An 80759-nucleotide genomic window follows, 5' to 3' on the forward strand; every position below is an offset into this window, starting at 1 on the left:
CCGTTGACGACCTGGAGCCTGACCAAGCTGGTCGAGTATCTCGCCGACCATGCGCGGCTGGTGGTGAGCACCGAAACCGTCCGGCAGATCCTGCGTAAGGAGGGTGTGTCCTGGCAGGCGACGAAGACCTGGAAGGCGAGCAAGGACCCGGACTTCGTGGCCAAGAAGACCCGCATTCTCGACCTCTACGATCACCCGCCCGCCGACGGGCGGGTGATCTGTGTCGACGAGTTCGGGCCACTGAACCTGCAACCCCGACCCGGCCGCGGCTGGTTCCCCCGCGGCCGCCCGGACCGCCAACGCGCCACCTACACCCGCACCAAAGGCATCCGGCACATGTTCGCCGCGCTCGATCTCGCCACCGGGCAGATGTTCTACCGGTTCCGTGACCGCAAACGCTGGCCGCAGTTCCTCGACTTCTGTAAGCAACTCCGCCGCCGCTTCCCCGCCGGGAAACTCTACCTGATCTGCGACAACTACGGCCCCCACGGCAAAGACGAGGTCAGGACCTGGTGCGCCGATCACGACATCGAACTGGTCTACACACCCACCAACGCGTCCTGGCTGAACTGGATCGAATGCGAGTTCACCGCGATCCGCTACTTCACCCTCGACGGCAGCGATTACCCCAGCCACGCTGCCCAGGAAGCCGCCATCGCCGGCTACCTCCGCTGGCGCAACCGCCACTGCCACCCCAAACGCCACTTCGCCGTCAACTCCAAGATCCGCCGCCCCGATTACCTACCCAACGTTGCTTGATGAAGCACTAGTGTCCTGCGCCTGGAATCCGTTGGCAATATCGTGCGAGCGAGTCGATGATCTCCTCGGTGGTCTTGCGCCAGACGAACGGGCAGGGGTCTTCGTTCCAGCCTTTGATCCATTCGTGGATGTCCTTCTCCAGCGCTGCAACGCTTTTGTGGACGCCGCGGCGGATCAGCTGATCGGTGAGGAACGCGAACCATCGCTCGACCTGGTTGATCCAGCTGGACCCAGTCGGCGTGAAGTGCATCTGCACCCGGGGGTGTTTGGCCAGCCACGCCTTGATCGCCGGAGTTTTGTGGGTTCCGTAGATGCCCCTATGGATGTCAAGCGGCGGTGGGTTGCGATCGCAAGCTCGGCGCAGGTGTTGGTTTGGAGATCAGGTAGTAGATCTCTCGTGCGATGTAGCGCTTGAGGCAGCGGATGGCCTCGCGGCGGGTCTTGCCTTCGGTGGTGCGTCGGTCGAGGTAGTCGCGGCTGCGCTGGCCCCAGCGCAGGCGGGAGAGCGTGGTGCGGTAGAGCGCGGCGTTGGCCTGGCGGTCACCGCCGCGGTTGAGTCGCCGTCGGTGTGTCTTGCCCGATGATGCCTGCACGGGGCTGACGCCGCGGAGGGCAGCGAAGCACGCCTCGCTGTGCAGGCGGTCTGGGTTGTCCCCGGCCGTGATGAGCAGGGCTGCCGCGCTGTCGGGGCCGATTCCAGGACGGTCCAGCAGCGCCGGAGTATGCACGGCAACAGCATCGGTGATCCGGTGCTCCAGATCGCGGACCTCGCCGGTCAACTCACGAATCCGGCCGGCCAGCAATCGAAGCGTGTAGACCGCGGCGCTGGTGACGTCACTGGCGTGGTGGGCGGAAGTTCCGCGCAGCGACGGAAAAGTATGGGATTGCTCAGACCGGTCAATTCCTCGCGTAGCGTCGGGTCGGCAGCGATGAGCATGGCCTTGAGCTGATTGATCGTCTGCGTCCGGGCCTTGATAGCGGATCCCTTGGCCAGCTTGAACATTCGAAGCATTTCCACCGACCCGTCACCGGCCTTCATGCTGCCGTTCGCCCGGCCAGACAGGACGGCGCGAGCGGCCTTGTCCGGCTGGTTGACCTCGATCACCTGCACGCCTTCCGCGTGCAAGTGTCGAGCCAGTGCCGCGCCGTAGGAGCCAGTGCATTCCACCCCAGCCCGCTGTAGCGGGCCGAACCTCCGTGCCCACGTCAGCAGCTGCTTGTAGCCGGCCCGGGTCGTGGCGAACGCGCGGCTGCCCAGCAGGGCGAGGGTCGTGATCACTGCCGCGACATGCAGATCCTTGTGCGTGTCCACGCCGAGAACGACCTCACCGGCGGAGGTGCCATCTTGGCTGGGCAGGGCGGGATGGGGCATGCTGGGCACAGTCGTCCGTCTCCTGACCTGCTCGGGACGGATGGGCCGTCGCCGGGCCGGTGGAGGCGGTCAGAACTGTGATGGTGCCCTGTTCACGGCAAGGCCCCTATCGGGACACGCCCCGCCGGTCCGGCGGCAGCAAGCACCGTCCCAGGCTGGGGCCGACAGATCTACGGAAAGGCACCACGGCCGGTTGTCGCACGGGTTAGACCACAGCCCGGGACGGCACCTGATCATCCTCACAGTTGTCGCAGATCAGGTGGATGTCCAGCCCCTCGGGCACGGTCTTGTCGATCGTGGTCAGGAACTTCTTGAACTCGGTAGCCCGGTGCCGGCGGTGCAGTTCGCTGATCACGGTGCGATCGGCGGTGCTGAACGCGGCGAACAGCGTGGTGATGCCGTGACGGACGTAGTCGTGGCTGCGCCGCTCGGGCATGCCCGGCATCATCGGCAGTACCGGCTGGGACCGGTCCAGCGCCTGAACCCTGGCTCTTCTCGTCGGTGCACAGCACCACCGCCCGCTCCGGCGGGTGGTGATACAGCCCGACCACATCGACGACCTTGTCCACGAACAGCGGATCGGTGGACAGTTTGAAGGTGTCGGCCAGGTGAGGCTTGAACCCGAAGTCCTGCCAGATCCGCCCGATCGCCGAGCGCGATAATCCGGACCGTTCGGCCATCGACGCCCCGTGACCAGTGCGTGGCGTTGCGGGGCGTCTGTTCCAGCGTTGTCACGATCACGTCCTCGACCTTCTCCAGCGTGATCGACGGCGGCCGGCCCGGCCGGTCCTCGTCGACCAGCCCGTCCAATCGCTGCGCAACAAACCGGGACCGCCACTTGCCCACCGTCATCCGATGGATCCCGAGCTGATCCGCGACCTCGGTGTTGGACAAGCCTTCCGCGCAGGCCAGCACAATCCTGCACCGCAACGCCAACGCCTGCGCCGAACGCCGGAGAGTTCGCCAGTGCCCTGGCGAGGGCCAGCCGCTGCCGTTGGCCGCCGGACAGGCCGCTGCCGCTCTCGCCGAGGAGGGTGTCGTAGCGCATCGGCATGCGCTCGATGTCGTCCTGTATGCCAGCGAGGGCGGCCGCTTCGGCGACATCGAGCCGTCGAGCACGTTCACCGCGCCGACGCCGAGCAGCAGCAGGGGAGCGAAGGTGCGCAACGCGTGCAGCACGTGTTCACAACCGCCGTCAGCCGGTTGCGATTGAGCGAGGCTTGCAGCTCTTCGAGGAAGAGCGACGACCAGTATTCCAGAATCTGACCCTCGGAACCGGAAGCTTTGAGCGTGCCGATGCCCCGGATCACCTGGACCCCGAAGCTCTGTGACTCCGACTGCGCCACCAGGTACCGCTGGGTCAGCTCGCGCAGGGGCCGGGCGGTGAGCAGCAGCACCAGCACGAACCCGCCGTCGAGCAGCACCGACAGCGTCTGGCTGGTGAACATCTCGCGGATCATCGCCGAGCTGCTCAGCCGGAGCAGGAGGTCGCCGCTGGTCCGCTGGGCGAAGAAGCCGTAGGGCAGGCTCAACAGGTGCCCGAAGAGCCCCAGCATGATCCGGGTGTCGAAGCGGGCCTGCAGGTGGATCAGGACGGCCGCCCGCAGGTAGCCCGCGACAAGGTCAATCGCGACGACGAGCACGATACCGGCCACCACGATCCCCAGGACATCGGTCACATGCAGCGGAATTAGATGGTCGACCAGCACCATGGTGAACGCGGGGATCGCGAGCACCGACAGCTGGATCACCAGTGAGACGGTGAAGACCTGGGCCAGCAGCCGTCGCCAGCCCGGCAGGCGCAGCACCTGCCGCAGGTACGCCGACACCGCGGAACGCGCGCGCCGCTGCCGGGCGAAGGACGGCCCCGGCGTCATGGTCATCGCCACGCCGGTGAACTCGCGGGCGAAGTCCGCGTCGGTGACCCGGCGTCGGCCGCTTGCGGGATCGATGATTCGGTAACCCTTCCGCCACCGCGGTTCGACGGTTCCGGCCGGCCGCGCACCGTGCCTTCGCGGAGGACGACCGCCGCCCCGTCCGCAGGGCCGGCCGTGCCGGACATCGGCAGCACGACCACGAGCACCGGCTCCGCGGGGGCCGGGCACCGCCACCGCGGTTCCTGGGCGGTAGACCTTCGTCGGCACCAGTGCGGCACCGAGCAGTAGGACCGCGACGAGCGCGGCGACGACCCCGATACGCCATTGGCACGTGCCGAGGTGGTCACCGGTTTCGGCGAAAACAGGCCTGCGGAGGAAAAACGAATCATTGAGATGCTTCGGGAAGCTGGGCTGACCTGGCTCAGCGCCGGAGAGATCGAGGCGACCGTGGATTTCCACCCGCCGGACGGTCGTTTCCCGGTGTCCACGTTCGTGCTGCTCTTCGGCGAGTCGGACGTGCCTTGGTGGCATGACGGATAGGCAGTCGTACGAACGTGAGAGTCCACTCGAGGCGCGCAAAGGCGACCAGGAGGGCACGGGTCACAACGGCACGGCCATCGTCGTCACCGCGGTGTTCCTGGCGCTCGCCGTCACGATGGCCAGGTCGGCCGCTTGATCGCGCGGCAGGCGACTAGCTCGGCGGTCGCTGGGCCTGCTGGCCGGGCTGGGCATAACCGGGCTGTGGACTCCCGAAAGGCTGGGCCGTCATGGGGTAGCCGGCCGGATACGGCGGGGCGCCGAACTGCCGAGGTGGACGGCCGCTCTTGACGACCGCGAGCGCGACCAGGAGCCAGGAAAGCACTGCGGCGACGTCGAGCGGGATGGCCACTGCCAGGAAGATCAGGTTGAGTTCGTCGACGCTCAGGTGGTTCGACCGGATCCAGGACGCCGCGTCCAACGATACGAACTGCCACGCGATGCCCGCCGCCGTCGCGACCAGCATGATCGCGAAGGCACCCACCATCAGGCCGGAGACGCCCTTGGCGCGTCCCCTGATGGCGAAGATCAGACCGAGCAGGCCCACGACGAGCAGCAGCACCCGGGGAATGACCTCGATGCTCCTCAACGCAAGGGGTGACATGCCTGCCCTCCACAGAGTTCCGCCCGCGATCGAGGCGTTCGGGCCCATCCTATTCGAGGACCCCACCCTGGCGTGGCGATTTCGGCGAGGAGCGCCGGCGATCGAGCGATCTCGCCCACGGAGCCGAGGCTGAGCAGCTCGGCACACCCGGTGACCAGGAGTTGCTCCAACCTTCCCCGCGCCATCCGATCGCCGCCGATCGCCGGGCGGGGCTTGGTGCGCCCGGCGCACTTCCGGCGGGACCCGGCCGAATGATCCAGCACCGCCTCGACCTGCAGCGGCTGAGGCACCTCGGGGTGGACGTGCTCGGACGATCACTCGTGGAGGCGGCGGAGGTGGGGAAGCCGGGCGGCGCCGTCATCCCGGTGCGGGCCGCGAGGTCGGACGTCGTGGCCGGCTCGTTCACCACGTGCCGGCACAGCGACAGCCGGGCCGGGGCGGCGAGGATGGCCAGCCGCAGGCGGACCTGGGCGAGCGTGTTCCGGCTGCGGTCACCCTCCACCGGGAAGTGCGCCACCGCCGGGTACCCCGGGCCGACCCTGACGAACAGGTGCGGCCGGGCGTGCATGGACGGCGCCAGCAGGCAGCGGCGGCCACGCAGGTCGGCGTGCAGGGACCGCAGTTTTTCGAACACCACCGATGGCGGCTCGTGCCGCACCGCGGTGTTCGGGCTTGGCGACGCGAGCGCCTCGGCGACAGGCAGCGCGCTGACCCGCGTCCGCACCGCCGCGCATTCGGGTTCGAGCCGATGCGACACCCTGGCCCGCTCGTCGGCGTAGGCGCGCTTTTCCGTCGAGCAACAGAAACCGCTTCATCCACGCCGAGTTCCACCGTCAGCCAGGGGCCACCTGATAGCAGCCCGCCCTGCCGAGCGCTCAACGGGACCGAGACCGCAGTCGCGCAGCGAGCGTCATCGACGGCGTCGCTCCAGCCCGTCGAGGATGAGGTCGAGGCCGAACTCGAACTCGTCGGCGAAGTCGTAGCCGGGCTGCAGGTAGTAGGTCGTGGCCATCTCGACCATCGCCGGATACTCGCCGGTGGCCATCAGCGCCATGATCGGCTCCGCGACCTCCTCGACGGTGTCGGACCCCTCGAACGGCAGCGATGCCTCCTGCAGCGCGAAGCCGTAGACGTAGCTGTCGATGAGCGCGTAGGCGTGTGCCGTCAGCTTCGCGGAGAAACCCGCGCGCCGCAGGCAGTCGAGGACGCGGTCGTGGTGGCGCAGTGTCGCGGGGCCGGGGCTGGCGCGGGACTCGAGCAGGCCGATCGCCCAGCAGTGCTGCTTGAGGCGAGCGCGCGCCGAGTGTGCGCGTCGGCGCATCTCCTCGCGCCACTCCCCGTCGGGGTCGGGGAGTTCGATCTCCTCGAAGACGACGTCGACGAGAGCGTCGAGGAGCTCGTCCTTGCTGGCGACGTAGTAGTAGACCGACATCGGCTTGGTGCCCAGTTCCTTGGCCAGTGAGCGGATGGTGAGGCCGGACAGCCCTCCTCGATCGGCGATGACCATCGCCGCGCTCAGCACGCGCTCCTTGCTCAGTCGCGGACGGGTTGACGCGGACGGTCGCGCGGATGCGGTCATCGGTCTCCTCTGGCGCTTCACAACGACTTTCGTACAGTGTACAGTGAAATCGTACATTGTACGAACGCGCAGACATGCCGACCTGGCGCGCGGGGCTCGCGAACTTCGACGGAACGGATCCGACATGGCCTCCCGCGCTGTACCAACCATTGATCCGGGCTCGGGCTCTCAGCGCGCCCGGCACGAGACGCCGGGGCGACGCGTCGCGGTTCTGGCAGGCGCGGGACTGCTCGTCATCGCTGCGCTGGGTGCGTTCGGCGGCCTCGTCGTGGTCGAGCGACTGGTGACCGACGGTGACGCCGGCCGTACCGCCGCTGACATCACAGGATCGCCCGGCCTGTTCGGCCTGGGTGTGGCCGCGCTCTACGTGGTGGCACTGCTCGATGTCGTGGTCGCCTGGGCTCTGCTTCGTTTCTTCGAGCCGGTCGACAGCCATCTCGCCCGCCTCTCGGCGTACCTGCGCGTCGCCTACGCCGCAGTCTTCACCGTTGCGATCAGCCAGCTTGCCGGTGTTCCGGGAATCCTCGAACAGGACGGGGGTGCCTTCTCGACCGACCAGCTTCAGGCTCAAGCCCTCGCCAAGACCGGCGTCTTCCACGACGTGTGGCTCGCCGGACTGGTGCTCTTCGGGGCACACCTGGCCGTCCTCGGGCTGCTGGTCCTTCGATCCGCCGCGGCGCCTCGCGTCATCGGGATTCTTCTCGGTGTGGCGGGCGCCGGGTACGTCTTCGACACCTTCTATGCCGTGCTGCGCCCCGATGCCACCCTGGAAGTCTCGACGGTGACCTTCGTTGGCGAGTTCCTGCTTGCCCTCTGGCTGGTGGTCAAGGGCGGTCGCGTGTTCATCGCAGGTGACTCACGATGAACGCGACAGTGCCCCCGTGGCACCCGGCGGGTCGACCTCGGCATCGCGCATGATGCGAGTCATCGTGCAGGACACCTACGACACCGCCGGGGCCGCGTCCGGAGCAGATCGAGAGCCCCCGCGTCGCGTCAAACGAGGTGCTGGTGCGGGTGCACGCCGCGGGACTCGACCGGGGGACTTGGCATCTCCTGACCGGTCGGTCCTACCCGATGCGGATCATGGGCTTCGGATTCCGGGGCCCGAAGAACCGGGTGCCCAACCTGGACATCGGCGGCAACGCAACACTCTCGCGGCTCCGGCGCGCACTCGCCAGCCGCAGGACGCTCGTCATCGTCGGCGGGAGAACTGCGGCAACGTGACCGGAGGCTCCGGTCGGCAGCTGCGCGCGGTCGCCCTTTCACCGTTCCTCCGCCGGATCGCGGCGGGTCGGGTAACCCCCGAGCCTGGAGCGACCTATCCGCCGGAGCAGGTGCCCGACGCCCAACCACGACGCGCGTGTCCACACGGCGTCCCGCAGCTCAACCGAAGGAGAATCAATGTCAAGAAGAATGATTGCGGTCACCGTCGGTGTCCTGTTTCTCGTCCAGATGGTCACCGCTATTTTCGGCACCTCGCTGATCCAAGCATTTGTAGACGGTGACACCAATCGGGAGCCAATGACAATCGGTGTCCTGCTCATGATCTGTTCCGGCATCGCCGTCGTGGGCATCGGCCTTCTGATGTACCAGGTTTTGAAGGCCGTCAACCACAGACTCGCGCTCTGGTACCCGGTGATGAGAGTCATCGAACTCACCGTCTCCACGACGTGCGGCATCTATCTGTTGACGCAGCTGGAAGTAGTCCCCAACCACCTGCTGTGGGTCTACATCCCGACCGGCGTCGGCGGTCTGATCCTCACGTACCTGCTGTTCGTTTCCAGTCTGGTTCCTCGGCCCATCGCCGTGCTCGGGTTCGTGGGATATGCCGCGCTGTTGATAGGAGTTCCACTCGATCTCCTCGGCGTTCTCGACATGAATGAAGGACCAGGGCTCGTGCTCCTGGCGCCGGGTGGACTGTTCGAGTTCGTGTTCATGCCGATCTGGCTGCTCGCCAAGGGCTTCCGGTCCGAAGCCCACGACGGTCCCGGTCGACGGCTCACCACCCTCGAGCGCGCGCCAGGCTCGGCCGCGCTGTAGCCGCGAACCGATGATCGGCAAGATCGCCATCGTCGTCACCGGCGGCATCGGCTTGGCCACGGCCGCCGGACTCGTTCGCCGAACACGGAATGCACGCGGTGTCCAACCGCCAGATCGGCGAGGCCGCGGGCCAGAGCAACACGGCCGTCGTCAGCTACCACTTCGGAACGAAGGCGGATCTGGTCCGCGCGATCGCCCGGAAGTACGCCGGCGAGATCGAACAGGTCCGGGTCGACATGGTGGCCGACATCGCCGGTTCGGAGGTGCTGCGTGACTGGGTGGCGTGCTTGGTCTGCCCGGTCACCCAGCACCTGGCTGCCCTCGGCAGCCCCACGTGGTACGCCCGGTTCTGCGCTCAGCTGATGAGCGACCCCGCGTTGCAGGAGATCCGGGTCGAAGAGTCGCTCGCCTACCCGTCCCTGCGGCTGCTGCTGAACGGGTTCAACCAGCGCGTGCCCGACCTGCCGGACGACGTGCGCGCGGAACGGTGGGCAATGGCGCGTCACCTGATCGTGCACATGTCGGTCGACCGTGAACGCGCGCTCGCCGACGAAACTACGCCCATCCAACCGAGTTGGGACGCACTGGCGGCCGGCCTGACCGACGCGATCGTCGCATTGTGGCAGGCGCCGGTCGGCCAACGCGGGTAACCGGCGCCGGAGGTGCAGCGAGCTGCCCGGTCCTTGAAGGAACGATCATGAACACCGAAGAGGAAACGCCGCTGTGAAGATGTCGACGGTGGCGCCCGAGCTGCGCCCGGCCCTGCGGCGGAACCCGCCGCTGCCGATCGAACACGAGTGGGCTCGTCGGTTCGTCGCGGCCTTGTTCCGTCGCATGGCGGCCGCGCTCATCCAGCGGCTGCGCGATTCCGACGGCCCGCAGCCGATCGCGCAATGGCTCTTCGGCCACCGGGTGTGGAACAACCGCCTGAACCGGTTTGGCTGGCAGTCCTACCTCGGTACCGCTCCCGGAGCAGCGAACTTGCCACCTTACGCGGCCGCAGCACGCCGCGAAGATCTCAGCGGGCTGCCGCCCGCGTGGATCGGAGTGTGAAGCAGGTGGTGATGACACCGCGTGCCAAGGCAAGAGCGCGATGAAGATTTGCCCTGTGGTGCTGTGGGTGTCGAGGTCGCTGCGGTTCCGCACGCCCGTGGAGGCGAGCATCAGCCCACGGTCGAGCCCGACCCCGATGCCGCTCCACGAAGGAGCAGGTTTCCATCGGGCCGTCCGGATCGGCGGGCTCTGTCTCCTCCACCATTCTCAGACCATAGCCAATCCGTGGGTTCTGGGTTCGAGCCTCAGGTGACCCACTCGCTGCTTGTGGATCATCGTCGACGTCGGCGTGATCTCGGCTGGGTTCGGTGTGGGCTCCACGTGTGCCTGGACCTGGGTGGATGCCTTTCCGGCAGTGCGGTGCGAGGACGGACGTGCTGTCCTCGCAGCAGCCGGTCAGTCGCTCAGCAGCAGCTGGTCGACCATGAGGTGTCCCCAGGCGCCGGTGGCCTGGTCGATCGCCTGTAGCCGGGCGGTCTGTCCCTGCAGGGTGCTGACGTCCCAGTCGATCGGTTTGAGCACGCCGGTGTCGTCTCCGGTCGCTGTGCGCACGACTTGGCCGTTGACGACGAGGTTGATCGAGGTCTGGCCGGGTGAGCCGGCTGGGTGGTTTCCGCCGGCGAGCAGGAAGTGCAGGTGGTTGCGGTCCAGGGTGAACGTCGGTGAGGTGATCGTGCCGGTGGCGGGGTCGCCGCCGCCGGCGAAGGTGTCCAGTACCGCGTTGCCGACCATGCCGGGCAGGTACTCGAACGACGGGCCGGTGCCGGCGAAGCTGCCGGTGGTGGTCCAGCCGGGGTCGTAGCCGGTGCCTTCGAACCCCGAGACGACGTGCGCCGGGCGCTGGCTCAGGTCCGGGAATTCGGTGATCGTTGTGTTGGCGAAGGTGCCGCTGCCGCCGGTGGTGTAGAGGTTGATGCCGGTGTCGGCGGGGTCGGCGAATACCTCGCTGGAGTGCACGTACCGGCCGTCGTCCAGGAACACCTCGATCGTGGTCCGGTCGACCAGGATCCGCAGGTGCGCGGTCGTCTTCGCCGGGTTCCACGGCGCGTGGCTCTCACCCCGCGTGCCGGTGGTGTCGGGTTGACCGGTCTGGCGCCGGTTCAGGTAGCTGTAGTCGTGGTAGACACCGGCGTCCGCGTGCCGTGTTCCGTCGGCCGAGGCCCGCAGTTGCAGCCCGATGTTCTCCAGCTGGGTCCAGCTGACGTCGGTGTCCAGTTGGTAAGCCGTCCCGTGGTAGGCCAGTGGCACCACGCCGTCGTTGACCTGGATCGTGCCGAGGTTCTTCACCGAGGTGGCGTGGGTAGCCAGCGCTGGTGTCGGCTGCGACGCCAAGGCGTAGCCGTCCGCGTAGTGCTTCAGGGTGATCTGGCGGACGATCGAGTCGGTTCCGTTGAAGCCGTCCGCGGCTCGGGTCGGCGTGTTGTCCGCGTACGCCCAGTTGTTCATCCAGGCGAGGCCGAACCGCCGGTCCGACGGCGCGGCCGGATCCTCCCAGGTGACCCCGGCGTACCAGTCGAAGCCGTGATCCAGCCACTGCGGCGTGGGCGCGTCGGCCGTGAAGCCGGTCCCGTCGAAGGATCCGGTCCAGTACGCGTAGGTGCCCGGTGTCCCGCCGGCGCTCACGCCCAGTACCCAGTGGGTGGTGCCGTCGTCGGCGCGGATCGGGTAGAGGTCCGGGCACTCGAGCGTGCCCATGGTGCTTGCGAAGTCCGATCGCCACGTCCAGGTTTTCAGGTCCGGCGAGGTGAAGAACCCGATCCGGTCCCCTTCGGTGATCGCCGCGACCCAGCGTCCCCGTGCGCCGTCCCAGATCACCTTCGGATCGCGGAAATCGCGGCGGCCACCGTTCGGGATCACCGGTGTCTCACCGTAGGGGCGGAACGTCCGGCCGCCGTCGATCGAGTACCACAGGAACTGCGCCTGCGGTCCGGAGCCGTTGACCGGGTGGTCCATCTGCGTGACCAGCTGGACCACCGCACCGGCGCCGAAACCGGCCGTGTTCGCGGTGTCCACGACCGCGGACCCGGACCACAGGTCGGCGTTCGCGTTGGTGTTCTTCGGCGCCGCGATCCCCTGGTCGGCGAACGCCACCCCGTCGGTGGTCGTCGCCAGCCGCCAGGCCGTGCCCACCGTGGCCGGGTAGTCGGCGTTGTAGAGGTAGTAGTAGTTGAACTTGCCGTTGACGTACACCGGCCGCTGGGGGTCGTTCTTCCAGTGGTCGGGCACCGTGAAGTGGTACTGCGCGCGGTAAGTGCCCGCGGCGTGCGCCGGGGTGGCGCCGCCGGGGCCGGTCAGACCCACGGCCGCGGTAGCCGCCACGAGGGTGGCGGCGGACAGCAGGCGAAGTACGCTCGTCGTTGAGCTCATCGCATCTCCAAATGTCAGGAATCGAAAACAGCGAGACGTTTGCCGTCCCACGCCACCGGCATGGGATCGCTGATAGCACCGACGAAGCCGCGCTCGCCGCGGTTGTGGAACGCGAGCAGCACCCAGCGGTCGTCGGTCCGGCGGCGGATCAGTCGTCCGCTGTAGAAGCGGTCGTCGGTGACGGGTTCGGCGGCCGCGATGTCGAACGGCCCGAGCGGGCCGCCGGCCGGGGCGGCCCAGATCCCGCCGGTCGTGCCGGTTGCCCGGCGGTCGGCCGAGGCGTGCTCGGCCAGGCAGGAGAAGATCACGACCGGTCGGCCGTCCACCACCTCGGCCTGGAGGACCTCCAGCTGCCCGAACCCGCGCGGCCCGGGCGTGGTCAGCGGTGGGCGCAGCTCCCAGTGCCGCAGGTCCGCGGAGACGGCGTGGCCGACGACGCCGCGTTCGAACGGCTCGCCAGTGCCGGCGCGGGCGGTGATGAGCATGTGCCAGCCGTTGCCGTCCGCATCGGCGAACACCCACGGATCGCGGAACGCCTCGTCGTGCCAGACCCCGGCGTCCAGCGTCTCGTACCAGCGGGGATCGGCGGCCAGGACCGGGTTCTCCGGAGCCCGCTGCCAGGTCACGAGGTCTTGTGAGGTGGCATAGCCGATCCGCTGGATGTTCTTGCCTTCGGGAGCGGACGTGGAGCCGGTGTAGAACAGGAACCACGTCCCGTCCGGGTGCCGCACCACCGAACCGGTCCACGTCGCCAGGTCGTCGAACGCCGGGGCGTCCGCGCGGACCAGCGCGTCCTCGATCCGGGTCCAGTGCACGAGATCGGTCGAGACGGCGTGGCCGATCGACGCGCGGTAGTGGCGGGCTTCGGGATCGCCCAGGGCACGCGAGGCGTAGAGGAAGAACAGGTGGTAGCGCTCGCCGTCGTCGGCGAACCAGAAGTCCCAGACCCAGGAGTCGGGCAGCGAAAACATGCACAACCTTTCGGAAAGTCGTCTGCCGGGCGAGCGCGTCATTCCTTGACGCCGCTGGCCGCGACGCTGCTGACGAACGCGCGCTGGAAAGCGAGGAACACCACGAGCACCGGGAGGGTGATCATCGACGTGTAGGCCATGACTTCGCCCCAGGCGGTGTTGTCCTGGAAGAAGTACTGCATGCCGACCATGACCGGCCGCAGCTTCTCGTCCTGGACGACCATGCTCGGCCACAGGTACTGGTTCCAGGCCGGCAGGAACGTCAGGATCGCGACGGTGGCGAACGCCGGCCCCGACAGTGGCACGGCGATCTTCCGGTAGATGGTGAACCAGCCCGCGCCGTCGATCCGGGCGGCTTCGTCGAGCGCGATCGGGATGGTCGAGAAGTACTGGGTGAACAGGAAGATCGAGAAGCCGTTGGCGATGAACGGGATGATCTGCACCTGGTAGGAGTCCAGCCAGCCGAAGTCGTATTCGATCCGGCCGTTCTGGAACAGCAGGGTCGGCAGCTGCGAGACCCAGTAGACCATCGGCACCGCGATGGTCTCGAACGGCACGATCAGCGTGGCGATGATGACGCTGAGCACGACCCCGCGGCCGGTCCAGCGCAGCCGGGAGATCGCGAACCCGGCCATCGAGTTCACCACCAGCCCGGCGGCCACGATCGCCACCGTGACGATCACCGAGTTGAGCAGGAACCGCCCGACCGGCACCCGGTCGAACACCGCGGAGTAGTTGTCGAAGCTGATGTCGCCCAGCGGCAGGAACGCCCGCCACCCGCCGACGTCGGACAGGATCTGGCCGTCGGGCTTCAGGCTGGAGACGAACATGAACACCAGCGGGAACAGGAAGAAGACGGCGAGTCCGAGCAGGACCAGGTAGGTCCAGACCCGCCGGCGACGGCGCAGCACGCGCTCGTCCGGGTTGCTGTGTCCTTTGTGGATCGCCATGGGTCAGTCCTTGTCCCGGGTCAGGAAGCGCTGGACCAGCGCGACGATGAGCACCAGCACGAAGAACACCAGCGACAGGGCCGAGCCGTAGCCGATCTGCTGCTGGTGGTAGCCCATGCGGACGGCGTGGTAGACCAGCGTCGAGGTGGAGTCGACCGGGCCGCCCTGGGTCATCACGTCGATCTGCACGAACAGCCCGAGCGCGGCGATGGTGATGGTGATCAGCACGAACACCCGGGTCGGGCGCAGGCCGGGCCAGGTCACGTTGCGGAACTGCTGCCAGGTGCCCGCGCCGTCGATCCGCGCCGCCTCGTACAGCTCCTGCGGGATGGTCTGCAGCCCGGACAGCCAGATCAGCATGTGGAAGCCGACCGCCTGCCAGATCGACAGCACGATGATCGCGGTCAGCGCGGTGCTCGGGTCGTTGAGCCACGCGGTGCCCTGCCAAGCGCCGAAGGTGATCGAGTCGATGAACGAGTTGATCAACCCGTCCGGCTGGTACATGAACTTCCACAGGATCGAAACCACCACGATCGACGTCACGACCGGGATGAAGAAGATGACCCGGAACGCCACCGCGCCGCGGATCTTCTGGTTCACCAGGATGGCCAGCAGCAGCCCGAACCCGGCCTGCACCGGCACCACGACGGCGGCGAAGCAGAAGGTGTTCACCACTGAGCGGAGGAACGTCGGGTCGGCGGTGAAAGCCCGGACGAAGTTGTCGAGGCCGGTGAACGTGGTCGGCTCGGGCGAGACCAGCCGGGCGTTGGTGAACGACAGGACGAAACCGAGGATCACCGGGACGATCAGGAACGCCAGCAGCAACAGCACGGCCGGGGTGGCCATGGCCCATCCTGCGCGGCGCTGGGAGCGCAGTTCGTGGCGGGTTTTCCGTCTGGTGACGGGTTTCGGGGCCGCGCTCGCGGCGCGGGTGTCCGGCGAGATGGTCGCCGTCATGGGAGGTGCCTTCCCTCTCGGCCCGCCCGGCGCCGGCGCCGGGCGGGGTGCGACGAGCTAGAAGCCGTAGCCGTTCTGGGACTTGATGTCGGTGTCGATCGTCCGCACGGCGGTGTCGAGCGCCGGCTTCACGTCGGCGCCGCTCATGATGTCCTTGGCCGCCTTCTCGAAGGTCGAGGAGATCACCGGGTAGCCGGGGGTGGCCGGGCGGGCCAGGGCGAACTTCTGCGACAGCACGGCGAACGGGTGCAGCGGAGCGTTGTCGCCGAAGTACTTCGACGCCGCCGCGGCGGCCGTGGTGCTCGGGATGACCACCTGGCTGTCGGCGAAGGCAGTGAGGTACTTGTCCTGGAAGCTGAACTTCAGGTAGGCGCGGGCGCCGTCGGCGTTCTTGCAGCCGGCGGAGATGCCCCACTGCCAGGAGCCGCCGCCGATCTTCGGGCCCTTGCCGAAGTCCACCGGCGGCAGGATCAGCAGGTCTTGGCCGACGCTTGCGAGCGCGTCCTTGGCGTTCCACACGCCGGTGTAGCTGAGGGCGACCTTGTTGTCGATGAAGCGCTGGTTGCCGACCGGGCCCGTGTTGTCCGCCCAGCCGTTCTTGAACGCCTGCTGGAACCAGGTGAAGAACTTGACCGCGTCCGGGCCATTCAGGGTGCCGTCGGCGGATTTCATGGTCTGGCGGTTGATCAGGTCGCCGCCGGCGCTCTGCAGCATCGGCGAGTACGCGTACGACCACCACTCGCCCTTGTCGGCTGCGCCCAGGTCCAGTGGCGTGGTGTAGCCGCCGGCCTTCAGCTTGGTGACGGCCGCGTCGAACTCCTCGAGCGTCCACGGCTTCTCGATGGTCGGGATCCGGATCTGGTTCTTGTCCAGCACCGACTTCCGCGCGAAGATCGACAGCGCCGCGTCCCAGTAGCCCGCCGAGTAGACGGTGTCCTTGTAGCGGCCGACGGTCGTGGGCAGCAGCGTCTTGATCAGGTCGTCCGGCAGTCCCAGCGGCTGCAGGTAGCCGGCCCAGGCCCAGTTCGGCATCACCGGCCCGTCCATGTCCAGCAGGCAGGGCAGCTTGCGCGCCGCGGCGGCCGCGGTGATCGCGTCGTTGTAGGAGCCCTGCGGGAAGTTCTGCTCGACGATCTTGTACTGGGCCTGGGAGGCGTTGAAGTCGGCGATGATCTGCTGGTAGACCGCGAGTTCGCCGGGGTTGCCCGCCGAGTGCGTCCACATGGTGATCTCACCGGGGCTGCCGGAGGACGAGGAGTCTTGGCTCGCGCGGGCACAGCCGCCCAGCGCGAGCGCCGCGGCCAGGCCGGCCGCTATGATAAGGGGGAGGGATTTGCGTTTCACCGTGCAATCTCTTTCTGTTTCGGAGCGCGACCGGCCGTCGCCTCCGTGCCGGATGGCAGCGCCAACTGCCATGTGGGATGCAGTGCAAGAGTGCGGTCCGCCGTCAGCCGCCGAACGCGGCCGGCGGCGGGCCCACCGAAGCCCGGCGGATGACCGGGCACGGCATCAGGTGCGGTTCTGCCGGGTCGGCTTGACGCAGCCCGAGTGCCACCTCCATCGCCCATCGGCCCATTTCGTAGTGCGGGAGCGCGATCGTGGTCAGCGGCGGATCGAGTTCCGCCGCGACCAGCTGCTGATCGTCGTAGCCGACGATGGACAGATCACCGGGAACCGAAAGACCCCGGCGGTGTGCGGCCGCGTAGGCGCCCATCGCCATGCGGTCGTTGAAGCAGAACATCGCGGTGGGGCGCCGTGCGGCCGGCAGCTCCAGCAGCCGCCGGGCGGCTTCCCGGCCACCACCGGCCACCGGTTCGGCACGGGCGTGCAGCGCGGGGTCCGGCTCGATCCCGGCGTCGGCCAGGACCCGGAGGTACCCCTCGTACCGCAGCCGGGAGGCGACGAGGTCGAACCGTTCTTCGGCGTCGACGAAAGCGATCCGGCGGTGCCCGGCAGTCACCAGCTCCCGCACCGCGGCCATCCCGCCCGCCCGTTCGTCCGGGACGACCGCGGCCCGGTCGCCCGCGACCGGGGCACAGTCCAGCAGCACGGCGTCCTCGGGCAGTCCTTCCGGCACCTCGACCACCTGGTGCCACATGCAGGCGTAGATCATCGCGTCGACCTGCTGGCCGCTGAGGGCGTGCAGCGCCCGGCGCTCGGCGGCGGCATCGTGCTCGGTGTCGACCAGGATCACCAGATGCCCCTGCTCACGCGCCACGTCGTTGGCCCCGGCCAGCATCCGCCCGGCGAACGGGGTGCTGGCGATGGTGTCCGAGATCAGGCCGACCATGCGGGTCTGCTGCGTCCGCAGGCTCCGCGCCACCGAGTTCGGCTTGTAACCGACCTCTTCGGCCGCCTCGCGCACGCGCTGCTGAGTCTGCGACGAGATGCGCGTCGCGTTCACCCCGTTGAGAACCATCGACACCGTTGCCGTGGACACCCCGGCGCGAGCCGCCACGTCGGACATCCGGACCCGCGCCATCGCGTCGCCTCCTCGCGGCTGTTTAATCGATTAAACTGAGGTTGACAGAGTATGCAACCCGCTCGTTCGGTCGTCAAGGGTTCCGATGGACGCGGCCACTGCGGCCGTTACCGCGCGTCGCTGGATCGAGCGGGCTCGGACCGGCTTGACGTTGACGGTGGGGGAGCTGCTCGAAGCCGCGCACATGGCGATCTCCGGCAGGGCTGAACCATGAAGGGAAGGCACGTTTCGGGGGCGGAACTTCGGCAATCTCCCCGATTTGGGTTCCTGGCGTTGGGCTGCCGGCCGATCCGGATCGGCCTTCACTGTCGACAATGGACTGGCGCACAGGTCGGCAACATGATGGCCCACGGCAACATTCGCTCGATGTCCGCTGTCGGGATCACGGTCCGGTAAAGTCCATTGTGTCCGATCCGGTGATGTGGTCGGCTGGTGCGATCGGCAGTCGCGTCGGCGGAGGGCACGGATGGCGTTCTTCCTGTCCCGGCTGCTCGCGCGCTGGATCCTGGCCCGGGGGTGGCTGCTGCCGGTGGCGGTCGTCGTGGTCGTGTTCGTGACGAGCTGGCCGCTGATGGCGCTCGCCGAACCGGCGGGCAGCGAGCTGGTGCGGCCGGGAAACTACTGGTGGTACTTCGTCGTGACGGCCGCCACGGTCGGCTACGGGGACTTCTCGCCCGAGACCGCCGCGGGGCACGTCGTGGGCGGCTACGTCATCATCGGCGGGATCGCGACCCTCACGGCGGTTTTCACCAGACTGGCGTCGGCGCTCGAGCAGGCGAAGGGACGGCGAATGCAGGGAACCGAGCCGGTTCGCGCGACCGGGCACACGGTGCTGATCGGCTACACGGCCGGACGGACCGAACGGATCGTGGCCCAGCTGCTGGCCGACGGCGTGACCGGGCTGGTCCTCTGCGCGGGGGAGGAGGTGCCGGTGCACCCGATGCCCGCGGAGCCGGTGGACTTCGTCCGAGGTGATCCGACGGCCGCCGGCGTGCTGGCGCGGGCGGCCGTGCACCGTGCGGCGACCGTTCTGGTGGACATGGCCGACGATAACGAGGCACTGGCCGTGGCGGTCACCGTCGACCACGCGAACCCGGCGGCGCACGTCGTGGTGGCGCTCCGGGACATGGACCGCGCCGAGCTGGTCCGCTACGTCGACCCGAAGATCAACTGCGTGCTGTGGCACACGCCCCGCATGATCACCGAAGAGCTGATCTCGCCCGGAATCGCCGACGTCTACACGGAGCTGATGACCGCGGGCGGTGCCGCCACTTACTCCGTGACGCTTCCGGAGTCGCCGGGGACCTTGGGGACCGAGCGGTGCCGGATCGCACTGGGCCGCGCGTTCGGGGTCACGATCCTGGCCGCGCGGACCGCCGACGGCCTCGTCGTCAACCCCGGCTGGGACGGCGAGCTGCCGGGCGGTTCGGTGCTCTACTACGTCGGCCCGCGGCGGCTCACCGACGCCGAGATCGCGGCCGCCCTGCGCGCGCCGGGCGGCTGAGGCCGGCCGGTCGACGTCGCGCCCGGGACGTGGTCGCGGCACCCCGTGGAGTTCGTCCGCGACGGCCTCGGCGTCGTCCCGGCCGCCGGCGCGCTCGACGTCGACGGCGCGCCCCCTTCGCCCGGTGGCGGCCCGTGATCGGGGGAAGGCGCGGCGACGTACGGCGGACTGCTCGTTCGGGCCGCGGCCCGACGCCCGGCCACCGCTCCGGCGACCGTCCGCTGCGTGGTTGTCTGAAGGCGCGTGGATCGTGTGGCCCGAGACCGCCGCCACCCGGCCGTCGTGGACTTGCCCCGGACCGGCGAAGGGCCGATGTTCGCCCACTACAACGGAGGAGCCAGGAGACTCCCCGGCCCCTCCAGGGGCTGTCGACACTCAGGTGACCGCCGCTCTCGAAGGCCGCCGTGCGCGGTGACCTCCCAGATGACCGGCAGCCCGGTAGCGCCGGCCGCGGTGAGCAGGTCGGCCTCCTCGCGGCTGGACACGTGCAGCACGTGGGCCGCGGTGCCGTGCCGCCGGGCCAGCTCGATCAGCTTGGCCACCGCGTCGATCCCGCCCGAGCGCGGCCGGAACCGCTCGTAGTCGCGTAGGTCGCGGGCGTCGCCATCGTCTACCGCGCCGCAGTCGTCCTCCATGCCGTCGTCACCTGGACCAAGGCATTGTCAGACACGCCTAGGTGGTGCGCCCGGCGGTCACCCTCTGGTCGTCGGAGGTGCTAGGCGGGTGAGGCGGTGTCGGTGTCGGCGCCGTTGTCGGCCTGGCGTTCGGTGCGACCGGTCCCGTGCCAGTCCAGACACAGCACGGTGGCGTCGTCCTGCAGGTGACTGTGGCAGGCGTGCGTTACCGCCCTGGTCGCGGCCCGCACCAGCTCTCTGGTGTGCAGGCCGTCGGTCTGGCGGATCAGAGCGGGCAGGTCGGCGTCGGCGGCGTTGCGTTCGAGCATGCCGTCGGTGAGCAGCACCAGCCGGTCGTCGGGGCGCAGGTCCAGCCGTTGCACCCGGTACCGGTGCGGCTTGACGCCGAAGAGCAGGTCGGGTTCCAGCCGGAGCGGCTCCACGACACCGTCGCGCAGCAGCAGCGGCGCGGGATGGCCGGCGTTCACCAGCTCGACGCCGCCGGTGTGCAGGTCCACACGCAGCAGCAGCCCGGTCGCGAGCGCTACCTCGCCGCCGTGGTCGAGCAGGGCCTGGTTGGCCTGCCGTGCCTGCTCGGCCAGGTCGTGACCGGCTCGGCGGGCCCCGCGCAGCGCGCCGACCAGCAGGGTCGCGGTGAGTGCCGAAGCCACGTCGTGACCGGCGGCGTCGGTGATCGACAGGTGCAGGGTGCCGCGGTCCAGGGTGTAGTCGTAGGTGTCGCCGCCGATGTCGTCGGCGGGCACCAGGGCGCCGGCGACGGTGAACTGGGCTGCTTCGCAGCAGGATGCCGAGGGAAGCAGCTGGTGCTGGATCTCCGCGGCCAGGCTCATCGGTGTGGTGCGCCGGCCGGTGTGGTAGCGGTCGGTGAAGCGGCGGTCGGTGACGATGACGTAGGCCAGCGCGTGTGCGGCCTGGCCCAGCTGGGCCAGCACCTCGTCGTCGCAGAAGGGCACGGTCACCTCCAGGACCCCGACGCAGTCGCCGCGGTTGGTCACCGGCAGCACCACCCGCATCTCGCCGTCGTTCTCCTCCCGCCACGGCCGCTGGGTGCGCAGCACCCCCTCGTAGACGCTGTCCCGCAGCTCGACCGCCTCCAGGGCGCGCCCGTCCGGGTCCCGCGCGGTCGAGGTCAGCCGCACCAGGTGTTCCTCGACGAGGTCGACCAGCAGAAAGGACACGTCGAAGGCCCCCAGCCGCTTCGCCAGGTCACGCGCGCCGACCTCGACCGATTCCACGGGCGGTGCGGTCTCGGCTGCCGCCAGCACATCGCCCGGTCCCAATGCTCTGTCCACGGCATCCTCCGACCACTCGGAGCCCAGCCAACCACACCATCCACACCGCCGGGGCGCCAGACCGCGCCGCGTCGATATGCCAGTACCTGACTGAAAGCGGGGTCGTGCCGCTCGTGCGGGGGCGTCGACGTGGTTGTGGCGCGGCCGGCGCGGGTTCGTGGTCTCCGCGCCGGACGTCTTGGCGACCTTGGCGAAGCCCAGCCGAAACTACGCTGGTGCGGCGCGTTTCCGCCGGTCCCACTGAGCCCTCAGCGCGCGGCGAGCACCCGGCGTACCTCGTCCGCGCCCAGCACTACGGGGGAGCGCAGCGATCCGATTGCGTCGATCTCGATCTCGACCACGTCTCCCGGCCGCAGCCCTTGATCGAGCCCCGGCACGACGGACGTGCCCGTCGAGAGTACGGCGCCGTCGGGGAAGTCGTTGTCCCGCCACAGGTACTCGACCAGTCCGGCTGGTTCGCGGTTGAGCTGGGTGGTACTGGCTTCGCCGGCGAACACCTCGTGACCGTCACGCAGGATGCGCATGCGGAGGCCGAGCGACAGTGGGTCCGGTACCTCCCACGCCGGTCGTACCCGCGCCGACACCGCGCACGAACCGGTGTAGATCTTGGCTTGCGGGAGGTACAACGGGTTCTCGCCTTCGATGCTGCGGGAGCTGACGTCGTCGACCACCACGTAGCCGGCGATCTCCCCGGCACGAGTCAGCAGCAGGCCGAGTTCCGGTTCCGGCACGTTGTTGGCGGAATCGGCACGGATGGCGACCGGCTCGTCGTCGGTGACCACGCGCCACGCGGGCGACTTGAAGAACAACTCGGGCCGCTGCGCGCGGTACACCCGCGCGTAGATGTCCTCGTCGGCGCTCTCCTCGCGGCGGGCCTCCTCGGACCGCAGGTAAGTCACCCCGGCGGCCCACACCTCCATTCGGCCGTCCAGCGGCGGCAGCAAGCGGGTCCCGACCGTGGACACGGGCTCCCCGGCAGTCTCGGCCAGCTGGCGGATCTCCGCCACGGGGTGGCGCAGCAGGTCACTCATCGACGCCACCGCGAGCGGCCGCAGCTGCTCACCGGTGAGCAAGCCAACCCGGATGTTGCCCGTTCCGCCGGCGAATCGCACCAGGTGACTCATCCCGGACCTCCTCGTTCAGTATCGAACCTACGGAGTGCGGAGCGCGGCGGTCAACGAGTGTCGAACAGCCGGGAGCTGCAGCGAAGACAGGTTGTACTGCGCCGCCAGGGCGTGCAGCCGAGCGACGTAGCCTGCCAGCGCGTTCGCGTCGGTCTTCGCGGCGGGCGCTTCCGGGTCCAGATTCGGCGTCGCCGTTATCGACGACGAGGTACCCACCAGCCATCTTCGGGTGCCTGCAGCACGATGGGGGTGGAATCATAGTAGTCACCGAAAAACGGACCTGACCAAGCTCCAGGCACAGGGAGCGTTCGTCTCCACCGGTGTGAGCGGTGCGGTCGAACTCGTGCTGCGCGACAGAGCCGAGGACGTCATGGCGTCGGTCTACGCCGAGGTCGCGCACCGCCGTGGCTGGCTGCCAACAGCACCGCCCCGGACCGGGGAGGAATGACGTCAACAATTGGGGCGAGTGCCGCTTGTGCTCGCCACGTTGCCGCTCCAGATCCAACCAAGGACACCGGAAGAACGATCTCTTGCGTAGTACCAGAGGTTGCCGAGTTCGTTGAACTTCTTGCAGTAAATGTCGGCGGTTCCTGAGCGGTAACTCAAGAGTCCGCAGTTCTCGCCGGGCCCGTTCCGGTATGGCTCTGAACCAATGGTTTGCAGGGTCCCTCCCTGGCCGTTGCGGCCGCTCTGTGGGCAAATAACGGCAGCTTGAGCTGGCGAGACGCCAACGCCGATGAACGATGAAACTGCCATGATCCCCACGGTCATCATTCGTGCGAACAATGCCCTTTTTGACATTTAAGTCCCCTTTCGTGGTGGATGAAGATCGGCGCTTGCGGCGGAAGTTCGAGCTGTCCGCCAGCTAAGCAGGGGTAGTAATACTTTGTCTAGGAATACGGAGCTGTTCAATCTTGGTACCGCCGGTCGGGTGAATATAGGCCAGTGGTGGAAGTAGTGAAATAGGCCATTTTGCAATGATCTTTTGTGCGTGGATGGCAACGCGGAGCACAGGCGAACAGGAGTAGCGCTCTGATGGCGTGCCGGGGGTGGACGACCTCCGCAGGTACGGCGGCACGGTTGTCCCCGTGACGCCGGCGCCGGATCATGATCACGGTGACCTCGGTCTACGTGCTACCGACGGCAAGACCACCCCGGCCTGAGACGGCCTATGCCAAGCGGCTCGTCCAACAGTTCGCCCGCGAGACCCCGGAGTCGGTCACCGCGGTCATGGCGAAGAAGGCACGCGCCGGCCGGGTGTTCATCGATTGATCCCACGACAATCCGGTCAAGACCACGATCGCCCGTACTCCCTGCGCGGCCGCGACCGACCCAGTCGAGAACTGCTCCTACATCGCCCAGTTCACCTTGATGCCAGCAGGTGCTCGAGTCTGCCCTGTGAGTGCCGACGGACTGCCTGCCGGACGCAGTGACCGTCGTGACAGGTGTTCGCGGCCCGGTGCTGGTGCCCGTCTCGGCGTCGGAGGAGCTGTTGACCGGCGCGGAGCCCTGCACCAGGATGACCTCCAGCGCTGGCTCGGGGGGATGACGCATGTGGAGCTTCGCACTGCTGGGGCCACTCGAGGTGCGCCGGGAGGGCGTGGTCATCCCGCTGGCCGCCGCCAAGCACCGGGTCGTGCTGAGTGCGCTGGCCTTGCGTGCGGGGGAGACCGTGTCGGTGGAACGGCTGATCGAGGCCTTGTGGGACGAGGCCCCGCCGGGCGGGGCGCGCACGACTTGCCAGGCGTACGTGATGCGGCTGCGGCAGGCGCTCGGTGACGCGAGCACCATCCAGACCGTTCCCGGCGGCTACGTTCTCGACGTGCCGAAGCACCAGGTGGATCTCTTCCGGTTCGCGGACCTGATCGACCAGGCACGGCAGACGCCTGCCGCCCAGACCCGGTCCGCGCTGCTGCGCCGGGCGCTGGGGCTGTGGCGTGGGCCGGCACTGGTGGACGCGCCGTCGGAAGTGCTGCACCGCGACGAGGTGCCCACGCTCGTGGAACGCCGGCTGCTGGCGCTGGAGCAGCGCATCGAAGCCGACCTGGAGCTGGGTGGCCACGACGAACTGGTGGGTGAGCTACGCGCGCTGACCGCGGAGCACCCCCTCCGGGAACGATTCTGGGCGAGCCTCATGCTCTCGCTCTACCGCGCCGCCCGGCAGGCCGACGCGCTGCAGGTGTACCGCGACCTCGACATGCTGCTGGCCGAGTCACTGGGGCTGGGGCCCGGCGAGGAGGTCCGGAGGTTGCACGACGCGATCCTGCGCAACGATCCTGCGCTCGACGCCGCGCCCGCGCCCGCCCCGCGAGTGGCGGCGACCACGACGCTGCCGCCGGACATCGGCGATTTCGTCGGCCGCGCGGACGAGATCGCCCTCGCGACCGAATTGCTCACCGGCCGGAGCGCGACGGCCGCCCCCATCGTGGTGCTGTCCGGACCGCCGGGGGTGGGCAAGTCGGCGCTGGCCGTGCACCTCGCGCGGCGGCTGCGGTGGGAGTTCCCCGACGGCGTGCTGCACGTCAACCTGCACGGGTACTCGACCAGCCCGGCGGCGACCGTCGGCCAGGCGCTGGGCTACTTCCTGCGCGCGCTCGGCGTTTCCGCCGAGCGGGTACCGCTCGACCAGGACGAGCAGGAACTGCTCTACCGCTCGCTGCTCACCGACAAACGGGTACTGGTGGTGCTCGACAACGCCGCCGATGCCGACCAGGTGCGCAGGTTGCTGCCCGCCGAAGCACGCTGTTCGGTGCTGGTGACCAGCCGCAGCGAGCTGCGTGGGCTGACCGCGCTGCAGGGCGCGCGCCGGGTCGTGCTGGACGTGTTGTCCGAGGACGAGTCCCGGACGCTCATCGCCGGCATCGCGGGCCACGCGATCGACCACGACCCGGTGGCCGGCAGCGAGCTGGCCGCGTTGTGCGGTGGCCTGCCGCTCGCCCTGCGGATCGCGGCGGCCAACCTGTCCAGCCGGCCGCAGCCGGACATCGCCGAGTACGTGGCCGAGCTGCGCCAGGACGACCGGCTGGCGGCGCTGGCCATCGACGGGGACGAGTCGGCGGCCGTGCGGGGCGCGTTCGTGCCCTCCTACCGCGCGCTCAAGCCGGACTCCGCCCGGTTGTTCCGGCTGCTCGGCCTCGTGCCCGGCACGGACTTCGCCGCGCCCACGGCCGCGGCACTGCTGGGCGTGCCGTTCGGCACCGCCACCCGGTTGCTGGAACAGCTGGCCGCGGCGAGCCTGGTGCAGCAGTACGAGCCGCGCCGCTACCAGTTCCACGACCTGCTGCGGCTGTACGCGGTGACGACCTCCCAGGAGGAGGACGACGCGGTAGCGCGTACGCAGGCGTTGTGCCGGGTCTACGAGTACTACCTGCACACCGCGGACGCGGCCGCCGAGCTGCTGCACCCGACGCTGGCCCGGTTCCCCCGGCCGGTGCCCGAGGTGCCGCCGCTGGTGCCGCACCTCGCGGACCACCTGGACGCCGCGGCCTGGTTCGACGAGGAACGCGCGAACCTGGTCGCCGCGGTCCGGCAGGCGGCCGGCGTCGCGCCCGAGTACGCCTGGCACCTGGCCGACGCGGTCCGCGGCTACCTGCACTCCCGCCGGCTGGACGCCGATCTGCTCACCGTCACGACCACCGCCCTCGCCGCCGCCGAAAAGGCGGGGGAGCGCGGGGCGCGGCCGTGGTTGCGCAACAGCAAGGCCATGCTGTTCTGGAGCCGCGGTGACTACCCGGCCGCGATCGAGGACCTCGGCCGGGCGCTGGCCGGGCACCGCGAGAACGGGGACCGGATCGGCGAGACGGTGGCGCTGGGCAACCTCGGTGTGGTGCACCTGGAGCTGGGGGACCTGCCCTCGGCGCTCACGCACTCCACGCAGGCGCTGGCGGCGAGCCGGGAGCTGGGGCAGGAACGGCTGGAGGCCGCCGCGCTGGTCAACCTCGGCGCGATGCACCTGGAACGCGGCGAGCTGGACCAGGCGGACACCCACCTGACCGAGGCGCTCGCGCTGTGCGAACGGGCCGGTCTCACGCACACCGGCGCCACCGCGCGCAACAACCTGGGTGGCGTGCGCTTGCGCCAGGGCCGCATCGACGAGGCGCTGGCGCACCACCACGCCGCGTTGACCGTCCACCGCCGGCTGCGCGCGCGCCACGACGAAGCGGAGGTGCTGCAGAACCTCGGCGCGACCCACCGGGAGGCAGGCGACTACGCCGCGGCCAGCCGGTACTGCGAGCAGGCGCTGGAGCTCGCCGGGGAAACCGGCAACCTGCGGTACGAGGCCGACGCCCTCAACACCCTCGCTTCGGTCGAGCACCGCACCGGTCACCGGGAGACCGCGCTGGCCCAGCACACGTCGGCGTTGGCGATCAGCCGCAGCGCGGGCTACCGGCAGGGCGAGATCACCGCGTTGATCGGCCTCGGCCGCACCCTGCCGCCCGAGGAGGGGCTCCACCACGTCGAACAGGCGCTGGAGCTGGCCGGTTCGACGGGCTTCCGGCTGCGCGAGGCTCAGGCGCTGGCCGTGCTCGCCGTCGTCGAACAGGCACTGGGCCTGGCGGAGCGGGCCCGGCGGCACGACACCGAGGCGACCGCGATGAAACTCGCCATGGGACTCGCGTCAACGCCGCGTCAACCGGACGTCACGACGGCTCAAGAGGATGGGCACATCCCAGTCCGGTGACGACAGGAACCGACACCATGCACAGCATCTCCCGCCGCGGCTTCCTCGTGGGCACCATGGCGACCGCACTGCTCAGCGCGGGCCGTGCCGCACCCGCGTCGGCCGCGGCACCCACACTGGCCTCCGTGCCCGCGGACGGGCCGCTCGTCCGCGCGGCCATCTCCCGGCTGCTCGGCCGGAACGTGGACGGCCTCATCGGCCTGCGCCAGCTCACCCCGCAGGCCGGGGAGGCCGACGCGTTCGAGGTCCGCGAGTTCGAGGGCAGGCCGATCTTCGCGGGCACCAGCGCGGTGGCGACCCTGTCGGCGTTCCACTGGTGGCTCAAGTACGTGGCGGGCCAGCACCTGTCGACCAACGGCGACCGGATCGTGCTGCCTGCCACGCTGCCCACCCCGGCGGCGACGATCCGCCAGTCGACCGAGCTGACCGAGCGCTACGCCTACAACTTCACCGTCTTCGGCTACACCACCCCGTTCTGGGGCTGGTCGGAGTGGGAACGGGAGATCGACCTCCTCGCCGCGAGCGGTACGAACCGGGCGCTCACGCTGATCGGCCAGGAGATGGTCTGGTACGACACCTTCCAGGACTTCGGCATGACCGAGCTGCAGGTGCGCCAGTGGATCTCGCAGCCGGCGATGCAGCCGTGGCAGTGGTACGGCGAGACGACCGGCTACGACGACGAAGCGTCGTCGTTCAGCGGCCCGGTCAGCCTCGCGCTGCTGGAGAAGCGGGCCGAGCTGGGCCTGCGGATCATCCAGCGGATGCGGGAGCTGGGCATCACCCCGGTGTTCCCCGCGTTCGCCGGCCACGTGCCGGACCAGGTGTTCGCCGACCTGCACCCCGACACCCACATTCCCGCGCAGGGCGTCTACGCCGGCCACCCCCGGCCGTACTGGCTCGACACCACCGAGGCCCTCTACCCCGAGGTGGCACAGCGGTTCTACCAGGCCCAGACCGACCGGTTCGGCACCACGACGCACTACTCGAACGACCTGTTCCACGAGGTCGACACGGACGAGCTGCCCGCGGTGCTGGACGGCGCGGACCTCGGCGAAGCGGCCAAGGCGGTGCAGGACGAGCTGGAGAAGGCCGTGCCCGGCGCGATCTGGCTGATGCAGGGCTGGCAGGACAACCCGCAGCTGGACGTGCTCAACGCGGTCGACGAGAACCGGGTCGTGGTGCTCGACCTCGACTCCGACGACAGCCGCAAGTGGGCGGACACCGAGGCCTACTGGGGGGTGCCGTGGTGCTGGGGCACCATCCAGAACTTCGGCGGCAGGCTCGGCATGTTCGGCAACCTCACCGAACCGGGCCGGACGTTCCCGGAGGTGCGCACCTCGTCGCAGCGCAAGCGGCTCGTCGGCAGCGCGATGGCACTGGAGGGCACGCACCAGAACCCGGTCGTCGCGGACCTGCTCAGCGAAATGACCTGGCGGCGCACCGCCGTCGACCTGGAACCGTGGATCCTCGCCTACGCCCGGCGCCGCTACGGCGCCGACGACCCGCACGCCGCCGCGGCCTGGCGGATCCTGCTGCGCACCGCGTACTCGTTCGCCGCCACCGGGCACACCGAGAAGGAAGGCCCCTTCGAGACGCCGTTCGCCGCGTGGCCGACGCTGAACCTGACCTCCGCCTGCAACTTCGGGCCGGACGACTGGCGCTACGACCCGGCCGAGTTCGCGCCGGTGCTCGGCGAGTTGCTGGCCGTCGCGCCCGCGCTGCGCTCGTTGCCGACCTACCGCTACGACCTGGTCGACGTGACCCGGCAGGTGCTCGCCAACCGGGGCCGGCTGCTGGTCGACCAGCTCCGTGAAGCCTACGAAGCACGGGACCGCGCCGGGGTTTCCCGCCAATCGCAACGGTTCCTGCGCGCGCTCGACCTGTCGTCGGAGATCCTCGCGACCGACCGCGGCTGGCTGCTCGGCCCGTGGCTGGAGCAGGCGAAGTCGTGGGGATCGGACGACGAGGAGCGTGGCATCCTGGAGTGGCACGCGCGGTCGATCCTCACCATCTGGACCTCGAAGACCCTCGGGGCGAACGGGCTGCACGAGTACGCGAACCGCGACTGGCACGGCCTGCTCGGCGGCTACTACCGGCCGAGGTGGCAGAAGTTCCTGGACGCGTTGCCCGGCACGATCAGCTCCGGCAACGAGCCGAGCCTGGAGGACGAGTGGGACCGGTTCGGTCTCGCCTGGACCGCGCAGACCGAGGCGCACACCACCCAGCCCGTCGGCGACCCGTACACCGTCGCTTCCCGGATCGCGGCCGAACTCGCGGGCGACCCGGTCTGAAGTCCGCCCACCACCCTCCTGGAGCTCCGTCATGCCCGGAATCAGCCGTCGTTCGATCCTGCGGGGCGGTGTGCTCGCCGCGACCGCCGTGGTCACCACCAGGCTCGCAGGCACGGCCACCGCCTTCGCCGCCCCCGCGAGCCAGTTCGCGGTGGCCTACAACGAACTGGACATCACGCCGCACGTGCCCGACTGGCCCAGCCTCTGGATGGGCGGCTACGGCTGGGACCCGCGGGGCGCCTCCGCGTCGGCCCCGCCGCCGGCGCACCCGCTGCGCGCGCACTGCATCGCCATCCACGACAACGGGTCGGTCAACGTGCTGCTGCGGGTCGACGTGGTGAGCATCCCCCGTGACGTGCACCAGGAGCTGCGCAGGCGGGTGTGCGACGAGCTGGGCCTGGTCGGCAGCTCGGACTTCATGGTCGTGGCCAGCCACACGCACAGCGGCCCGTTCATCGGCGACACCCACCCCGACCCGAGGGTGGTGCTGAACGTGAGCGACGCCGACGTCGACGCCGTCAACGGATCGACGTCCGTGTTCATGGACCTGCTCACCGACCTGGTCGAGCGGACCGTGGCCGAGACGCCCATCCCGGCGACCCTGCACTTCGCCGAGGGGTCGGCGGAAGTCGGGCGCAACCGGGTCGGTCTCGACCTCGTGCTGACCGGCGTGCCGGTCGTCGCCGTGCGCGACGCCCAGAACGGTGGCCTGCTCGCCGTGCTGTTCGGCTGCGCGACGCACCCCGTGTCGTGCGGCCGGGCGCCGTTCGAGTTCCACAGCGACTTCGTCGGCGTGGCCGCGGAGATCGTGGAGCAGGAGCTCGGCGCCATGGCGTTGTTCTTCCAGGGCACCGCCGGCGACCAGGACCCGCTTCCGCTGCCGACCGGCGAACTGGGGCAGATCCTCGCCTCGGCCGTCATCGACACGATCGACCAGGGCGATTTCACCGACGTCGAGGGCCCGATCACGACCGAGCTGACCGAGATCGAGCTGCCGTTCGCCGTCGACACCACCGACGACGGCGTGCGCGCCGAGCTGCGGAGCAAGTTCGAGTCCAGGTTGGACGGTCATCTGGGGCAGGCGGAGGTGCGGCACGCGCGGCTGATGATCGGGCAGCTCGACACGGGTACTCTCCCCGCGTCGATCCCGATGCCGTTGCAGTGCTGGAAGATGGGCGGGCTGACCATCCTCGGACTGGCCCACGAGGTGGTCAGCGACTACCACGTGCTGATCGCCGCCGCCGCCCAGGACGCCGGCGTCGGCAACCTGTGGATCATGGGGTACGCCAACGAGACGCAGTGCTACGTACCGTCCGACCGGATCCTGTGGGCGGGTGGTGACCTGCACATCGGCTACGAGGCCGGCTGGAACGACGACCCCTGGATCGCCGGCTACGGCAGCAGCATGCTCTCCTACGGGTGGCCGTCCCCGTTGAACGCGTCGGAGCCCGGCAGCGACCCCGCATCCCCGGACAGCACCGAAGCGCTCGTGCTGGCCGCCTGCGAGGGTCTGCTCGGCTGAGCGCGACATGCACGTCTGCTTCGTGTGCAGCACCAACACCTGCCGTTCCGCCATGGCCGCGCTGGTCTTCCGGGAACACGTGGCCCGCGGCGGGCTCGCCGGCCGGGTGCGGGTCACCAGCGCGGGCACCGGGCTGTGGCAGGCGGGCGCCCCCGCCGACCGCCGGGCCGCCGCGGTGCTGGCCGAGCACGGCTACCCCACCGGACACGTGGCCGCCCCGCTGGGCCGCGACCACCTGGCGGCGTCGCTGTTGCTGGCTCTGGATTCCGGGCACGCGAGGACCCTGCGCAGACTGGTCGACGACCTGACCCGCGTGCGGCTGCTGCGCTCGTTCGACCCGGCGGCGGGGGAGGACGCCGACGTACCCGACCCGTACTACGGCGGGCCGGGGGAGTACGCCGAGGTGCTCCGCATGGTCGAATCGGCCGTGCCCGCGCTGTTCGACTGGGTGTGCGTGAGGGTGCGCCACCACTAGGAAGACACCCGCGCAAAGGTCGCAAGTGGACTGTCCACTTGCGGCCTTTCGCTGTTTCCGGGTGCCGGTGCCGATGACGCGACCCGTCGTCGCCGCGTCACGACGCAGTCAACGGCGCTCGGCAGGCTCGGTCCCGACAGCAAGGGACAGCAGTACTTCCGAGCGAAACGGAGCTCCACCGATGTCCAAGCCCCTGCGCACGACACTGGCGCTGGCCGTCAGTGCCGGCCTTCTCGTGGTGCCCGCGCCACCCGCGACCGCGGCGACCGGTCAGGAGGACCGCATCGCCGTGCTCGAAGGCGACACGCTCTTCGTCAAGGAGGGCGGACTCGACGCGGACTGGGAGCGCCAGGAGTCCGACGTCAAGAAGTTCCAGCTGGACGGCGACCGGATCGCGGTGCTGAAGAACGACGGTTCCCTGCTGGTCAAGGAGGGCGACCTCGGCCCCGACTGGTACACCGTCGACGCCGACTCGGTCACCGACTTCCAGATCCGCGACGGGCGCATCGCGTTCACCGAGGGCCCCGACCTGTACGTGGTCGACGGCGAGCTGGACGGCGAGGTCGTGCACCAGGACGCGGTCGTCAAGTCGTTCCGGATCGAGGGCGACCGCATCGGGGTCCTCACCACCGACAACGTGTTGCAGGTCAAGGAGGGCGACCTCGGCCCCGACTGGGCGGTGATCAGCGAGAACAACGTCACCGACTTCCAGCTGGAGGACAGCCGGATCGCCTACACCGAGGGCACCGAGCTCTGGGCGCAGGAGGGCGAGCTCGACGCCGAGTCCATCCTGCAGGAGTCCGACGTCAAGAAGTTCGCGCTGAGCGGCGACCGGATCGGCGCGTTGCAGAACGACGGCCTGCTGCAGGTCAAGGGCGGCGACCTGGAGCCCGGCTGGGACGAGATCGCCGGTGGTGTCACGGACTTCAAGCTCGACGGCGACCGCATCGGCTACCTGGAAGGCACCGACCTGTGGGCGCAGGAAGGGGAGCTGGACGCCGAGTCGTTCCGCCAGGAGGAGGGCGTGTCCGCGTTCGACCTCGTCGGCGACCGGGTCGCGGTGGTCAAGAACGGTGAGCTCCTGGTCAAGGAGGGCGACCTCGAACCCGGCTGGTTCACCGCCGACGAAGACAGCGCGACCGGCGTGCAGCTGCTCGCCGCACCACGCCACGGCGGCGGTGGCGGCACGCTCGTGACGCTCGACGACTTGACCGCCATCTACGGCTTCCTGCGCGAAGAGGACATCGTCGCGGAGGGCCTCGACAGCCTCAACCAGGCCATGGCCGAAGGCGAGATCACCAACCCGGCCCGCATCGCGGCGTTCCTCGCCACTCTGCGCAACGAGAGCGGTTTCCGCTACAACGCCGGGGAAGACGGTCAGACCGTCCCCTACCTCGGGCGTGGGTACATCCAGCTCACCGGTTCCGCCAACTACGGCGCCGCGAGCGGCTACGTCGGCCACGACCTGCTCGCCGACCCGGAGGCCGCCGCCTCGCTGCAGTACAGCGCCCAGATCGCGAAGTGGTACTGGACCGAAGCCCGCTCGGACAGCAACAACGCCGCCGACAACCTGAACATGGGCCTCGTCGACGCCTACATCGGCTACGCCAAGGACGCGCGCGAAGACGGCGAGCGCTGCTCCGACTTCGAGGCCGCGCTGCGCTACTTCAACGGCGGCGAGCTGCCCGACGGCCACATCAACTGCGTCCGTCCCTGACTTCTCCCGACACTCCACGAGGACATCTGCGATGAAGAAAACCTTCCGGCTGGCGCTCGCCGCCGTGATCGGGCTCGGCACCACCGCGCTCAACCTCGCCGCCGCACCCGCCGCCTCCGCGGCTCCCGAGTGCGGGGTGTTCGCCGACGGCGCCGCGGCCGAAGCCGCGGCCGCGGTCGAGAGCGCCTGCGAGCAGATCGGCGTCCCGTACGCCTGGGCCGGCGGCCACGGTGCCGAGCCGGGGCCGTCCAGGGGGGATTGCAACGCGGGCGCCGGTGCGCCGAACGACTGCAACGTCATCGGCCTCGACTGCTCCGGCTTCGTCCGCTACGCCTACGCGCTGGCCGTGGGCGAAGACATCATCAACGGCATCACCACCACCCAGTGGCAGTCGTCCAGAGTCGTCGACCGGTTCCTGAGCTCCGAGGGCTACGACCCCCTGCTGCCCGGCGATCTGCTGCTGTACGGAACCGCTCCCGGCAACCTGCACCACATTTCGATGTACCTCGGTGACGGCTGGATCGTCGAGGCACCGAACTCCGGCGCGCTGGTCCGGGTTTCCGCCGCCTCTTCGCACGGGGATTACTACGGCGCGGTCCGCCTCTTCGAGGGCGGCACGTCGAGCGCTCCGGCACCCGGCTCGCAGCGCGTCGCCTACGCCGAGGGCGGCGAGCTGTGGGCGAAGGACGGCGACCTGGAGGCGCCGCCGGAGTGGCAGGCCTCCGACGTGAAGAAGTACGTCATGGAGGGCGACCGCGTGGCGGTGCTGAAGAACGACGGTGCGTTGCTGGTCAAGGAAGGTGACCTCGGCCCCGACTGGTACACCGTCGACGCCGACTCGGTCACCGACTTCCAGCTCGACGGCGACCGCATCGCGTTCACCGAGGGCACCGACCTGTACGTGGTCGACGGCGAGGTGGACGGCGAGGCCGTGCACCAGGACGCGGTCGTCAAGGCGTTCCGGATCGAGGGCGACCGCGTCGGCGTGCTGACCGCCGAGGGCGAACTGCTCGTCAAGGAAGGCGATCTCGGACCCGAGTGGGAGACCATCGCCGACAGCGGTGTCACGGACTTCCAACTGCACGGCACCCGCATCGCCTACCGCGAGGGCACCGCGTTGTTCGCCCAGGAAGGCGAGCTCGACGCGCCGTCGGTGGACCAGGAGGTCGACGCGACCGCCTACCAGCTCTCCGGTGACCGCCTCGCGGCGCTGACCGCGGCAGGTGAGCTGCTGGTCAAGGAAGGCGACCTCGACCCCGGCTGGTTCACGGTGGACGCCGATTCGGTCACCGCTTTCCACCTCGACACCGACCGCATCGCCTTCGCCGAGGGCGGCGAGCTCTACGCCAAGGACGGCGACCTCGACGCGGACATCGTCCACCTGGGCAGCGGCGTCACCGCCTTCCAGCTCGACGGCGACCGGATAGCGGCCCTGCGGGGCGACGACCTCGAGGTGAAGGAGGGTGACCTCGACGCGGACTGGATCGCGGTGAACCCGGACTCGGTGACGAGCTTCCAGATCGGCGCCGACCTGAACCGCCCCATCATGAACTGACCGTGCCGACACCGGTGGCCGGGGCGGGAGCGCCCCGGCCACCTTTGGATCGGTGTGTATCCCCGGCCGGCAGGGGGTCAAGCGGCCGGCCTGGGCTTCCTCCCGATGACGGTGGTCAACTTCGCCGTCGCGATGGCGATCCCGCGGCTGACCAACCGCTTTTCCGGAGCGGTGCTGCTGACGGCCGGCGTTGCGGCCACGCTCGGCCGGGATGGCCTGGCTGAGCCGGCTGGATCCCGGTGACCCCTACCTCGGGCGGTCGCGCTGCCGATGGCCGGTGGGCAGCGCGCACGCTTCCTGGCGATCACTTTGGTCATCGTGGCGCCCTGGAGGGAACGCGGAACTGCGCGCACTGCGGTACTTCGCGACCGTCGCCGAGGAGTTGCCCTTCGGCTTGGCCGCCGAGTGGCTGGACTGACGCGGTTCCCGTCTGCGGCCGCCTCGGTGCGGCAGCGGGATCCGCCGACGCGCGCGGGCCGCGGCCGATCGGACAGGTCGGCTGCGGCCCGGCGGTGTGCGGGTCAGAGGATGACGACGTTGACCGGTCCCGAAGTCTGGGTCAGCCCCTGCGGGGTGAGGCAGGCGACCAGGTTGACCGAGGCCACCACCTTGGCCATGACCAGGGTGTGGCCGGCGTAGTCGCCGGAGGTGATCTGACCGGTTTCGGTGATCACGCTGACGCCGTCCGGCCGGAGCACGATCAGGCCGGTGTAGGTGAAGTGGGAGTCGTGCGTGCCGGGAGCGGCCCAGTCGATCCTGCCGGTTCCGCCGGAGCCGCCGTCGAGGCAGCTCAGGGGGCCCGTGCCGTCCAGTTCGAAGGTGCCGGCCGTGTGGACGAAGTCCAGAGCCACGCAGACCCCGAGGTTTCCTTCCGTGTGCACGTGGACGTTGGGTGGGGTGAACACCAGGCGCAGCCCGGGGTCGTAGGTCGAGGACTGCGCGCCCGCCGCGCACGTCACCGGGGCGGTGTCGGCGGAGGCCGCGGTGGCGCCGGTCAAGGCCAGGGACACGGTGGCGACCAGGGCCAGCAGCGCTTTCGCCACGGTCCGGATGTTTCTCATGATGTTCCGTTCCGGCCTCGGGGGATGTCGTGGTCGTTCGGTGGAATCACCGCCCGGGCGGCATTGCGGGGCCTTTGTCGTTCATTTCGGAAGGGAGTCACTGGTGATTCCGTGGCTCTGGCGAAACGATACGCGCTGCGCTCGTCCGCGCCGCACAAATCCCCCGGCTGGGGGAGTGGGCTGGTTCGACGTTGATTTTTAACGTCTTATCAGCTGTTGATGTTCGGCGATATAAGATCTTTCCAGTCTCAATTGTTGGCGGGCTTTGTCCACTAATTGTCCAAAATTCGGTGGCCGGAGGCTGGGTCGGGTTGGACGGCAGACACCCCCGCCCCGACCCGGCCAACCGGACATCTGTTCATGTCGGAACAGCGCGTTTCCCTGTCCATCGAATGGGGGCATCGGGGATGACCCAGCGAAGCGATCAAGGACAACCTGCACACGTGGGCTTCGATGACCTGGTGCAGATCGCCCGCCGCTGACGCCGCGTCTTACCTCGGCCAGCTGGCGGGAATCGATCCGCCACCACAGCAGCGACAGAATCGCCAGGCGACGTACGACGGCGTCCGGATCTTGCCGAATCGTGCGGCAGAGCAGCGGCAACACCCGTCGGCCGACGTTTTTGCCGAGCCGTCGCCGGCCGGGAACGGCTACGGCGTGCCGGCGGATGATGAGGTGTGGCGAATTCAGGCCGGTCACCGCGGCGTCCACCTCGTGCGCTGCGATGTCGGAAAAGCCGCTACCAGACGCGAGGTGCTGGTCCAGCGCGGGCAGGTACGCCGGACTCCGCGCGATGAAGTCCGCCAGGGGGCAGTAGTCCAGCGGTGGCACGCTCTGATGAGTTTTTCGCGCCGCGCCCGTCTGTACGTGTGAGACCGACCCACGGAAGGCTGGCATGATGCGGAAACTGATCTTCGGCATGAACGTGACCCTGGACGGCTACATCGCCGCGACCGGCGACGACATCGGCTGGAGCGTGCCGAGCGACGAGCTGTTCCAGTGGTGGCTCGACCGGGAGCGGGCGAGCGATCTGTCGCTGTACGGGCGCAAGCTGTGGGAGATGATGAGCTCCCACTGGCCGACCGGCGACCGACTGCCCAACGCTACCCCGGCGGAGATCGAGTTCGCGCGGAACTGGCGGGACACGCCGAAGGTGGTGTTCTCCTCGACGATCGACGAGGTCGACTGGAACACCCGCCTGGTCACCGGCGACGCGGTCGCCGAGATCACCCGGCTCAAGGCCGAGGACGGCGGCCCGATGGGCATCGGCGGCGCGACGCTCGCCGGGGCGGCCATGCGGGCCGGGCTGATCGACGAGTACCAGCTGGCGACCCACCCGGTTCTGGTGGGCGGCGGCACGCCGTTCTTCGCGGCGCTGGACAGCTGGGCGAACCTGAACCTCGTGGAGACGCGGACGTTTCCCGGCGGCGTGGTGCTGACCCGATACGAGACGAGGCGATGAGCACGGGCCACATGCCCGGGTCGTGAGGCCAGGTCGAAATCCTTCCTGGCGTGCTCATCGTGACTTCGGCGCTGGAGATGAGGAGCCCCGCCGGCAACGCCGGCGGGGCGGTGACGGCGCCCCGTGCGCTGGACTCGTCGACGACGGGGACACGGGTGATCACAGTGTCGGGGGCAGGTCCAGCCATGGTTTGTCGGTGGCGTCGAATCCGGTGAGCTCGGCAATCTTCCCGTCGACGATGTGCAGGACCGCAATGGCAAAGAGCCGGTACTCCGGGTCGTCGGGGGTGCGGAGGTACAGCACGGCGGCAGGCGTGCGGTTGATCGTCGTGGTGATACCGCGCCAGTCGTCGTGGCCGCGCTGGAAGAGCCCACCGGAGACCCAGCCGTCCACCGCATCCTTGGCCGTCATGGTCGAGGTGCCCGGCTCGGGCAGCATCGCGAAGCGCAGGTCGTCGCGCAGCAGGGACATCAGCCCGTCGAGGTCGTTGCGCTCGTGGGCGTCGATGTAGGACTTCACCACGCCGCGCTCGTCATCCGACAGCTCGTGGGTGGCGGGGCTCCGCCAGTCGAGGCGGCGGTCGGGCAGCTGCTCGCGCATCGTCACGCGTGCCCGCTGCAGTGCGCTGGTCACCGATGCGACGGTCAGCTCGAGGGCGTCGGCGGCCTTCGACGCCGGCCAGCCGAGGACGTCGCGCAGGATGAACACCGCCCGCTGCCGCGGCGGCAGGTGCTGGACGGCGACGATGAACGCCAGCTCGATCGTCTCCCGCGCCACCGCCGATTCCTGCGGGTCCTCGGGGAGCATCCGGTCGGGGTAGGGCTGCAGGTACAGCATCTCGGAGCCGGATTCCGGCAGCTCGGACGGTACGGGTGTGCGGTCGTTGCGCTTGTCCAGGAAGTCGAGGCAGACGTTCGTCGCGATCCGGCACAGCCAGGTCCGCAGCGCAGCGTGGCCCTTGAACGACTCCCGCTTGTTCCACGCTCGCAGGAACGTCTCCTGCGTCATGTCCTGGGCGTCCTCGTAGTTCGCGAGCATCCGGTAGCAGTGCACCTGCAGCGCACGCCGGTGGCGCTCCGTGATGAGCGCGAACCGCGCTGCATCGCCTGAGCGGGCCGCCGCGATGAACGTGGCCTCGTCGGCGCCCAGCGGTCTGGCGTCGGTCATGGTCGTCAATCCTTCCACCGGTGCGAGGGGGCTACCAGAACTGACGGCGTGGCGGAGGATTTCTGATCGGTCGATCCAGGGGTGCTCCAGGCCAGGCACCCCTCGATGCCGAGGTGGGGCCAAGTCAGAGTGCCGCACTTCGCAGCGACCGGCGAGGACGAGGGTCTGGACCGCCACGCGCGCGAGCCCCGCAGAGCACCAGGATCGCCACGCGTCACACGCAGAACCCCGGCGACGGGCGACCAGATCCCACCCTCGCCGACGGGTACCGGAGGACACGTTGAGGCGCTGATCTTCATCGTCCGGCCGAGTTGACCCACCCCACCACCACCGAGGCCCCCCTGCGCGGCGGATCGTTGGTCCGCCTGGCCGGTGGGCCGGTGGCCCAGTCGCTCCGGGCGCGGATCGCGATGCGTCGGACCCGACCATCGTGCATCCACCGCGGTGACGGACTTCAGGCGGTAAGTGCTGGGAAGTGGCCGTTGAGGAGCGTTTTGAACAGTTCCGCCAGCTGCCCGGCAGCAGCTTGCCCGCGCATTTGGTCAGCGTGGCGGCTGACCACCAGCGTCGTTCGATGAGGCCATCGCGCCTCGAAGTGCGGGTGCGGGAGGAAGCGGTCGATCAAGAGGTCAGGTCCGGCCGTCGTTCCAGCGTCGGCGACCGCGGTCCGGCAGGCAGGCGGATTTGGTCCCCGGTGAAAGGGACTTCGTGCTCTGATCCGTGAGTACCTCCCCCGGCGATGCCGGCCACGAGACCCGCAGGAGGACCTGATGACCGGAACCACGACCAGCCCGTTGGTGCGCCAGGACGGGAGCACGTGCTGTGCTGAGCCGCTACCGATCGAGGGTGAGCTGCTGCCGGTGGAAGGCGAAGTGCCGGCTCGGGTAGCGGTAGATGTCGGCCATGGTCATGGTGGGCCGGAAGAAGGGGTCCCACCGGGTCGGGTAGTGCATCCGGCGCGCGAGGTCGGCGTCGGTGGCCCGGTCCAGGCTGCGGTGCAGCGACGCGATGATGTGGTCGAGCCACGCGGCGGCGCGCCGGGGTCCGATCAGGCCGCCGCCGCAGGATCCGAGGTAGTTGATCACGTGGAAGGGGGGAGCGGCCGCGTCGAGCACGGCGGCGAACCCGCGGCTCACGGGGTCGGGCAGCCGGCCGAAGAGGCGGACCAGCACCAGCAGGGCACGCACGATCTGGTAGCCGAACACGAGGTGGAACAGCAGCTGCCGGTTGGTCCACCGGGTTCCCGCCGACCGGTGGCGGAGATCGGTGGCGGTCGCGGCGGCTACCAGCGCGTGGAGGGTGGCGCGGTCGCGCTCCCACTGCTCGTGCACTTCTCGCCGGTCCATGGTTCGGCCCTCCGCTCGCGCTGGTCGAGCATCCCACCGGTCAGCTGAAGCCGGACTCAGCAACGGAGCCTCCAGGAACGCCCACAGGAACACGAATCCGGTGGTGACCCGTAGGACAGCCAGGGACTCCCAGCGGTCGCGGGCTCGGCCACGAAGCCGGTGACGGCCGCCGGGCGCCGGTTCCCGGGGACCGGGCGGAACGGATCAAAGGCCCTCCGAACCGGGGGCGGAAGCTCGCGCTGGGAGCGGCTTCGGCGAAGAAGGTCGGTGGCCGATGAACAGCTCGGCCGTCGAGGAGCACGAGCGCGAGCTGCCTGCCCAGCGGACGGTCGGCTGGCCGGAGAAGGAGCCGGACGTCGTCGTGGACCGCGTCGTGCTGGCCGGGTGGCTGCTCGACCTCGCCGACCGGGCACAGCTGCTGGCCGTGGCCGGGGCGGGTTCCGCGGTCTCGCCCTCGGCTCGGCGAGCCAGTCGCTGATGTCCTACGCGCTCTGCCCGGTGCTGATCGCCCGCGGCGGGACCCGCCGCACCGCCCCGCCAGGTCTGCTACCGCAATGCGACCGTGAGGAGGACGACGGCGTCGCCGAGTGCCGTGAGTCCGTGGCGTTCCGGCGGTATGGTCGCCAGCTGCCCACGCTCGAGGGTCCATTCCTCGCTGTGGCTGTGCAGCCGCACCGTGCCCGAGACGACGTAGAGCGTCGCGGCCGGCGGTGAGTCGTGCTCGGCCAGCTCGGCCCCGTCGACCAGCGCGATCAGGGTGGCCCGTTGGGAGTTCCCGGACACCAGCGTCCGCGCTGCCCGCCGGGAGCCGTGGCCGCGGGCTTCGGCGAGCAGGTCCGGCGCGACTGCGTCGATCGACGTGACAGCGGGGTGCCCGGTCATCGCATGCGCTCCCATCCTCGGGCGGCCCGGTCCCGAGCCCGTCCACACGCTCACGGTAGCCGACGAGAGCACGCGGAGCAGGATCGACGGCCGCGCGTGCACCCGGGTTGTCCCTGCGTGCAGCACGCCTACCGAAACGGTGACCCGGACGGAGAAGCTCGGACCATGACGCAGCTGAGCGCCGAGCAGATCGCCCGGCACGCCTACACGGCCGGGTTCCGCGACCAGGGCCTGACCACCGCGGTCGCGGTCGCGCTGGCCGAGTCCGGCGGGCGGACGACCGCGCACAACGCCACCCCGCCGGACGACTCCTACGGTCTCTGGCAGATCAACATGCTGGGTGCGCTCGGCCCGGAACGGCGCCGCCAGTACCACCTGAAGTCCGACGACCAGCTGTTCGACCCGGACACCAACGCGAGGGTCGCCAACCGCATCTCGGGCGACGGCCACGACTTCACGCCCTGGTCGACGTACACGAACGGCGCGTACAAGCACTACCTGACGGCCGCGCGCGAGGCCGCCCAAGACGTCACGAAGCACCACGGGAAGACCGGCGGTGGCGCCAGCGCGGGTGGCAGCCCGCTCCGGGTGAACGACGCGGTGCTGCACTCCTACGTGCACCGGACCCGGCACGTCGCCGACGCGCTGGGCACCGCGACCGGGCAGCTGCGCGACGTCCGCGGGATCGCCCGCGACAGCTTCGGGAAGATCGGCGAGGAGTCGGGCTTCGCCGACGCGCTGGCCGGGTTCGGGCTGGCGCTGCAACGGCAGGTCAAGGGGGTCGGCGCGCACGCCGAGGGGCTCGCGTCGGCGGCCGGGAAGGCCGCGAAGTCCTACCGCGACCACGAGACGGCCACCGTCGCCGCGCTGAACGGGAAGGGCTGACATGGACACCGCCGCGCTCGCGCATTCCTTCGCCAAGGACCTCGTCGCGCACCGGAACAAGCTCGCCGGGAAGGCCGAGGACGCCGTCCGCGCCGAATACGCGCTGCACCAGGTGGCCGGGGCGCTGGACGCCCAGCACGACGCCTACCACAAGGAAAGCACCACGGTTCTCGGTCACTGGCACGGCCGCGGCGCGGACGGCTTCCGCCACCACAGCGCGAAGCTGACGAAGGAGCTGCGGATCACCGGTGCGGCCGGCGCGGCGGCGGAGAAGATCGTCGCCCACGTGGCGTCCGCAGTGGACAGCGGTCACGTGGCCGTGCAGCGGCTGGTCGACGAGTACACCGCCCAGGCCAAGCAGGTTCTCGACGCCGGTGTCGCGGCCGGAACGCAGGCGGCGCTGATGCGAGCAGTCGGGCACGCCGCCGACCTGGCGCCGCGGTACACGCGGCAGTCGGCGTCGACCCTGCGGCACGTCGACGCGGAACTCAAGGCGGCGGCGAAGAACCTGCACGAGCTGCGGAAGGACCTGACCCACGACGGGGTCGTGGACAAGACGGCGAAGACGACGCACCCGAGCAAGGTTCCGGGGCGGGGCAGAGAGATCGTCCACGCGGCGCGGAAGGAACTGGGCACGCGCGAGAGCCCGCCGGGCAGCAACCGGAACCCGTACGGGCCGACCGCGGCGTGGTGCTCGTCGTTCGCGACGGCGATGTGGCGCAAGGCCGGCGTGAAGATCCCGGTCCTGCCCTTCAGCGGCGACGTCTACCACTGGGGCGAACGCAACGGCCACGCCTACGGCAAGAACTCGCTGCACGAAGCGAGACCGGGGGACGTGCTGATCTTCGGCACCGGCCCGCAGAACACGTCGACGAGCACGCACATCGGCATCGTCGAGAAGGTCGAAGGGAACCGGGTCACGATGATCGAAGGCAACTCCGGGGACGCCGTCCGCCGGAACACCCACACGCTGTCGGCGTCGACGTTCTACGGAGGGGTGCACCCGTGATCACCGGAAAAGCCGCCGACCGGACGGTCGCCGTCGAGGTCGCGCCCGGTGGGGCGCTGCAGGAGCTGACCCTGGAGGCCGCGGCGCTGCGGCTGGAACCGGACGAGCTGGCACGCCGGATCCTGCTGCTGACAGCGGCCGCGTCGGCGCGGGCCACGGCTTCCTTGTGGCACAACCAGGACGGCGCCGAGGCGCTCGGCCTGCCCGAGCCGGGGGAAGCGGCGGAAGACACCACGCCGGACAGCTGGCGGGCGCAGTGAACGATTCGCGTACGGCGCTCGAGCTGGCCGAAGATGCGTGGGGCGCTCCGGAGCCGGGGTATGGGGCGCGGCTGGCGGCGATTCGCGCCGCCGCGGCGGATGACGGGGTTTCGGTGGTGGTCGATCTGCACGGGGCGCTGGTGGACCTGCGGTTCGACCGGTGGGCGCTGGACAAGCCGCCGGGTGAGCTGGCCGGGCTGGTCCGGCGGCTGGCGTCGGAGGCGGGCGCGGACGCCTTGCGGCAGGGACGCGAGTTGCTGGGCGACTTGCTGCCGGAGGAGGCCGAGCCGGCCGCGCGATCGGACCGCCCGCCGGAGCCCGACGACGACTCGCTGGTACCGGCGACCTGGGCGACGTGGTCGTGAGTGGTCAGGGCGGCCAGAACCACTCACGAGCAGCCGCGGGAGACTGCTCAGCGGACGTCGTCGACCATCCGCCCCAGGCGGTCGGCGAGCCAAGCGCCATCGGCGGGAGTCACCATCACCCACGGCTCGCCGCCCACGTCCTCCGGGGTCACGGCGTACCGGCCCGCCGCCGTGTCGAACCAGGCCAGTACCGGGCTCCGGCCCGCCGGGCCCGTCGCCGCCAGCTGGCCGGCCGCGTACCGCTCCGCCGTCACCAGCGTCGCCAGCGGACGGACCGCGCGGCCGGTGATCCCGGCCGTGCTCAACCCCCGCTCGAACGCGTCGTACCCGCCGCGCGCGTACGCGTCCATCGCCGCCGAATACGCCGCACGCGGCAGCCGCAGCTGGTCACCCGGGCCCACCTCGGCGTCGCCCACCATCCGGGCCACCGCGGGGACCAGGCCGTCCGGGCGCACCGGCTCCAGCACCAGGTCGCGGTCGTCCAGCACCGCGAGCACCCCGGCGCCGTCCCGCGCCGCCCCGAGCAGCCGCCAGGGCGCTTCGGCCAGCACCAGCGCGTCGACGCTCAGCGACGGCGAGCTCAGCAACACGACCAGGTCCGCCAATTCCGGGTCGACGTCGTCGCCGTCCGTGAGTCCCGCGTCGGCGAGGCCGGCGAACACCCGGACGCCCAGGTCGTCGCGCTCGGCGTGCGTCGCGCCGTGCGACGGCACGTCCAACGGGTACGGCGGCGGCCCGCCCGGCCCCAGGTCCTCCCAGAGGAGATCGAATTCCAGATGCGAGAGGATCACTCCCGCCGCCGTCGCGGTGCGCCGCGCCATGGTCCCCCTTCCCGTGCCGAGCGGCCGCCGTCGGGCACGATGGTGCCGATGGCCGAGCCGCAGCCGATGGACGTCCCCGCGAGCGGGTACCTCGTCGTCCGCGCGTCCGGCGCGGCGGCCGCGCGCGCCGCGATCCTCGGCGGCCGCAGGGACCCCGAGGACGTCCAGCTGCTGCTGCGCTGTCCCGTCCCGCGGGCGGTCGCCGAGTCCGGCGCGAAGCTGACGTTCGCCGACGCGACGCTGCACCTGCAGCCGTCCGGCGTCGTGATGCTGACCGTCGCGGCCGCGAAGCTGTCGATCTCCTTCGCCGAGCTGCGGCCGCTGATGTTCCGGCCGGTCGAGGTCGCCGCGCCCCTGCGAAGCCTCTTCGCGAGCGCGGTGGCGCACGTCGTGGCGGCCGGTCCGCGGCTCGACCCGCACGGCCTCGCGCACCACCTGCTGGGCCTGGCCGAACTGGTGCTGCGGAGCGCGCTGCGCGTCGAACTCGACCGCGTCGACGCGCTCGCGGGCCGGCGGCGCGAAGCTCTCGAGTACATGCGCGCCCACCTCGGCGAGCAGTCGCTCAGCGCGGACAAGGTCGCCGAAGCGCTGTACATCTCGCGTCGGCGGCTGTACCAGCTGTTCGACGACGGCCAAGGCGTGTCGGAACGGCTCAAGGGCCTGCGGATCGAGCGTGCCAAGGCGTTGCTGGCCGACCCGGCGAAGGCGGGGCGCGGGATCGCGGAGATCGCGCGGGACTGCGGATTCACCAGCGCCCCGCACTTCTCGCGGACGTTCCGCCAGGCGACCGGCCGGACCCCGCGCGAGTTCCGGGAGCGGGCGCTGCGGGGGTGAGGTCGACGCCGGCGACGAGCGTCCCGGCCAGACCGGCGACCTCCAGCCAGCCGCGGCCACCGGGGGAGTGCAAGGTGAACACGGCCGCGCGCGGCCGGTCCGGGTCGAGCACGACGGCCTGCAGCTGCGCGCCGGACAGGCCGATCCGCTCGACGATCACCACCGGGTAGCCGCGGCCGGTCCGTGCCGAGCTGACGTCGCGGATGCCGGGTGTCGTGTCCGCGATGAAGTAGCCGAGGTCGGCGACCTCGTCGATCGAGCCGTCGACCGGGACGACCCCGGCGATGAGCAGGGCGGGATCGGCGTCGCGGTGTTCGACGAGGGCCAGCAGCCCGGCCCGCTGCTCGTGGGCGATCTCCGCGCACTGGACGGCGGCGGCTTCCAGGCCGAGGTCGCGGGCGGCGTCGGGACCGCGCAAGCGGGCCATCAGCGCGTGCAGCTCAGCGGTGGTGCGCTCGACCGAATCCAGGTTCACCGGGGTGATCCCCGGAACGGCGGGCAGTTTCACCGGCCACCCAGTGCCGCGGCGAACGCGCTGACGGCACCCGGCGGCGGCGTGACCGGCACGACGGGCGTCTTCGCGACGGTGCCGCCCAGCTCGCGCCCGACGGCCGAGAACGCCTCCAGGTGTGTTGCCACGCCGGGGAAGCCCGGTGCTTCCGGCAAGGGGGCGCCGTCGCCGAGGGCGCTCAGCCGCTCGGCGACGCGGGTTGCTTCGGTGCTGTGGGCGCGTTCCAGCTCGCGGGCTTCGGCGAGGAGGTGGTCGAGGTCGTCTCGGCGGGCGGCGAGCCGGGCGCGGGCGGCGGTGAGGTTCGGCTGGGTGGCGGGGGAGAACTGGGCTTCGGTTTCGGCCTGTTCGACGTCGTCGTGCGCGGTGGTGACGGCCTGGCGCGCGGCGGTGGCCCGGCGGTCGAGGTCCTCGGCCCGGCGGTGGTTCGCGAGGAGGGTGCCGGCCCAGTCTTCGAGGACTCCGGCGGCGGCGCGGAGGGCATTGCGGGTCGCGGACAGGCCGGCGGCGGCTCGTCCGGCGCGGTCCGCGAGTGCTTGTGCGGACCGACCGGCCCACTCGGGGATCGTGCCGGGGAAGGCGATTTCCTCGAGCCGGGCCGCGGTGGCGGTGTAGCGGCGGGCGGCTTCGGCGGCGGCGTCGGGGCTGCCGGGGACCGGGTCGAAGCCGAGGCCGCGGAACTCAGCCATGGGCGCGGGCCGGTTCGCCGGAGGCGGGGTGGTGGGGCTCGGACAGCTCACCGAAGGCAAGACGGCCGGGCTCGCGATTCCGGTCAGCCATCGGCCCGGCCCAGCTCCTCGGCGGCAGCGACATCCGTGGCCCGGTAAGCCTTCGCGGCCGTCCGGACACCGGTCGCCGCGGCGGTGAAGTCCCGTTCCGCCGCCCGGATCCGGCCGGACCACTCGCCGGTCAGTGCCGCGAGCGCGCCCGACACCGCTGCCGGCCCGAAATCGCCGGGCGGCGCCTCGATCCGCGCCGCCGCGGCCGCGTACTCCTCGGCCGTGTCCTCCAGCCGCAGCGCCAGTGCGTCGAGGGCCGCCGGGTCGGCCTGGAAGCCCGTCATTCGCCGAACACCGGTGGGTACGCCGGCGGGAGGTCGTCGAGCAGGTCGTAGCCCTTCGCGTACTTGTCGCGGTGCTCGGTGTCCTCCTCGCGCCGCGTTCCCTGGCCCGGCGGGTACATGCCGTACCCGCCCGCCGTGCCGCGGCCGTTCGTCCCGCCCGGTCCGAAGCCCGACGTCCCGGCACCGAAGCGTCCCGCTCCGGCTCGTCCGCCCTCGCCGAACGTCCCGGAACCCGGCGTCCGCGAACCCGGCGTTCCGGCTACGGCGAAGCCGGGGCCGTAGCCGGCAGCCGACGAGCCCGGCCCGGCGGGGCCGATGACGCCGTCGAACGCGCCCGGGGCCCCGACGCCGGTGAACGTGGTCGGCAGCGCGGACGCCGTCGACGTCGAGTCGTCCGGTCCGGCGCCCGGCTCGTCGTGGGATACCTCGTTCGGCGGCGGCGCCGGATCGCGGGGAACCGGCGGTGCGGGCGGGGTCCGGACCACCGGCGGCTGTGGTGCCGAGCCCGGGCCGGCGGTGACCGGCGGGGCTGTGTCGAACTCCGGGGGCAGGCGGTGGCGGACGTCGTGGCTCGCGCTCTCGTACTGTTCCATCACGCGGACGGCCGCGGCCTTGGCGTCGTCGGCTTCCTTTTTTGTCGGCAGCTTGTCGTCGAGCAGCTGGTCCAGCAGGTACGTGCCTTCGGGGCCGTCGAGCCGCTTCACCGCGTACCCCTGCCGGAACCACCGCTCGGCCCAGTAGTGCACGGGCTCGGGCATCCGCTGCCGGGCTTCGCTGACCACCGACGTGTACGTGTCGAGGCCGGAGCCGACGCGCTGGGCGTTGTCACCCACCGTCGTCGCCCAGCCGGTCAGCCGGTCCACCGATGCCGCGGCCTGGTCCGCCGACGGTCCCTGCCACGACTCCCGCAGCTTCCGGACGAGCGCCGACACCTCCTCGGTCGCGGAGCTGACGCCGGCGGCCACCTCCTTCCACCAGGCCGCGTGCTGGTCGAGTTTCGCCGGGACGGCCGACTGCACCATGTCCCACAGCTCGCGGTGCTCATAGCTGTCCCAGTTGATCCGGCCGAACGTGGTTTCGCGGTTGTTGACGGCCTTTTCCCTGCGGACACGCCGGGCCTTGGCCCGCTGCCGAGCAGTCGGGGCGTGGTGCGTCGAGTAGAACTCAGGCATCGGCGTCCCCCGTCGGCAGGGCCGCGGCGGCCTCTGCGTCGTTGCTCTGGTGCATCGTCACGACCGTGTCGAGCGTCTGCCGAAGCGTGGCGAGCTCGGCCAGGTATGACTGCAGCGCGGCCTGGACCCCGCCGGCCTCGGCTCCGCCGCGCACCGCGAACGAGCGGCGCATCCAGTGGGCGACCGGTCCCTTGCCGTCGGCCAGGTCGGTGTCGAGGGCGCGGGCCGTTTCGAGGTGATGGCTCAGCTCGTCGTAGCGCTCGTCGATGGCCCTCTTGACGCCCTCGACCCCGTCGTAGTGGAGTTCGATGCCGCCGGTGCTCGCGGTGGGCACCGGCCCCGCGATGACCAGCTCGTTCGTGTCGTGCTGCCGCTCCGCGCGCAGCTGCCGCCGCGCGTCGGCCTCGTCGCGCACAGTCGCCATGGAGGTCCTCCCTCGCCACCCAGGCGTCCATCTTGGCCAATGCCCGCCGTGTTGAGAAGAGCGACCCACCCGGGTGCACGGGTGGACATGAAGACTGCACGGGCGGATAGGGCAGGGATGTCCGGATTTCCCGCGGCAGGCGAGGTACTCGGCGTAGCTGCGCTGCACGACCGGCGCGCTGACCGGATCGGGTTCGAGCCGCCGCCACCGTTTGCCTTCAGCGGCTTTGGCCGAGTCGGACCCGCTCGACGCTGAGTCACTTTCGCGTCTGCGGTCCGATCATCGAGTTCACGTCGATCGGAGACGGGATGGCCCCGAGTTGCAGCAGCAGGTCCGGTACCCGTTGCAGGCGCCGCGGGTCCAGGAAGGAGCCGTAGCCCGGCAAGGTGAGCAACTTGGCGGTGTCTTCGTCGATCTTGGCGAATCTCACCAGCAGCGGCTCGACCTTGGCGCGGTCGTTCGTGGCATCGTGGGTGGCCTTCTGCATCGCACGCTGGAACGCGGACAGGGTCTTCGGGTTCTCCTGCACCCACTTCCTCGTCGCGCCGTAGCCGGTCAGCGGGAAGTCCTGGGTCGCACCGGTGTTGATGTCGATCACGGGAATCGCGCCGGCCGTCTTGGCGGCCTGCGTGATGTACGGCTCCGGCAGGTACGCGGCATCGGCCTGCCCCTGCTGTAGCGCGGCCGCGATGTTCGGCAGCGGGATCAAAATCCATTTCACCTTGTCGAACGCCACGCCGTGGTCTTGCATCACCGAGCGGGTAAGAAGATCCGAGGCGGTGTTCTTGGCCGTGATGGCGATCTTCTTACCGGCCAGGTCGAAGATTGTTTTCACCGGCGAATTGGGAACCGTGACGATCGCATTGGACTTCGCGTTGACCGACGTCGCGTCGGCGACCAGCTGCATGTCGGCGGCGCCGGTGCTGTTTGCGGCGAAGAACGGGGGGTATGTCGAGAACGCGATGTCGGCTTCGCCCGAGACCGACTTCGTCAGCGAGGCCTGACCGCTGGCGGCGACGACGGACTCGACGGTGAGGCCTTCGGCCTGGAAGTAGCCGCTGTCCTGGGCCAGCCAAAACGGCGCGAGGTCCGTGGTGGGCAGGATCGAGATCTTCAGCGTCGCCTTCTCCAGGTCGCTGCCGCTCGACAAGGCGTTCGAGTTGTCCGAACCGAGTGCGCCGCAGCCGGTGACGATCGTGACGGCCGTGAGGGCGAGCGCGGCGTGGCGAGCGCGCACCCGGCCGCTGCTGGCAATTCCAAACAAGGCCTGCTCCTCGCAGGAGATGACGGTTGGTGTACCGAATCCGGGGAAGGTGTGTGATTTACGTCCCGGCGTCAGGCAGGCCACTGTAGGGGCCCTGGTGGCCCTTGACAATGCGTGATGTGCACCGGGCTCCGGATTTCACCGGAATGGGGGCATGAATTCTTGATCGACGATCTTGTTTTGTCGCCGAGCATCGAAGGGTTCTACGAATTACTGCTTGGCAAAGGGGGTGGCCACTGATTTCCGGAGGGAGGGACGCCGGGATCGCGGATTCGAGCCGGGCCGGTTTGGCCCTTGCCGTTCGCCGGCGGCGCGGTCGGGTGCCGGCCGGCGTCGACGGACTCGCACGCCGGCTCGCCGGCGCTCACCCTCATGATCCATACGCAGGGGCGGCTATCAGCGGGCTTTGCGTGACGCGGAGCGGGCCCGGATCCCGTCCGGCCCGACCCGGGCCACTGGTGGAGTGCGGAAACCTGACCCGAGGGCGTCGACCAAGGCGGAAACAATGGATCGACGGCGATACCACCACGACGACGAACCCGGCGAGTCCGCTCCATCGAAATCAAACCCGCTGCCGCAGCCGGCTCGATCTCGGTCAATTCACGAAGGTCGTCTACGAAGGAAAGGCGATGGCTGCGGCTCGTCGAAATCGTCGAATGCCCCGTCCCCGGGACGCGGAATGGCCGCGGCTGGGAGTTGGCCCGGCTGTGGGTGGAGGGGACGATGCCCTTCGTTGCCACCGATTTCGCCGGACGAGACGCTGTCGTCCCACATTTGTCCGGACCGGGCCACGCCGGCGGCGACCGCTCGGTGCGCCGGCCTCATTCCGCCGGCTGCCGGTGGGAAGTTGATGATCCACCAATGTCCGGCGGCGGCGCCCACGCCAAGATAACAAATCGGAGCATTTATTGAACGGGATGTTTCCTCGGGGGGAAGTCTCGGCTACGGCCGGCCCGTTCCGGGCTGCCCAAGTACACCTCTTGTTGGGGAACAGGTTTTACTTCTAAAATCCCGGTGTGCGACCGCTCACGGACGGTACTGAGTTGCTGGTCGGCCGGGACGGCGAGCTGTCCCGGCTGGTCGCCTGGATCCGTGATGTGGCCGCGGGTCGCGGCCGCGCCGTACTGGTGGACGGCGAGCCCGGTATCGGCAAGTCCGCGCTGGTCCGCGCCGCCTGCACGGCCGCCACCGTTGCGGGTTGCCAGGTGTACTGGGGTGCCGGCGACGAGCTCGGGCAGGCGCTGCCGTTGCTGCCGCTCCTCGATGCCTTGCGGATCACGCCGGTCACGCGGGATCCGCGTCGTGATGCCATCTCGGAGCTGCTGGGTGGCGGAGCCGTCGCGGGGAAGGGTGCCGACCTCGCCGCCGCGGCCGCCGAGCAGGTGATCGCGTTGGTGGACCAGCTCTGCCAGGACGGACCGGCCATGCTGGTCGTCGACGAGCTGCAGTGGGCCGATCGCACGACGGTGGCGGTGTGGAGCCGGCTCGCCCGCTCGGTCCGGCAGCTCCCGCTGCTCCTGATCGGCGTGCTGCGCCCAGTGCCGCGCCGCGACGACCTGCGGACGCTCTTCCGGATCGTCGGGCAGGCCGAGCGGCTCCGCCTGGGCCGGCTGGCGGAACCGGCGGTGCTCGAGCTGGTGGCCGCACTGGCCGGCGGCAAGCCGGGTGCCCGGCTTGCGGAGCTGGCCGCCGGCGCGGCCGGGAACCCCTTGTACCTCACCGAACTGCTCGACGCGCTGACCAGGAGCTCGTGCCTGGAAGTCGACACCGCCGGCGTCGTGGAGCTGACCGGCACGGCCACGCCGGACTCGCTGCCGGAGGCGATCGCGGACCGGCTGGGCTTCTTGTCCGAGGCGGCGCGGACCGTACTGCGGGCGGCGGCACTGCTCGGGGACGGCTTCTCGGTCGGGGACCTCGTGACCGTGACGAACTGCTCGCTCGCCGACCTGCTGCCCGCCCTCGACGAGGCACGCGCCGCCGGGGTGCTGGTGGCGGCCGGTGACGACCTGGCGTTCCGGCACCCGTTGATCCGCAGGGCGTTGTACGACGAGATGCCGACGGCGGTCCGCATCGCCTGGCACCAGGCCGCCGCGTGGGCGCTGGCCGAGGCGGACGCCCCGGTCGAGCGGGTCGCGCGGCAGCTGCTGCCCATGGTGTCCACGACGGACAGCCGGGTGCCGGTTCCGGACTGGGCCGTGCGGTGGTTGCTCGACGTGGCCACGCCGTTGATCGGCCAGGCACCCGTGGTGGCCGTCGCGCTCCTGCGACGGGCGGTGCGGGACGCGCCGCTCGATGACGTCGTGACCGGCGCGCTGGCCTGCCGGTTGGCCGACGCGTACTACCGGGTGGGCAACGTGGCCCAAGCCGAGCGGATCGCCTGCCGCGCCCTGGACCGCGTCCGCGACCCTGACGTGCGTGTCGACCTGCACACGACGGTCGTCCAGTGCCGCGGGACGACCGGGCGTTCCGCCGAGTCCCTCGCCGCGCTGAACGACGCCTTGACCCGGCCGGGGCTGCAGGCCCGGCACCGGGCGAGGTTGCTGGTGCTCATCGCGCGGACGCGCCGCGACCTCGGTGAGGTCGACTCCGCGGGCCGGGCCGCCTCGGCGGCGCTGGCGGAGCTCGGCCCGGTCGAAGATCGCTGGGCGACCGGGTGGGCGCTGCACGTGCTGAGCCAGGGCGCGATGACGCGGGGCGAGTGGGCCGCCGCGCTGCCGCTGTTCGAGCGCGCGATGGCCGTCGTGCGGGGCGACCCGACGCTGATCGACCTCACCTTGCTGCTGCGCATCAACCAGTCGGTCACCTTCGGCGCGCTCGACCGCTACACCGACGCGCTCGCCGCCGCCGGGCAGGCGCGCGAGCTGGCCGACCGCACCGGCAGCGTCGCGCGGCTGACCCAGGTCCAGAGCGCGATCGGGCGGTTGCTGCTGGGCGCCGGCCGGTGGGACGACGCGCTGGCCGAGGTGGACGTCGTCGCGGACGACCGCAAGGACCCGGGCGTGGTGTGCTGCGACCACGGCGTCGCCGCGATCATCCACTTCCACCGCGGCGAGACGGCCGCGGCCCGCCGGCACCTCGACGTCGCGGCGCTGTACTCGGAACGCATCGGCGACCAGGTCGTGGAACCCCTGGTGCGGGCCCGCGCCCTCGCCTTCGAGCACGCCGGCGCACCGGAGCGAGCCCTCGCGGTGCTGACCGCCGTGCCGGCCGGCGAAGACGCGGGGGAGGAACTGCTGGGGGACGCCGCCCGGCTGGCCACGACGATCGGCGACGTGCGGACCGCGGCGGAGATCGTGACCCGGGCGCGCGCCATCGCCGCCGAGTCCGCCGTTCCACACCGCCGCGCGCTGGCCCTGTACTGCGGCGGCTTGCTCGAGCGGGACCCGACGATGTTGTTGGGTGCCGCCGACGGCTACCGCGACGCGGGCCGGCCGCTCTCCCGGGCCAAGGCCCTTGAAGCCGCCGCGATCGCCTTCGCCGAAGCCCAGGCCGAAGACCGCGGTTCGGCGCGGGCCGCCTTCACCCACGCCATCGACCTCTACTCGGAGCTGGACGCGCAATGGGACGTGGCGAGGCTGCGCGCCGTGTTCCGGGCGTTCGGCATCCGGCGTGGCCCGACGGTGAAGCACCGCCAGACCACGCACGGGTGGGACAGCCTCACCCCGACCGAGGGCAGGATCGCCGCGCTCGTGGTCGAAGGCCTGTCGAACCCCCAGATCGCGGCCCGCCTCTACTTGTCCCGGCGCACGGTCGGCACGCACGTTTCGCACATCCTGACCAAGCTCGGCGTGCATTCGCGCATCGACATCGCCCGGGAAGCCGCCCGCCACCAGTCCGCCTCGGGCTGAGCTTCGGGCCGACGGCTCCCGGAAGTTCCCGAAGGGGGGTGCGTGGTGCGGTGGACGTCAGACCCCGACCTCCGGAACCTCCCCCTGGCGGCGCACGACGAGAGGGTGCGGAACCGGCGACGCCGGAGTCCGGCGTGAAACCGCGACGTGCCCGCTGTAGACCTGGCCGATCAGGATCGCCAGCACCAGCAGCAGCGGGGTTTGCCAGGTGCCGGTGTAGGTGTGCAGCCAGCCGCAGGCCAGCACGCCGAAGCCGGCGATGACGTACCCCACGCCCTGGACCACGGCGGACAGCGCCAGTGAGCTGTCCTTGCTGCGCAACGAGATCGTCGTCAGGGCGAACGCGAGCGACCCCATGCCCGTGCCGGTGGCCGCGGCCCACAGCCAAGGCGCGGCCGCGGGCGCGACGAGCAGGCCGGTCACGCCGATGACGTTGGGCGTGGCCAGGGCGATGACGAGCAGGGTCCGGTTGCGCCACCGGCGTGTCCACCCGGGGACCAGGCACATCATGGGCAACCCCATGGCCATCGACAACGCGAGGCACGCGCCCGCGGTCGTCGGCGGAACACCCGCGTCGCGCAGGATGCCGGGGAGCCACCCCATGACCAGGAACGTCACCGTCGAAATGAGTCCGAAGTGGATGGTCAGAGCGGCGGCCGGCGTCGCCCCGGTGGCGGCCGGCGGCGACGCGAATTCGCCGGGGGTGCGCCGCCACACCTGCTGGGCCAGCAGGGCCGCGGTCGCCCACAGGCCGAGGGCGACTCGCCACGACGACGACATGATCGCCGTGGGTGTGACCAGCGCACCGGCCGTGCTGCCGAGCCCGAGCCCGAAGGTGAAGGCGGCGGAACCCCTGGCCAGCAGCGGCAGCATGGTGCCGAGCACGGCGATGGACAGGCACGCCAGCGCCGTCCCGACCAGAAGCTCTGCCGAGCCCCCGAGGACCCGCCCGGCCAGCGACAGCACCAGCCCGACGAGGGCCACGGTGACGGTCCGGTGCGTCCCCACCCGGGCGCAGAGCCACGGCGTCGCCCAGCCGCCGAGGCCGATCGCCCACAGGGGCAACGCGACGAGCACCGCGGCGACGAGATCACCGGCGACCGAGATGTCCGGCAGTGCCGCACCCAGGCTCGTCACGGCCGGCCGCAAGTTGATGGCCAGGATGAAGATCACAACGGTGGAGACGGTGGTGGTAGCACGCGACATCGCTCCTCCTCGGCGTCGAGGTCGGAGCGTCGGGCTCCGTAGAGCAATGCTTCGCGGCGCGCGGACTGCAGACATCCGTCACCTGACCGATGTACGAGGTTTGTTGCCCTTCAACGGTTGTGGGTGTTCTGATGGCGTTGCGGATGGGCGTGCATCGGCACGGCCGGACGGCATTCAGCCGGTCGGCATTCAGCCGGTAGCTCCCGGATCACGGTGGCTTCACGCGACCGCTGAGCACCGACAGGAACGAGCGCCCGGGGAGCCGCCCACCGCCGGGGTCTACGCTGATCGGCGGATCTCCGGGTTGCTTTGGGGCCCTTTCGGCCCTTGACCTGCGTGCCCGGATTGTTACAGGCTGTGTGATGTTGACGCGAAAAATGTTAAGAGGCGCATGACCGAGGACCACAGCACCCGTCGCGGGCCGGACTGGCGGCGGAAGGCAGTCGCCGACCACGTGCTGTCCGCCGGCTCGGTGAGCGCCGCCGAGCTGGCGGAGCAGTTCGGCGTCAGCCTCATGACCATCCACCGTGACCTCGACGAGCTCGAACGCCAGGGGATCGTGCGCAAGTACCGCGGCGGGGTCACCGCGCAGCCGTCCGGGGTCTTCGAGAGCAACGTCGCCTACCGCATGAAGTCCATGCGCCACGCCAAGGACGCCATCGCCGAGCGGGCCGCCGCGCTGGTCGAGCCCGGGATGGCGGTCATGCTCGACGACTCCACGACCGCGCTGGCGCTCGCGCGCCGCCTGGTCGGGATCACGCCGCTCACCGTGGTCACCAACTTCCTCGAGGTCATGAACCTGCTGGCCCGCGAGCGCGACATCCGCCTCATGGCCCTCGGCGGCGACTACGACCCCCTCCACGACTCCTTCCTCGGCATATCCTGCGTCGACGCGATCGAGTCGTTCCGGGTCGACCTCTGCTTCGTCTCCACCTCCGCGGTCTCCGCCGGGTTCGCCTACCACCAGGAGCAGCACATCGTCTCGGTCAAGCGGGCCATGCTCGCCGCGGCCAGCCGGAACATCCTGCTCCTCGACCACACCAAGCTCGGCCGGGTCGCGCTGCACCGGGTCGCGCCGTTGGAGGTGTTCGAGCGGGTCGTCGTCGACGACGGCGCGGACGCGGAAGCCCTGCGTGAGCTGGCCGAGCACCAGGTGGCGTACGAGGTCGCAACCGGTTCTTGACACGTTTCAATCCGGCTCTCTACGCTCCACGTCACACTCATCGGTGTTAACTTCACATCTCATCGTTGACATGTGATCGGAGCGGCATGACCGACGACCTCACCGCGACGCTGGCCCCGTACGGCTTGCGTTGCGAGCACCACGTCGCGCCGCTCGGCATCGGCACCCAGGCGCCCCTGTTGTCCTGGCGCCTGAGGTCCACCCGCCGCGGCGACGAGCCCGTCAGCTACCGCGTGGTGGTGACAGCGGCGTCCTCGGGCGACGAGACCGTCTGGGACTCCGGCGAGGTCGCCGACCCGGCCGCGGTGTCGGTGCGGGGCCCGGAACTGGCGCCGCGAACCCGCTACCACTGGCAGGTCACCGTCACCTCGGCCGACGAGCTCGCCAACTCCGCCGGCTCGTGGTTCGAGACCGGCCACGACGACTGGACCGCGAGCTGGATCACCCACGATCCCTCCGATGTGGACGTCGTGGACGCACCCGACGAGGGTGCTGTCGCGCTACCGGACCACGGTCTGCGGCCGCCCGTCGAGCTGAGGCGCGAGTTCACGGTCCGGACCACCCCGGACAACGCCCGCCTGTACATCACGGCACGCGGCCTGTACGAAGCGCACCTCAACGGTCACCGCGTCGGCGACCACGAGCTGGCCCCCGGCTGGACCGACTACCGCGACCGCGTCGACTACCAGACCCACGACGTCACCGAGCTTCTCCAGCCCGGGGACAACCTTCTCGAGGTCACCGTCGCTGACGGCTGGTGGAGCGGCTACGTCGGCTTCGACCCGCGCCGCTCCGGCGCCCACTACGGCACCTTTCCCGAACTGATCGCCGAACTGCACTTCGACGGCGAGATCATCGGCACCGACGGCACCTGGCAGTCCCGCCGCGCCACGACCCGGTACGCGGACCTGCTGATGGGGGAGTGCCACGACCTGCGCCGCGAACCCGAGCCGTGGCGCCCGGCGGTCGTGACCGGCGACGACCACACGCGGCTCACCCCCGCGGTCGCGCCCCCGGTACGGGTGACCGAGGAGCTGCCGGCGAAGTCGGTTGCACCCGGCGAAAACGGCTACATCGTCGACTTCGGGCAGAACGTCGCGGGCCGGGTCCGCCTCACGGCCCGCGGCCTCCACCCGGGCGACCGCGTGGTGGTCCGGCACGGCGAGGCCCTGAACATCGATGGCACACTCCACACCGACAACCTGAGAACCGCCGAGGCCACCGACATCCTGGTCGCCGGCGCCGAAGCGACCGTCACCTTCGAACCGCGCTTCACCTACCACGGCTTCCGGTACGCCGAGGTGACCGGGCTGACCGAGCTGTCCGAAAACGACATAACGGCGGTCGTGCTCGGCAGCGACACTCCGCCGGCCGGCGAGTTCGCCTGCGACGACCCGGCCATCCAGCGGCTCCACCACAACATCCAGTGGGGCCAGCGCGGCAACTTCGTGTCCGTCCCCACCGACTGCCCGCAACGCGACGAGCGGCTCGGCTGGCTCGCGGACGCCCAGGTCTTCCTGCCGACCGCGTGCTACAACGCCGACGTCGCCGCGTTCTTCGCCGGCTGGCTGCGTGAGGTGCGCGGTGCACAGTCACCGGACGGCGGCTTCACCAACGTGGCGCCGAAACTCGCCGGCGTCGCCGACGAGGGTGCCCCGGGCTGGGCCGACGCCGGCGTCCTGATCCCGTGGCACCTCTACCGCACCTACGGCGATGAGCAGGTGCTCACCGACAACCTCGACGCCATGGTCCGGTGGGTCGACTTCGTCCACCGCCACAACCCGGACCTGGTGTGGCGCCACAAGGTCGGCCCGCACTTCGCCGACTGGCTGGCGCTCACCCCCACCCCGCGCGAGGTCGTCGCCACCGCCTACTTCGCGCGCAGCGCCGAGCTGACCGGCCGTGCGGCGGCGGTTCTCGGCGAAGAGAACACGCACCACCTGAATCTCGCGGCCCACATCCGCAAGACGTTCGTGGAAACGTTCACGACAGAGCGGGGCAGGATAGCCGGCGACACCCAGACCGGTTACCTGTTGGCGCTCGCCTTCGAGCTGTTGCCGGACGACCTCGTGCCCCTCGCGGTCGACCGGCTGGTCGAACTGGTCACGGACGCCGGGCCGGCCGTCACCACGGGTTTCCTCGGCGTCTCGCTCATCGCGCCCGTACTCGACCAGCACGGCCACCCTGACCTCGCGCACGCCCTGCTGCGCAGGACCGAGCCGCCGTCGTGGCTGTACCCGTTGCGGCACAACGCGACCACGATCTGGGAGCGTTGGGACGGCTACACGGAGGAAGCCGGCTTCCAGGTACCGGCCATGAACTCGTTCAACCACTACGCGCTCGGCTCGGTCGGCGAGTGGTTGTACCGGGGAGTCGCCGGCCTCGACCAGGCCCCGGACTCCGTCGGCTACCGTGACCTGCTCATCCGCCCCCGGCTGGGCCGTCTCGGCCGGGCGAGCGCGCGGTACGAGTCGGTCCGTGGCACCACCAGCAGCGCGTGGTCCAGAGTGGACGGTGTGCTGAGGATGGACGTCTCGGTGCCGCCCGGCGCGACCGCGACTGTGCACGTCCCCACCGCCGACCCGGGCGGCGTGCGGGAGCGGGACCTGCCGGTGCGGGAGGCCGCCGGCGTTCGGGTCGTCCACGTCGAGCCCGGGACGCTCGTCTGCCGGCTTACCTCGGGGACCTTCCATTTCACCGCGGCAGCGCCGCCACCCCAGGAGAAACCATGACAATCGACAACCTCAGCCGGCGCGGATTCCTCGCGCTCACCGGCGGCGCGGCCGCCATGGCGGCGCTCACCGCGTGCGGCGGATCGGGAAGTGGTGACGACCCGCTGCGGCTCGTCGGCGTCGCCGACCAGCAGAAGCCGCTCGACGAGCTCACCAAGGCCTACGGCAAGGTGAAGTTCAACGCCTCCTACGCGCCCACCGACCAGGTGCAGACCTCGGTGCGCACGCAGCTCGGCGCCGGCAACGCGCCCGACATCCACGTCGTCTACCCGGGCAACGGCAGCGCGATGAGCATGGCGCAGATCGCCAAGGCCAACCTGCTCGCCGACCTGTCGGACCAGGAGTGGACGACGAAGATCCCGGACAACTTCAAGCCCGCGTTCCAGATCGATGGCAAGACCTACTTCTACTCCGCCGGCGCGAGCGTGATCGGCGCGATCTACAACAAGAAGGTCTTCGCCGACGCGGGTATCACCGCGATGCCCACCACCTGGCCGGAATTCCTCGCTGTCTGCGAGAAGCTCAAGCAGTCGGGCAAGATCCCGATCGCGCTCGCCGCACAGACCCCGTGGGTCACGCAGCTGATCACCTACGCGCTCGTGCCGTCCACCGTGTACGCCAAGGACCCGGATTTCGACAAGAAGATGGCCGACGGCAAGGCCAGCTTCGCCGGCTCCGGGTGGGCCGACGCCTTCGAGATGTACCTGGACCTGCAGAAGCGCGGCTACTTCAACGACAACCCGAACGGCACGACGTTCGAGCAGCAGACGTCCATGGTCGCGACCGGCGAAGCCGGCATGGCGATCCAGGTGTCGGCCGTGCTGCCGGACTTCCGCAAGGCCGCCACGAACGCCGACGACCTGTCGATGTTCCCGGTACCCGGCGGGGACACCGCCGACGGCGGGTGGATCCCGGCCGGCATCGTCGTGGGACTCGGTGTCAGCGCGCGCAGCAAGAAGCTCGACCAGGCCAAGGCGTTCATCGAATTCCTCGGCGAGCAGAAGAACGTCAACGCGTGGGCCGAGGCGGTCGCCTGCGTTCCGCTGGTGCAGGACTCGAGCTCGAAGATCGATCCGGCCCTCGACTCGTTCCTCCCCTACATGAAGAACGACAAGGCGGTGCCGTTCATGGACCAGGCGTGGCCGAACGCCGAGGTGCAGCCCGCGCACTTCGCGGCCGTGCAGGAGCTCCTCGGGGGCAAGACCACGATCCCCGAGGCGCTCAAGAAGCTCGACGACACCTACCGGAAGGGCTGACGGGTGCGCGGGAGGACACGCCGGTTCATGCTGCCGCCCTGGTGGTTCGCGGTACCCGCGCTGCTCGTCTACGCGGTCGTCGTGCTTTACCCGACCGGCACCGGCGTCGTCTACGCGTTCACCGACTGGACCGGGATCGGCGACTGGTCGTTCGTCGGGTTCGACAACTTCACCAAGCTGTGGGACGACGACGCGGCGCGAGGCTCGGTCGTCAACACGCTGCTGCTGACGATCGCGATCGTGCTGGTGCAGAACGGGATCGGGCTGCTGCTCGCGCTCGGGGTGCACACTCACATCAAGTCGCGGGCCCTGCTGCGGGTGATCTTCTTCGCACCCGCGGTCGTCAGCCCGGTGATGGTCGCGTTCCTGTGGAAGTACGTGTACAACCCGAAACCCGGCGAGGGGCTGAACGGGTTGCTCGGCGCGATCGGCCTCGGGAGCTGGCGGCAGGACTGGCTCGGCGACCCGGATCTCGCGCTGTGGTCGGTGGCGTTCATGGTCGTGTGGCAGTTCGCCGGCTACTCGATGGTGATCTTCCTGGCCGGCTTGGAGTCCGTGCCGGACAACCTGCACGAGGCCGCGATGATCGACGGCGCGGGGCGCTGGCAGCGGTTCCGCCACGTGACGTGGCCGCTGCTCGCCCCGGCCGTGACCGTCAACGTGATGCTCTCGACCATCGGCGGGTTGAAGCTGTTCGATCAGGTGTACGCGGCGACGAACGGCGGGCCGGGCTACGCGAGCGAGACGCTGTCGACCGTGCTGTACAAGCAGGCGTTCGTGTTCGGCAACTACGGGTACTCCACGGCGATCGCGCTCGTGCTGGCGCTGTTCGTGTCGGCGATCTCCCTGGTGCAGGTGCAGCTCCTGCGGGGAAGGGAGGTGACGGCCTGATGAGTTTCCGCTATGGACTCCGGACGTTCGCTCTGGAGTTGTTGATGATCGCCGTCGCACTCGCTTTCCTGTTCCCTGTGTACGCGTTGGTGACGTTGTCCCTCAAGGACCCGCAGCAGGTCGCGGCGTCGCCCCTGTCGCCGCCGACGGCACCGACGTTCGGCAACTTCGGTGCCGCCTGGGAACGCGCGTCGTTCGGTTCCGCCCTGCTGAACAGCACGTTGATCACCGTCACCAGCGTGCTGCTGCTGATCGCCGTGGGCTCGTTCGCGGCGTACTTCATCGCCCGCCGCCGGACCGGGCTCGGCTACGGCATGTACGTGCTGTTCCTGCTCGGCATCGTGCTGCCGTTCCAGCTCGGCATGATCCCGCTGTTCAAGCTGGTCGACGACGCCGGGTTGCTGGGCACGTACCAGGGGATGGTCATCTTCTACACCGGCATCCAGCTGCCGTTCACGATCTTCCTCTACACCGGGTTCATCCGGGCCCTGCCGAGCGACTACGCGGACGCCGCGCTGATCGACGGCGCCGGGCACCTGAGAGCGTTCACGCAGGTCGTGTTCCCCTTGCTGCGGCCGATCACCGGCACGGTGCTGATCCTCAACGCGGTGTTCATCTGGAACGACTTCTTCACCCCGCTGCTGTACCTGGGCGGGTCGGCGAAGGAGACGATCCCGGTGCGGATCTTCTCCTTCGTCGGCCAGTACGTCTCCGAGTACGGCCTCGTGTTCGCCGGTCTGGTGCTGGCGGCGCTGCCGATCCTGGCGATCTTCCTGGTGCTGCAGAAGTACGTGATCAAAGGTTTCTCCAGTGGCCTGAAGGGGTGACGGTCGATGGCGATCGGACGGCGCGAGGTGCTGTTGTCCGGTGCTGCGGCAGGACTCGCCGCCGCGGCGACCGGGTTCTCGGCGAGCAGCAGCTGGGCGGACCCGCGGTTCTCCGCCGACCCGTTCGCACTGGGGGTCGCGTCGGGCGACCCGTGGCCGGACAGCGTCGTCCTGTGGACGAGGCTCGCGCCGCAACCCCTTGCGCTGGACGGCCTCGGCGGCATGCCCCAGCGCAAGATCACGGTCGACTGGGAGGTGGCCGCCGACGAACGGTTCCGCCGCGTGGTCCGCAGAGGCCGGACGGTCGCGGTACCGGAGCTGGCCCACTCGGTGCACGTCGAGGTCGACGGGCTGGCACCCGACCGGCACTACTACTACCGGTTCCGTGCCGGTCGTGACGTCTCGCCGGTCGGCCGGACCAGGACCGCGCCGGCGCCGGGTGCGCACCTGCGGTCCCTGGACTTCGGTTTCGTGTCCTGCCAGGCGTGGTTCGAAGGCTTCTACACCGCGTACCGCCATCTGTCCGAAGAGGACATCGCGGTGGTCTTCCACCTCGGCGACTACATCTACGAGAACCGGATCGACGCCAACGGGGGCGTGCGGGGCACCCCGGTGCCCGCGGAGATCGGCGCGGAGCCGTTCGACCTCACCCAGTACCGGCTGCGGCACGCGTTGCACCACTACGACCCGGATCTGATCGCCGCGCACCAGGCCCATCCGTTCGCGCTGGTCTGGGACGACCACGAGATCGAGGACAACTGGGTCGGCGATCTCTCCAAGGCCGACGGCGAGCCGGACAACGACCCGGCGGTCTTCCGCCGGCGCAAGGCGGCCGCGTTCCAGGCGTACTACGAACACCTTCCGCTGCGGTGGCCGAACCAGCCCCGCGGGCCCGAAGCGACGCTCTACCGGCGGCTCGGCTACGGCCGGCTCGTCGACTTCCACCTCTTGGACACTCGGCAATACCGCGCCGACCAGGCCTGCGGTGACAAGACCGGCGACTGCGCCGATCGGCTCCTGCCCGGCCGCCAAGTGCTCGGCCCGCAGCAGGAGCAATGGCTGTACGACGGGTTGCGCCGGTCACGAGCGCTGTGGCAGATCGTCCCGCAGCAGATCCCGGTCACGCAGGTCGACACGGTGCCGGGGGACGGCCGCGCGTTCGTCATGGACTTCTGGGACGGGTACAAACCCGCTCGCGACCGCCTGTTCACCGCACTGGCCGAGGTCGGCAACCCGGTCGTGCTGACCGGCGACATGCACCGCCACCTGGCCGCCGACCTCAAGCTCGACTTCGACGACCCCGGCTCGCGCACGATCGGGGTGGAGTTCGTCGGCACGTCCATCTCGACCAAAATGGACGGTGAGGACCTCGATCAGGGCGGCCAGGACCTCCTCGACGCCAACCCGCACATCAAGTTCACCAGCTACCAGCGCGGCTACGTCCGGTGCACGGTCGACGAACAGGTGTGCCGCGCGGACTTCCGCGTCCTGCCGTACGTGACCCGGCCCGGCGCGCCGGTCTCGACCCGTGCCAGTTTCGTGACGGAGAACGGAAACCCCGGACTGCAACCCGCCTAGCGAGGCTGCTCGACACGATTCCCCACCACTGGAGGTTGTCTTGACCACACCTATGTCTCGTCGCCGGGCGCTGGGGCTCGGCGGCGCCGGGGCGGCGGCGGTGCTGCTGGGCACCGGCGCCTGGAACGCCGCCGGCGCGTTCGCCGCGCCCAAGGCCGGCAGCCTGTTCACGCTCGGTGTCGCGTCCGGCGACCCGTCGCCGGACGGGGTCGTCCTGTGGACGCGGCTCGCCGCCGACCCGTTCGCCGTGGACGGCAAGGGCGGCATGCCGGGCACACCGGTGCGGGTCGAGTACGAGCTCGCCCTGGACGAGCGGTTCCGGCAGGTGGTGCGGCGCGGTTCGGTGGTCGCCACGCCGGACCTGGGCCACTCGGTGCACCCGGAGATCCACGGCCTGGCGCCGAACCACGAGTACTTCTACCGGTTCCGCACCGGCGGGGAGATCTCGCCGGCCGGCCGCACGCGGACCATGCCCCCGGCGTTGTCCGACCCCCGCGAGCTGAACTTCGCCTTCGCGTCGTGCCAGGCGTGGCAGGACGGCTACTTCACGGCGTACGACCACATCGCGGCCGAGGACGTGGCCTTCGTCGTCCACCTGGGCGACTACGTGTACGAGTCCGGGGTGGGCACGAACCGGCGCGGCGTGGTGACCGATCCCCGCTTCCACACCGAGGCGATGGACCTCGCGCGCTACCGGCTGCAGTACTCGCTGTACAAGACGGAGGTGCCGCTGCAGAACGCCCACGCGGCCCACCCGTTCATCACCACCTTCGACGACCACGAGGTGGAGGACAACTGGGCCGGCGACATCTCGAAGGTCGACACCGAACCGGACCAGGACCCGGCGGTCTTCCGCCAACGCCGGGCGGCGGCGTTCCAGGCCATGTACGAGAACCTGCCGCTCCGGCGCGCGCAGATGCCGGACGGCCCGGACATCCACATCTACCGCAGGCTGAACTACGGTCGCCTGGCCGACCTCACGATGGTCGACACCCGCCAGTACCGCGACGACCAGCCCTGCGGCGACGGCAACGGCACCACCTGCACCGAGCGGTTCGACGAGAACCGGACGATCCTCGGCGACCGGCAGCGGAACTGGCTGTTCGACGGCTTTTCCCGCTCGAAGGCGCGGTGGCAGATCCTGGGCAACCAGGCCCCGATCGGCCAGACCGACCGGGACCCGGGCCCGGCACTCGATGTCTGGTACGACCCGTGGGACGGCTACGTCGCCGACCGGAACAGGCTGCTGGCGGCGGTCCAGGACCGGGGCGTGCGCAACATGGTGGTCATCACGGGCGACCGGCACCAGAACTACGCGTGGGACCTGAAGCGCGACTACGCCGACCCGACCTCCCCCACGGTGGCGTCGGAGTTCGTGGGCACGTCGATCACCAGTGGCGGCGACGGCGCGGACACCACCGACGAGGCGCAGCGGTTCCTCGCCGCCAACCCACACATGAAGTTCATCAACACGCAGCGCGGCTACGTGCGGGTGAACGTGAACCGGGAGCGCTGGCAGAGCGACTTCCGGGTGCTGCCGTACGTGCAGAAGCCGGGTGCACCGGTCTCCACCCGGGCGAGCTTCGTGGTGGAGGACCGGGTCCCGGGCGTGCAGAACGCATGACCTCGACCGGTTGTCGCCCCGCCGCGCCCGGCGCGGCGGGGCTGGAACAGAACGAGACGGAGCGCGCGACCGCATGAGTTCCGACGAGCTGCTGACCCGGTTCACCGATCCCGGCCCCGAGTTCTCCCCGCTGCCGATCTGGTGGTGGAGCGGCGGCCGGGTCACCGGGGACCGGGTCCGGTGGCAGATGGAACAGCTGGTGTCTCAGGGCGTCCGGCAGGCCGTGGTGATGTGCCTGGCGCCCACCGGGCCGATGTTCGGTTCGATGGCCGACGACCCGCCGTTCCTGAGTCCGAGGTGGATCGAGCTGCTGGACGGCGCCTGCGCGGACGCCGCCGAGCTGGGCTTCCAGCTGTGGATGTACGACCAGATCGGCTTCTCCGGGGCGAACTTCCAGGGCCGCCTCACCGCGGCCCGCCCGGAGTTCGCCGGGCTGGCCCTGCACCGCGAGTCCGACGGCACGATCGGCCACCGCGTCAGCGGCTTCGACTACTTCGGCGAAGCGGCCTGCGCGGCCCTGCTCGACCAGGTGCACGGTGAACTGGAACGGCACGTCGGCCGCTGGTTCGGGACCGTGATCCCCGGGTTCTTCCAGGACGAGCTGCCGCCGCTGCCGACGTGGGGGCACGACTTCGCGGAAACCTTCGCCGCGCACTACGGCTACGACCTGACGCCGCGGCTGGCCGCGCTCTACGAAGGCGCGGACGCCGAGTCCGCCCGCATCCGGCGGGACTACCAGGAACACCGGGCCCGGCTCGCCCGTCGCGCGTTCTTCGGTCCACTGGCCGAGTGGTTCGACCACCGCGGCCTGATCTGCGGTTTCGACCAGGCCAGCCCGGCGCGCGAGGGCGACCCGGTCGGCGGGGTGCGGATCTACGGCGACTACCTGGGTACGCACTCGGGCTACGGAGCGCCGGGCAGCGACCACTGGGGCGACGTGAAGGTGCACAGCTCCCTCGCCCACGCGCACGGGCACCCGCGCACCTGGATCGAGGCGTTCCACTCCTCCGGCTGGGGCGGCACGCTCGAAGAGACCTACGACTGGCTGGCGCCGTTCCTGCGCCGTGGCGCGACGCTCTACGACCCCCACGCGGTGTACTACTCGACCGCGGGCGGCTGGTGGGAGTGGGCGCCGCCGTCGACCTGCTGGCGCCAGCCGTACTGGCCTTCCTACCACCAGTTCTCCGGCGCCGTGAGCCGGCTGTGCTCGGTGCTGACCACCGGCACCCACGAATGCGACGTCGTGCTGCTGTCGCCGACCAGCACCGCACAGGCCTACCTCACGCCGGCCGGTCCGCTGCCGCCCGCCGAGCGGGCCGGCGCCACCTTCCAAGCGCTCAACGGCGTGGGTACGTGGTTCGCCGAGGAACGCGGCGTGCTGGAGCGGGCCGGGATCGACCACGACACCCTCGACGAGGCCACCATCGCGTCGGGAACGGTGACCGCCGAGGGGTTGCGGATCGGCGCGGAGACCTACCGCGCGGTGGTCCTGCCCGAGGTCGAGCTGCTGCTCCCGGCCGCGGCGACCCGGCTCGCCGAGTTCGCCGCGGCCGGCGGGACGGTGGTCTGCGTCGGTGGCGCGGCGGTCGAGGGCGCGCTCACGGTCGCGGAGCCGGGCGACGTGCCCGCGGTGCTCCCGAAATCCCGGATCACCTCCGACGTCCCGTTCCTGCTGCGCCGCCACGGTGACCGGCACGTCCTGCTGCTCACCGCGCACGACGAGCACACCGGCACCCGCGCGCCGATCATCGACCTCGACCGGGAGGACTGGACGGACAAGGGCTTCCCTTGGGACGAGTACTGGCGGCAGCTGCACGACATCGGGTACGAGTTCGTGCCGCCCGGCGACCGGGTCGCCCGCGTCGGCGGGGTCACCGGGCAGGCCCAGCAGTGGAACCCGCGCACCGGGGACCGCACGAACGTCCCCGTCGTGAACGGCGAGGTGGAGGTCGCCTTCACCGATGGTCCGATCACGCTGCTCGTGTTCGGCGACGACCTGCCCGAGCCGACCCGGACCCCACCCGGGCCCGTGGTCGGCGCGGTGGCCGTCGACGGCTGGCACGCGGTCGCCGAGTCCACACTGGACAACCGGCACGGCGACCTCGCCGACCCGGCCCGCACCGGGGTCCTGCCGGTCGAGGTCTGGCGGTTCGGTGATGCCCTGGCCGGGTACGGCGTCTTCGCGGAGGTCCGGGACGCGGCCGGGTGGCGGCCCGCCACCTGGTCGTTGTCCCGCGGCATCCGTGACGACCCGGGACACGGGGAAACGCTGGGCCCCAAGGGTTACGTGCCCGAGGAGTTCCTCGACTGGCGGCACGTCCGCGTCGGGGAGACGGTCGCGGTACGCACGTACCTTCCCTTGCCCGACCGCGACGGGCTGTTCCTCGCGGTCGGGGCGAGCGCGGCGCGGCGGGTGTTCGCCGACGGCTCGGAACTGCCTGCCGACGGCCCCGGGTACCAGTCGTTCAGCCCGCTCCCGGCCGGCCGGACGGTGCGCGTGGAGATCGAGCTCACCGCCGACCAGGACGGCCCACTGCGAGCGTCGTTCGCGGTCGTCACCGATCCGGCGGCCTACCGCAGGCCGGAATGGCTCGCCGGCGGCGAGATCACCCGCACCTTCGACCTCGGCGAGCTGCCCGGCGAGGCGATCGTGCAGGTCGCCAGCGAGGAAGCCTGCCGGGTGCTGGTGAACGGTACCGAGCTCGGGCGCCAGGGCGACTTCAACCCCTACCCGGGCTTCCGCGAGATCCGCATCCACCCCTACGACCTGCGCGAACACCTCCGGTCCGGCGAGAACACCCTCACGCTCGTCACGTCCGGACCGGTGGCCGTCGACTCGTCCGACCCGCGTCTGGTCAGCGGCCCCGACTGGGGCGAGGTGCGCCGTACGCACAAGCGCGACCCGCGCTTCCTGTGCCTGTACCCGCGGCCGCACCCCCTGCCCGGCGCGCACTGGCTCGAACCCGCGGCCGCTCCCGGCGACGTCGTCGTGCCCGTGGTCCCGGACGTCGAGCCGGCCGGAGAGCGCACGGAAACGCTGACCTTCCCGGCCCCCCTCGGCGCGGCGGCGCTGCGGATCCCGACCGGCCTCGAGGTGCTCGTGCGGGTCGGGGAGACCGAGTACAAACCGGACGGCCAGCGCGTCCGCTTCCCCGAACCGCTGTCGGCGGGCACGCAGGTGGAGCTGCGGTTCCGCGCGGTCGACGGGCGCCGCGGCGGCGCCCTGCTCGACGCCGGGATCGAGGTGGAGACAGCCGGGGCGCCGGTCGAGCTGCGCAGCTGGGAGGACCTCGGGCTGCGCGCGCTGGGCGGTCTGGTCCGGTACCGCACGACGATCGGGGCCCCGCCCGGCCGCGTCGTGCTCGACCTCGGCGAGGTCCGCGGCACCGCGGACGTCGTGGTGAACGGGCACCTGGTCGACCGGCTGGTCTGGGGACCCTGGCGGTGCGAGATCTCGGACGCGCTCCGACCGGGAGCCAACGAACTGGAGGTCGTCGTCCGTGGGACCCTCGCCGGGTACCTCGACGACGCGTCACCCACGTCGGCCGTGGCCGCCGGACAGGCCCGCACCGGCCTGTTCGGGCCGGTACGGCTGGTACAGCACGAAAAGGTGGACGACCGTTGACCGTCACCGCCGTCCGTTTCGAGCGTACCCGGCCGGTGGAGACGTACCTGGCGCGGGAGCTGGTGCATGCTGGGCGGCGTGAACATTCCTGATGGCGCACGGCGCAACCCCGAGCTTCGGCGTGGCGCGATGCGGCGGCAGGTCGCCGAGGCCGGGTTCGTGCGGGTCGACACGCTGGCCCAGAACTACGGCGTGAGCATCATGACCGTCCACCGTGACCTCGACGAGCTGGAGCGGCTCGGCTTCCTGCACAAGGTGCGTGGTGGCGCGACCAGCGCTCCGACCACCACGTTCCACGGCGACCTCGAACACCGCATGCAGGCGCAGGTCGACGCGAAACTGGCCATCGCCCGCGAGGTCGTGCGCACCGAGGTCCAGCCCGGCCAGGTCATCGCCCTGGATGACAGCACGACTTCGCTCGTGCTCGCCCGGCTGCTGCCCGCGAAGGCGCCGCTCACGGTCGTCACGCACTTCCAGCCGGTGACCCGGGCGCTCGCCGCCCAGCCGGGCATCGAACTGATCGGGCTCGGCGGCCGGTACGACGCCGCCTACGATTCGTTCCTCGGCCAGGCCACCGCCGACGCCGCCGCCCGTCTGCGCTACGACCTGCTGTTCCTCTCGACGACCGCGGTGGCCGAAGGCGTCTGCTACATCCAGTCGCTCGACACGGTGATCACCCGCCGGGCGCTGATCGCGTCCGCGGCCCGCAGCGTGGCGCTCATCGACCACACCAAGTTCGACCGGCGCGCCCTGCACCGGCTCGTCCGGCTGGCTGACCTCGACCGGGTGGTCGTGGACGACGCGACCCCGGACCAAGTGGTCCGGCGGGAGCGGGCGCGCGGCGCCACGATCGACCTCGCTTGAGAACTTATGTGAAGTTCCGGAGCTCCTGGATCGTTCCAACCTGGGAAACACCGCGCGCCAATCAAGATCAATGTTAAGAGTTGCGAAGTTTCGGGCGATCAGTTTCTAATGTCGCCGTGGCAGACAACGAAGTCGCGATCTGCGTCGACGCCGGCACGACCGTCATCAAGACCGTGGTGTTCGACATGGACGGCCGTGAGCTCGCGGTCACCCGGCGGGGAACCACCGTGCGCCACCCGAGCCGTGAACGGTGCGAGCAGGACATGCTCGAGGTGTGGGACGCGGTCGTCGCGACCGTCGGCGAAGCGGTTGCGCGGGTCGCGCGCCCGGTGCGGCTGCTCGCGGTCACCGCGCAGGGTGACGGCGCCTGGCTCGTCACCCCCGACGGCCGGCCGGCGGGACCCGCGGTCCTGTGGAACGACGGCCGCGCCACCGACGTCGTCCGGGGCTGGCGCGCCGACGGGACCCTCGAGCGTGCGTACCGGATCAACGGCTCGCTCACCAACGCCGGCCTGCCCAACGCGATCCTCCGGTCCCTGCGTCGCGACGAACCCCGAACCGTCCTGACCTGTGGCGGCTGGCTGTTCCTCAAACTGACCGGCGTCCTCGGCATCGAGAAGTCCGAGGCGTCCGCGCCCTGGCTCGACATCCACCAGGGCACCTACTCGGCCGAGCTCACGGAGCTGTACGGCATCGACCCGGCCGTGTTGCCACCCCTGCTCGCCGACCAGGTCCAGCCGCTCACCGCGACCGAACTGGGCCTGCCGGCCGGCACGCCGGTAGTGCTGGCCCCGTACGACATCGTGACCACCGCGTTCGGCGCCGGTGCCACGGACGTCGGCCAAGCGACCTGCATCCTCGGCACGACACTGTGCACGGAGATGCTGGTGGCGGCGCCGGACACGACGGGGGAGCCGTCCGGGCTGACGCTCGACTTCGGCACGCCCGGCCTGATCATGCGGTCGTTCCCCACGCTCGCCGGGACCGGCGTCGTCGACTGGCTCGTCGACCTGCTGGGCCTCGCCGATCACGACGAGGTGACCACGTTGGCGGCGCAGGCCCCGCCGGGGGCGGACGGGTTGCGGGTCTGGCCGTACCTGTCGCCGGCGGGGGAGCGGGCGCCGTTCCTCGACCCGGCGGCGAGCGGGTTCGTCGCCGGCATGCTGTTCTCCCACGGCCGCACGCACCTCGCCCGCGCGGTCCTGGAGGGCCTCGCGCACGTCATCCGCGACTGCCTCGACGCGGCGCCGGGCCGGCCGGTCGAGCTCGGGCTGTGCGGTGGTGGTGCGGCGAGTCCGTTGTGGTGCCGGCTGATCGCCGACATCACCGGCGTGCCCGCGGTGTCCACTGAGGACTCGCAAGTCGGCGCGAAGGGAGCGCAGGTGTTCGCGCTGACGGCCCTCGGCGACTACCCGGACCTGGCGGCCGCGGCGAGCGCGCTGGTCCGCCCCGCCGCTCGCTACGAGCCGGAGGCCGCCACGAGCGACCTGTACGAGCAGGCGCACGCGGAGTTCCTGGAGACCCGTGCACTGGCGGCGACCCGATGGGATCGCTGGCGATGAGCGAACCTCTGTGGATCGGCGTCGACCTCGGGACGCAGAGCGTCCGCGCACTGGCGGTCGACAGCGCGGGGGAGACCGTCGCGTCGGCTCGCCGGCCGCTGGGTGGCACCCGGTCCGGGAACCGGCACGAGCAGGACCCCGGCGCGTGGTGGACCCTGACCGCCGAAGCGCTGGCCGCGCTGGACCTGGGTGGTCGCGAGGTCGGCGCGGTCGCCGTCTGCGCCACCTCGGGGACCGTGCTGCTCACCGGAACCGACGGCTCGCCACGCACGCCCGGCCTCATGTACGACGACACCCGCGCCGGCGCGTTCGCCGTGGTCGCCCAGGAGGCCGGCGAAGCGTTGTGGAGCCGGCTCGGGTACCGGATGCAGCCGGCGTGGGCGCTGCCGAAGGTGTTGTGGTGGCGGCAAGAGGGGCTGCTCGGCCCAGGGGTGCGGCTCGCGCACCAGCCGGACGTGGTGGCGGCCGCGCTCGTCGGGCACCCGGTCGCGAGCGACGCCAGCCACGCGCTCAAGACCGGGTACGACCTGATCGGGGACCGCTGGCCGTCGGACATCCTGTCCGCGCTGGACATCTCGGAAGACGTGCTACCGGAGGTGGTGCGGCCGGGGACCGTGCTCGGCGAGGTGTGCGCGGCTGCCGCTGCCTCGACCGGGATTCCGGTGGGCACCCCGGTGGTCGCCGGCATGACCGACGGCTGCGCGGCGCAGCTCGCCGCCGGCGCGCTCGACGTCGGCGAGTGGAACTCGGTGCTCGGCACCACGCTGGCGCTCAAGGGAGTCAGCACGGTTCTGCCGCACGACCCGACCGGCGCCGTGTACTCGCACCGGGCGCCGCACGGGGACCTGTGGCTGCCGGGGGGCGCGTCCAGCACGGGTGCGGGCGCGGTACGGGCGCTGTTCCCGTCCGCCGACCTGGCCGGGCTGACGGCGGCCGCCGCCGGGATCGACGACGTGCCGCTGTGCTATCCGCTGGTCGGGCACGGCGAGCGCTTCCCCTTCGTGGCGCCGGAAGCACGCGGCTTCCTCGACGGCGGTCCGCTGGTCGTGTCGGGCGACCCCGCCCGGGTGTTCGCCGCGGTGTGCACGGGGGTCGCGCACCTGGAGCGGTTGTCGTTCGAGCTGCTCGCGTCGGCCGGTGCGGACGTCGGCGGGCCGGTGACGTTCACGGGCGGCGGGGCCGGCAACGAGTGGTGGAACCAGCTGCGGTGCGACGTGCTCGGCGTGCCGGTGCGGCTGCCGGTGAACCCGGAACCCGCGCTGGGCATGGCCGTGCTGGCGGCGGGTGCGCTCTCCGGCGACATCCCCGCCGCGGCGAAGCGGCTCGTGCGGGTGCGCCGCACGCTGGAACCGGATGTGAAGCGGCACGACGAGCTGACGCCCGCGTACCACGCGTTCGTCACGGCGCTCGTCGACCGCGGCTGGTGGAAGGAATGACAGTGTCGTTCGTTACTAATCCGACCACAGTCACGGCCGAATGGCTTTCGTGGCAACGGTCGCTTACCGCTCGGGGGTTGGCCTACTTTTGATCGGATTAGCAACAGTGGCGGAACCGATTCTCCTCGCCGGCGACCAGTTCGTGCTGAACCGGTTGCTGGCGGCCGAACTGGCGCCTGGCGCGTGGGACGTGCGGACCCTGGAACTGCCGTGGCCGCACGTGCCGTTCGGCAAGGTCGCGGAGGTCGACGAGGCGTCCGACGTCGAGTCGGAGCTGATCGAGGCCCTGCAAGGGGTTCGGGTGTGCTTGACGCAGATGGCCCCGCTGACCCGCCGCGTGCTCGAGGCGTGTCCCGATCTGGAGCTGTTCGCGGTGTCCCGCGGCGGGCCGGTGAACGCGAATCTGGCCGCGGCCACCGCACACGGGGTGGCGGTGACGTTCGCGCCGGGGCGCAACGCGGAGTCCACCGCCGAGCACACGATCGCCGTGATGCTGGCCGCGATGCGCAGGATTCCCGTGGCGCACAACAGCGTGGTGGCGGGCCGGTGGGAGAGCGGCATGTACGCCTACGCGGAGACCGGCCTCGAGGTCGCGGGCAGCACCGTCGGCCTGGTCGGCGCGGGCGCGATCGGCAGCCGGGTGGCGGTGGCCCTCCGGGCGATGGGCGCGACCGTCCTGGTTTCGGATCCCTACGCGGACGTCGATTCGGTCCCGCTCGACGAACTGCTGTCCCGGTCCACGGTCGTCTCGCTCCACGCACGGCTGACCGACGACACGCGCGGGATGATCGGCGAGCGCGAGCTGGCGCTGATGCCGCCGGGATCGGTGCTGGTGAACTGCGCGAGGGGCGGCCTGCTGGACTACGACGCCCTGGCGAAGGCACTGACGGACGGCCACCTCTTCGCCGCCGCCCTGGACGTCTACGACCAGGAGCCGTTGCCGGCCCACCACCCGCTGCGAAGCGCGCCGAACGTGGTGATGACGCCCCACCTTGCGGGCGCGAGCCGGGCGGTGGCCGGTCGCGCGGCCCGGATGGTGGGCGTCGAGGCGGCCCGGTGGCTGGCGGGCGAACCGCCACTGCACTGCGCGAACCCGGAGGTGGCGCGGAAATGACCAGGCTTCTCCTCGCTCGGCACGGCGAGACGGTTTGGCACGCCGAAAACCGTTACGCCGGCGGGCGAAGCGATCCGGCGCTGACCGAACTCGGGCTGCGGCAGGCCGAGCAGCTCGCCAAGACGACCGTGTCGATGGGGGTCGACACGGTCGTCAGCTCGCCGCAGCAGCGGGCCGTCGCCACGGCGACGCCCACTGCCGAAGCACTGGGCGTGTCCCTGGACCTGCGGCCCGGGTTGCGGGAGGTCGATTTCGGTGCGCTGGAGACCCACACCCTGGCCGAGATGGACCCCGAGGCGGTCCGGCGGTTCCGGGAGGACCCCGAGGCCAACGCCTTCCCCGGTGCCGAGCCGCTGGCCGACGCCGGTGCCCGGGGCGCCGCCGCGCTCCGCGAACTCGACGGGCAGCACAGCGGCACCGTGCTCGTCGTCGCCCACAGCACGCTCCTGCGGGTCACGCTCTGCGTGCTCCTCGGCCTGCCGGTCAAGCACTACCGGCGGATCTTCCCCGCACTGGACAACGTCGCGCTCACCGAAATCCGCTTGCCCGCCGATCCGGCCGACCCGGCCGCTCTCGTCTCGCTCAACCGCGCGCACTGACGCGTACTCGAAGGGAATCGCCATGCGCCGACTCGTCACCCTCGTCGCGACTCTCGCACTGGTCGTGTCCGCTTGCTCGTCCGGTACGGGCGGCGGTGGTGGCACGAGCAACGCCAAGATCGCGTTTCTCATGCCGGACATCGCTTCGACGCGGTACGAGCTGTACGACAGCCCGCTGTTCAAGGCGAAGATCAAGCAGCTGTGCGCGGACTGCGAGGTGCTCTACCAGAACGCGAACGCGGACGCGTCCCGCCAGCAGCAGCAGGCGAACTCGGCCCTCGCGCAGGGCGTGAAGGCGATCGTGATCGACCCGGTCGACTCGACGGCCGCGGCGAGCATCGTCAACACCGCTCGCTCTCAGGGAGTGCCCGTCATCGCCTACGACCGGCCCATCCCGGGTACCCCGGCCGACTACTACATCTCCTTCGACAACGAGAAGATCGGCAAGTCCATCGGCGAGGACCTGGTCAAGCACCTGAAGGAAACCGGTGCGCAGGGCGGGATCCTGGAAGTCAACGGATCGCCGACGGACGCGGCCGCCGGGCTGATCAAGAAGGGCATCCACGCGGCGGTCGACACCAGCGGTATCCCGCTGCTCGCCGAGTACGACACGCCGGACTGGCAGCCGGCCAAGGCCCAGGAATGGGTGTCCGGCCAGATCACCCGGTTCGGCAGCCGCATCGCGGGCGTGGTGGCCGCCAACGACGGCACCGGCGGTGGCGCGATCGCGGCGTTCAAGGCCGCCGGCGTCACTCCCGTGCCGCCGGTGACCGGCAACGACTTCGAGGTCGCCGCCGCCCAGCGGATCGTGGCCGACCTGCAGTACAACACGATCTCCAAGCCCATCAAGATCGTCGCGGAGGCCGCGGCCGAGGTCGCGTACCAGTTCGTGAAGGGGGAGAAGCCGGCCGGCAAGACGACGCTCTTCAACACCCCGTCGCAGCTGTTCGACCCGACGGTGGTGACGCTGGCCACCCTCGCCGGCGTGCTGTCGAAGTCGGATCAGGTCAAGCCGTCCGACGTGTGCACCGGCGAGTACGCGGCGGCGTGCAAGCAGCACGGGATCGCGTGATGCAGACCGACACCGCGGTCCTGTCGCTGCGCGGGATCAGCAAGAACTTCGGCGCGGTCGCCGCGCTGACCGACGTCGACCTGGACGTGTCCGCCGGTCAGGTGGTCGCGATCGTGGGCGACAACGGTGCCGGGAAGTCCACTTTGGTCAAGGTGCTGGCCGGCGTGCACCGCGCGGACACGGGCACGATCACGTTCGCCGACCAGGTGGCGGCGATCGACAGCCCCGCGGCCGCGCACTCGCTCGGCATCGCCACGGTGTTCCAGGACCTCGCGCTGTGCGAGAACCTCAACGTGGTCGAGAACCTGTTCCTCGGCCGGGAGATCCGCCGGAGCCGGCTGGACGAGGTCGCGATGGAGACCCGGTCGTGGGAGCTGCTGCGGCAGCTGTCGGCGAAGATCCCGACGGTGCGGATCCCGGTCGCGTCCCTGTCCGGCGGGCAGCGCCAGACGGTCGCGATCGCCCGTTCCCTGCTGGGCGAACCGAAGATCATCATTCTGGACGAGCCGACGGCCGCGCTCGGCGTCGAGCAGACGGCCGAGGTGCTGAACCTGATCGAGCGGCTGCGTGAGCGAGGCCTCGGCGTGATCATGATCAGCCACAACATGGAGGACGTCCGCGCCGTCGCCGACCGCATCGTGGTCCTGCGCCTCGGCCGCAACAACGGCGTCTTCGACGCGGCCGAGGTGTCCACTGAGGACTTGGTCGCCGCGATCACCGGCGCGACGGACAACGTCGCGACGCGCCGGGTGCGGGAGAGGGAGAACCGATGACGCAGACGAAGACCGCCCCCGCGCTGGACCTCCTCGACGAGCGGCTGCGCCGTGGTGAGGGACTCAAGCCCGCGCTCGGCGCCATCGCCGACCGGATCCGGTCCGGAGACCTCGGCGCGCTGCCGATCGTCGTCGGGCTGGTGGTGATCTGGACCGTCTTCCAGATCCTCAACCCGGTCTTCCTGTCGAGCGCCAACCTGGTGAACCTGCTGATGGAGAGCGTGTCGGTCGGCGTCATCGCGCTCGGCATCGTGTGCGTGCTGCTCGTCGGGCAGATCGATCTCTCGGTCGGCTCGGTCAGCGGGCTGTCCGCCGCGCTCACCGCGGTCACGTTCGTGGGCAGCGGGTGGCCCGTCTGGCTGTCGATCCTCGCCGCGATCGTGGCCGGCGCGCTGATCGGCTGGGTCTACGCGCAGATGGTCACCCGGCTCGGAGTACCCAGCTTCGTCGCGACCCTCGCCGGGCTGCTCGGGTTCCTCGGGCTGCAGCTGTGGCTGCTCGGCAGCAAGGGCGCCATCAACCTGCCGTTCGACTCCGGGCTGGTGCACTTCGCCCAGCTCGACTTCGTGCCGGCGTGGCTGTCGTACGTGCTGGTCGCCGCGGCGGCGGCCGGAATCTTCCTCACCGGGTACTCGTTGGCCCGTGCCCGCCGGGCAGCCGGGCTTTCCGGGCGGTCGACGCCGCTGCTGCTGGCCCGGAGCGTGGCCGTCCTCCTGGGACTCGGCTTCGCGGTGTGGTACCTGAACCAGGCTCGCGGCGTGGGCTGGCTGTTCGTCGCCTTCGTGGGGCTGGTGCTGGTCCTGAACTACGTCCTGACCCGCACGGCGTGGGGCCGGGCCGTGTTCGCGATCGGCGGCAGCGTCGAGGCCGCTCGCCGGGCCGGGATCAACGTGAAACGCATGTACACCAGCGTTTTCATGCTGTGCAGCTCGCTCGCGGCGCTCGGTGGGCTGATCGCCGCGGCGCGGCTCGCGGCGGCCAACCAGGCCAGTGGCGCCGGCGACGTCAACCTCAACGCGATCGCGGCGGCGGTCATCGGCGGCACCAGCCTGTTCGGCGGGCGTGGCAGTGCTTTTTCCGCCCTGCTGGGCATTCTGGTGATCCAGTCGATCTCGAGCGGGCTGACGCTGCTCGACCTCGACTCGTCGTTCCGGTTCATGGTGACGGGCCTGGTCCTCGCACTGGCTGTCGCGCTCGACTCGGTGGCACGCCGATCACGGGCGGCACACGGTCGCGCCTAGTACTTGCGTTCCCGCGCCGGTTCGACAGCGAGCACACCTTCCGCAGGCGCAAGCAAACCCTCGGTGGTCCAGCAGCATCGCTGCGTGTGGCTCTGGACCCGTTCGTGGTCACGGGCGGTCGTCGCACCCTCGGGCACCGTCCGATGTCGACCGGACGGCGTGCGTCCGCCTTCGCCCGACGTCGCGATTCGAAGACCGTGTGCGCCCTCTCGGCCCATCTCAGCTACCTCTAAGGATCTCCCGCATAGTTTGCGGAAATGATGAACGAACCTCGTATGCCGGACCGCTCCGGTGGCCGGGCCATGACCGTGCCGGCACCTGGTCGGTGGGGTTGGCGGCCGTCGTGGGTCGGGTACGCGGTGTGGGGCTGGGCGGCGATGTACGCAGGGTTCGGCCTGGTCTTCACGCTCACCGGGACCGCGGTGTTCTTCCGTGCCGCGGAGCCGCTACCGGTCGGCCTGAACTGGGTTGTCGTGGCCGTGGCCGTCCTGTCGGCGACGGCGGCCGCGGCCGCCGTACGGCCCTGGGGCCGGCGGATTCCCCGGCCAGTCGTTTCGGGCTCCCTGGTCGGGTTGTGCGTGTTGACCGGCGCGGCCGCCTTCGGCCTGCTGATGGACATCATTACTCTCGCGTTCAACCAGTCGGTCGACAGCCGGCCGGCGACCGCCAACCGGGTGCTCGCCGCGGTCGGCCTGGTGCTGCTGGTCGCCACGGCCCGCTCCTACCGGTCTTCCGCGTCCGGCACCTGTCCGTGGTGCGGCGCCGGACCCACCTGCACCACGAAACGAAGCAGACCGGAGCCCACACCCGCGCCACGGCGCGTCCGCGCGCTGGCCTACCTCGGCGCCGCGGCGTTCCTGCCGTACGCGGTCATGAAGATGACGTGGGTGCTGGGCGGGACTTTCGCCGGGCTCAGCGGAGCACAGATGCTGGCCATAGCCGAGCGCAACGGCGCCTCGGGGATGTGGCTCACCCTGGAACGTCGGGGCATCGACGCCACGGTGTTGCTGGCTTTGCTCGGTGTGTTCCTCCTCCTCGGCCTGGTACGACCGTGGGGGCAGGTCTTCCCCCGATGGACGCTGTTCCTGCGGGGCACGCGGGTGCCTCGTTGGCTACCGCTCACTCCGGCCCTGATCGGCGCCGCCACGCTCGCACCCTACGGAGTGATCGGAACCAGCTACGCCGCGCTGGGCACAGCAGGCGTGGTGACCGTCGCGCGGGGGGACTTCCCCACCCCGGGTGACCTCCTGCTGGTGACCTGGTTCGGGGTCGGCGCCTTCGCCGTGTACGGCATCGCATTGAGCGCGGCCGTCTGGTCCTACCTGCGCCGTACCCGGCCAGTCTGCGCGAACACCCGGGGGGAGTTCCAGCCAAGAACTCACGTACGGCCGGGCTGGTGTGGCTGACCGCCGCTTGCCCAACATTAGTACGAGACCGTATAGTACGGAAGCGTGAAGAACGAATCCGTAATACTTGAGCTGCAGCGCGCAACCCATGCGACACTCCACCTGCTCACGACGGAGCTCGTCGATCTCGACCTGACTGCGTCGGAGATCAACGCGTTGGGCAACCTCGCGGACGGGACCGGCCGGACGGTGTCCGAGCTGGGGGCTGCCGTAGGGACCCGGCCCGCGACGCTGACCGGCATCCTCGACCGCCTGGAACGCCGCGGCCTGATCACCCGTGGTGCCCGGCCGGGCGACCGCCGTGCTGTGCTCATCGAACTCACGGTGGACGGCGAACAGACCGCCGCGCTGATCCGCCGTACCCTCGGCGATCTGGAGAAACGCGCTCTCGCCGGTCTTCCGGCGGATGCTGTCAACGGGGCTCGCGCAGTACTGCGGGCCTTGACGGAGGCCGGCCGATGAGTCTCGACCACACGGCAGATCGGATCCCGGCCACCGACGACCCGTTCGATGCGCTGATGGCCGAGGTCATGGCCCGTGCGGACCGGTTCGGCCATCGCCAGCACATCCACCTGACCTGGCTTGCCGTGCGCCGGTACGGCACCGACACCGCGACCGCAATGATCAGCAACGGCATCCGACGGACGGCGCGGTATGCCGGCGCACCGCAGAAGTACAACGCGACAGTCAGCCGGGCCTGGGTCGAGCTTGTCGGCCACCACGTGGCGTCCAGCGACGAAGACGACTTCGACGCCTTCGCGGATCGTCACCCCGCGCTGTTGGACAAGCGGCTACTCGCTCACCACTACCGGCCATCGACGCTGGCGACGGCCGAGGCGCGATCCGGTTGGGTGGAGCCCGACCTCAAGCCGTTGCCGGGCACCGGCGAAGCCGTCGTCTGACGGCTCATTCGCGTCGTCGATGACAACCACCGCCTCCGCCGCAGTGTGAGCACGGTCAGGTGGTCCGCTCGGGGCCGTCGCCAAGAAGGTCGGCTACACCTCCGAGTTCGCGTTCGCCAACGCGTTCAAGCGAACCTTCGGCACAGCACCCGGCGCCTACCGCCGCCGCCTCAGGAACGCTTCTTCGTCGACGGTCTGAGTTTCGAAGTTCCGCGCACCTTCCTGCCGTGCATCGGCGGCTGTCGGGCTGCCACGAACGAGTCAACGACACCGTGGTCGGCGACCCGCGAGGTTCACACGATGGTGTTCCGAGTGGAGTGCCGGACGCGCGTCCCAGTAATTTCTGCTCGCGCGCAGCGGAACACCGTCGCCGTCGTTTCGTCAAGCATTCTGCATCCAAGGAGTCTCCCGCATGTTGAAGAAGTTCTTCGTCGTGACCAGTGCCCTCGGCGCCGGCGCGTTCCTGGCCGGTGGCGTCGCCGCCGCCGACACCTGGGACGATTACGGGTACCAGGGCGGCTACGACTCCACCAGCCAGTTCAGCCTGCTCAACCTGGACAACACCGACGCGCTGCACAACGTCAGCGGCACGGTCGGCTTCTGCGACAACGACGTGAACGTCCTGGGTGTCCAGGTGCCGCTCCACGACGTCGCGAACGGCGTCGGCGTCGGCAACGGCGAGTCGCCGGACAACTGCGCCGCCAATGGGCTGTCCGACGGTGGAACCAGCAACGGCAACTGAGCGACGCGCTTCAAGCCCAGCCGGCGAGGCGATCACTTCGCCGGTCGGGCAGCTTTTCCCGGCCGGGGATCGGCAGCTGCCGGCCCGGCCAGGACGTTTCGGGGCTTGCGGTCGCGCTGTCAGCGGCGGCCGAGGTTCGCCGGCCCGCAGGAGCGTTGCGCAGAGCCACTTCGGCGGTGTCGGTGTGCAGCCTGCTCCTTGATCAGGTGGAGCGAAGACGGTGCCGCTGTTGCCCCCGGCCTGGTCGCGCGTGTTCGCTGTCAGAGGCAGGGTGATCGAGCGCGGGTGCCGCAGGACAGCCGGGCCCACACGGTCTTTCCGCCGGCCTCGTGGTTCTCGTGGACACCCCAGGTGTCGGCGAGCTCCTCGATCAGGAACATGCCCCATCCGGAGGTGCGGTGGGCTTCGGGTGCCGGTGGGTGGACCTGCGGGTGGGCGGGGGAGGCGTCGTCGACTTCGACGACCACCCGGCATGGCGTGGTCATGGCGGTGATCCTGGCTCGCAACGGACCGCCGCCGTGGGTGTAGGCGTTGGCCGCCAGTTCGTCGACCACCAGCAGCACGTCAGCCAGGTGATCGGTGCCGAGGTGGGAGCACTGTCCGGTCGCCCAGCGGCGTACCCCGGCCAGCGCGGACGGACCGGTGCCGCGCAGATCCATGACCCAGCGCGCGGCATCACCGCTGACGTTCTCACCACGCACCGGTCATGTCCCCATGACGTCGCTCACCAGCCGGAACCCATCCGCGTCACAGCTGGAAATGGACGCGGATGGTCGTGCTGCGGGTGCCGGCGTGGAGACGCACCAGGTCGGACATGTGGTTGACGAGCAACAAGCCTCGCTGCCGGTGCTGCCCGGGTGCGGCCGGGTGCCGGCCGGCCAGTGGGTCGGTCAGGGTGCCCTGGTCGTGGACTTCGCAGACGAGGTGTCCGTCGGCGGTCCAGATCCGGAGCCGGCCGGCGCCGCCGCCGTGGTCGATGCTATTGGTCACCAGTTCCGTGACGACCAGTTCGACGTCGGCGATCTGGTCGTCGGTCAGGCCCGCCTGCAGAGCGTGGGTGCGCGCGAGGGATCGGGCTTGGGCGAGGTTGGTGGCATCGACGGTGAGCTCGGTGGCATCGGCTGGTCTGGGCAGCGGCTGGTTGTAGCCGGCGATGATCCGCTCGGGGTCGTAGGCGGTGCTGGTTCGTTGACCGGTGTCGTCGATGAGCAGCGGGTGGGTTGCTTCGGCGTCGGCCAGTACGGCCGGGGCCAGGTTCTGGGTGTCGTAGGGGCAGAGGATGGTGACGTCGCGGCCGGTGAAGGCGAGGTTGATCAGGGCTTCGTGCTGGGCGCAGGCGGGGTATTCGTCGTCGGTGCGGTTCGGCCAGATCGGTTCGCCGATGATGCGGACGGGCTGGTCGGCATGGGTG

At 70.3% G+C, this 80759-nt stretch carries 75 protein-coding genes and 4 pseudogenes; 45 read left to right on the plus strand and 34 right to left on the minus strand.

From position 1 onward, the window contains the following. The coding region (locus AB0M80_RS39255; RefSeq protein WP_364575092.1) for an IS630 family transposase at window positions 1-759 on the plus strand (759 nt) is incomplete at its 5' end. 7 nt (window positions 760-766) lie between these two features. On the opposite strand, the pseudogene AB0M80_RS39260 reads toward AB0M80_RS39255, so the two are convergent. The 6 genes and pseudogenes from AB0M80_RS39260 to AB0M80_RS39285 form a co-directional block, all read right to left on the minus strand. Beyond that, window positions 767-1069: pseudogene (locus AB0M80_RS39260) on the minus strand (transposase); the annotation flags it as partial. 16 nt (window positions 1070-1085) lie between these two features. Further along, the gene (locus AB0M80_RS39265; RefSeq protein ID WP_364575094.1) at window positions 1086-1538 is read right to left on the minus strand and encodes a transposase; all 453 of its coding nucleotides are present in this window, start codon (window positions 1536-1538) and stop codon (window positions 1086-1088) included. Beyond that, on the minus strand, window positions 1535-2131 hold the full coding sequence (locus tag AB0M80_RS39270) for a transposase (protein WP_364575096.1): 597 nt from the start codon (window positions 2129-2131) through the stop codon (window positions 1535-1537). Before AB0M80_RS39270 ends, AB0M80_RS39265 begins: the two co-directional genes overlap by 4 nt. Before the next feature lie 244 nt (window positions 2132-2375). Beyond that, window positions 2376-3085: pseudogene (locus tag AB0M80_RS39275) on the minus strand (IS630 family transposase); the annotation flags it as partial. A gap of 55 nt (window positions 3086-3140) precedes the next feature. Then, window positions 3141-3185: pseudogene (locus tag AB0M80_RS39280) on the minus strand (hypothetical protein); the annotation flags it as partial. 67 nt (window positions 3186-3252) lie between these two features. Beyond that, window positions 3253-4014 (minus strand): ABC transporter transmembrane domain-containing protein, encoded by a 762-nt coding sequence (locus tag AB0M80_RS39285; RefSeq protein WP_364575098.1) that lies wholly within the window; start codon window positions 4012-4014, stop codon window positions 3253-3255. Between the two features lie 333 nt (window positions 4015-4347). Here AB0M80_RS39285 and AB0M80_RS39290 point away from each other — a divergent pair, with 333 nt between their 5' ends. Next, the gene (locus tag AB0M80_RS39290; protein WP_364575100.1) at window positions 4348-4548 is read left to right on the plus strand and encodes a hypothetical protein; all 201 of its coding nucleotides are present in this window, start codon (window positions 4348-4350) and stop codon (window positions 4546-4548) included. Continuing rightward, complete coding sequence (locus AB0M80_RS39295; RefSeq protein ID WP_364575102.1) at window positions 4538-4684, plus strand: hypothetical protein; 147 nt, start codon at window positions 4538-4540, stop codon at window positions 4682-4684. The genes AB0M80_RS39290 and AB0M80_RS39295 overlap by 11 nt, the downstream gene beginning before the upstream one ends. A gap of 15 nt (window positions 4685-4699) precedes the next feature. Here AB0M80_RS39295 and AB0M80_RS39300 read toward each other — a convergent pair whose 3' ends face one another. The 3 genes from AB0M80_RS39300 to AB0M80_RS39310 form a co-directional block, all read right to left on the minus strand. Then, window positions 4700-5149, minus strand: a complete 450-nt coding sequence (locus AB0M80_RS39300) for a hypothetical protein (protein WP_364575104.1) — start codon at window positions 5147-5149, stop codon at window positions 4700-4702. A 49-nt stretch (window positions 5150-5198) separates the two neighbouring features. Next, on the minus strand, window positions 5199-5906 hold the full coding sequence (locus AB0M80_RS39305) for a DUF5937 family protein (RefSeq protein ID WP_364575106.1): 708 nt from the start codon (window positions 5904-5906) through the stop codon (window positions 5199-5201). A 153-nt stretch (window positions 5907-6059) separates the two neighbouring features. Continuing rightward, on the minus strand, window positions 6060-6728 hold the full coding sequence (locus tag AB0M80_RS39310) for a TetR/AcrR family transcriptional regulator (RefSeq protein ID WP_364575108.1): 669 nt from the start codon (window positions 6726-6728) through the stop codon (window positions 6060-6062). Window positions 6729-6852: 124 nt separating this feature from the next. On the opposite strand from AB0M80_RS39310, the gene AB0M80_RS39315 reads away from it, so the two are divergent. From AB0M80_RS39315 to AB0M80_RS39330, 4 genes are all read left to right on the plus strand, one after another. Continuing rightward, window positions 6853-7593, plus strand: a complete 741-nt coding sequence (locus tag AB0M80_RS39315; RefSeq protein ID WP_364575110.1) for a DUF4386 domain-containing protein — start codon at window positions 6853-6855, stop codon at window positions 7591-7593. A gap of 536 nt (window positions 7594-8129) precedes the next feature. After that, window positions 8130-8768, plus strand: coding sequence for a DUF4386 domain-containing protein (locus AB0M80_RS39320; RefSeq protein WP_364575112.1), 639 nt, complete (start codon window positions 8130-8132; stop codon window positions 8766-8768). A 98-nt stretch (window positions 8769-8866) separates the two neighbouring features. Continuing rightward, a complete protein-coding gene (locus AB0M80_RS39325; protein WP_364575114.1) occupies window positions 8867-9418 on the plus strand; it encodes a TetR family transcriptional regulator in 552 nt (183 codons plus the stop codon). 88 nt (window positions 9419-9506) lie between these two features. Continuing rightward, window positions 9507-9821, plus strand: a complete 315-nt coding sequence (locus AB0M80_RS39330) for a hypothetical protein (RefSeq protein ID WP_364575116.1) — start codon at window positions 9507-9509, stop codon at window positions 9819-9821. 396 nt (window positions 9822-10217) lie between these two features. Here AB0M80_RS39330 and AB0M80_RS39335 read toward each other — a convergent pair whose 3' ends face one another. The 6 genes from AB0M80_RS39335 to AB0M80_RS39360 form a co-directional block, all read right to left on the minus strand. Further along, entirely contained in the window at window positions 10218-12188 is a 1971-nt protein-coding gene (locus tag AB0M80_RS39335; protein ID WP_364575118.1) for a glycoside hydrolase family 32 protein, read from the minus strand. Between the two features lie 14 nt (window positions 12189-12202). Further along, window positions 12203-13159, minus strand: coding sequence for a glycosyl hydrolase family 32 (locus AB0M80_RS39340; protein ID WP_364575120.1), 957 nt, complete (start codon window positions 13157-13159; stop codon window positions 12203-12205). A 38-nt stretch (window positions 13160-13197) separates the two neighbouring features. After that, window positions 13198-14109 carry a carbohydrate ABC transporter permease gene (locus AB0M80_RS39345; RefSeq protein WP_364575122.1) on the minus strand — a complete coding sequence of 304 codons (912 nt, stop codon included), beginning with the start codon at window positions 14107-14109 and terminating at the stop codon, window positions 13198-13200. Between the two features lie 3 nt (window positions 14110-14112). Then, window positions 14113-15066: a sugar ABC transporter permease gene (locus AB0M80_RS39350; RefSeq protein WP_364575124.1), complete on the minus strand. Its 954-nt coding sequence runs from the start codon at window positions 15064-15066 to the stop codon at window positions 14113-14115. A gap of 57 nt (window positions 15067-15123) precedes the next feature. Beyond that, on the minus strand, window positions 15124-16410 hold the full coding sequence (locus AB0M80_RS39355; RefSeq protein ID WP_364575126.1) for an extracellular solute-binding protein: 1287 nt from the start codon (window positions 16408-16410) through the stop codon (window positions 15124-15126). Between the two features lie 103 nt (window positions 16411-16513). Continuing rightward, the gene (locus AB0M80_RS39360) at window positions 16514-17548 is read right to left on the minus strand and encodes a LacI family DNA-binding transcriptional regulator (RefSeq protein ID WP_364575128.1); all 1035 of its coding nucleotides are present in this window, start codon (window positions 17546-17548) and stop codon (window positions 16514-16516) included. A gap of 466 nt (window positions 17549-18014) precedes the next feature. Here AB0M80_RS39360 and AB0M80_RS39365 point away from each other — a divergent pair, with 466 nt between their 5' ends. Beyond that, window positions 18015-19052, plus strand: a complete 1038-nt coding sequence (locus AB0M80_RS39365; protein ID WP_364575130.1) for an ion channel — start codon at window positions 18015-18017, stop codon at window positions 19050-19052. A gap of 323 nt (window positions 19053-19375) precedes the next feature. Here AB0M80_RS39365 and AB0M80_RS39370 read toward each other — a convergent pair whose 3' ends face one another. From AB0M80_RS39370 to AB0M80_RS39385, 4 genes are all read right to left on the minus strand, one after another. Continuing rightward, window positions 19376-19687, minus strand: a complete 312-nt coding sequence (locus tag AB0M80_RS39370; RefSeq protein ID WP_364575132.1) for a hypothetical protein — start codon at window positions 19685-19687, stop codon at window positions 19376-19378. 80 nt (window positions 19688-19767) lie between these two features. After that, the gene (locus AB0M80_RS39375; protein ID WP_364575134.1) at window positions 19768-20979 is read right to left on the minus strand and encodes a PP2C family protein-serine/threonine phosphatase; all 1212 of its coding nucleotides are present in this window, start codon (window positions 20977-20979) and stop codon (window positions 19768-19770) included. Window positions 20980-21227: 248 nt separating this feature from the next. Next, complete coding sequence (locus tag AB0M80_RS39380) at window positions 21228-22103, minus strand: fumarylacetoacetate hydrolase family protein (protein ID WP_364575136.1); 876 nt, start codon at window positions 22101-22103, stop codon at window positions 21228-21230. A 27-nt stretch (window positions 22104-22130) separates the two neighbouring features. Continuing rightward, window positions 22131-22319, minus strand: coding sequence for a hypothetical protein (locus AB0M80_RS39385; protein WP_364575137.1), 189 nt, complete (start codon window positions 22317-22319; stop codon window positions 22131-22133). A gap of 900 nt (window positions 22320-23219) precedes the next feature. On the opposite strand from AB0M80_RS39385, the gene AB0M80_RS39390 reads away from it, so the two are divergent. The 8 genes from AB0M80_RS39390 to AB0M80_RS39425 all read left to right on the plus strand — a co-directional run bounded on the left by AB0M80_RS39390 (window position 23220) and on the right by AB0M80_RS39425 (window position 34587). Next, window positions 23220-23375, plus strand: a complete 156-nt coding sequence (locus tag AB0M80_RS39390) for a hypothetical protein (protein WP_364575139.1) — start codon at window positions 23220-23222, stop codon at window positions 23373-23375. A gap of 280 nt (window positions 23376-23655) precedes the next feature. Next, a complete protein-coding gene (locus AB0M80_RS39395; RefSeq protein ID WP_364575140.1) occupies window positions 23656-26784 on the plus strand; it encodes a BTAD domain-containing putative transcriptional regulator in 3129 nt (1042 codons plus the stop codon). Then, complete coding sequence (locus tag AB0M80_RS39400) at window positions 26781-29075, plus strand: alpha-N-acetylglucosaminidase (protein ID WP_364575142.1); 2295 nt, start codon at window positions 26781-26783, stop codon at window positions 29073-29075. The genes AB0M80_RS39395 and AB0M80_RS39400 overlap by 4 nt, the downstream gene beginning before the upstream one ends. A 31-nt stretch (window positions 29076-29106) precedes the next feature. Further along, window positions 29107-30597: a hypothetical protein gene (locus AB0M80_RS39405; protein ID WP_364575144.1), complete on the plus strand. Its 1491-nt coding sequence runs from the start codon at window positions 29107-29109 to the stop codon at window positions 30595-30597. Between the two features lie 7 nt (window positions 30598-30604). Continuing rightward, the gene (locus AB0M80_RS39410; RefSeq protein ID WP_364575146.1) at window positions 30605-31072 is read left to right on the plus strand and encodes a protein tyrosine phosphatase; all 468 of its coding nucleotides are present in this window, start codon (window positions 30605-30607) and stop codon (window positions 31070-31072) included. A 181-nt stretch (window positions 31073-31253) separates the two neighbouring features. Beyond that, window positions 31254-32789, plus strand: coding sequence for a glycoside hydrolase family 19 protein (locus tag AB0M80_RS39415; protein WP_364575148.1), 1536 nt, complete (start codon window positions 31254-31256; stop codon window positions 32787-32789). Window positions 32790-32820: 31 nt separating this feature from the next. Further along, entirely contained in the window at window positions 32821-34344 is a 1524-nt protein-coding gene (locus AB0M80_RS39420) for an NlpC/P60 family protein (RefSeq protein ID WP_364575150.1), read from the plus strand. Window positions 34345-34449: 105 nt separating this feature from the next. After that, complete coding sequence (locus AB0M80_RS39425) at window positions 34450-34587, plus strand: hypothetical protein (RefSeq protein WP_364575152.1); 138 nt, start codon at window positions 34450-34452, stop codon at window positions 34585-34587. A gap of 278 nt (window positions 34588-34865) precedes the next feature. On the opposite strand, the gene AB0M80_RS39430 is transcribed toward AB0M80_RS39425, so the two are convergent. Continuing rightward, entirely contained in the window at window positions 34866-35405 is a 540-nt protein-coding gene (locus tag AB0M80_RS39430; protein ID WP_364575154.1) for a hypothetical protein, read from the minus strand. Window positions 35406-35603: 198 nt separating this feature from the next. Next, on the minus strand, window positions 35604-36326 hold the full coding sequence (locus AB0M80_RS39435) for a HEAT repeat domain-containing protein (protein WP_364575156.1): 723 nt from the start codon (window positions 36324-36326) through the stop codon (window positions 35604-35606). On the opposite strand from AB0M80_RS39435, the gene AB0M80_RS39440 reads away from it, so the two are divergent. Continuing rightward, a complete protein-coding gene (locus tag AB0M80_RS39440) occupies window positions 36304-36867 on the plus strand; it encodes a dihydrofolate reductase family protein (protein ID WP_364575229.1) in 564 nt (187 codons plus the stop codon). The two genes, AB0M80_RS39435 and AB0M80_RS39440, sit on opposite strands and share 23 nt — an antisense overlap. A 159-nt stretch (window positions 36868-37026) precedes the next feature. Here the strand turns inward: AB0M80_RS39440 and AB0M80_RS39445 are convergent, their stop codons facing one another. Both AB0M80_RS39445 and AB0M80_RS39450 read right to left on the minus strand, forming a co-directional pair. Continuing rightward, window positions 37027-38034: an RNA polymerase subunit sigma-70 gene (locus AB0M80_RS39445; RefSeq protein WP_364575158.1), complete on the minus strand. Its 1008-nt coding sequence runs from the start codon at window positions 38032-38034 to the stop codon at window positions 37027-37029. An 833-nt stretch (window positions 38035-38867) separates the two neighbouring features. Further along, window positions 38868-39380, minus strand: a complete 513-nt coding sequence (locus tag AB0M80_RS39450) for a DinB family protein (protein WP_364575160.1) — start codon at window positions 39378-39380, stop codon at window positions 38868-38870. 274 nt (window positions 39381-39654) lie between these two features. Between AB0M80_RS39450 and AB0M80_RS39455 the strand changes: the two genes are divergently transcribed. Continuing rightward, window positions 39655-39858, plus strand: coding sequence for a hypothetical protein (locus tag AB0M80_RS39455; protein WP_364575162.1), 204 nt, complete (start codon window positions 39655-39657; stop codon window positions 39856-39858). A 68-nt stretch (window positions 39859-39926) separates the two neighbouring features. Here the strand turns inward: AB0M80_RS39455 and AB0M80_RS39460 are convergent, their stop codons facing one another. Then, window positions 39927-40262: a cupin domain-containing protein gene (locus AB0M80_RS39460; RefSeq protein ID WP_364575164.1), complete on the minus strand. Its 336-nt coding sequence runs from the start codon at window positions 40260-40262 to the stop codon at window positions 39927-39929. A 165-nt stretch (window positions 40263-40427) separates the two neighbouring features. On the opposite strand from AB0M80_RS39460, the gene AB0M80_RS39465 reads away from it, so the two are divergent. The 4 genes from AB0M80_RS39465 to AB0M80_RS39480 are packed head-to-tail and all read left to right on the plus strand — an operon-like array spanning window position 40428 to window position 42781. Further along, window positions 40428-41147 carry a transglycosylase SLT domain-containing protein gene (locus tag AB0M80_RS39465; protein ID WP_364575166.1) on the plus strand — a complete coding sequence of 240 codons (720 nt, stop codon included), beginning with the start codon at window positions 40428-40430 and terminating at the stop codon, window positions 41145-41147. Window position 41148: 1 nt separating this feature from the next. After that, window positions 41149-42156, plus strand: coding sequence for a CHAP domain-containing protein (locus tag AB0M80_RS39470; protein WP_364575168.1), 1008 nt, complete (start codon window positions 41149-41151; stop codon window positions 42154-42156). Beyond that, window positions 42153-42416 (plus strand): YbaB/EbfC family DNA-binding protein, encoded by a 264-nt coding sequence (locus AB0M80_RS39475; protein WP_364575170.1) that lies wholly within the window; start codon window positions 42153-42155, stop codon window positions 42414-42416. Before AB0M80_RS39470 ends, AB0M80_RS39475 begins: the two co-directional genes overlap by 4 nt. Beyond that, entirely contained in the window at window positions 42413-42781 is a 369-nt protein-coding gene (locus AB0M80_RS39480) for a hypothetical protein (protein ID WP_364575171.1), read from the plus strand. Before AB0M80_RS39475 ends, AB0M80_RS39480 begins: the two co-directional genes overlap by 4 nt. A 47-nt stretch (window positions 42782-42828) precedes the next feature. Here the strand turns inward: AB0M80_RS39480 and AB0M80_RS39485 are convergent, their stop codons facing one another. Next, entirely contained in the window at window positions 42829-43602 is a 774-nt protein-coding gene (locus AB0M80_RS39485) for an ESX secretion-associated protein EspG (RefSeq protein WP_364575173.1), read from the minus strand. A gap of 48 nt (window positions 43603-43650) precedes the next feature. Here AB0M80_RS39485 and AB0M80_RS39490 point away from each other — a divergent pair, with 48 nt between their 5' ends. Beyond that, window positions 43651-44436 (plus strand): helix-turn-helix transcriptional regulator, encoded by a 786-nt coding sequence (locus AB0M80_RS39490; RefSeq protein ID WP_364575174.1) that lies wholly within the window; start codon window positions 43651-43653, stop codon window positions 44434-44436. Here AB0M80_RS39490 and AB0M80_RS39495 read toward each other — a convergent pair. The 6 genes from AB0M80_RS39495 to AB0M80_RS39520 form a co-directional block, all read right to left on the minus strand. Next, window positions 44348-44944: a hypothetical protein gene (locus AB0M80_RS39495; protein ID WP_364575175.1), complete on the minus strand. Its 597-nt coding sequence runs from the start codon at window positions 44942-44944 to the stop codon at window positions 44348-44350. The two genes, AB0M80_RS39490 and AB0M80_RS39495, sit on opposite strands and share 89 nt — an antisense overlap. Next, a complete protein-coding gene (locus tag AB0M80_RS39500) occupies window positions 44941-45633 on the minus strand; it encodes a hypothetical protein (protein ID WP_364575177.1) in 693 nt (230 codons plus the stop codon). The genes AB0M80_RS39495 and AB0M80_RS39500 overlap by 4 nt, the downstream gene beginning before the upstream one ends. A gap of 83 nt (window positions 45634-45716) precedes the next feature. Beyond that, window positions 45717-46007 (minus strand): hypothetical protein, encoded by a 291-nt coding sequence (locus tag AB0M80_RS39505; protein WP_364575179.1) that lies wholly within the window; start codon window positions 46005-46007, stop codon window positions 45717-45719. Then, window positions 46004-47179: a PPE domain-containing protein gene (locus AB0M80_RS39510; RefSeq protein WP_364575181.1), complete on the minus strand. Its 1176-nt coding sequence runs from the start codon at window positions 47177-47179 to the stop codon at window positions 46004-46006. Before AB0M80_RS39510 ends, AB0M80_RS39505 begins: the two co-directional genes overlap by 4 nt. After that, window positions 47172-47603 (minus strand): hypothetical protein, encoded by a 432-nt coding sequence (locus tag AB0M80_RS39515; RefSeq protein WP_364575183.1) that lies wholly within the window; start codon window positions 47601-47603, stop codon window positions 47172-47174. Before AB0M80_RS39515 ends, AB0M80_RS39510 begins: the two co-directional genes overlap by 8 nt. 256 nt (window positions 47604-47859) lie before the next feature. After that, window positions 47860-48867: an ABC transporter substrate-binding protein gene (locus AB0M80_RS39520; RefSeq protein WP_364575184.1), complete on the minus strand. Its 1008-nt coding sequence runs from the start codon at window positions 48865-48867 to the stop codon at window positions 47860-47862. A 1016-nt stretch (window positions 48868-49883) separates the two neighbouring features. Between AB0M80_RS39520 and AB0M80_RS39525 the strand changes: the two genes are divergently transcribed. Beyond that, window positions 49884-52715, plus strand: a complete 2832-nt coding sequence (locus AB0M80_RS39525) for an AAA family ATPase (protein WP_364575186.1) — start codon at window positions 49884-49886, stop codon at window positions 52713-52715. A gap of 57 nt (window positions 52716-52772) precedes the next feature. Here the strand turns inward: AB0M80_RS39525 and AB0M80_RS39530 are convergent, their stop codons facing one another. Beyond that, a complete protein-coding gene (locus tag AB0M80_RS39530) occupies window positions 52773-53921 on the minus strand; it encodes an MFS transporter (RefSeq protein ID WP_364575188.1) in 1149 nt (382 codons plus the stop codon). Between the two features lie 391 nt (window positions 53922-54312). Here AB0M80_RS39530 and AB0M80_RS39535 point away from each other — a divergent pair, with 391 nt between their 5' ends. The 21 genes and pseudogenes from AB0M80_RS39535 to AB0M80_RS39635 all read left to right on the plus strand — a co-directional run bounded on the left by AB0M80_RS39535 (window position 54313) and on the right by AB0M80_RS39635 (window position 79348). Next, window positions 54313-55104: a DeoR/GlpR family DNA-binding transcription regulator gene (locus AB0M80_RS39535; RefSeq protein WP_364575190.1), complete on the plus strand. Its 792-nt coding sequence runs from the start codon at window positions 54313-54315 to the stop codon at window positions 55102-55104. An 86-nt stretch (window positions 55105-55190) separates the two neighbouring features. Then, a complete protein-coding gene (locus AB0M80_RS39540; protein ID WP_364575192.1) occupies window positions 55191-57836 on the plus strand; it encodes a family 78 glycoside hydrolase catalytic domain in 2646 nt (881 codons plus the stop codon). Further along, on the plus strand, window positions 57833-59092 hold the full coding sequence (locus AB0M80_RS39545) for an extracellular solute-binding protein (RefSeq protein WP_364575194.1): 1260 nt from the start codon (window positions 57833-57835) through the stop codon (window positions 59090-59092). Before AB0M80_RS39540 ends, AB0M80_RS39545 begins: the two co-directional genes overlap by 4 nt. A gap of 27 nt (window positions 59093-59119) precedes the next feature. Beyond that, complete coding sequence (locus AB0M80_RS39550; protein WP_364575196.1) at window positions 59120-59983, plus strand: sugar ABC transporter permease; 864 nt, start codon at window positions 59120-59122, stop codon at window positions 59981-59983. Further along, window positions 59983-60810 (plus strand): carbohydrate ABC transporter permease, encoded by an 828-nt coding sequence (locus AB0M80_RS39555; protein WP_364575198.1) that lies wholly within the window; start codon window positions 59983-59985, stop codon window positions 60808-60810. Before AB0M80_RS39550 ends, AB0M80_RS39555 begins: the two co-directional genes overlap by 1 nt. A gap of 6 nt (window positions 60811-60816) precedes the next feature. Beyond that, the gene (locus AB0M80_RS39560; RefSeq protein ID WP_364575200.1) at window positions 60817-62388 is read left to right on the plus strand and encodes an alkaline phosphatase D family protein; all 1572 of its coding nucleotides are present in this window, start codon (window positions 60817-60819) and stop codon (window positions 62386-62388) included. A 52-nt stretch (window positions 62389-62440) separates the two neighbouring features. Beyond that, entirely contained in the window at window positions 62441-64012 is a 1572-nt protein-coding gene (locus AB0M80_RS39565) for an alkaline phosphatase D family protein (RefSeq protein ID WP_364575231.1), read from the plus strand. A 73-nt stretch (window positions 64013-64085) separates the two neighbouring features. Next, complete coding sequence (locus AB0M80_RS39570; RefSeq protein WP_364575202.1) at window positions 64086-67637, plus strand: hypothetical protein; 3552 nt, start codon at window positions 64086-64088, stop codon at window positions 67635-67637. Between the two features lie 78 nt (window positions 67638-67715). Next, complete coding sequence (locus AB0M80_RS39575) at window positions 67716-68501, plus strand: DeoR/GlpR family DNA-binding transcription regulator (RefSeq protein WP_364575204.1); 786 nt, start codon at window positions 67716-67718, stop codon at window positions 68499-68501. 116 nt (window positions 68502-68617) lie between these two features. Beyond that, a complete protein-coding gene (locus AB0M80_RS39580) occupies window positions 68618-70063 on the plus strand; it encodes an FGGY family carbohydrate kinase (protein ID WP_364575206.1) in 1446 nt (481 codons plus the stop codon). After that, window positions 70060-71499 carry an FGGY family carbohydrate kinase gene (locus AB0M80_RS39585; RefSeq protein WP_364575207.1) on the plus strand — a complete coding sequence of 480 codons (1440 nt, stop codon included), beginning with the start codon at window positions 70060-70062 and terminating at the stop codon, window positions 71497-71499. The genes AB0M80_RS39580 and AB0M80_RS39585 overlap by 4 nt, the downstream gene beginning before the upstream one ends. Window positions 71500-71605: 106 nt before the next feature. Then, a complete protein-coding gene (locus AB0M80_RS39590; RefSeq protein WP_364575209.1) occupies window positions 71606-72613 on the plus strand; it encodes a 2-hydroxyacid dehydrogenase in 1008 nt (335 codons plus the stop codon). Further along, entirely contained in the window at window positions 72610-73212 is a 603-nt protein-coding gene (locus AB0M80_RS39595) for a histidine phosphatase family protein (RefSeq protein WP_364575211.1), read from the plus strand. Before AB0M80_RS39590 ends, AB0M80_RS39595 begins: the two co-directional genes overlap by 4 nt. A 22-nt stretch (window positions 73213-73234) precedes the next feature. Continuing rightward, the gene (locus tag AB0M80_RS39600) at window positions 73235-74284 is read left to right on the plus strand and encodes a sugar ABC transporter substrate-binding protein (protein WP_364575213.1); all 1050 of its coding nucleotides are present in this window, start codon (window positions 73235-73237) and stop codon (window positions 74282-74284) included. Beyond that, window positions 74284-75057, plus strand: coding sequence for an ATP-binding cassette domain-containing protein (locus AB0M80_RS39605; protein WP_364575215.1), 774 nt, complete (start codon window positions 74284-74286; stop codon window positions 75055-75057). Before AB0M80_RS39600 ends, AB0M80_RS39605 begins: the two co-directional genes overlap by 1 nt. Then, window positions 75054-76298 (plus strand): hypothetical protein, encoded by a 1245-nt coding sequence (locus AB0M80_RS39610; RefSeq protein ID WP_364575217.1) that lies wholly within the window; start codon window positions 75054-75056, stop codon window positions 76296-76298. Before AB0M80_RS39605 ends, AB0M80_RS39610 begins: the two co-directional genes overlap by 4 nt. Before the next feature lie 257 nt (window positions 76299-76555). Then, a complete protein-coding gene (locus AB0M80_RS39615) occupies window positions 76556-77704 on the plus strand; it encodes a hypothetical protein (RefSeq protein WP_364575219.1) in 1149 nt (382 codons plus the stop codon). 45 nt (window positions 77705-77749) lie between these two features. Then, on the plus strand, window positions 77750-78166 hold the full coding sequence (locus AB0M80_RS39620; protein WP_364575220.1) for a MarR family transcriptional regulator: 417 nt from the start codon (window positions 77750-77752) through the stop codon (window positions 78164-78166). Continuing rightward, window positions 78163-78606, plus strand: a complete 444-nt coding sequence (locus tag AB0M80_RS39625) for a hypothetical protein (protein ID WP_364575222.1) — start codon at window positions 78163-78165, stop codon at window positions 78604-78606. Before AB0M80_RS39620 ends, AB0M80_RS39625 begins: the two co-directional genes overlap by 4 nt. 67 nt (window positions 78607-78673) lie before the next feature. After that, window positions 78674-78805, plus strand: a pseudogene (locus AB0M80_RS39630) (AraC family transcriptional regulator); the annotation flags it as partial. A gap of 213 nt (window positions 78806-79018) precedes the next feature. Next, on the plus strand, window positions 79019-79348 hold the full coding sequence (locus AB0M80_RS39635; protein ID WP_364575224.1) for a hypothetical protein: 330 nt from the start codon (window positions 79019-79021) through the stop codon (window positions 79346-79348). A 260-nt stretch (window positions 79349-79608) separates the two neighbouring features. Here AB0M80_RS39635 and AB0M80_RS39640 read toward each other — a convergent pair whose 3' ends face one another. Next, window positions 79609-80049, minus strand: coding sequence for an ATP-binding protein (locus AB0M80_RS39640; protein ID WP_364575225.1), 441 nt, complete (start codon window positions 80047-80049; stop codon window positions 79609-79611). A gap of 46 nt (window positions 80050-80095) precedes the next feature. Next, a partial coding sequence (locus AB0M80_RS39645; RefSeq protein ID WP_364575227.1) for a sensor histidine kinase occupies window positions 80096-80759 on the minus strand: 664 nt, incomplete at its 5' end.

Source organism: Amycolatopsis sp. NPDC051045 (genome assembly GCF_040682955.1).
Taxonomy (GTDB): Bacteria; Actinomycetota; Actinomycetes; order Mycobacteriales; family Pseudonocardiaceae; genus Amycolatopsis.

Coding starts and splice junctions, on each gene's coding strand:
- AB0M80_RS39270 (WP_364575096.1), bottom strand. CDS start 2,131: ATGCCCCATCCCGCCCTGCCCAGCCAAGATGGCACCTCCGCCGGTGAG.
- AB0M80_RS39285 (WP_364575098.1), bottom strand. CDS start 4,014: ATGACCATGACGCCGGGGCCGTCCTTCGCCCGGCAGCGGCGCGCGCGT.
- AB0M80_RS39295 (WP_364575102.1), top strand. CDS start 4,538: ATGACGGATAGGCAGTCGTACGAACGTGAGAGTCCACTCGAGGCGCGC.
- AB0M80_RS39300 (WP_364575104.1), bottom strand. CDS start 5,149: ATGTCACCCCTTGCGTTGAGGAGCATCGAGGTCATTCCCCGGGTGCTG.
- AB0M80_RS39310 (WP_364575108.1), bottom strand. CDS start 6,728: ATGACCGCATCCGCGCGACCGTCCGCGTCAACCCGTCCGCGACTGAGC.
- AB0M80_RS39315 (WP_364575110.1), top strand. CDS start 6,853: ATGGCCTCCCGCGCTGTACCAACCATTGATCCGGGCTCGGGCTCTCAG.
- AB0M80_RS39320 (WP_364575112.1), top strand. CDS start 8,130: ATGTCAAGAAGAATGATTGCGGTCACCGTCGGTGTCCTGTTTCTCGTC.
- AB0M80_RS39335 (WP_364575118.1), bottom strand. CDS start 12,188: ATGAGCTCAACGACGAGCGTACTTCGCCTGCTGTCCGCCGCCACCCTC.
- AB0M80_RS39340 (WP_364575120.1), bottom strand. CDS start 13,159: ATGTTTTCGCTGCCCGACTCCTGGGTCTGGGACTTCTGGTTCGCCGAC.
- AB0M80_RS39345 (WP_364575122.1), bottom strand. CDS start 14,109: ATGGCGATCCACAAAGGACACAGCAACCCGGACGAGCGCGTGCTGCGC.
- AB0M80_RS39350 (WP_364575124.1), bottom strand. CDS start 15,066: ATGACGGCGACCATCTCGCCGGACACCCGCGCCGCGAGCGCGGCCCCG.
- AB0M80_RS39360 (WP_364575128.1), bottom strand. CDS start 17,548: ATGGCGCGGGTCCGGATGTCCGACGTGGCGGCTCGCGCCGGGGTGTCC.
- AB0M80_RS39365 (WP_364575130.1), top strand. CDS start 18,015: ATGGCGTTCTTCCTGTCCCGGCTGCTCGCGCGCTGGATCCTGGCCCGG.
- AB0M80_RS39370 (WP_364575132.1), bottom strand. CDS start 19,687: ATGGAGGACGACTGCGGCGCGGTAGACGATGGCGACGCCCGCGACCTA.
- AB0M80_RS39380 (WP_364575136.1), bottom strand. CDS start 22,103: ATGAGTCACCTGGTGCGATTCGCCGGCGGAACGGGCAACATCCGGGTT.
- AB0M80_RS39395 (WP_364575140.1), top strand. CDS start 23,656: ATGTGGAGCTTCGCACTGCTGGGGCCACTCGAGGTGCGCCGGGAGGGC.
- AB0M80_RS39405 (WP_364575144.1), top strand. CDS start 29,107: ATGCCCGGAATCAGCCGTCGTTCGATCCTGCGGGGCGGTGTGCTCGCC.
- AB0M80_RS39410 (WP_364575146.1), top strand. CDS start 30,605: ATGCACGTCTGCTTCGTGTGCAGCACCAACACCTGCCGTTCCGCCATG.
- AB0M80_RS39415 (WP_364575148.1), top strand. CDS start 31,254: ATGTCCAAGCCCCTGCGCACGACACTGGCGCTGGCCGTCAGTGCCGGC.
- AB0M80_RS39420 (WP_364575150.1), top strand. CDS start 32,821: ATGAAGAAAACCTTCCGGCTGGCGCTCGCCGCCGTGATCGGGCTCGGC.
- AB0M80_RS39425 (WP_364575152.1), top strand. CDS start 34,450: ATGACGGTGGTCAACTTCGCCGTCGCGATGGCGATCCCGCGGCTGACC.
- AB0M80_RS39430 (WP_364575154.1), bottom strand. CDS start 35,405: ATGAGAAACATCCGGACCGTGGCGAAAGCGCTGCTGGCCCTGGTCGCC.
- AB0M80_RS39440 (WP_364575229.1), top strand. CDS start 36,304: ATGCGGAAACTGATCTTCGGCATGAACGTGACCCTGGACGGCTACATC.
- AB0M80_RS39435 (WP_364575156.1), bottom strand. CDS start 36,326: ATGCCGAAGATCAGTTTCCGCATCATGCCAGCCTTCCGTGGGTCGGTC.
- AB0M80_RS39445 (WP_364575158.1), bottom strand. CDS start 38,034: ATGACCGACGCCAGACCGCTGGGCGCCGACGAGGCCACGTTCATCGCG.
- AB0M80_RS39450 (WP_364575160.1), bottom strand. CDS start 39,380: ATGGACCGGCGAGAAGTGCACGAGCAGTGGGAGCGCGACCGCGCCACC.
- AB0M80_RS39455 (WP_364575162.1), top strand. CDS start 39,655: ATGAACAGCTCGGCCGTCGAGGAGCACGAGCGCGAGCTGCCTGCCCAG.
- AB0M80_RS39460 (WP_364575164.1), bottom strand. CDS start 40,262: ATGACCGGGCACCCCGCTGTCACGTCGATCGACGCAGTCGCGCCGGAC.
- AB0M80_RS39465 (WP_364575166.1), top strand. CDS start 40,428: ATGACGCAGCTGAGCGCCGAGCAGATCGCCCGGCACGCCTACACGGCC.
- AB0M80_RS39470 (WP_364575168.1), top strand. CDS start 41,149: ATGGACACCGCCGCGCTCGCGCATTCCTTCGCCAAGGACCTCGTCGCG.
- AB0M80_RS39485 (WP_364575173.1), bottom strand. CDS start 43,602: ATGGCGCGGCGCACCGCGACGGCGGCGGGAGTGATCCTCTCGCATCTG.
- AB0M80_RS39490 (WP_364575174.1), top strand. CDS start 43,651: ATGGCCGAGCCGCAGCCGATGGACGTCCCCGCGAGCGGGTACCTCGTC.
- AB0M80_RS39500 (WP_364575177.1), bottom strand. CDS start 45,633: ATGGCTGAGTTCCGCGGCCTCGGCTTCGACCCGGTCCCCGGCAGCCCC.
- AB0M80_RS39505 (WP_364575179.1), bottom strand. CDS start 46,007: ATGACGGGCTTCCAGGCCGACCCGGCGGCCCTCGACGCACTGGCGCTG.
- AB0M80_RS39510 (WP_364575181.1), bottom strand. CDS start 47,179: ATGCCTGAGTTCTACTCGACGCACCACGCCCCGACTGCTCGGCAGCGG.
- AB0M80_RS39515 (WP_364575183.1), bottom strand. CDS start 47,603: ATGGCGACTGTGCGCGACGAGGCCGACGCGCGGCGGCAGCTGCGCGCG.
- AB0M80_RS39530 (WP_364575188.1), bottom strand. CDS start 53,921: ATGTCGCGTGCTACCACCACCGTCTCCACCGTTGTGATCTTCATCCTG.
- AB0M80_RS39535 (WP_364575190.1), top strand. CDS start 54,313: ATGACCGAGGACCACAGCACCCGTCGCGGGCCGGACTGGCGGCGGAAG.
- AB0M80_RS39540 (WP_364575192.1), top strand. CDS start 55,191: ATGACCGACGACCTCACCGCGACGCTGGCCCCGTACGGCTTGCGTTGC.
- AB0M80_RS39545 (WP_364575194.1), top strand. CDS start 57,833: ATGACAATCGACAACCTCAGCCGGCGCGGATTCCTCGCGCTCACCGGC.
- AB0M80_RS39550 (WP_364575196.1), top strand. CDS start 59,120: ATGCTGCCGCCCTGGTGGTTCGCGGTACCCGCGCTGCTCGTCTACGCG.
- AB0M80_RS39555 (WP_364575198.1), top strand. CDS start 59,983: ATGAGTTTCCGCTATGGACTCCGGACGTTCGCTCTGGAGTTGTTGATG.
- AB0M80_RS39560 (WP_364575200.1), top strand. CDS start 60,817: ATGGCGATCGGACGGCGCGAGGTGCTGTTGTCCGGTGCTGCGGCAGGA.
- AB0M80_RS39565 (WP_364575231.1), top strand. CDS start 62,441: ATGTCTCGTCGCCGGGCGCTGGGGCTCGGCGGCGCCGGGGCGGCGGCG.
- AB0M80_RS39570 (WP_364575202.1), top strand. CDS start 64,086: ATGAGTTCCGACGAGCTGCTGACCCGGTTCACCGATCCCGGCCCCGAG.
- AB0M80_RS39585 (WP_364575207.1), top strand. CDS start 70,060: ATGAGCGAACCTCTGTGGATCGGCGTCGACCTCGGGACGCAGAGCGTC.
- AB0M80_RS39595 (WP_364575211.1), top strand. CDS start 72,610: ATGACCAGGCTTCTCCTCGCTCGGCACGGCGAGACGGTTTGGCACGCC.
- AB0M80_RS39600 (WP_364575213.1), top strand. CDS start 73,235: ATGCGCCGACTCGTCACCCTCGTCGCGACTCTCGCACTGGTCGTGTCC.
- AB0M80_RS39605 (WP_364575215.1), top strand. CDS start 74,284: ATGCAGACCGACACCGCGGTCCTGTCGCTGCGCGGGATCAGCAAGAAC.
- AB0M80_RS39610 (WP_364575217.1), top strand. CDS start 75,054: ATGACGCAGACGAAGACCGCCCCCGCGCTGGACCTCCTCGACGAGCGG.
- AB0M80_RS39615 (WP_364575219.1), top strand. CDS start 76,556: ATGATGAACGAACCTCGTATGCCGGACCGCTCCGGTGGCCGGGCCATG.
- AB0M80_RS39625 (WP_364575222.1), top strand. CDS start 78,163: ATGAGTCTCGACCACACGGCAGATCGGATCCCGGCCACCGACGACCCG.
- AB0M80_RS39635 (WP_364575224.1), top strand. CDS start 79,019: ATGTTGAAGAAGTTCTTCGTCGTGACCAGTGCCCTCGGCGCCGGCGCG.